Annotated in this window: 92 protein-coding genes, 3 tRNA genes and 1 pseudogene (1 of these 96 running past the window's edge); 25 read left to right on the top strand and 71 right to left on the bottom strand. The window is 45.7% G+C overall.

What is annotated here, in order from left to right; translation table 11 throughout:
* Positions 1 to 96 precede the first annotated feature (96 nt).
* From CWO08_RS16660 to CWO08_RS16670, 3 genes are all read left to right on the top strand, one after another.
* Positions 97 to 181, top strand: a tRNA-Tyr gene (locus CWO08_RS16660).
* 102 nt (positions 182 to 283) lie between these two features.
* Positions 284 to 368, top strand: a tRNA-Tyr gene (locus CWO08_RS16665).
* A 102-nt stretch (positions 369 to 470) separates the two neighbouring features.
* Positions 471 to 555: transfer RNA gene (locus CWO08_RS16670), tRNA-Tyr, on the top strand.
* Positions 556 to 1,192: 637 nt separating this feature from the next.
* On the opposite strand, the gene CWO08_RS16675 is transcribed toward CWO08_RS16670, so the two are convergent.
* Positions 1,193 to 2,104 carry a Tim44 domain-containing protein gene (locus tag CWO08_RS16675; protein ID WP_108020797.1) on the bottom strand — a complete coding sequence of 304 codons (912 nt, stop codon included), beginning with the start codon at positions 2,102 to 2,104 and terminating at the stop codon, positions 1,193 to 1,195.
* A gap of 197 nt (positions 2,105 to 2,301) precedes the next feature.
* Here CWO08_RS16675 and CWO08_RS16680 point away from each other — a divergent pair, with 197 nt between their 5' ends.
* The 3 genes from CWO08_RS16680 to CWO08_RS16690 all read left to right on the top strand — a co-directional run bounded on the left by CWO08_RS16680 (position 2,302) and on the right by CWO08_RS16690 (position 5,862).
* Positions 2,302 to 2,892 (top strand): TetR/AcrR family transcriptional regulator, encoded by a 591-nt coding sequence (locus tag CWO08_RS16680; protein WP_108020798.1) that lies wholly within the window; start codon positions 2,302 to 2,304, stop codon positions 2,890 to 2,892.
* Positions 2,893 to 2,909: 17 nt separating this feature from the next.
* Positions 2,910 to 4,784, top strand: a complete 1,875-nt coding sequence (locus CWO08_RS16685; RefSeq protein ID WP_108020799.1) for an MFS transporter — start codon at positions 2,910 to 2,912, stop codon at positions 4,782 to 4,784.
* 157 nt (positions 4,785 to 4,941) lie between these two features.
* Entirely contained in the window at positions 4,942 to 5,862 is a 921-nt protein-coding gene (locus CWO08_RS16690) for a YeiH family protein (protein ID WP_108020800.1), read from the top strand.
* Positions 5,863 to 5,995: 133 nt separating this feature from the next.
* Here CWO08_RS16690 and CWO08_RS24025 read toward each other — a convergent pair whose 3' ends face one another.
* From CWO08_RS24025 to CWO08_RS16720, 7 genes are all read right to left on the bottom strand, one after another.
* On the bottom strand, positions 5,996 to 6,163 hold the full coding sequence (locus CWO08_RS24025; RefSeq protein WP_048664248.1) for a hypothetical protein: 168 nt from the start codon (positions 6,161 to 6,163) through the stop codon (positions 5,996 to 5,998).
* A gap of 140 nt (positions 6,164 to 6,303) precedes the next feature.
* Positions 6,304 to 7,743, bottom strand: coding sequence for an o-succinylbenzoate--CoA ligase (menE, locus tag CWO08_RS16695; protein WP_108020801.1), 1,440 nt, complete (start codon positions 7,741 to 7,743; stop codon positions 6,304 to 6,306).
* Between the two features lie 52 nt (positions 7,744 to 7,795).
* The gene (gene menC, locus CWO08_RS16700) at positions 7,796 to 8,803 is read right to left on the bottom strand and encodes an o-succinylbenzoate synthase (protein ID WP_108020802.1); all 1,008 of its coding nucleotides are present in this window, start codon (positions 8,801 to 8,803) and stop codon (positions 7,796 to 7,798) included.
* A gap of 75 nt (positions 8,804 to 8,878) precedes the next feature.
* The gene (menB, locus tag CWO08_RS16705) at positions 8,879 to 9,745 is read right to left on the bottom strand and encodes a 1,4-dihydroxy-2-naphthoyl-CoA synthase (protein ID WP_017060170.1); all 867 of its coding nucleotides are present in this window, start codon (positions 9,743 to 9,745) and stop codon (positions 8,879 to 8,881) included.
* Between the two features lie 93 nt (positions 9,746 to 9,838).
* Positions 9,839 to 10,648: a 2-succinyl-6-hydroxy-2,4-cyclohexadiene-1-carboxylate synthase gene (gene menH, locus CWO08_RS16710; RefSeq protein ID WP_102478630.1), complete on the bottom strand. Its 810-nt coding sequence runs from the start codon at positions 10,646 to 10,648 to the stop codon at positions 9,839 to 9,841.
* Positions 10,649 to 10,657: 9 nt separating this feature from the next.
* Complete coding sequence (menD, locus tag CWO08_RS16715) at positions 10,658 to 12,382, bottom strand: 2-succinyl-5-enolpyruvyl-6-hydroxy-3-cyclohexene-1-carboxylic-acid synthase (RefSeq protein ID WP_102530046.1); 1,725 nt, start codon at positions 12,380 to 12,382, stop codon at positions 10,658 to 10,660.
* Positions 12,379 to 13,686: an isochorismate synthase MenF gene (locus CWO08_RS16720; protein WP_102480116.1), complete on the bottom strand. Its 1,308-nt coding sequence runs from the start codon at positions 13,684 to 13,686 to the stop codon at positions 12,379 to 12,381. Before CWO08_RS16720 ends, menD begins: the two co-directional genes overlap by 4 nt.
* Before the next feature lie 296 nt (positions 13,687 to 13,982).
* Here CWO08_RS16720 and CWO08_RS16725 point away from each other — a divergent pair, with 296 nt between their 5' ends.
* From CWO08_RS16725 to CWO08_RS16735, 3 genes are all read left to right on the top strand, one after another.
* The gene (locus CWO08_RS16725) at positions 13,983 to 15,218 is read left to right on the top strand and encodes a pyridoxal phosphate-dependent aminotransferase (protein WP_107899290.1); all 1,236 of its coding nucleotides are present in this window, start codon (positions 13,983 to 13,985) and stop codon (positions 15,216 to 15,218) included.
* 168 nt (positions 15,219 to 15,386) lie between these two features.
* Positions 15,387 to 15,971: a 5'-deoxynucleotidase gene (gene yfbR, locus CWO08_RS16730; protein WP_017060613.1), complete on the top strand. Its 585-nt coding sequence runs from the start codon at positions 15,387 to 15,389 to the stop codon at positions 15,969 to 15,971.
* Positions 15,972 to 16,026: 55 nt separating this feature from the next.
* Positions 16,027 to 17,370, top strand: a complete 1,344-nt coding sequence (locus CWO08_RS16735) for an anti-phage deoxyguanosine triphosphatase (RefSeq protein ID WP_048661470.1) — start codon at positions 16,027 to 16,029, stop codon at positions 17,368 to 17,370.
* Positions 17,371 to 17,396: 26 nt separating this feature from the next.
* Here CWO08_RS16735 and CWO08_RS16740 read toward each other — a convergent pair whose 3' ends face one another.
* Positions 17,397 to 17,996: a tRNA-uridine aminocarboxypropyltransferase gene (locus tag CWO08_RS16740; RefSeq protein ID WP_102478429.1), complete on the bottom strand. Its 600-nt coding sequence runs from the start codon at positions 17,994 to 17,996 to the stop codon at positions 17,397 to 17,399.
* A 9-nt stretch (positions 17,997 to 18,005) separates the two neighbouring features.
* Here CWO08_RS16740 and rrtA point away from each other — a divergent pair, with 9 nt between their 5' ends.
* Entirely contained in the window at positions 18,006 to 18,554 is a 549-nt protein-coding gene (gene rrtA / locus CWO08_RS16745) for a rhombosortase (protein WP_102432831.1), read from the top strand.
* On the opposite strand, the gene CWO08_RS16750 is transcribed toward rrtA, so the two are convergent.
* The 8 genes and pseudogenes from CWO08_RS16750 to CWO08_RS24380 all read right to left on the bottom strand — a co-directional run.
* Positions 18,545 to 18,844, bottom strand: coding sequence for a ComEA family DNA-binding protein (locus CWO08_RS16750; RefSeq protein WP_102432832.1), 300 nt, complete (start codon positions 18,842 to 18,844; stop codon positions 18,545 to 18,547). The two genes, rrtA and CWO08_RS16750, sit on opposite strands and share 10 nt — an antisense overlap.
* A 246-nt stretch (positions 18,845 to 19,090) precedes the next feature.
* Positions 19,091 to 20,956, bottom strand: a complete 1,866-nt coding sequence (gene ppiD / locus CWO08_RS16755) for a peptidylprolyl isomerase (protein ID WP_048661474.1) — start codon at positions 20,954 to 20,956, stop codon at positions 19,091 to 19,093.
* 219 nt (positions 20,957 to 21,175) lie between these two features.
* A complete protein-coding gene (locus CWO08_RS16760; protein WP_012604504.1) occupies positions 21,176 to 21,469 on the bottom strand; it encodes an HU family DNA-binding protein in 294 nt (97 codons plus the stop codon).
* 169 nt (positions 21,470 to 21,638) lie between these two features.
* The gene (gene lon, locus CWO08_RS16765; RefSeq protein ID WP_019824784.1) at positions 21,639 to 23,990 is read right to left on the bottom strand and encodes an endopeptidase La; all 2,352 of its coding nucleotides are present in this window, start codon (positions 23,988 to 23,990) and stop codon (positions 21,639 to 21,641) included.
* Positions 23,991 to 24,122: 132 nt separating this feature from the next.
* Positions 24,123 to 25,403 (bottom strand): ATP-dependent protease ATP-binding subunit ClpX, encoded by a 1,281-nt coding sequence (gene clpX, locus CWO08_RS16770; RefSeq protein WP_009847283.1) that lies wholly within the window; start codon positions 25,401 to 25,403, stop codon positions 24,123 to 24,125.
* A gap of 81 nt (positions 25,404 to 25,484) precedes the next feature.
* Positions 25,485 to 26,111, bottom strand: coding sequence for an ATP-dependent Clp endopeptidase proteolytic subunit ClpP (gene clpP, locus CWO08_RS16775; protein ID WP_004736080.1), 627 nt, complete (start codon positions 26,109 to 26,111; stop codon positions 25,485 to 25,487).
* A 105-nt stretch (positions 26,112 to 26,216) separates the two neighbouring features.
* A complete protein-coding gene (gene tig, locus CWO08_RS16780; protein WP_108020803.1) occupies positions 26,217 to 27,515 on the bottom strand; it encodes a trigger factor in 1,299 nt (432 codons plus the stop codon).
* A gap of 294 nt (positions 27,516 to 27,809) precedes the next feature.
* A pseudogene (locus CWO08_RS24380) lies at positions 27,810 to 27,992 on the bottom strand (hypothetical protein); the annotation flags it as partial.
* Between the two features lie 163 nt (positions 27,993 to 28,155).
* Between CWO08_RS24380 and CWO08_RS16785 the strand changes: the two are divergent.
* From CWO08_RS16785 to CWO08_RS16795, 3 genes are all read left to right on the top strand, one after another.
* On the top strand, positions 28,156 to 29,976 hold the full coding sequence (locus tag CWO08_RS16785; RefSeq protein ID WP_102478427.1) for an ATP-binding protein: 1,821 nt from the start codon (positions 28,156 to 28,158) through the stop codon (positions 29,974 to 29,976).
* A 29-nt stretch (positions 29,977 to 30,005) separates the two neighbouring features.
* Positions 30,006 to 31,352: a sigma-54 dependent transcriptional regulator gene (locus CWO08_RS16790; protein ID WP_048664260.1), complete on the top strand. Its 1,347-nt coding sequence runs from the start codon at positions 30,006 to 30,008 to the stop codon at positions 31,350 to 31,352.
* A gap of 155 nt (positions 31,353 to 31,507) precedes the next feature.
* Positions 31,508 to 31,690 carry a hypothetical protein gene (locus CWO08_RS16795; protein WP_108020804.1) on the top strand — a complete coding sequence of 61 codons (183 nt, stop codon included), beginning with the start codon at positions 31,508 to 31,510 and terminating at the stop codon, positions 31,688 to 31,690.
* 74 nt (positions 31,691 to 31,764) lie between these two features.
* Here the strand turns inward: CWO08_RS16795 and CWO08_RS16800 are convergent, their stop codons facing one another.
* The 3 genes from CWO08_RS16800 to CWO08_RS16810 form a co-directional block, all read right to left on the bottom strand.
* The gene (locus CWO08_RS16800; RefSeq protein WP_108020805.1) at positions 31,765 to 33,126 is read right to left on the bottom strand and encodes a TRAP transporter large permease; all 1,362 of its coding nucleotides are present in this window, start codon (positions 33,124 to 33,126) and stop codon (positions 31,765 to 31,767) included.
* A gap of 2 nt (positions 33,127 to 33,128) precedes the next feature.
* Entirely contained in the window at positions 33,129 to 33,884 is a 756-nt protein-coding gene (locus tag CWO08_RS16805) for a TRAP transporter small permease (protein WP_048607896.1), read from the bottom strand.
* Positions 33,885 to 33,948: 64 nt separating this feature from the next.
* Positions 33,949 to 34,944 (bottom strand): TRAP transporter substrate-binding protein, encoded by a 996-nt coding sequence (locus tag CWO08_RS16810; RefSeq protein ID WP_016788636.1) that lies wholly within the window; start codon positions 34,942 to 34,944, stop codon positions 33,949 to 33,951.
* Between the two features lie 356 nt (positions 34,945 to 35,300).
* On the opposite strand from CWO08_RS16810, the gene CWO08_RS16815 reads away from it, so the two are divergent.
* On the top strand, positions 35,301 to 35,708 hold the full coding sequence (locus CWO08_RS16815; RefSeq protein WP_048661480.1) for a thioesterase family protein: 408 nt from the start codon (positions 35,301 to 35,303) through the stop codon (positions 35,706 to 35,708).
* A gap of 20 nt (positions 35,709 to 35,728) precedes the next feature.
* Here CWO08_RS16815 and CWO08_RS16820 read toward each other — a convergent pair whose 3' ends face one another.
* Positions 35,729 to 36,556, bottom strand: a complete 828-nt coding sequence (locus tag CWO08_RS16820) for a 4'-phosphopantetheinyl transferase superfamily protein (protein WP_107899292.1) — start codon at positions 36,554 to 36,556, stop codon at positions 35,729 to 35,731.
* A gap of 527 nt (positions 36,557 to 37,083) precedes the next feature.
* Between CWO08_RS16820 and CWO08_RS24385 the strand changes: the two genes are divergently transcribed.
* From CWO08_RS24385 to pfaD, 5 genes are read left to right on the top strand one after another with little or no spacing between them, the layout of a single operon-like run.
* Entirely contained in the window at positions 37,084 to 37,275 is a 192-nt protein-coding gene (locus tag CWO08_RS24385; protein ID WP_081090155.1) for a hypothetical protein, read from the top strand.
* Entirely contained in the window at positions 37,275 to 45,116 is a 7,842-nt protein-coding gene (locus tag CWO08_RS16830) for a type I polyketide synthase (protein WP_108020806.1), read from the top strand. Before CWO08_RS24385 ends, CWO08_RS16830 begins: the two co-directional genes overlap by 1 nt.
* Complete coding sequence (locus CWO08_RS16835; protein WP_108020807.1) at positions 45,116 to 47,164, top strand: PfaB family protein; 2,049 nt, start codon at positions 45,116 to 45,118, stop codon at positions 47,162 to 47,164. The genes CWO08_RS16830 and CWO08_RS16835 overlap by 1 nt, the downstream gene beginning before the upstream one ends.
* On the top strand, positions 47,161 to 53,094 hold the full coding sequence (locus tag CWO08_RS16840; protein WP_108020808.1) for a beta-ketoacyl synthase N-terminal-like domain-containing protein: 5,934 nt from the start codon (positions 47,161 to 47,163) through the stop codon (positions 53,092 to 53,094). Before CWO08_RS16835 ends, CWO08_RS16840 begins: the two co-directional genes overlap by 4 nt.
* 44 nt (positions 53,095 to 53,138) lie before the next feature.
* Positions 53,139 to 54,776: an eicosapentaenoate synthase subunit PfaD gene (pfaD, locus tag CWO08_RS16845; RefSeq protein WP_057622911.1), complete on the top strand. Its 1,638-nt coding sequence runs from the start codon at positions 53,139 to 53,141 to the stop codon at positions 54,774 to 54,776.
* A gap of 97 nt (positions 54,777 to 54,873) precedes the next feature.
* Here pfaD and hflX read toward each other — a convergent pair whose 3' ends face one another.
* From hflX to prmB, 11 genes are all read right to left on the bottom strand, one after another.
* Positions 54,874 to 56,241: a GTPase HflX gene (hflX, locus tag CWO08_RS16850; protein WP_048661485.1), complete on the bottom strand. Its 1,368-nt coding sequence runs from the start codon at positions 56,239 to 56,241 to the stop codon at positions 54,874 to 54,876.
* Between the two features lie 225 nt (positions 56,242 to 56,466).
* Positions 56,467 to 57,612, bottom strand: a complete 1,146-nt coding sequence (locus CWO08_RS16855; RefSeq protein ID WP_108020809.1) for a S8 family serine peptidase — start codon at positions 57,610 to 57,612, stop codon at positions 56,467 to 56,469.
* Between the two features lie 140 nt (positions 57,613 to 57,752).
* Entirely contained in the window at positions 57,753 to 58,865 is a 1,113-nt protein-coding gene (locus CWO08_RS16860; protein WP_050635209.1) for an ABC transporter ATP-binding protein, read from the bottom strand.
* Between the two features lie 6 nt (positions 58,866 to 58,871).
* Positions 58,872 to 59,729 carry a carbohydrate ABC transporter permease gene (locus CWO08_RS16865; protein ID WP_048661487.1) on the bottom strand — a complete coding sequence of 286 codons (858 nt, stop codon included), beginning with the start codon at positions 59,727 to 59,729 and terminating at the stop codon, positions 58,872 to 58,874.
* Positions 59,726 to 60,664: a carbohydrate ABC transporter permease gene (locus CWO08_RS16870; protein WP_009848503.1), complete on the bottom strand. Its 939-nt coding sequence runs from the start codon at positions 60,662 to 60,664 to the stop codon at positions 59,726 to 59,728. The genes CWO08_RS16865 and CWO08_RS16870 overlap by 4 nt, the downstream gene beginning before the upstream one ends.
* A gap of 181 nt (positions 60,665 to 60,845) precedes the next feature.
* Entirely contained in the window at positions 60,846 to 62,093 is a 1,248-nt protein-coding gene (locus CWO08_RS16875; RefSeq protein WP_048664276.1) for an ABC transporter substrate-binding protein, read from the bottom strand.
* 110 nt (positions 62,094 to 62,203) lie between these two features.
* A complete protein-coding gene (locus CWO08_RS16880; RefSeq protein ID WP_048661489.1) occupies positions 62,204 to 63,649 on the bottom strand; it encodes an ATP-binding protein in 1,446 nt (481 codons plus the stop codon).
* Positions 63,650 to 63,693: 44 nt separating this feature from the next.
* Positions 63,694 to 64,422, bottom strand: a complete 729-nt coding sequence (locus CWO08_RS16885; protein WP_050621072.1) for a response regulator — start codon at positions 64,420 to 64,422, stop codon at positions 63,694 to 63,696.
* Positions 64,423 to 64,581: 159 nt separating this feature from the next.
* Positions 64,582 to 66,039 (bottom strand): protein adenylyltransferase SelO, encoded by a 1,458-nt coding sequence (locus CWO08_RS16890; protein WP_108020810.1) that lies wholly within the window; start codon positions 66,037 to 66,039, stop codon positions 64,582 to 64,584.
* Positions 66,040 to 66,518: 479 nt separating this feature from the next.
* A complete protein-coding gene (locus CWO08_RS16895; protein WP_102432844.1) occupies positions 66,519 to 67,160 on the bottom strand; it encodes a LysE family translocator in 642 nt (213 codons plus the stop codon).
* A 256-nt stretch (positions 67,161 to 67,416) separates the two neighbouring features.
* The gene (prmB, locus tag CWO08_RS16900) at positions 67,417 to 68,349 is read right to left on the bottom strand and encodes a 50S ribosomal protein L3 N(5)-glutamine methyltransferase (protein WP_017060640.1); all 933 of its coding nucleotides are present in this window, start codon (positions 68,347 to 68,349) and stop codon (positions 67,417 to 67,419) included.
* A gap of 62 nt (positions 68,350 to 68,411) precedes the next feature.
* On the opposite strand from prmB, the gene smrB reads away from it, so the two are divergent.
* Positions 68,412 to 68,942, top strand: coding sequence for an endonuclease SmrB (gene smrB, locus CWO08_RS16905; protein ID WP_048661493.1), 531 nt, complete (start codon positions 68,412 to 68,414; stop codon positions 68,940 to 68,942).
* 107 nt (positions 68,943 to 69,049) lie between these two features.
* Here the strand turns inward: smrB and sixA are convergent, their stop codons facing one another.
* Complete coding sequence (gene sixA, locus CWO08_RS16910) at positions 69,050 to 69,514, bottom strand: phosphohistidine phosphatase SixA (protein WP_108020811.1); 465 nt, start codon at positions 69,512 to 69,514, stop codon at positions 69,050 to 69,052.
* A 305-nt stretch (positions 69,515 to 69,819) separates the two neighbouring features.
* On the opposite strand from sixA, the gene CWO08_RS16915 reads away from it, so the two are divergent.
* Positions 69,820 to 72,597, top strand: a complete 2,778-nt coding sequence (locus CWO08_RS16915) for an insulinase family protein (protein ID WP_108020812.1) — start codon at positions 69,820 to 69,822, stop codon at positions 72,595 to 72,597.
* A 304-nt stretch (positions 72,598 to 72,901) separates the two neighbouring features.
* On the opposite strand, the gene fadJ is transcribed toward CWO08_RS16915, so the two are convergent.
* Together fadJ and fadI are read right to left on the bottom strand one after the other, a co-directional pair.
* Entirely contained in the window at positions 72,902 to 75,118 is a 2,217-nt protein-coding gene (fadJ, locus tag CWO08_RS16920; RefSeq protein WP_108020813.1) for a fatty acid oxidation complex subunit alpha FadJ, read from the bottom strand.
* Positions 75,118 to 76,425: an acetyl-CoA C-acyltransferase FadI gene (gene fadI / locus CWO08_RS16925; RefSeq protein ID WP_048607862.1), complete on the bottom strand. Its 1,308-nt coding sequence runs from the start codon at positions 76,423 to 76,425 to the stop codon at positions 75,118 to 75,120. Before fadI ends, fadJ begins: the two co-directional genes overlap by 1 nt.
* 552 nt (positions 76,426 to 76,977) lie before the next feature.
* On the opposite strand from fadI, the gene CWO08_RS16930 reads away from it, so the two are divergent.
* The 4 genes from CWO08_RS16930 to CWO08_RS16945 all read left to right on the top strand — a co-directional run bounded on the left by CWO08_RS16930 (position 76,978) and on the right by CWO08_RS16945 (position 81,415).
* On the top strand, positions 76,978 to 77,526 hold the full coding sequence (locus CWO08_RS16930) for a sigma-70 family RNA polymerase sigma factor (protein ID WP_017060646.1): 549 nt from the start codon (positions 76,978 to 76,980) through the stop codon (positions 77,524 to 77,526).
* Complete coding sequence (locus tag CWO08_RS16935; protein WP_108020814.1) at positions 77,519 to 78,247, top strand: DUF3379 domain-containing protein; 729 nt, start codon at positions 77,519 to 77,521, stop codon at positions 78,245 to 78,247. Before CWO08_RS16930 ends, CWO08_RS16935 begins: the two co-directional genes overlap by 8 nt.
* Before the next feature lie 297 nt (positions 78,248 to 78,544).
* Entirely contained in the window at positions 78,545 to 79,810 is a 1,266-nt protein-coding gene (locus tag CWO08_RS16940) for an outer membrane protein transport protein (RefSeq protein ID WP_102503978.1), read from the top strand.
* A 315-nt stretch (positions 79,811 to 80,125) separates the two neighbouring features.
* Complete coding sequence (locus CWO08_RS16945; RefSeq protein ID WP_108020815.1) at positions 80,126 to 81,415, top strand: outer membrane protein transport protein; 1,290 nt, start codon at positions 80,126 to 80,128, stop codon at positions 81,413 to 81,415.
* Between the two features lie 96 nt (positions 81,416 to 81,511).
* On the opposite strand, the gene CWO08_RS16950 is transcribed toward CWO08_RS16945, so the two are convergent.
* The 36 genes from CWO08_RS16950 to fliF form a co-directional block, all read right to left on the bottom strand.
* Positions 81,512 to 82,297: a VacJ family lipoprotein gene (locus CWO08_RS16950; RefSeq protein ID WP_108020816.1), complete on the bottom strand. Its 786-nt coding sequence runs from the start codon at positions 82,295 to 82,297 to the stop codon at positions 81,512 to 81,514.
* A gap of 124 nt (positions 82,298 to 82,421) precedes the next feature.
* Positions 82,422 to 83,642 carry a c-type cytochrome biogenesis protein CcmI gene (gene ccmI / locus CWO08_RS16955; RefSeq protein WP_048661501.1) on the bottom strand — a complete coding sequence of 407 codons (1,221 nt, stop codon included), beginning with the start codon at positions 83,640 to 83,642 and terminating at the stop codon, positions 82,422 to 82,424.
* On the bottom strand, positions 83,642 to 84,133 hold the full coding sequence (locus CWO08_RS16960) for a cytochrome c-type biogenesis protein (RefSeq protein ID WP_017066364.1): 492 nt from the start codon (positions 84,131 to 84,133) through the stop codon (positions 83,642 to 83,644). Before CWO08_RS16960 ends, ccmI begins: the two co-directional genes overlap by 1 nt.
* The gene (locus tag CWO08_RS16965; protein ID WP_017066365.1) at positions 84,130 to 84,681 is read right to left on the bottom strand and encodes a DsbE family thiol:disulfide interchange protein; all 552 of its coding nucleotides are present in this window, start codon (positions 84,679 to 84,681) and stop codon (positions 84,130 to 84,132) included. Before CWO08_RS16965 ends, CWO08_RS16960 begins: the two co-directional genes overlap by 4 nt.
* Positions 84,682 to 84,686: 5 nt before the next feature.
* On the bottom strand, positions 84,687 to 86,657 hold the full coding sequence (locus CWO08_RS16970; protein ID WP_048661502.1) for a heme lyase CcmF/NrfE family subunit: 1,971 nt from the start codon (positions 86,655 to 86,657) through the stop codon (positions 84,687 to 84,689).
* The gene (ccmE, locus tag CWO08_RS16975) at positions 86,654 to 87,136 is read right to left on the bottom strand and encodes a cytochrome c maturation protein CcmE (protein WP_017064106.1); all 483 of its coding nucleotides are present in this window, start codon (positions 87,134 to 87,136) and stop codon (positions 86,654 to 86,656) included. The genes CWO08_RS16970 and ccmE overlap by 4 nt, the downstream gene beginning before the upstream one ends.
* Positions 87,133 to 87,339 carry a heme exporter protein CcmD gene (gene ccmD, locus CWO08_RS16980; RefSeq protein ID WP_009848525.1) on the bottom strand — a complete coding sequence of 69 codons (207 nt, stop codon included), beginning with the start codon at positions 87,337 to 87,339 and terminating at the stop codon, positions 87,133 to 87,135. Before ccmD ends, ccmE begins: the two co-directional genes overlap by 4 nt.
* Positions 87,340 to 87,353: 14 nt before the next feature.
* Positions 87,354 to 88,094, bottom strand: a complete 741-nt coding sequence (locus CWO08_RS16985) for a heme ABC transporter permease (protein ID WP_017064107.1) — start codon at positions 88,092 to 88,094, stop codon at positions 87,354 to 87,356.
* 148 nt (positions 88,095 to 88,242) lie between these two features.
* Complete coding sequence (gene ccmB / locus CWO08_RS16990) at positions 88,243 to 88,911, bottom strand: heme exporter protein CcmB (RefSeq protein ID WP_004736228.1); 669 nt, start codon at positions 88,909 to 88,911, stop codon at positions 88,243 to 88,245.
* Position 88,912: 1 nt separating this feature from the next.
* On the bottom strand, positions 88,913 to 89,530 hold the full coding sequence (ccmA, locus tag CWO08_RS16995) for a cytochrome c biogenesis heme-transporting ATPase CcmA (protein WP_048607846.1): 618 nt from the start codon (positions 89,528 to 89,530) through the stop codon (positions 88,913 to 88,915).
* Between the two features lie 278 nt (positions 89,531 to 89,808).
* On the bottom strand, positions 89,809 to 90,321 hold the full coding sequence (locus CWO08_RS17000) for a DUF2802 domain-containing protein (RefSeq protein WP_108020817.1): 513 nt from the start codon (positions 90,319 to 90,321) through the stop codon (positions 89,809 to 89,811).
* On the bottom strand, positions 90,321 to 90,815 hold the full coding sequence (locus CWO08_RS17005) for a chemotaxis protein CheW (protein ID WP_017056895.1): 495 nt from the start codon (positions 90,813 to 90,815) through the stop codon (positions 90,321 to 90,323). The genes CWO08_RS17000 and CWO08_RS17005 overlap by 1 nt, the downstream gene beginning before the upstream one ends.
* A 70-nt stretch (positions 90,816 to 90,885) precedes the next feature.
* The gene (locus CWO08_RS17010; RefSeq protein ID WP_108020818.1) at positions 90,886 to 91,986 is read right to left on the bottom strand and encodes a chemotaxis protein CheW; all 1,101 of its coding nucleotides are present in this window, start codon (positions 91,984 to 91,986) and stop codon (positions 90,886 to 90,888) included.
* Complete coding sequence (locus CWO08_RS17015) at positions 91,973 to 92,755, bottom strand: ParA family protein (RefSeq protein WP_048661505.1); 783 nt, start codon at positions 92,753 to 92,755, stop codon at positions 91,973 to 91,975. The genes CWO08_RS17010 and CWO08_RS17015 overlap by 14 nt, the downstream gene beginning before the upstream one ends.
* A gap of 10 nt (positions 92,756 to 92,765) precedes the next feature.
* Positions 92,766 to 93,890: a chemotaxis response regulator protein-glutamate methylesterase gene (locus tag CWO08_RS17020; RefSeq protein WP_048616090.1), complete on the bottom strand. Its 1,125-nt coding sequence runs from the start codon at positions 93,888 to 93,890 to the stop codon at positions 92,766 to 92,768.
* Between the two features lie 13 nt (positions 93,891 to 93,903).
* Positions 93,904 to 96,084 (bottom strand): chemotaxis protein CheA, encoded by a 2,181-nt coding sequence (locus CWO08_RS17025; RefSeq protein ID WP_102432853.1) that lies wholly within the window; start codon positions 96,082 to 96,084, stop codon positions 93,904 to 93,906.
* Positions 96,085 to 96,093: 9 nt separating this feature from the next.
* Positions 96,094 to 96,825, bottom strand: a complete 732-nt coding sequence (locus CWO08_RS17030) for a protein phosphatase CheZ (protein ID WP_048661507.1) — start codon at positions 96,823 to 96,825, stop codon at positions 96,094 to 96,096.
* Between the two features lie 106 nt (positions 96,826 to 96,931).
* Entirely contained in the window at positions 96,932 to 97,300 is a 369-nt protein-coding gene (gene cheY / locus CWO08_RS17035) for a chemotaxis response regulator CheY (RefSeq protein ID WP_016767062.1), read from the bottom strand.
* Positions 97,301 to 97,342: 42 nt separating this feature from the next.
* A complete protein-coding gene (locus CWO08_RS17040; protein ID WP_048661508.1) occupies positions 97,343 to 98,077 on the bottom strand; it encodes an RNA polymerase sigma factor FliA in 735 nt (244 codons plus the stop codon).
* Positions 98,070 to 98,957, bottom strand: coding sequence for a MinD/ParA family protein (locus CWO08_RS17045; RefSeq protein ID WP_048661509.1), 888 nt, complete (start codon positions 98,955 to 98,957; stop codon positions 98,070 to 98,072). Before CWO08_RS17045 ends, CWO08_RS17040 begins: the two co-directional genes overlap by 8 nt.
* A 13-nt stretch (positions 98,958 to 98,970) precedes the next feature.
* Positions 98,971 to 100,533, bottom strand: a complete 1,563-nt coding sequence (flhF, locus tag CWO08_RS17050) for a flagellar biosynthesis protein FlhF (RefSeq protein WP_048661510.1) — start codon at positions 100,531 to 100,533, stop codon at positions 98,971 to 98,973.
* A gap of 27 nt (positions 100,534 to 100,560) precedes the next feature.
* Positions 100,561 to 102,660 (bottom strand): flagellar biosynthesis protein FlhA, encoded by a 2,100-nt coding sequence (gene flhA / locus CWO08_RS17055; RefSeq protein ID WP_048664306.1) that lies wholly within the window; start codon positions 102,658 to 102,660, stop codon positions 100,561 to 100,563.
* 212 nt (positions 102,661 to 102,872) lie between these two features.
* Entirely contained in the window at positions 102,873 to 104,003 is a 1,131-nt protein-coding gene (flhB, locus tag CWO08_RS17060; RefSeq protein ID WP_048661512.1) for a flagellar biosynthesis protein FlhB, read from the bottom strand.
* A 9-nt stretch (positions 104,004 to 104,012) separates the two neighbouring features.
* Positions 104,013 to 104,795 (bottom strand): flagellar biosynthetic protein FliR, encoded by a 783-nt coding sequence (gene fliR, locus CWO08_RS17065; protein WP_017060672.1) that lies wholly within the window; start codon positions 104,793 to 104,795, stop codon positions 104,013 to 104,015.
* 6 nt (positions 104,796 to 104,801) lie between these two features.
* Entirely contained in the window at positions 104,802 to 105,071 is a 270-nt protein-coding gene (gene fliQ, locus CWO08_RS17070; protein ID WP_029235191.1) for a flagellar biosynthesis protein FliQ, read from the bottom strand.
* 11 nt (positions 105,072 to 105,082) lie between these two features.
* Positions 105,083 to 106,012 (bottom strand): flagellar type III secretion system pore protein FliP, encoded by a 930-nt coding sequence (gene fliP / locus CWO08_RS17075; protein ID WP_181360054.1) that lies wholly within the window; start codon positions 106,010 to 106,012, stop codon positions 105,083 to 105,085.
* Positions 105,999 to 106,439 (bottom strand): flagellar biosynthetic protein FliO, encoded by a 441-nt coding sequence (gene fliO / locus CWO08_RS17080; protein WP_048664311.1) that lies wholly within the window; start codon positions 106,437 to 106,439, stop codon positions 105,999 to 106,001. Before fliO ends, fliP begins: the two co-directional genes overlap by 14 nt.
* Positions 106,439 to 106,849, bottom strand: coding sequence for a flagellar motor switch protein FliN (gene fliN, locus CWO08_RS17085; RefSeq protein ID WP_004739851.1), 411 nt, complete (start codon positions 106,847 to 106,849; stop codon positions 106,439 to 106,441). Before fliN ends, fliO begins: the two co-directional genes overlap by 1 nt.
* Positions 106,850 to 106,877: 28 nt before the next feature.
* Positions 106,878 to 107,921, bottom strand: coding sequence for a flagellar motor switch protein FliM (gene fliM, locus CWO08_RS17090; RefSeq protein WP_048661515.1), 1,044 nt, complete (start codon positions 107,919 to 107,921; stop codon positions 106,878 to 106,880).
* A 7-nt stretch (positions 107,922 to 107,928) separates the two neighbouring features.
* Entirely contained in the window at positions 107,929 to 108,417 is a 489-nt protein-coding gene (fliL, locus tag CWO08_RS17095; protein WP_048664313.1) for a flagellar basal body-associated protein FliL, read from the bottom strand.
* A gap of 89 nt (positions 108,418 to 108,506) precedes the next feature.
* A complete protein-coding gene (locus CWO08_RS17100; RefSeq protein WP_108020820.1) occupies positions 108,507 to 110,645 on the bottom strand; it encodes a flagellar hook-length control protein FliK in 2,139 nt (712 codons plus the stop codon).
* A gap of 182 nt (positions 110,646 to 110,827) precedes the next feature.
* On the bottom strand, positions 110,828 to 111,265 hold the full coding sequence (gene fliJ, locus CWO08_RS17105; protein WP_048661518.1) for a flagellar export protein FliJ: 438 nt from the start codon (positions 111,263 to 111,265) through the stop codon (positions 110,828 to 110,830).
* A 19-nt stretch (positions 111,266 to 111,284) separates the two neighbouring features.
* The gene (fliI, locus tag CWO08_RS17110) at positions 111,285 to 112,604 is read right to left on the bottom strand and encodes a flagellar protein export ATPase FliI (protein WP_017060680.1); all 1,320 of its coding nucleotides are present in this window, start codon (positions 112,602 to 112,604) and stop codon (positions 111,285 to 111,287) included.
* Positions 112,604 to 113,404 (bottom strand): flagellar assembly protein FliH, encoded by an 801-nt coding sequence (gene fliH, locus CWO08_RS17115; protein ID WP_048661519.1) that lies wholly within the window; start codon positions 113,402 to 113,404, stop codon positions 112,604 to 112,606. Before fliH ends, fliI begins: the two co-directional genes overlap by 1 nt.
* A gap of 124 nt (positions 113,405 to 113,528) precedes the next feature.
* Positions 113,529 to 114,590 (bottom strand): flagellar motor switch protein FliG, encoded by a 1,062-nt coding sequence (gene fliG, locus CWO08_RS17120; RefSeq protein ID WP_048661520.1) that lies wholly within the window; start codon positions 114,588 to 114,590, stop codon positions 113,529 to 113,531.
* Positions 114,583 to 115,343 carry the end of a flagellar basal-body MS-ring/collar protein FliF gene (gene fliF / locus CWO08_RS17125; RefSeq protein WP_048664320.1) on the bottom strand. 982 nt of this gene lie beyond the right edge of the window, so the window shows 761 of its 1,743 coding nt (coding positions 983–1,743); its start codon lies off the right edge, out of view; the stop codon is at positions 114,583 to 114,585. The genes fliG and fliF overlap by 8 nt, the downstream gene beginning before the upstream one ends.

Genomic DNA, 115,343 nt, shown 5'->3' on the forward strand with positions numbered 1-115,343 from the left:
TCTTACCTCTTTTGAGAGTTAAGAGAACAACCTAGTTGATGGGCTTATGGGAAAACATCAATTTAGGCTTACTTTGTGAAAAGTAAGACACACCCTGGAGGGGTTCCCGAGTGGCCAAAGGGAGCAGACTGTAAATCTGCCGGCACTGCCTTCGATGGTTCGAATCCGTCTCCCTCCACCATATTCTTCTTACCTCTTTCGAGAGTTAAGAGAACAACCTAGTTGATGGGCTTATGGGAAAACATCAATTTAGGCTTACTTTGTGAAGAGTAAGACACACCCTGGAGGGGTTCCCGAGTGGCCAAAGGGAGCAGACTGTAAATCTGCCGGCACTGCCTTCGATGGTTCGAATCCGTCTCCCTCCACCATATTCTTCTTACCTATTTCGAGAGTTAAGAGAACAACCTGATTGATGGGCTTATGGGAAAACATCAATTCAGGCTTACTTTGTGAAGAGTAAGACACACCCTGGAGGGGTTCCCGAGTGGCCAAAGGGAGCAGACTGTAAATCTGCCGGCACTGCCTTCGATGGTTCGAATCCGTCTCCCTCCACCATATTCTCCTTAATTGGAAAATCGAAAAGCCAACTCATTGAGTTGGCTTTTTTCGTTTCTGAATGCTTTATTGGTAAACCCTGCCTTATCAAGGTTAGACTTGAAGCCACTTCTGTTTAAGTTCAACACTTCAAACTTCGATCCGTAGATCTCACAACAAGATTGAATCTCTTGAAGATCATCGAGCGCTCAGTCTCTCCAGACTTCCATATTGCGTTCACATACCAAGTAAGCAGCGCAACCTAAGCAGTTTGTAGATACATACTCCTCACACCCATCCGCTATTTGTTGTTTCTGCTGAAGTGGTATTTCAGGTTCTAGTATCGGCTCGAAAAACTCAGTCGTCACGATGAACACCTCTATCTTGGCTAGACACCCAAATTGAATATCTAAATAGCGTTCAGCCTAACTCACTGTTAGCACAAAGTATCACTCTAAATAATTGTCGTGATGATACCGTTTTCTACCAACGCAAATATCTAAAGAACTGCATTTTCTATAACCCGAAGACAAGCGCCCTTCTTAAAATTTACAGTTCCAAACAACCGGACACAAAAAAGCCCCTACAGATTTCTCCGTAGGGGCTTTCAATAGTCAAAGTAATATCTAGTTAACTCATTTTTAGTTAACTATCGAGATTAACCTTGAATACCAACAATTAGCCAAGGCGCATTGTCAGTAGTTAGATCGCGCTCTAAGTGCCAGATATCGGTGATATCTTCTTCGATGCCATCCGCTGTATCACGGTAACGACCACTAAACTGTAGGCTTAGTTGTGCTTTGCTACCATCGTGGTCAGCACGAACGATTTCAGCATCAACGTACATTACGTCGGTGTGCTGATCACCGTCTAGCTTGTTACGCTCAGCTTTTAGGTCTTCAAATAGGCTTGGAGACACGTACTCTTCAATCGTGTTTAGCTCGTTGTGGTTCCATGCACCTTGCAGTGTACGGTAGTGCTCACGAGAGCCATTGATGAAGGCCGCTTGATCAAAGCCCGGTGGGTAGTTATGTGGAACATCGCTTTGTGCACCAAAACCAAAGCCACCAGCAGTGCCTTGTGATTGAGGTTGTGCTTGCTCGAAGTTATGAACATTTGGTTGCTGCTGCTTTGGCTGTTCAAACTTGTTCTGACCCATGCCGCCGAATGCTGGCTGTTGACCACGTGCATTCTGCTGATTCATTGAGCCCTGCTTAGCACCCAACATTCCGCGTAGGAATTTAAACGCTAGGAAAGCGATCAGACCCATAATCAGAATATCCATGAACTGGATACCTTCAAATGCGCCACCAAAGAACGCCGCTAATAGACCACCAGCAAGTAGACCACCTAGCAGACCGCCCATAAGGCCTTTCTTGCTAGAGTTAGCAGCTGTGTTCTTACCCGTTTGATCTTGACGGATCGAATTCGTATTTTGTTGTTTTGGTGCTGGAGCCGTTTTAAAGCTTTTGCCAAATGACTTACCACCACCAAACTTTTTCGCTTCCGCGATTGGCGTCACCGCGACTGTTACCAACAGGATCGCGACTAGTGAGAAAAATCGTTTCATTATTATCCTTTATAGGTTTCTTTATCTTTCGACACCTTAATCATACTCGTTAACAAAGAACAATGAAATATTCACGGTGTTTACACATGTATCATAATATTGCGGCTATTAATTGGTTACTTAATTAGCGGAAGGATTGACGGCTATCGGGGAGGGCATTAAAATATTGAACGATGTTCATTTACTAGAAACTAATCATGGCACGCAGAAACGATCACACTCGAGAACAATTAGTTCAGCTGACTTTAAAGACAGTGACAGACTTTTTAGACCAGCACTCTTATCACGAGTTAAGTCTACGTAAAATTGCCAATATGATTGGTTATGTTCCTAGTACATTGGTGAATGTATTCGGTAACTACAACCTACTGCTTTTGCACGTTGTTGCTCAAACATTAGATGAACTGGCGTCTGAATCAGCGGCCGCAGTTGAACAATCGAACAATCCTCAGCAAGCTCTATTCAACCTTGCTTACTGCTACCACGATTTTGCACAAAAACACCCTCACCGTTGGCAGCTTATTTTCGAGCACAACATGAACGGTGAAAACCTTCCTGAATGGCAATCGAACCGTATCGATAAAATGACCGGTATGCTTGAGCAGCTTCTAGTCGCGATTGCTCCTGAACATACAGAAAGTGAAGTCGTTAAAGCCAGCCGTGTATTATGGTCTGGAGTACATGGAATTACTCTACTTAGCGTTGATGATAAGTTTTTCGCCTCTGAGCCTATCGATGGTAAAGAACTGATCAATAACCTAGTCTCAAACTACCTAACCAACTGGTAAGCATCCAAGGAAAGAGAATGAACAACAGCAGCCAATCTTCGCTGTTAACGCAAAAAAGGTTCCTACCCTACTTTATTACCCAATTTCTGGGAGCCTTTAATGACAACATATTCAAAAATGTTCTGTTACTGTTTGTTGCTTTCGCAAGCGTAGACACGCTGCCTATCTCCAGTAATTTATTCATAAACTTGGCTGCAGGCCTGTTTATTCTGCCCTTCTTTCTGTTTTCTGCCTTGGCTGGTGTACTGGCTGATAAATACGAAAAATCTTGGTTTATCCGAAAAGTTAAGCTCCTTGAAGTGGTGATCATGTCACTGGGTGCGATCGGATTTATCTATGAAAGCTACGGAATATTGCTGTTACTGCTGTTTCTGATGGGGACACAAAGTGCCTTCTTTGGCCCAGTAAAATACGCCCTACTTCCACAACAACTCAAGACAAAAGAGCTCGTTTCTGGCAATGCTCTGGTTGAGACTGGTACATTCCTAGCGATTCTGATTGGTACTCTTGGTGCTGGCATTATTGCTTCAGAAGAAGGCGCTAAGCTTATTGCTGCGGTGTGCATCGTGTCATTCGCGGTTCTTGGTTACGTATCTAGCTGCTTTATCCCTGAAGCGCCAAGTAACGCACCTGATTTGAAAGTGAAGTGGCAGCCAGTAAAGCTGACCCGAGCAACACTTGCGATTGCCAAAAAAGACCGCCCGACCTTCCAAGCTCTGATGTCTATCAGTTGGTTCTGGTTCCTTGGCGCGGCTTATCTCACTCAATTCCCAAACTTCACTAAGCTGCACTTAAATGGCACTGAAAGTTCGGTCGCCTTTTTATTGGCACTGTTCTCGGTGGGTATTGCCATAGGTTCTTTAGCGTGTGACAAGTTGTCCAATCACCGAATTGAAATCGGCATCGTGCCAATGGGAAGCTTAGGGATTTCAGTATTTGGTCTATTGATGGCGATATCGATTCCTGAATCGCTGCCTGATTTCGGCTCATTCCACCAATTCGTCACCCACTCAGAACTTTGGCCACTGTTTGCTTACTTGTTACTGCTCGGGATATCTGGCGGTATCTTTATTGTTCCTCTGTATTCCTTGATGCAGTTACGAGCCAAGCCAGACGAACGAGCACAAGTGATTGCCGGACTCAATATCTACAACTCACTGTTCATGGTGGGAAGTGCTGTACTAGGCATCATTTGTCTGAGTGTGCTTGAACTTTCCATTCCACAGCTTTTTGTGTTGCTGGCTCTGTTTAACACCTTGGTGATGTTCTATCTGTTTTATCAGGTGCCTATCTATGCGTTCCGCTTCTTTACATGGGTGGTCACTCATACCATGTACCGTGTGAAACATAAGAACCTGCATCACTTACCTGAAAAAGGCGGCGCACTAATCGTCTGTAATCATGTGAGTTATATGGATGCATTACTACTGAGTGCGGTTTGCCCACGTTTGATTCGCTTTGTGATGGAAGAGGATTACACCAAGTTACCGCCGATTCGACGCTTCTTGAAAAGAGCAGGGGTTATTCCAATCTCCGCGACCAATCGCGGCTCTATTCGTAACGCTTTCAAAGAAGTGGAACAAGCGCTTCATGAAGGTCACATCGTGTGTATCTTCCCTGAAGGTAAACTCACCTCTGATGGTGAAGTAGCAGAGTTCATGCGTGGCATGGAGCTGATTATTAGACGCTCTCCTGTCCCAGTGATTCCAATGGCACTCAAAGGCCTTTGGGGCAGCTACTTTAGTCGTTTCAAAGGGCGAGCATGCAAAGGGCTACCAAGCCGCTTCTGGACTAAGTTAGAGATTGAAGCTGGTGAACCTATTTCACCGAAGGAAGCGACGTGTGAGACACTTCGTCAATCGGTTGCTAAGCTCCGTGGATCGCTACGATAACTCGTTGAACTCACGCTTTATTACGCCAAATTCATAGCTATGAACAAACGTTTAGTTTTTCTTAACGTTTGTTCAATTCATTTAGACTTACTTATCATTAAGTTAAGCGTATAGTCTTCGCTATGCTGCCATAACCAGAAACGACAAAAACAATATAATGAAAATGAATAAGTCCATTCCGTTTTATCTTGCTGCTCTATTTTGCTTAACCCCATGGGTAAGCTCCCCTACTGCACTGGTTATCGGCTTTCTGCTTGCGAGCTTAGGCTTAGTGCCTGAGAACGTAGAGGTTGGCAAATTAACTAAAAAGCTTCTGGCCTACTCGATTGTCGGCTTAGGTTTCGGTATTCAATTTGAGAAAGCGCTAGCAGTAACAGGCGACGGTATTGGCTTGATCATCACTACCATCATCGGCACGCTGGTGATTGGCTGGTTCTTAGCGAAACGCATGGGGCTAGATCGCACCACAGGCTATCTTATCTCTTCTGGCACCGCTATTTGTGGTGGTAGCGCCATCGCAGCTGTAGCTCCGGCAATCAAAGCAGAAGATGAACAGATTGGTTTGGCGTTAGCCACTGTATTCGTGTTGAACTCGGTCGCTCTATTCTTATTCCCTATGATTGGTCACGCGCTTGAACTCAGCCAACAAACATTTGGTACTTGGGCAGCTATTGCGATTCACGATACGTCTTCAGTTGTCGGCGCAGCTTCAGCGTATGGCGAAGAAGCACTGACGACAGCGACCACATTGAAGCTCGCTCGGGCACTTTGGATCATCCCAATCGCTTTAATCAGTGCGATGCTCTTCAAGAACGATCAAAAGAAGATTACGGTTCCCTACTTCATTTTCTTCTATTGCGCTGCTATCGCAGTGAGTGACTTACTGCCACAATTTGAGATGGTTTATCAAGGAATCTTTGATGTGTCTAAGCGAGCACTGGTGGTGTGTTTGTTCTTAATTGGCTGTGGTATTTCAGTTGAGAAGTTAAAAGCAGCAGGACCGAAACCATTGATGTTTGGTATTACAATGTGGGTCATGATCTCGACAGGTTCATTGGCGTGGTTAACTCTCACCTAGACCGCAAGCGAACGCTCTAGATAGTTGCTCGATTACCTAGACACTCAGATTAGCGAATGACACAACAAAAAGGCAAAGCTCAAATGGGCTTTGCCTTTATCGTTTGTGGTAAAAATATTCTTTGTTGCAACAATCACGAATCAAACAGGGGCTTATCACTCTTCTTGCTCTCTCTTTTCATTAAAACGAGTACCACAACCAACACAAATGCGGTGAGTTCAGCCAACGAGCGAGTCAACCCTGACGAAGTAACCGCTTGGCCTATCTGCAGCAAAACCGCAATGATGAGGGCAATTTTCATAATAAGACCTTATTCTATAATCCGTTATTTATATGGCTTATTATGATTGATGGTTATAAAGATAATAAATTCTGTTTTGAACTATCTAATTGCTAAATTAACTAACTGCAGGCCAAGTGAACAAAAAACCTCCGACTCAATTAGTTAGAGCGCCGGTGTTGCAACAACCACTGCGCTAATCCCGCTCTCGACACCTTAATGCCCAGTTGTTCTTGCTCTGGCATGCGGTGGTATTCGATTGGGAACTTAAATCGCTCTAGGCTTCCTTGTAACTGTTCTGCAAACCAATCTTTGGTTGGCACTTGATCACAGTCCACAATGGCAACTGGCCTAAAACCAAATTCACGGTCTTCAACGGGTACGATAAAGGCTTGCTTAACTTCCGGCAGCTGATTGAGTGCACGCTCAATTTCTTCACAATGAATATTCTCACCGCCAGAAATAAATTGATTGTCGGCTCTGCCAATAATCGACACTTGCTCGCCATCCCACAAGCCAAGATCTTTACTGTCAAACCAACCGTGCTCGTCCACCAATGGCGTTAATTGACCTTGATAGTAATAACCGGACGCGAGCGTCTCTCCACCAATGTAGATGCGTTGGTTTTCAATTTTCAATTGACGATGATTAAGCACGAAACCAGCAGTACTGCTTGCATCAACCGGTTTTGCTGTCACCGTTGAGGCCGCTTCTGTCATGCCGTAGCCAAGCCAAGTTTCAATACCCATTTGCTGAGCTTCAAGACCAAGCGCTTCTGGAATATGACTTCCACCCAACAACACATGAGTTAAAGTAAGTACTTGCTTACCCTTTAATAACCTATGCAGTTGCGTAGCGACTAACGAAGCATGGCTACAGCCTTCAATGTCTGATTCAAGGTTACCAGAGCCTATTTTGATAGAGCCACCAGCAGCCAGCCAACGATGAACAATTGCCACCCCTGACACATGGTACATAGGTAAGCTAAGCAGCCAAGTATCCGTAGATTTAAATTGAAATTCATCCAACAATCCAACGGCAGAGCATAGGTGTTGATCAAGTGTATGAGCCACTGCTTTCGGGTTTCCGGTAGAGCCTGAAGTAAATACGATGCTTGCGAGATTTTGCGGATTGAAGTTGGACTCTTGAGATGTCGTTATCCAACTGTCATCAGCATCGATCTTCACTTCATTTAAACAAGGTAAGGTCACCAACTGAGTATTCAAATCAGCAGTCTCTGATTGCTCTATCCCGCTATTGCCCAAAAGCCAAAGGTAGCTCTGTTGATCTGCTTGATATAAGGCATTGAGCTTTTGCTTCAGGCGTAAACTAGGCTGAGGCATCGTTAATGCACAAACCACACCCAAATTGAGTGCGGCAAGGTAAACAGGGAGCACTTCAGCTTGGTTCTTACCAACAATCGTCAATACATCACCTTCAGATAGGCCTTGATGAGATAGCTGTTGTTGGTACTCACTCACCAACACAAACACTTGTCGCCAAGTATAAGTACGGTGAGTAGTCACTAGCGCTGGTTGAAGTGGGTTCTGCTGCGCCCACTGTTCCCAAAGTGGGTGATTATTAGATTGTGGGCGCATCATAAGATAACCAAGTTATAGATTGAAAAGTGTCTAAGCCAATCAAACGATCAGCCTAAGAAGACCAAATCAGTTGCTGCTGATCAAGAGTCGAAACAGGAAGTTGGCAACCCGGCCATGAAACTTCCAACTGTTGCTGATACAAGCCAATCGTATCCAGCCCCGGCACTTCATTTGGCAGATATTGCTGCGCCAGACGAGCAATCTGAGTCAGACCTAGGCTCGACTCAATGCTTGAACTCAATACAGGTTTAATTCCAAGTTGCTGTGCACGCTCAATGATTGCCACACAACGCTCTACAGAGCCAATGAGAGTTGGCTTGATAACTACAGCTTTAACACCAGTAAGGTCGCTAAGATCAAACTCTGGATTACGCACAGCTTCTTGCAGTGTTTCATCCCAAGCAATCGCTACGCCGTGGTCAATAGCAAATGCCAAGCTGTCTTCCGGCTTTTGGCAAGGTTCTTCAATAAAGCTGATACGCTGACGTAATGAAGGCGAAATGTACTTAATGAACTGCTTCGCTTTTTCTGGCTTCCACGCACGGTTGGCATCAAGCCTTAGAGTCAAATCCGGAATCGATTCAAGGAATAAGCTAACCAGCATGCCATCGCGAATCGCTTCGTAGAGGCCGACTTTCACTTTTGCAACCTTCTCGCCTTCCATTTCATTTAGTACAGGGATCAGTTCATCTGGATCACCTGTACACAAAGGCGCAGCCTGGTAGTTACCTTCCGTGTTGAGTTCGCCTCGTAATTCCATCATCGCCATCGAAAAACCGAAGGCAACAGAAGGATATAGCTCATTAAAAGGCGTTTGAGGGTTGTTGTGACTCCAAAGCTCTAATTCATGTTGCAGTTGAATACCGGCTTGTTCAGCATCTTCTTGGCTGAAGCCTGGCAGAGGCGCAACTTCACCAAAACCTGTTTTACCGTCACACTCTAGTTGGATGACATAGCCAACGCGTTCGTTCAACTTATTGTCACGAAGAACCACTCCACTATCCATAGGTAATTGATAACGGTAGAGTTTAGCGTGACGCTGAGAATTCACTGAGTTCATAAAGTTTCCTAAAAAACGGGGAACATCAAAACAAAACGAGCCGCTATTAGCGACTCATTTTGAAAAGGAGAAAGACTATGGGTTACGCGGGAACTTGTCGAAGTCCGGTCGACGTTTCTCGTTGAATGCGTTACGGCCTTCTTGACCTTCCTCTGTCATGTAGAACATCATGGTTGCGTTACCAGCCAACTCTTGTAGACCGGCTTGACCATCACAGTCAGCATTAAGAGCTGCTTTCAAGCAACGTAGAGCCATTGGGCTGTGCTGCAGCACTTCACGACACCAACGAACGGTTTCTTTTTCTAGGTCAGCGACAGGCACAACCGTGTTCACCAAGCCCATGTCCAAAGCTTCTTGAGCATCGTAGAAACGGCATAGGAACCAGATTTCACGCGCTTTCTTTTGGCCAACGATACGAGCCATGTAAGAAGCACCCCAGCCGCCATCGAATGAACCTACTTTAGGACCCGTCTGACCGAACTGCGCGTTTTCAGCAGCAATCGTAAGGTCTGCCATCATGTGAAGTACATGACCGCCACCGACAGCCCAACCCGATACCGCTGCGATTACTGGTTTTGGACAAGTACGAATTTGACGTTGGAAATCCAGTACGTTCAGATGATGTGTACCTGAATCGTCTTGGTAGCCGCCGTAGTCACCGCGAATACTTTGGTCACCACCAGAACAGAACGCCTTCTCACCAAGACCCGTCAAAATGATCACGCCTACTTTCTCGTCGTAACGAGCATCAGCCAATGCATTGATCATCTCTTTTACGGTTTGTGGACGGAACGCATTGTGGACTTGAGGACGCGCAATCGTGATTTTTGCAATACCGTCGTCAGACTTGTGGTACTGAATATCTTCGTATTGACTGCTTTCATCGCTCCAGTTAACTGCCGCGTAAAGTTCTTCTTCTGTGATGCCTACTGTTTTAGCCATGGTGATTCCCATTGTTCTATTAGAGACCACGACTAACGAGTAGTCGTGACGGTGTTGCTCTGCTTTTGATAGTGCTTGATACGAGAGAATCGCTCAGTCAGATTTACGACGACTGGCGATACATTGGATTATCAGGTTGGAAAACAGTTCTGGTTGCTCAAAATGAACATTATGACCAGCGTAATCCACCTGACTATATTCAAAGCCACTATTATCAGCTAGCTCCATGAATTTACGGTCTTTTTCTCCACACACATAATGCAATAAGTGCTCATGAGATTTCAATGTGGCACGTAAATCCGGTTGCTTAGCTAACGAAGTAGATAACAACATATTTGCTACGGATACTCCAAGGTTACCACTACGCTTTATGACCAAAGTTTGTCTTTGCTCATGATTTAGTGAAGAAAAGACGCTTTGTTGATACCAATCGTCTAAAACATCTTCAATCGACTGCTGTGCAAAACGAACAGCCCACTGCGTATCATGTACTAACCTTTGTGCTCTTTCTTCATCACATTCCAAACCAAAGTTGCCACCTTCAATGATGACTTTCTCTAGGTTAAGCGTCTCGAAGCAAGGGCTTGTCACCCCATACATAGCGAGTCTGCCGCCCATAGAATATCCGATCACCACGATAGGGTAATTAGCAGGAAGATCGTTGAGCGCCAGTTGAGATGTGATGCACTGGACAATTTTCTTGCAGCAATGATCAAACCCTACCGGATCGATAAAGCGACTTTGTCCGTGTCCGGGTAAATCTATGCAAAGGAGAGGAAAGTCCTCGAGGAATGGATGACATGCACTCCAATCATCCCCGCTTCCGAGTAAACCATGTAAAAAAACAAGCAAAGGTTTGTCAGAAGAATCTTGTACAGCTGGGTAATAATCGGAGTAAAGCATGTAAAGTCCTTAGGCTAATGCCTCGGTGAGCATTGAACTGAATTGTTTCAGCAAAGTAGACGCTTGTTCGGGAGGCGTCTTAACTTCCACGAGCAAGGTACCCTGACCCTGTTCGAAATGTTGTTCGATAATGGTTTGATAGCAATTCAAGGTTTCTGGCGCAGCGTATCCCAACTGGAATTGCGCAGCAGCGTGTTCAAAACTGAAACCATGAGGCATTTGATAAAGTGACTGTTTCTGCTGCTCTGGCACCGGCAATAAATCAAAGATCGCACCACCATCATTGTTGGTTACAACAATAACCATCGGCGTTAAATTATGAGTCAGCAGAGCGAGTGAGTTGATGTCGTAAAGCAAAGAAGTATCGCCAATCAACATCAATAAGGGATTCTGGTTGGCTTTCACCACGCCCGCAGCCGTCGCCACCAAGCCATCAATGCCCGATGCACCACGATTGCTGTAAACTCGATTCGCAGATATTGACGACAACATATCCACCAGCCTTACCATCAAGCTGTTTCCCACAAACAACTCTCTGTCTTTAAGTCTAGACGACAAGTCAACCGCAACACTCAACTCTGTCAGTTGGTCATTATTGGATATTTGTGCGAGTGCGAGTTGCTGAACGGTATTTGCGACCTCGATTAAAGGCGTCGCCCAACCAGAGTGTTTGCCTAACAATGTTGGCAGGTGTTGATCGGTTATCCATGACTCAATATTGGCAACAATATGAGTTTGAGGTAGATGATCTTGATTTATACGGTGCGCATCAGGTGAAACCACTACATATTGCGTGCAATCGAACCAAGCTGCTTGTGACTTAATCCATTGGTTTAATCGTTTAGAAACGATGCGCTCACCAAACTGAAGAATAAAATCACACTGGTTGAGTTGCTCTTTAACTGAGTCACTCTGTAACCACAGATCATAATGCTTCCAATCACTGTTCACGCCCGATTGAGGATCACAGAAGATTAGCCAGCCCAAAGCAGAAGCAAACTGCTGCGCTTTTGTTGCCGCTTCTTTATCAATCGAACCAATAATCACGGCACCTTTACGCTCTAGGTAATCGCCAGGCGCTACTGGCTGTACAGTCAAATGATTGGGTAAACAAGTATTAGAATACGGGTTGGCTGATGAGCTCCACCCTGCGATACTTTTAGTGTAATCCGCATACATTTCAGCACTGTTCTTAGAATAGAGCGGCTCTGGGAACGGACAATTGATATGAATCGCGCCGCCAACATTGCATTGTTTCGCAAGCGCACTATCAACCGATGTTAGCAGCCAGTTCAAAGAAACTTGTGTGGTTGGGCTTGGCAGGTTTAGCGCCGTTTCAACATGAGACGAAAAGATACCCTGCTGCTGGATCGCTTGATTAGCGCCGCAATCCACTAAATCGATAGGTCGATCTGAAGTCAGTAAAATCAGCTTCTCTCGTGTTAACCCAGACTCAGCGGTCGCAGGAAGAAGGTTCGCGACAGCTGTTCCCGATGTCACAATCACCGCAACGGGCTTGTTACTCGCCTTAGCTAAACCTAAAGCCAAAAATCCAAGACCACGCTCATCAAAGTGCGTGTGTAAGGTTAACTTGGGATTAGCTTCAGCTTCGAGAGTTAACGGTGTTGAGCGAGAGCCCGGTGCAACACAAACATGTTCAACACCGTTGCGTGCTAGCTCTTCAAGTAATGTGTGACACCAAACTCTATTTAATACGGCTTGGTCGTGATTCATGACGCCACACCAAGTGGTGGATGATCGGAAATTAGGCTGAGCAAAGTCGACATCTTCTTGTTCAGCTCTTGCCACTCATGTTCAGCAACCGATCCCGGCACGATCCCTGCTCCAGCAAACAGTTGTACTTGATCGTTTACAATCAAGGCACTTCGAATCGCCACGCAGAATTCCGCTCTCTGATGGCTGATATAGCCTACAGAGCCTGCATACCAGCCTCGAGCAAACGGTTCGTGTTCAAGAATGAAATCCATCGCTTCTTTACGTGGCAAACCCGCTACCGCTGCAGTTGGCTGTAAGGCAGCAAGCAACTGCACACCATTAACACCATTATTAAGTTGAGCATGGATATTGCGCTTCAAATGCTGCACCTTACGCAAGCGCACTAAGCGGGCATCCTTTTCAACATGGACCGTTTGAGAATGAGGAGTGAGACGCTCAATGATGTCGTCAACCACATACTGGTTCTCATTGAGGTTTTTGCTGTCTTGAGAAAGCCAGTTGGCCAGTTCCATATCCTCAGTAGCGTTCTCTCCACGACCAATGGTTCCAGCAAGCGCTTCGGTATCGAGCTCAGTACCATGTCGGCTATATAAGCGCTCTGGCGTCGAGCCAATAAAGCTGTGTTTAGAGTCCAGCACCAACATAAAGTGGAAACTGTGATGATTTTGCAGATAGCTGGCTTTAAGTAATTGAGCCGCACAAATAGGCGCATCGAGTTGTAGCGTGGTTTTACGCGCTAAAACGACTTTTTTATACTCTTCGTCGCTAATGCCTTGCAGCACTTTATCGACAAGGTTGCCCCATTGCTCTCTTTCTGGAACGTGATTGATCTGTTCAATATGGGCAGACAAAGGCGCCAATATCGCCGCTTCAACGGATAACTTATTTAAGGCATTGATAGAAGCAACGCGATCAGGAGACAAGTTGACGGCCAGCGACCAAGTATTGTCAAAGCGAATTAATTCAACCTGAGGAAGGAAGAAAAACGATTCCATGCAGCGACGGTTCTTTGCGGTGTGCCCGTCAAACGATCGTCCCCCCCAGATTCGTTGGTCTTCACCAAGAATCGCGTAGGCGGGTGCCGGGTCTGAAAACGTATGTAACTGTCCGAGCGCAACAACCTCTTCACGAGTGTCGCGTGACTGCCAGTAGAACTTAGGAAAGAGCGGTTGAGCATGAAGCCATTCAATAAATGCAAACGATGGTTTTTGCGTTAGAACTTCAACACAACGAACTTCGCTTGCTTGGGCATTTTGTACTCGCTCAATCAAAGCGGAGATAGTTTGCTGGAAATGTGACAAATCGACCTCGTTCACATCTAAATTATTATTATATTAGTTTGATACTTTATGGGCAGTACCCACTTAGATCAAGAATGTACTATATCTTTTCAACATTCCTGTGATTTTAAGCGATCCCGCCCCTTTATTCATCTTAGCCAATAACCAAGAAAGCGATTAATTAAAATTTAGAAAATAGTGACAACAAAAAGACCAAACGTGACACTGAAATGCGACATTCATCAGATTTTTATTCTATCAAACGCCATTTTGCGGTACTTTAATAAAGTATTTAAATTAATTTCAGGAAATCGGCAATGCAAAATATCGGGATGTCGTCAAAACTCAACAGCGTATGCTACGAAATCAGGGGGCCTGTACTCAAACATGCTAAGCGCATGGAAGAAGAAGGGCATAAAATACTAAAGCTTAATATTGGTAACCCCGCCCCATTTGGTTTTGACGCCCCTGATGAAATCCTTGTTGACGTAATCCGTAATCTACCGACATCTCAAGGTTACTGCGACTCAAAAGGCATCTATTCAGCCCGCAAAGCGGTTGTTCAGCACTACCAGAAAAAAGGCCTACGTAACCTTGATGTAGAAGACGTTTACATTGGTAACGGCGCATCAGAGCTTATCGTTATGTCTATGCAGGCGCTACTGGATAATGGTGATGAAATCTTAGTTCCCGCTCCGGACTACCCACTATGGACAGCGTCTGTTGCGCTTTCTGGTGGTACACCGGTTCACTACATGTGTGATGAAGATGCTGATTGGTATCCAGATTTAGACGACATGCGCGCGAAAATCTCTCCAAAGACTCGCGGCATCGTTCTTATCAACCCGAACAACCCAACAGGTGCAGTTTACAGCCGTGATTTCCTACTACAAGTTGTCGAAATTGCACGTGAGCACGGCCTAATCATCTTCGCTGATGAGATTTACGATAAAGTACTTTACGATGGTGCAGTGCATACCTCTGTTGCAACGCTTGCTGAAGACGTATTAATGGTCACGTTCAACGGTCTATCTAAGGCTTACCGTGTATGTGGTTTCCGTGGTGGCTGGATGTTCTTAACAGGTCCTAAACACCTAGCAAAAGGTTATGTCGAAGGGCTAGAGATGCTTGCCTCGATGCGTTTGTGTGCCAACGTACCAATGCAGCACGCTATCCAAACGGCATTAGGCGGCTATCAGAGTATCAATGAGTTGATTCTTCCTGGTGGTCGACTGCTTGAGCAACGTGACCGAGCATGGGAACTGATTAACAAGATCCCTGGCGTTTCTTGTGTGAAGCCGAAAGGCGCAATGTACTTGTTCCCTAAGATCGACACCAAGATGTACAACATCAAAGACGATCAGAAGTTCGTACTCGACTTCCTGAAACAAGAGAAGGTGTTATTGGTTCAAGGTACAGGCTTCAACTGGCCTAAACCTGATCACTTTCGTATTGTGACTTTGCCACACATTGAAGACCTTGAAGTGGCGATTGGCCGCCTAGAGCGCTTCTTGCAAACTTACAGCCAAGACGATCTTATCGACGCTAAATAAACACAACGAGAGATGACTACAATTTGCTGTTTTAAAAGACTTTAACTTGTATTCATTCACTTCTATGCTTAAGAGGCTCCTGTTTAGGAGCCTTTTTTGTATCCGCTGTCTCGTACAGTTTGTGGCAAACACAAGGTACGAGTGGAGCACTCTCTAGACAGGACACTTATGAAACAGAGCCATTTCTTCGCCCATCTCGCACGCATGAAGCTGATTCAACGTTGGCCCCTGATGCGATCTGTTTCAAGCGAGAACATTTCAGAACACAGCCTACAGGTCGCTTTCGTTGCCCACGCTTTGGCGCTGATCAAAAACAAGAAGTTTGATGGTCAACTTAATCCTGAGCATATTGCTCTGCTTGGCATGTACCACGACACCAGTGAGGTACTGACAGGCGATTTGCCAACGCCAGTTAAATACTACAACCCGGATATCGCCCAAGAATATAAGAAGATAGAAGCCGCAGCAGAGCAAAGACTGCTTTCTATGTTGCCAGAGGAGTTCCGAGACGACTTCGCCCCATTTTTAATATCTGGAACAGCGAGTAAAGAAGAGCAAAGCATCGTCAAGCAGGCCGACACCATCTGTGCTTACCTGAAATGCTTGGAAGAGCTCAGTGCGGGCAATCATGAATACGAGCAAGCCAAGCGCCGACTGGAAGAGACACTCGAACAACGCAAAAGCCCAGAAATGGACTACTTTCTCACCACATTTGCGCCAAGCTTTGAATTATCACTAGACGAGATAAGCTAGCTGGGTATAAGTTGTTTTTAATTAGCTAAATAAAATCAATTTGATAGGTGCTATTTTGAATTCTCTACTCGAACCACCCTTTGTACTCGAACAAGAATGGCAGCATCGAAATGACGATGAACATAAAATAAGACGAGATGATCACCGTAGCCCATATCAACGTGACCGAGCGCGCGTGCTTCACTCTGCTGCTTTTCGTCGCTTACAAGCGAAAACCCAGATTCATGGCACCATGGTGAATGACTTTCATCGAACACGCCTTACTCACTCTCTTGAGGCCGCCCAGCTTGGCACAGGTATCGTTGCTCAACTGAAGAAAAAGCAACCCGAGTTTCGAGACCTATTACCCTCAGACAGTTTAATTGATTCACTGTGTTTGGCTCACGACATCGGTCATCCACCATACGGACATGGCGGCGAAGTCGCACTCAACTATATGATGCGCGACCACGGCGGCTTTGAAGGCAACGCTCAAACGTTTCGCATTGTCACTCAGCTAGAACCTTACACTGAGAATCACGGGATGAACCTGTCTCGACGCACGCTACTGGGGTTAATTAAGTACCCTTCGCTGCTCAGTCAAGTCCAAGCGAGATTACAGTCTGAACCGGTAAAGCATCAACGACAGCTCCGAGCCAAAGATTGGATGCCGGCAAAAGGCATCTACGATCATGATGAAGAGTTGTTTAACTGGGTGCTTGAACCGCTTTCAAGCAGCGACCAACAGCTCCTAAAACAGAAAAGAAAAACGCATACCGAGCCACTTGAGCACAATAAGACCAAATATAAGTCACTGGACTGTTCGATCATGGAGCTGGCTGATGACATCGCGTATGGCGTGCACGATTTAGAAGATGCGATTGTGCTTGGTTCTGTGACCAAAGCTCAGTGGATCGAATCGGCTTACCCTCAGCTGAAAGAGATGGCCGACCCTTGGATTTGTGAACACCTAGATTCAATTACAGAGATGCTTTTCTCTGGTGAACAGTATCGTCGTAAGGATGCGATTGGTGGAATCGTCAACGCATTGTTGACCAGTATTTCAATTAAGCGAGTGGATGCTAGCTTTGAGAATGTGCTTTTGGCTTACAATGCGGTGCTTGAACCAAGCATGGACGGCACGCTTGATAAACTGAAACACTTTGTGAGCGAGTTTGTGATTCAAGTGCCTCAGGTTCAAGTCATCGAATACAAAGGCCAACAGATCATCATGGATATGTTTGAAACATTCAGCGCTGATCCTGAACGCTTGCTGCCACTGCCCATCAAGAAGCAATGGCTACAGCATCAAGATGAGTCTCGAAAAATGCGCGTGATTGCGGATTACATTTCATCAATGACTGATGATCTTGCGCAGAAAATGCATCAGCAACTATTCTCGGCTCATACCGAGTTTTAATTCCTGACTCATTTTACTGAAACGGCTTAATCTAAGTAGTTTTTCTCAAACACACCCGGCGGCATTTGATTGATTTGAAACTGAATCATTTGATCAAATGCCGTTAGCAAAGGGCTAAATTCGCCATCACTCTCTAACAAGCTAAGCAAATGATAGCCAGCTTCAACGGTTGAAAGGCTGTTTTCACTGGGTGCTTTGCGAATTCGGTAATTACCCTTGAGATCTTTGGGTAAGTGGACCGTGTTCAACGCATGCAAGTTATTCGACACTTGCCACACCTTGAATGCTTTCTTCCACGTCCCATCCAATAAAATCACACGTAGCTTCTTGCTTGGGTATGTTGCCGACTCAACAGGCACAGAATTTTCACTTGGGTATAAAATCACATGTTGGTACTGTTCATCGGCCAGCAATGCGTTCAGTTGTTCGTTGTCTGAAAAGTCTTCACCAACAAGCGTCACGCTGTTTTTTAGAGATAACGAGAGAATACGCGCGGTTCCCATCGGACGGTGCTCTTCTGATGGGTGCTGAAGAATGATAAGCTCAACATTCGATTCGAGTGGTGTAACCCACTGACAAATACAAGCTTTCAAAGCCTTGCTGCATTGGGGGCAATAACGAGACATGGATTTAATGTGTACCCTGTTTTAATTTTCACTTCACTTTTATGCGTCTTATTCCAATTTGAGCCAATACAAGCTTGGGTCGTATGGGATAGCAATGCGATTGCCGAGGGGCAATGGTGGCGGATCCTAACAGGAAACTTTTCACATACCAACTACTCGCACCTTCTGATGAATCTAGCAGGCTTATGGATCATCAGCTATCTGTTTCAACCGAGTAAAAAACAGCTTGTTCTTGCTCTGCTTGTGATTAGTCTAGTGACTGGGATCGCTCTGTTGTTTTCGAGTATTCAGATCTATGTTGGCCTATCTGGCACTTTGCATGGGTTGTTTGGCTTATTCGCGCTCAGAGAGGCTTTAAACGGCAGGAAATCTAGTTGGCTATTAGTGTTGGGGTTAGTAGCTAAAATCGCTTGGGAGCAGCTTGTTGGCCCCTCTAGCACGACTGGCGAACTGATTAACGCTCGTGTCGCAATTGAAGCCCACCTAGCAGGTGCTCTGGTCGGGGGCTTCATGGCTATCATTTCATTTCTAATCAACAAAAAAATGGATCAAAGCTGAATTCTTTCACGGTTCTTTTCAACCGTCGCTTCACCTATCCCTTTCACACTCGCCAAATCATCAGCAGTAGTAAATGCCCCGTTCTGCTCTCTGTAGTCGACAATCTCTTGGGCTTTTTTGTCACCAACACCAACCAGTAGTGCTGATAGCTCTTCTGCTGTCGCGGTATTGATGTTAACCGTAATCTCAATGCCATCGTAAAGCTCAGCTTTAGTTGGGCTGTCTGCAAACACTGCAGGGCTTAAGAGCATCAGAAATGAAAGAAGTAGTGTTGAATATATCGTGCGCATAAATCGTTCCTTTGTACAAAAAAGGTAACTTATGCATTTGCAGCACCAGATAACACAATCACCAGACAAAAATAAAGCGGGTCTCCTAAGTGACCCGCTTCGTTATACATCTTGTTTTCATCAGTTTGTTTGTTGGCTCACAAATCTGATTTATCGAATAAACCTAATTTGCAAAACAACAACCATCGCATGTTGACTCTCGGTAGTCAGTAACCAAATAGGCTTAACTACCGAGCTAATCGATGCTTACTGACCTTGGCCTACTACGTAGTATTCAACGTCTGCGTTTTTACGAAGTACGTTTAGTACGTTAGTCAGATCTTGTTGGTTACCAACTCGTTCCAACTGTGCACCAATTTGAGTGCTGTAAGCTGGGTTGATTTCAGCCGTTACCTTAGAAAGCTCAACAACAACGATGTTACCGTCTTGGTCTTTAGATTGACCGAACACAGCTTGGCCTGCTTCTGGTTTCGCTAGAGCGAATACAGATGCTGCTAACGGAGAGTTGCGGTCAATCGTTTCAAGTTCAGTGAACTCAAGATTGTTGTCCGCTAGCACTGCTTCATTGCCTTGCTTTAGTTCGTTCACTAGAGAAACACCTAGTTCAACCGCTTGTTGCTCAGCTTGTACAGCAGACAATGCAGCGACAACTTGATCTTTCACTTCAGCTAGAGGAAGAACTGTCTCGTCGCGAGTCTCTTCTACACGAACAACGATCACGTGCTCAGGAGCCACTTCGATAACTTCAGAGTTTAGACCGTCTTCTTTCACTTCAGGGCTCAAGATAGCTTGCATAACTGCAGGCGTCATCAGAACTTCTGGAGCGTCAATTTGAGAGATGAAATCTGTTGTTGTGATCTTCGCATTGATAGCTTCTGCAGAATCATCAAGAGAATCTGGGAATTCAAACGCTACTTTTTCTAGCTCAGTTTGTTGCTCGTAGAACTGGTCTACAGCGTGCTGGTCTAGAAGCTCTTGCTTAATCTCTGCCGCTACTTCAGTGTAAGGCTGAGCTTGAGACGCTTTTAGTTCGTCGAGCTTGATGATGTGGTAGCCGAAATCAGATTTAACTAGACCAGTCGTGTCACCAATATTCTCAAGAGCGAAAGCCGCGTCTTCGAATGCTGGGTCCATCACATCACGTTCGATCCAACCTAGGTCACCGCCAACGTCAGCACTGCCGAAGTCGTCAGATTTCTCTTCCGCTAGCGTAGCAAAATCAGCGCCTGCATTTAGTTCGTCTAGGATAGACTGAGCTTTCGCTTCGTCATCGCCTTGAACTAAGATGTGGCTAACTTTACGTTGCTCTTCAGTTGAGTACTTGTCTAGGTGCTCTTGGTAGTACTTCTGCGCTTCTTCATCGCTTACTTCAAGCTGAGACTTAAGTGCTTCAGCAGAAAGCTCAATGTAAGATACCTTCGCTTGCTCTGGACGAGTGTAAGCTGCAGGGTTCTCTTGGTAGTACTGTTCGATCTGTTCGTCAGTTAGCTCGATGCCTTTCGCAAGGTCAGCAACAGACAGTGTCACTGTGCGAATGTCACGAGTTTGTGCGATAAGCTTGCTCTGAGTATCGATTTCACCTTGAAGAACGAATTCACTGCCTTGAAGTGCAGTCACAAGCTGGTTGCGCATTAGGTCACGACGCATGTATTCAGCGAAGCTCTCTGCGCTGAAACCTGCACGACGTAGTGCCGATTGGTAAACTTCTTGGTCGAATTGACCAGCTGTTTGGAACTGAGGCATTTCTAGAATCATGGTACGGATTTGAGAATCACTGATTCGTAGACCTAAAGACTCAGCTTGCTGCTCAAGCAGTACATCGTTGATCATGCGATCAAGTACTGATTTACGGAAAGACTCTACGTATGCAGGGTCTGCAAGCATTTGAGCGAAGTAATCGCCAAGTTGAGACTGCATGCGATTACGTTCGTTTTGGTAAGCCTGTTCGAACTCACCACGAGCAATTTCTGTGTTGCCAACTTTAGCTGCTGCGTTGTTACCGCCACCGGTGATGTAGCTGCCTACACCTGCGAATACGAATGACAGGATAATCAACCCAAGGATAATTTTTACCGCGATGCTATTCACGCCTTCGCGTAATCGATCCATCATAATTTAAGTGCTCTCCGGATATGAAGCATTGGCTTCAAAATAAAAATCTATTCACGCGATATTATCAGAAAAAGAAATGCGCATCAGTAGGATGCGCATAATTTAAATAAGTTCAATGTGCTTTGTACACATACTGTTTAAAAATGAAACATCATTTTTCAAACAGTAAACGCATTTTACAGCCTTCCCCTCGCAAAACCGAGGTTTCAGCCGTAGAAATTAGTTACATGCGTCTTTAAGTGCTTTACCCGCTTTGAAGCCAGGTACTTTAGCTTCTGCGATTTGGATCTCTTCACCAGTTTTTGGGTTACGACCTGTACGAGCAGCACGAGTACGAACACTGAAAGTACCAAAGCCAACAAGTGCAACTTGGTCGCCTGATTGTAGCGTTGTGCCAACTGCTTCGATGAATGCGTCTAGAGCGCGGCCAGCTGAAGCTTTAGAGATGTCTGCGTTTTCTGCGATTGATTCTACTAGTTGTGTTTTATTCACTGTTTTTCCCCTATGTGTCATCTGTGACTACTTCTTGATGACTGTACGTTCCATTTTGGTTTTAATTTAGCCGCAAGCCTTATTGCAAAAGGGCTGCCGCTTTGATCAATAACTTAGCGTCCAAAAAAAACGCTGACAAGCCTTTTCGGGCCTATCAGCGTAATTCTTTACTTATTTTTGCTATGCATCACTATTTTTTCACGTCAAACTCGACCCCAGACGGATCTCGTTCTAGCGCTACTTTGAGTACTTCATCAATCCACTGAACCGGGATCACCTTCAAGTCAGCGATTACGTTGTCTGGAATCTCTTCCAAATCACGCTCATTGTCTTTAGGAATCAGTACAGTTTTGATGCCGCCACGGTGTGCTGCAAGCAGTTTTTCTTTCAAGCCACCGATAGGTAAAACTTCACCACGAAGGGTAATTTCACCTGTCATACCGACCTCAGCTTTAACAGGGTTACCCGTCAAGCTAGACACTAATGCAGTACACATTGCGATACCCGCACTCGGGCCATCTTTCGGTGTAGCACCTTCTGGTACGTGAACGTGAATATCACGTTTCTCATAGAAATCTGAGTTAATACCCAGTTTTTCTGCACGAGAACGAACCACGGTCATTGCCGCTTGAATCGATTCTTTCATCACATCACCAAGTGAACCGGTTTGCGTTAGCTTACCCTTACCCGGCATTGCTTCAGTTTCGATAGTCAGTAGATCACCACCAACTTGAGTCCAAGCTAAACCAGTCACTTGACCAATACGGTTACTTTCATCCGCTTTACCGAAGTCATGACGTTGAACGCCTAAGTACTCTTTCAGGTTATCAATATTAACCGTTACAGACTTAAGGTCGCTGTCTAGCAAGATGTTCTTCACAGCTTTACGACAGATCTTGGAGATTTCACGCTCTAGGCTACGTACACCCGCTTCACGCGTGTAGTAACGGATAATGCCGATGATTGCAGAGTCTTCAATCTCAATTTCATGAGGCTTAAGACCGTTGCGTTGAACTTGCTTGTCCAATAGGTGGCTCTTAGCGATGTTCAGCTTTTCATCTTCTGTGTAACCAGACAGGCGAATCACTTCCATACGGTCCAATAGTGGGCCAGGGATGTCCATCGAGTTAGACGTTGCAACAAACATCACATCAGATAGATCGTAATCGACTTCTAGGTAGTGATCGTTAAATGCGTTGTTTTGTTCTGGGTCTAGTACTTCTAGAAGCGCTGAAGATGGGTCGCCACGCATATCAGAAGACATCTTATCGATTTCATCTAATAGGAACAGTGGGTTCTTAACGCCAACTTTAGACATCTTCTGGATTAATTTACCCGGAAGTGAACCGATGTACGTACGACGGTGACCACGAATCTCAGCTTCATCACGAACGCCGCCTAGCGCCATACGTGTGTACTTACGACCCGTTGCCGCAGCAATCGAACGACCTAGTGAGGTTTTACCAACACCAGGAGGACCTACAAGACAAAGGATTGGACCTTTTAGCTTGTTGATACGGTTTTGTACTGCCAAGTACTCAAGAATACGTTCTTTAACACGCTCTAAGCCGTAGTGATCTTCATTTAAGATCTCTTCCGCTTTAGCTAAATTCTTTTTAACTTTTGAACGCTTAGCCCAAGGAACACCAACCATCCAATCAATGTAGCTACGTACTACTGTTGCTTCAGCAGACATTGGCGACATCATTTTCAGTTTTTGAAGTTCTTGCTCAGTTTTCTCACGAGCTTCTTGAGGCATCTTAGAATCTTCGATCTTCTTCTTCAGAGTCTCGAATTCATCAGGTGCGTCGTCCATCTCGCCAAGTTCTTTCTGAATCGCTTTCATTTGCTCATTCAGGTAGTACTCACGCTGAGATTTTTCCATCTGCTTCTTAACGCGGCCACGGATACGTTTTTCAACTTGCAGGATGTCAATTTCTGACTCCATTTGGCCCATCAAGAATTCCAGACGTTCTGTCACATCTAAGATTTCTAGAACGTGCTGCTTGTCTACCAACTTAAGTGGCATGTGCGCAGCAATCGTATCAGCAAGGCGAGCTGCCTCATCAATACCGTTCAGAGATGTTAGAACCTCTGGTGGAATCTTTTTGTTTAGCTTAATAAAGCCTTCGAATTGATTGATCGCACTACGAACAACCACTTCTTGTTCTTTTTCGTCAAGTTCTGAGGTAACAACGTATTCGGCGTCCGCTAAGAAGAATTCACTTTCTTTGAATTGGTGAATCTTTGCACGCTGCTGACCTTCAACAAGTACTTTAACCGTACCATCAGGGAGCTTGAGTAACTGAAGAATGGTAGCGACTGTACCTACGTTAAATAGGTCGTCGATTGAAGGCTCATCAGTGTCCGCTTCTTTCTGCGCTACAAGTAGTACTTGTTTGTTAGCTTCCATTGCCGATTCAAGGCATGTAATCGATTTTTCACGACCAACAAACAATGGAATAACCATGTGTGGGTAAACCACTACATCACGTAGAGGTAGCACGGGGATTTCGATACGCTCGGAACGTTCCAAGTTCATATATTTCTCTCTTCCGCTTTAACTTATAAAGCAGTATATGGGGCTTAAACGACTGGATTCAATGGAAGAATAAAAAAAAGGAGGTAATTGCTTACCTCCTTTTTCAATTTGAGTGACTTGTCTAAAAAAGACCTACTCTGCAACAGCTGCTTGGTTATCTGAGTTGCTGTAAATCAATAGTGGTTCTGACTCACCATTAATTACCGACTCATCAATCACAACCTTGCTAACATCAGTTGAAGATGGCAGTTCGTACATAGTTTCTAGTAGAACACCCTCCAAGATAGAACGTAGACCACGAGCGCCTGTTTTACGGTTCATTGCTTTCTTAGCAATTGCACGTAGGGCGTCTTCACGGAATTCTAATTCTGTATCCTCAAGCTCAAATAATGCTGCGTACTGTTTTGTCAGTGCATTCTTTGGCTCACATAGGATTTGGATTAGCGCTTCTTCATCAAGCTCTGTCAGTGTTGTTGTCACAGGTAGACGACCAATGAATTCTGGAATCAGACCATACTTCACTAGATCTTCAGGTTCTACTTGAGTGAACAATTCACCGATAGTTTTGGTTTCGTCTTTTGAACGCACTTCTGCGCCAAAGCCGATACCTGAACCTGTTTCTACACGTTGTTCAATCACTTTATCTAGGCCTGCAAACGCACCACCACAGATAAATAGGATCTTAGACGTGTCCACTTGCAAGAACTCTTGCTGTGGATGCTTACGACCACCTTGAGGTGGAACTGAAGCAACTGTACCTTCAACAAGTTTTAGTAGAGCTTGCTGTACACCTTCACCAGACACGTCACGCGTGATTGATGGGTTTTCAGCTTTACGAGAAATCTTGTCGATTTCATCGATGTAAACAATGCCGCGTTCCGCTTTCGCTACGTCGTAATCACATTTCTGAAGCAACTTCTGGATGATGTTTTCAACATCTTCGCCCACGTAACCCGCTTCGGTTAGTGTTGTTGCATCAGCCATAGTGAAAGGAACGTCTAGGAAACGAGCCAATGTTTCAGCAAGTAGTGTTTTACCACTACCAGTAGGACCGATAAGAAGAATGTTACTCTTACCTAGCTCTACGCCTTCAGCTGTCGTGTCACCATTACGTAAACGCTTGTAGTGGTTATAAACTGCAACTGCTAGCACTTTCTTCGCGTATTCTTGACCGATTACATAGTCGTCAAGATGCTCACGAATCTCACGCGGCGTTGGCAGCGATTCCGATTCTTTCTTAGGAAGAACATCTTTAATTTCTTCACGAATAATGTCGTTACAAAGATCGACACATTCATCACAAATGTAAACAGAAGGACCTGCGATTAACTTGCGAACTTCGTGTTGGCTTTTGCCACAGAAAGAGCAGTAAAGCAGTTTACCGCTACCACCCTCTTTGCTTTTATCTGTCATTCGCTAACCTCTTAGCCTTAACTCTCTATGCTTGAGTGTATATCAATTTGAATCACTTTGCGTTAAACAATTGCCCTGCAATTATTGACCGCGGTGATTAAGAACTGAATCCACTAAGCCGTATTCTACTGCTTGATCAGCAGACATGAAGTTATCACGATCTGTATCGCGCTCAACAACTTCTAGAGGCTGACCCGTGTGCTCTGCCAATAGTTTGTTTAGCTTTTGTTTGATCGTTAGGATCTCTTGCGCGTGAATTTGAATATCAGACGCTTGGCCTTGGAAGCCGCCAAGTGGCTGGTGAATCATTACACGTGAGTTTGGAAGCACGTGACGCTTACCAGGAGTACCACCCGCTAGTAAGAATGCACCCATAGAGCAAGCTTGACCCATACATACTGTGCTCACGTTTGGCTTGATGAACTGCATTGTGTCGTAGATAGACATGCCTGCTGTTACGCTACCGCCAGGTGAGTTGATGTAAAGATAGATATCTTTGTCTGGGTTTTCTGATTCCAAGAAAAGCAGTTGAGCCACGACAAGATTTGCCATGTGGTCTTCCACTTGACCTGTTAAGAAAATGATACGTTCTTTTAATAGACGAGAATAAATATCGTAAGAACGTTCACCACGGGAAGTCTGTTCAACCACCATAGGAACTAGTGCGTCCATAATCGATGGCATTGTATTTTTTTCTTGGTAGCTCATATTCTTATGTCCCTAAAATAAATGGCCCGAATGATTAAATCATACGGACCATTGTTAGCAGAATTGTTGACCGTACGTCAACCTTCTACGTCAGATATTACTATATTAAGCAGGTTGCTGATTCATTAGCTCGTTGAAGCTAACTTCTTTATCAGAAACTTGAGCTTTAGCGATGATTGCATCAATAGCTTGCTCTTCTAGAGCAACATTGCGCATGTTGTTCATCATTTGCTCGCTTTGCTCGTAGTAAGCAATAACTTCTGTTGGATCTTCGTATGCTGTAGCCATCTCTTCGATGATAGCTTTAACTTTCTCGTCGTCAGCTTTTAGCTCTTCAGTCTTGATTACTTCACCAAGAAGAAGACCTACAACTACGCGACGTTTAGCTTGCTCTTCGAACAGCTCACGTGGAAGTTGGTCAGCAGCTTCAGTGTTGCCACCGAAACGTTGAGCAGCTTGTTGACGTAGAACACCGATTTCTTGATCGATAAGAGCAGAAGGTACGTCGATGTTGTTTTCGTTAACTAGACCGTCGATAGCTTGCTCTTTGATGCGGTTCTTAACAGCTTGCTTAAGCTCACGCTCCATGTTCTTACGAACTTCAGCTTTAAGACCTTCAACGCCGTCAGCAGCGCCGAACTTAGAAACGAATTCTTCGTTTAGTTCTGGAAGTTCACGAGCTTCAACTTTGTTCAGCTTGATAGAGAACTTAGCTGCTTTACCTTTTAGGTTTTCAGCGTGGTAATCTTCTGGGAAGTTTACGTCGATTTCGAATTCCATACCTGCTGTTTTACCAACGATACCGTCTTCGAAGCCAGGGATCATGCGACCAGCGCCCATCTCTAGTGGGAAGTTCTCAGCTTTGCCGCCTTCAAACTCTTCACCGTCGATAGAACCAACGAAGTCGATAGTTGCACGAGAACCAGCGTCAGCAGCAGCTTCAACTTCAGTCCAAGTCGCTTGTTGCTTACGTAGAGTTTCGATCATCTCTTCAACGTCAGCTTCTTTAACTTCTACTGCTGGTTTCTCAACAGTGATGTTTTCTAGACCTTTCAGCTCAACTTCTGGGTAAACTTCAAAAGTTGCGTTGAATACTAGGTCAGCGCCTTCGTTGTTTTCAACTGGTGCGAAAGTTGGAGCGCCAGCTGGGTTGATTTTCTCTTTAACGATCGCTTCGATGAAGTGACGTTGCATTACTTCGCCCATCACGTCTTGACGTACTGCTTTGCCGTACATTTTAGCAACCATCTTCATTGGCACTTTGCCTTTACGGAAACCATCGAAACGACGGTTTTTCGCGATGTTGCGTAGTTCAGCTGTAACTGCATCTTCGATGTTAGCAGCAGGAACAGTAATATTAAGACGGCGCTCTAGGCCTTCTAGCGTTTCAACAGTAACTTGCATTATATAAACCTCAAAACTGGCTCAGTAATCTGAGCATATGAGCCGTAACTTAGCTTTAATTCAAAAGCCGACGTTGTTGGCTGCATCCTTGTGTAGTGCTCTATCCGAACACCTAATTTAAAATCGAGCATTGATGTCTGAATTGATTATTCAACCAAACACCAGACTAATCAGCGATATCTTCGTTCTTCACACGTCGATTAAAACGCAATAAAGCTTGTTTTCAGAAACAAGAAAGGTATCTCCGATTAGCCTCAGGACAGAAATTTTAGACGCGACATTCTAGCGATCTGTTTAATCTCTGTCGAGCCGTTCACCTCTGCATGATGATGAATGCTCTAAATTCGTCCAACTAAGTGATACAAAAACGATCAAATCATCACTTAGCACAACAGAAATGGGGACAATAGCGACTTTTTCAAGGGAATCGAGGGCTTTTTTTGCTAAAAACCTTAAAAAGAGATCTTGCTCTTGTTTTACCCCTCAGAGTCGATAACTTTTTCAACAATCCCCGTTACAAACCCTTAACCTACACCCATCTGTTCACTCTCTGCTTTCAGCAAAAACGACCGCTATTTGCTACCATAAACGAGAGAAGACAGGCTTGATTGTTTACCAAAGAAATTAGCGGAGAGCCTTCATGTTTCAAGCTTTTAGAATCCCAATACTCTTAATGGTCGCATACAGTTTACTGATGGTGTTTGGCGGTCATTGGGTGTGGAGCACAAGCCATGAAAGTTTGTTAAATGATCATCAATCTAAGCTAGACCGTTTTTCAGTTCATATTTCAAGTCAATTGGACAAGTTCGCGCACATTCCAGAACTGCTTTCAAAAGACAAAGAGCTGGTCGATGCCCTGCACTCTCCAAGTAACTCTGCGCAAATCGAACTCACTAATCGTTATCTAGAGCACGTAAACTCGGTGATTCAAGCATCCGACACCTACCTACTAGACAGTATCGGTACCACCATCGCAGCCAGTAATTGGAATCAACCGCGTTCTTTTATTCGTCGTAATTTTGCTTTCCGCCCTTACTTTCAAGAAGCGATTCTTGGCAATGAAAATCAATATTTTGCGCTAGGATCAACTTCTGGGAAGCGAGGCTATTATTATTCTTACCCCGTCTCCTATGCCGCCGAGATTATTGGCGTCATTGTTGTAAAGATGGATTTATCGCTGATTGAAGCAAGTTGGAAAGGCAAACAGAGTTTTTTTGTTGCTGACGATAAAGACCAAATCGTATTTATGTCGAGTAACCCTGAATGGCTGTTCAAAAGCCTTCAACCACTAAGCGAAGAACAGCACTCTCAAATTCAAGAAAGCAGACAGTATCTCGATACAAAAATAGAAAGCCTACACTTCTCCGGTGATTTCGAGAGCGCTACTAGCAATATTGAGTCTCAGCACAAGCTCGTCCAAGAACAGTTCTTTAGCTCCTCTCGCTTCTTAGCCGAGCCAAAACTCACCATACGGGTATTTTCTCCGACCCACTTAGTTTGGTGGGACTTGGTTGCTTACCTTGTGGTTCTCAGCCTTATCTTTGCGATTATTTATCTCACAATGCAACTCAACCACCATCGACAACAAAGACGCGCTCAGATAGATAGGCTGCAATCCGAAGCCAAGCAAAAGCTCGAATTTCAAGTGCTCGAACGCACATCAGAGCTGCATGTCGAAATTAAACATCGTATCGAAACCGAACATGTATTGAGGCAAACCCAAGACGAACTCATCCAAGCAGCCAAACTGGCGGTGCTAGGGCAGATGTCAGCGAGCATCAGCCACGAGCTAAATAACCCGCTCGCTGCGATTCGCAGTTATGCCGACAATGGCCGACTGTTTCTTGCCAAAGAAAAAACCGATCGTGTCGATGACAATCTATCGCGAATCTCGGCACTCACTGATCGCATGGCGAAAATCAGCCACCAGCTTCGCTCCTTTGCAAAGAAATCCACCGCGGAAGAACTGCACACCTTGCAAATACTCCCTATCTTACATTCATCGAAAGAGCTGATGAAGCCACAGCTCAAGAGTGAACGAGTTAAGGTCAACGAACTCCCTGAAATCTTTGATGCTTGCGTGCTCGCCAACGCTATTCAACTGGAACAGGTGATCATTAACCTGCTGACTAATGCGATTCAGGCGATGGAACAACAAGATGATAAACAATTAGCTATTCTGTTAGAGATTTGGGAGTCCGACCATCAACAAGCCCAGACCTTGCTGATTCATGTCGATGATAATGGTCCCGGCTTCACCTCCCCTTCGAACGGACACTTTTTTGAACCCTTCCATACCACCAAGAAAAACGGACTTGGACTTGGGCTATCGATTTCTCAACAAATAATCAGCGGAATAAATGGCAAGCTCGTTACAGGAAGCAGCCCCCAAGGTGGTGCTCGATTTAGTATAGAGTTACCCCTTGTTGAACAAGAACAGCAAGCAAAAACGCAGCAATAACCAGAATACAAAGAAGTAAAGGAATCACTATGTGTCACGTCTATTTCATTGATGATGAATCCGATCTAAGAATGGCGATTGAACAGAGCTTCGAGCTCGCCGACATTGATGCCGAATTCTTTCCCGATGCGGAGTCAGCTCTGCTCGCGATTCAAGAAAACGGCTTACCTCACGTGATCATCACTGATATCTGTTTACCGGGTCTGTCTGGGCATGATCTGCTCAACACCGTGATGCACAAAGACAAAGAGATCCCCGTAATTATGATTACTGGTCACGGCGATATTTCGATGGCCGTTCAAGCAATCCAATACGGCGCCTATGACTTCATCGAAAAGCCGTTCGCCAATGAGCGCCTAATCGAAACCACCAAGCGAGCGATAGAAAAACGTCAACTAACCCTCGAGAACCTTGAGTTAAAACGTTCACTCAAGGCCAGCCAAGCGCTTGGCCCAAGGATCATTGGTGACACACAATCAATGACAGAACTGCGGTCTATCATCACTCACGTTGCCGACACCAACGCCGATATTTTGTTATTTGGCGAAACTGGCACAGGCAAAGAATTAGTTGCACGTTCTCTACATGAACAAAGCAGCAGACGAGAACAAAACTTCGTCGCGGTCAACTGCGGCGCTGTCCCTGAAAACCTGATTGAGAGTGAACTGTACGGCCATGAAAAAGGCGCATTCACTGGCGCAGAAAGCAAGCGAGTGGGTAAATTTGAATTTGCTCAAGGCGGAACTCTATTCTTAGATGAAATTGAGTCCATGCCGATGCAAGCACAAATTCGCCTGTTGCGCGTCTTGCAAGAGCGAGTCATCGAAAGGGTTGGCTCTAATGGTTTAGTCCCTCTGGACATTCGAGTGATTGCGGCCACTAAAGTCGACTTAAAGAAAGCCGCTGAAGAAGGCACTTTCCGCCAAGATCTCTATTATCGACTTAACGTTGTGACCTTAGACTTGCCGCCGTTAAGAAGCAGACAAGAAGACATCCCAGCCCTGTTCCATCACTTCTTACTGGTTGCTGCGGCGCGTTATGGCAAGACAGCCCCAGCCCTTCCACAAAAGGAACTGCACGCACTTTTGGCTCATGATTGGCCAGGGAATGTACGTGAGCTACGTAACAGCGCTGAACGCTTCATCTTACTCGGAAAACTAGCTCAATTGGGGGATGGTGCGAACTCAGAGATCCATTCAGACGCCAGTATTAGCCTATCGGACCAAGTGTCAGAGTTCGAAAAAGCAGTGATCGAGCGCGCGTTGATTGAGAATGAAGGGAGTATAAAATTAACCATGTCTCAATTAAATGTCCCAAGAAAAACGCTTTACGACAAAATGCAACGCTATCAAATCGACAAAGATAATTTTAAGTAAACAATAGATTTTGAAGTGAAAATTAAGCTACGAAATAAAAGAATCAACAACGAAACAAAACGCAAAGCGCAACTTGATCTGAATGTCTATCGAAACTGGCAGAGATAAGATTCATCTTCCATAATTCATATGTCGACTTTAAGGATAAGTTGCATATGAACGAAAAAACGACCATTCCTGTCATTGTAGATACAGTGCGTATTGATGACCATTATGAAGTAGAAAGAAGATCTGGGCGCGATCGAAGAAAGAAAAAACTGCGCTGGAAAGGCTATGACAGACGCATAAGCGGTACTTTACGGCGCGGGAAAAAGAAAGCGATAGATGAAAAAGTATAACTCTTCATCTATCGCTGTTATTTACATTGAGAATGAAACCGTTCGTTAGACTAGCCGTGTATCTAAACCGCCAACTACTTGGTAATGATCTCCGGCCCCATCAAGGTGGTTGGTAACCATGTTGACACCCAAGGCACGTAAGTGACGATAATCAAGAACAAGAACATTACGCCTACCCAAGGCAGTGCGGCTTTTACCACGTTCATCATCGACATCTTCGCGACACCTGCGGTCACAAACAAATTGAGCCCGACAGGCGGCGTTATCATCCCTATCTCCATGTTCACCACCATCATGATACCTAAGTGAATTGGGTCGATACCGAGTGCAATGGCAATTGGGAATACCAACGGCGCTACGATGATCAGCAAACCTGATGGCTCCATGAACTGCCCACCAATCAAGAGTAGAACATTCACCACAATCAAGAAGGTGATCGGTCCTAAGCCAGCAGAAAGCATAGACTCAGTGATCATTTGAGGGATGCGTTCTTCGGTCAGTACATGCTTAAGAATCAATGCGTTGGCAATGATAAACAGCAGCATGATAGTCAGCTTACCCGCATCATAGAGCGTGTCTTTGGTGTCTCTGTGACAAAAGGTTTGGAACACTTTCACCAGCGCAGGCTTGGTATTACTCTTGTCAGCGAAAGGTCCCATATCTTTATAGATAAAGTTGGCTATAAAGAAGGCATAAACCGCTGCAACAGCCGCCGCTTCTGTTGGTGTAAAGATTCCGCCGTAGATACCACCCAGAATGATGACAATCAGTAGCAAGCCCCAACTCGCATCTTTCGCTGCTGCGAACATCTCGCCCCAACCCACAAACGGCTGTGCCGGAATCTTCTTAATACGTGCCGCAATGTAGATAGCAATCATCAGCATCACACCCGCCAACAGGCCAGGGATCACGCCACCTAAGAACATACGACCTACCGATACATCGGTCGCCGCCGCGTATACCACCATCACGATGGACGGTGGAATCAAGATACCCAAGGTACCCGCGTTACAGATAACCCCTGCCGCGAACTCTTTTGAGTAGCCGTTTTTGATCATACCTGCGATAACGATACTACCGATCGCCACTACCGTTGCAGGAGATGAACCAGAAAGGGCTGCGAACATCATACATGCCACAACCGACGCCATCGCCAAGCCGCCGCGGAACCAACCCACCATCGCGATAGCAAAACGGATAATACGTTTCGCCACGCCACCAGTAGACATAAAGCTAGAGGCCAAGATAAAGAAAGGAATCGCTAAGAGTGTGTAGTGGCCTGCAAAAGCATTAAACAGCGTTTGTGCGACTGAAGCTAATGACGCATCTGAATGCATCAATAAGAATATTACGCTCGATAAACCGAGGGAAATTGCAATTGGTACACCGACCAACATGAAAGCAATTACCATTAAAAATAGAAATAACATTGCCATGATTAGTCTTCCTTACCGTTAGATTTTGTACTCGACTCATTCGCTTTGTTCTGCGGAGTCGAATTCAATACCGCTGTTGCATCTTCGTCAGAGCCCGCTAGCACGTCCGCTTTCAATGCATCCAGCTCTTCTTCGGCTTCGTGTCCTGCAATCATGCGGTCAAGCTTGCCTGTGACGACTTGGTAAGCAACTTGAGCAAAACGAAACGTCAGCATTGCCATACCAATCGGCAGCGCCATATAAGGAATAAAACGTGGCAGTTTCTCGTATCGCTCGCCTTCATTCAGCCAGTCAGCAAGAAACTGAAGCATCTCTGGCATTGGAATATCGTCGGTCTCGTACCATGCGCGATCGGTCGCGAATGGGTACCAATAATTCCAAGAACCGATAAGAAGTAAGATTGAAAATGCTAGGCAGCTTGTCACGGCGATGAGCGCATACACTTTGCGTAGCTTTTCTGGGGCAAGGTTGATAATCACATCAACACCAATGTGGAAATGTTTTTTAACGCCATAAGATGCGCCCACTAACACCATCCAAGCAAACATGAACACGGTCAGTTCCAGTGCCCATAAGATGTTGTCATTAAATGCGTATCGAAATACCACGTTGGCAAAAGTAAGTAGCGTCATTGCGCCAAGAAAAAATGCGATTAATGACTCTTCAATCACATCCGTAACTCTTCCGACTTTGGAAAAAAGAGAGGTTTCCAGTGCTGATTCGCTAGAATTTGGTTGTTCCATTTGAGGCTTTTCCATAATTGACTCCGCTTATAATTGTTTTAATAAGGAGTGACGAATACTCGCCACTCCCTTAGCGGTGTTATTGGTTTGAAGCTAACGCTGCATCGATAAGGTCTGAACCGATGTCTTTTTCAAACTTCTTCCATACTGGTTGAAGTGCAGCTACCCACGCTTCACGCTGTTCAGGCGTAAGTGTACGAACCTCACCACCCGCTTCGATGATGTTGTTTTTGTTCGCTAGGTTAACTTTTGAAGATTCTGCATTACGCGTCTCAGACACTTCTTGAACGATAGTGCCAAGCTGTGTGCGTACATCTTCAGGTAGGTCTTTCCAGAAGTCGTTTGACGTTACAACTAGGTAATCCAAGATACCGTGATTGGTTTCAGTCACGCCGTCTTGTACTTCAAAGAACTTCTTACCGTAAATGTTTGACCATGTGTTCTCTTGGCCATCGATAACCTTAGTTTGCAGGCCACCGTACACTTCTTTGAAAGACATCTTCTGTGGGTTAGCGCCTAGTTGTTCAAACTGAGCCACCAATACATCCGATGCTTGAACACGGAATTTCAAACCTTTTGCATCTTCAGGGCTGATAAGAGGTTTGTTCGCCGACATCTGTTTCATGCCATTGTGCCAAAACGCTAGACCTTGAAGGCCACGACGCTTCATCGCATTCTTCAGTTTTTCGCCAGATTCTGAGTTTTGGAAACGGTCAACGGCTTCTACGTCTTCAAATAGGAAAGGAAGGTCAAAAATGCGGTATTTCTTAGTGAACTTCTCAAATTTAGACAACGATGGCGCCGCCATTTGAACATCACCATTTAACAGGGCTTCCAGTACCTTATTATCATCGTAAAGCGTTGAGTTAGGGAAAACTTGCATACAAGCTTTGCCATTCATTTCCGTGTTTACTCGCTCTTCCAGTAAAGAAGCGGCAATGCCTTTCGGGTGCTTATCCGTATTGGTTACATGACTGAATTTAATCACGATTTCACCTGGATCACAGTTTGCAGCAGCATTAAAACTTGTGAGCGCCAGAGCAGAGACAGACAGCAGGGTAAGAGGCTTAAACATTATTATTCTCCTTAGTAAACAAAGCAGCCCTTCAATGGGAACTGCGTGCTTTCACTAAGGCAATTAGCGCGCCACATTAACACAAACCATTAACAAGCCTTTAACCATAAGGCTTCATCAGTTCTATCTGCAGTAGCCGCGAACTCGCGGTAAGAGTTAATGGGTGGAAAATGACACATAGAATATTTGTAAATGGGTGGAAGCTGACCAATGTATTAGTAATGAATAAGACCGAATGAGGTCTGACCAAAAGCCACATTACCGATGATGCCTTGAAGTAATTTCGACCTATCCTGTAAAGTGCTGCACAACTTAGTCAGATTTACTGATCCACTACTTACCAAGAGTTGCTACCAATGAGTCAGGTCTACCATCACCCAGTACAAATTTACTATGAAGATACCGATCACTCAGGTGTGGTTTATCACCCTAACTTTCTTAAATACTTCGAGCGTGCGCGCGAACATGTCTTGGGCAGCGATAAACTGGCGACCTTGTGGAATGAGCACGGATTAGGTTTTGCGGTGTATAAAGCCAACATGACTTTCCAAGATGGGGTTGAGTTCGCTGAGATTTGCGATATCAGAACCTCTTTTGAACTCGATGGAAAATACAAAACGCTATGGCGACAAGAAGTGTGGCGCAAAGATGCCACTAAGCCTGCTGTGATTGGTGATATTGAAATGGTCTGCCTTGATAAAGACAAGCAACTTCAGCCTGTACCCGCTGAAGTATTAAAAGCGATGCTTGGCGAAACGAGCTAACTTCACCTCACCAAGCTAGCTTAAAAGAGATGAGATGATGGAAAGGTTCTCATCTCTATCTGCATCGGTAGCAAATTTCCGCCGAGCGTAACCGCAAAGCGATACTGCTCATCCAACCGCCCTAAGCAACATTGCCAATCTGTAGAAATATCGGTTTGCTCAGTAACATCCAACCCAACTCCACTGTATATGCTGATTTCACCATGAAATCTAATTTCATCCTGCAACTTTGGTTGAAAATTCGAAGGGTGAATTGGCAATGTTTGCTCCGTCAGATTGGAGAAATCAAACGAAAAGCTTCGCAACGATGTGGCTAGCCCCCTGCCCGTCGCTTTGATATACGACTCCTTCAGCGCCCATAGATCGAAAAAGCGCTCTCTCTGCAGCTCTTTACTAAGTTTAAGTAAATCCGCCAATTCCTTATCTGAAAAATAGTGCTTCATGATCGAATCAATATTGGTCGAGCTTCTTGCATGTTCGATATCGACACCCAGTTGAACTCGCTTCCCTTCTCTCTGGCAAACCGCGACTAACAAATGTTCTTTGCTATGACTGATATTGAAATTCAGGCCGGTTTCTATTTGTTGTTTCTCAATTAATCTTGGCTTCCCTTTCTCACCATATTCAAAGCACCACGCTTCAGGCATCAAATCAGAATAGCTAGACAGCACCTTTCTTAGGTAGTTGCGAACATACAGGGCCTGAATTTGAGATGAAGGCATTCGATAGCGCTCAACTTTGGCTATCTCGTCGGCCGTCAGTCTCTTTTTGAGCTGAGATACAATATCTGGCTGGTCATTCAAGTTACCCAGAGAACATAGCCACAAATCAACAACGGGAGTTTTCATTTAACTCGAACTCACTTCTATAAATCACTCTTCAAAACACGATTGGAACAACCCAATCGAACAAATTTAACTCACCTATGAATTAAGTGGAACCTAGAGAATACGGGAGGGAAACCCCCTTCATATGAGGACTTAAAACTAATTTTTCAAATAATAACAAATTAAAACACAGATCACACTTAGCCTTGCACAAGAGGCATCCATTAAATGTTACTTACAAAAATATGACATAGATCTCACCAACTCAAAATATAGAGCAAAAACACTAAAAAACAACTCATACCCATTAATTATCAATAAGTTAATTAAATTAAAAATACAAAAATCAAAACCATGCCAAATTCATCTGGTCTGAACAGATCATAGTGGCCTCTGGGAGCATTGTATCGACCACTCACCTCGGGTAGCCTGCTCAACCATTAAACAAATTCACACGTTTTCTTTGCGGATACCGACTTGTCGTTTAGTCAGACTTTGAACAGGATTTTAATGGACATCGCCTCAACATTTGAATGCCACCGTCGCGCATGAAACACCTCCCCTACTCTCGTAAGTCAACGCACTTCGAAAGCCTAATTTCTATCTGGTTGCCGCCACTCAGCAACCTGAATTTTCAGCTGCGCTTCCCTAAATCTGTTTCAGATTTTCTTTCTATAGCTTTAAAAGCGCAGCCTCAAAACACGACATCGCCCTCAGTGATTTCAAGTGGAGACTCATAATGAGCCAACCCGAAAAAAATACCCCGGAATCAGTCGACGACACTCGACTTAATAAACGTCTTAAAGACATGCCTATTGCTATCGTTGGAATGGCAAGCATGTTTGCGAACTCTCGTTACTTAAACAAGTTCTGGGATTTGATCAGCGAAAAGATCGATGCAATTACCGAAGTGCCTGATACGCACTGGCGTCCAGAAGATTACTACGATTCAGATCGTACAACGCCAGACAAATCTTACTGTAAGCGCGGTGGTTTCATCCCAGAAGTTGACTTCAACCCTATGGAGTTCGGTCTTCCGCCAAATATCCTTGAACTGACTGATACGTCACAGCTGCTTTCTCTGATCGTGGCAAAAGAAGTACTTGAAGATGCGAAACTGCCTGAAGGCTACGATCGCGATAAGATCGGTATCACGCTCGGTGTTGGTGGTGGTCAGAAGATCGCTCAAAGCCTAAATGCACGTCTTCAATACCCTGTTTTGAAAAAAGTCTTCAAGAGCAGTGGTATCAGCGACGACGACAGCGAAATGCTGATCAAAAAATTCCAAGACCAATATATCCACTGGGAAGAGAACTCATTCCCTGGTTCATTGGGTAACGTAATATCAGGTCGTATTGCTAACCGCTTTGACCTTGGTGGGATCAACTGTGTCGTAGATGCTGCGTGTGCAGGTTCTCTAGCCGCAATGCGTATGGCTCTGAGTGAGCTGGTTGAAGGCCGCAGTGAAATGATGATCACTGGTGGCGTGTGTACTGATAACTCGCCAACCATGTACATGAGTTTCTCTAAAACACCTGCATTTACCACCAATGAAACCATTCAACCTTTCGACATCGATTCAAAAGGGATGATGATTGGTGAAGGCATCGGCATGGTTGCTCTTAAGCGTCTTGAAGATGCTGAGCGCGATGGCGACAGAATCTACTCAGTGATTAAAGGTGTCGGTTCTTCTTCGGACGGTAAGTTCAAGAGTATCTACGCGCCTCGCCCTGAAGGACAAGCAAAAGCACTAAAACGCGCTTACGATGATGCTGGTTTCGCACCACACACGCTTGGCCTTTTAGAAGCGCACGGCACAGGTACAGCAGCAGGTGATGTTGCTGAATTTGGTGGCCTAAACTCGGTATTCAGTGAGAACAATGAAGAGAAGCAACACATTGCGTTAGGCTCTGTGAAATCTCAAATTGGTCACACTAAATCAACTGCGGGTACTGCAGGTTTAATCAAAGCTGCATTAGCACTACACCACAAAGTACTGCCGCCAACGATCAACGTATCGGCTCCGAATCCTAAGTTGGATATCGAGAACTCACCGTTCTACCTAAACACACAAACGCGTCCTTGGATGAAACGTGTCGACGGCACACCACGCCGTGCAGGTATCAGCTCATTTGGTTTTGGTGGCACTAACTTCCACGTTGTATTAGAAGAGTACACACCAGAACACGTTCGCGGTGACAAATACCGTCAACGCCAAGTACCGCAAACTCTGTTATTCAGCGCGGAATCTCGTCAAGCACTGATCAATGAGCTCAAGCAGGTTTCAACTCAAGCTGCAGATGCGGCATTCAAACTAGAAGCGCTTGCTGAGCAGCACGCTCTGCGCGAAGTAGACGCTAAGCACGCTCGTCTTGGTTTAGTTGTCACTGACCAATCAGACCTTCAAGCGCAACTGACTCAAGCGGTTTCTATGCTTGAGAGCCAAACCAAAACACATTGGCAGATGCCAAACGGTACTAGCTACCGTGAGTCGGCACTGATTGCAGAAAATGGTGCAGGTAAAGTGGCAGCACTATTTGCAGGTCAAGGTTCGCAATACCTCAACATGAGTCGCGAGCTTGCTTGTCATTACCCAGAGATGCGTCAACAGCTTGCTCAAGCGGATCAGGTATTTGGTCAGCACAAGAAAACGGCTCTGTCGCAAATTCTGTTCCCAATTCCAACCTTCACACCAGAAGCAACCAAAGCTCAAGAAGCTGTGTTAACCAACACGGCCAACGCGCAAAGTGCGATTGGTACTGTGTCTATGGGTCAGTTCGACATCATGACTCAAGCTGGCTTCAAAGCAGACATGGTGGCAGGCCACAGCTTTGGTGAACTAAGTGCACTATGTGCATCGGGTGTTATCTCGCAAGACGATTACTACCAGCTAGCTTTCGCTCGTGGCGATGCGATGGCAGCGACACCTGAACAAGGCGACAGCGGTACTATGTTTGCAGTCATCCTAGATGCAGACAAACTTCCAGCTGTTGAAAGCTGCATCAGCCAATTTGAAGGCGTGAGTATTGCTAACTACAACGCTCCGACTCAACTGGTTATTGCAGGTCCAACTGCGACGGTTCAACAAGCAGCACAAGCGCTAACTGAGCAAGGCTTCAAAGCGATTGCTCTGCCAGTTTCTGGCGCTTTCCACACACCGCTTGTTGCTCACGCTCAAAAACCATTTGCTTCTGCAATTGATAAAGCTTCATTCAGCGCTCCAACACTGCCGCTTTACTCAAATGCAACGGGCAAGTTGCACAGCAAAGACGCGAAAGCGATCAAGAAAGCGTTCAAGCAACACATGCTGCAATCGGTTCGTTTTAGCGAGCAAATTGAAGCGATGTATGAAGCAGGCGCGCGCGTATTCGTTGAGTTCGGTCCGAAAAACATTCTTCAAAAGCTGGTTGAGAAAACATTGGCTAATAAGAACGAAGAGCTTTACGCAATCAGTATCAACCCAAGCCCTAAAGGCGACAGTGACCAACAGCTTCGTTTAGCTGCAGTTCAACTATGCGTGGCAGGTGTTTCATTAGACAACATTGACCCTTACCAAGCTGACATTGCTGAACCTGCGAAGGCATCACCAATGAACATCAAGCTGAATGCAACCAACTACATCAGCCCTGCTACTCGTAAGAAAATGGATCAATCATTGGCTTCGGGCAACGTCACCGAAAAGACTGAGATTGTTGAAGTGAAAGTTGAAGTCGAGAAAATCGTGGAAAAAGAAGTGATTAAAACAGAAATCGTTGAAGTACCTGTGGCTGCTCCTCAAGCTTCAAATGTACAACAGTCAACTGCTCCAGCACCAAGTGCACAAGTAGCAACAGCTGCTCCACAATCACAAGTGGTTCAAACTGCCCCAGCAACTATTCAGCCAGCAGCTCAAGTAACCGTTGATGAATCTTCACTGCAATCGTTCTTCAATGCTCAACAACAAGCAGCAGAAGTACATCAGCAATTCTTGGCGATTCCTCAGCAATACGGTGACACATTCAACACCCTAATGTCTGAGCAAGCGAAAATGGCAACAGCAGGCGTAGCAATTCCTGATAACCTACAGCGTTCTATGGAAATGTTCCACCAGCACCAAACTGAAACGCTAAAAGCTCACGCTCATTACCTAGAAATGCAAGCGCACAGCAACAACTCAGCACTTAATATGCTGACGCAAGGTTCAGTACAAACGGCACAACCAACCTTCGTTGCGCCAGTAAATGCTCAACCAGTGATTCAAGCTCCAACTACTCCAGCAGCTATCGTCCAACAGCCTGTAGCTCAAGTACAAGCTGCTCCTGTACAAGCTGCGCCAGTTCAAGCTGCACCGCTTCAAAAGACAGCAGCTCAGCAAGCTCCAGTACAGAAAGCCGTTCCTACACCACAAGTAGCGGCTCAAGCGGCAGCGCCTGTTGCAGCTCAACCTGTGCCAGTTAAAGCGCAACCGGCTCCTGTGGCTGCACCAGTGGCAGTACAATCAGCCGATGCTGAAAAAGTGATGCTAGAAGTGGTCGCTGAGAAAACGGGTTACCCAACGGAAATGCTTGATCTAGAAATGGACATGGAAGCAGACCTTGGTATCGACTCAATCAAGCGCGTAGAGATCCTTGGTACCGTTCAAGACGAAATGCCGAACCTACCAGAGCTGAACCCTGAAGATTTAGCTGAATGTCGTACTCTTGGTGAAATCGTTACCTACATGAACAGCAAGATGCCAGCATCAGCGCCTGTGGCAGCACAACCAAGCGCAACTGCTCCTGTTCAAGCTGCTAACGGTCTTGATGCAAAAGTCGTTCAACAAACCATGCTAGAAGTGGTTGCTGAGAAGACCGGTTACCCAACGGAAATGCTTGATCTAGAAATGGATATGGAAGCAGACCTTGGTATCGACTCAATTAAACGTGTTGAGATTCTTGGTACGGTTCAAGATGAACTGCCTACTCTTCCAGAGCTAAACCCTGAAGATTTAGCTGAGTGTCGCACTCTTGGCGAAATTGTTGCTTACATGAACAGCAAGCTCCCAGCTTCTGCACCAGTTGCAGTACAAACGGAAGTAGGTGCGCCAGCAGCAGCTAACAGCGGTCTAGATGCGGCTGTCGTTCAAAAAACCATGTTAGAAGTAGTGGCAGAGAAGACGGGCTACCCGACTGAAATGCTAGACCTAGCAATGGATATGGAAGCTGACCTTGGTATCGATTCAATCAAACGTGTTGAAATCCTAGGTACGGTTCAAGACGAGCTACCGACTCTTCCAGAGCTAAACCCTGAGGACCTCGCTGAGTGTCGCACTCTTGGCGAAATCGTAGACTACATGAACAGTAAGCTTCCAGCTTCTGCTCCAGTAGTGGCTCAAGTATCTGCACCAGCGCAAGCAGTATCAAACGGTTTAAGCGCAGAACAAGTTCAAAGCACAATGTTGAGCGTAGTAGCTGATAAAACGGGCTACCCAACAGAAATGCTCGACCTAGCAATGGACATGGAAGCTGACCTTGGCATCGACTCAATCAAACGTGTTGAGATCCTTGGTACGGTTCAAGACCAGCTACCAACATTACCAGAGCTGAATCCTGAAGACCTGGCTGAGTGTCGTACTCTTGGCGAAATCGTTGACTACATGAACAGCAAGTTAGCTCCTAACGCAGCAACTGCGACAGTAGCAGCTACAGCCGCCGCAGAAAGCACGAGCAACGACCTAAACCCTGCGCATGTTCAATCCACAATGATGGAAGTGGTTGCCGACAAAACAGGCTACCCAGCAGAAATGCTCGACCTAGCGATGGACATGGAAGCAGACCTTGGCATCGACTCAATCAAACGCGTTGAGATTCTAGGTACGGTTCAAGACCAGCTACCAACGCTGCCGGAGCTAAACCCTGAAGACTTAGCTGAGTGTCGTACGCTTGGTGAAATCGTTACCTACATGCAAAGTAAGCTATCCGCTGCTGCACCCGTAGCGACTCCAAAAGCTGAATCAGTAACGCCTATCGTAGAAACAGCGACAGCGGAACTTCCTCCACACAATGAGGTAGCGCTAAAAAAGCTACCAGCGGCAGATAAACTCGTCGATTGTTTCTCAAAAGATGCTTGTGTCGTGATCACAGATGATGGTCACAACGCCGGTGTTCTAGCAGAAAAGTTGACCGCTAACGGCATTCAAGTTGCTGTAGTGCGTAGTGCTCTTTCTGCCGCGTCACCTTTAAACAGTGAAATCGCAAGCTACACGCTCAACAGCGTCGATGATGCTGGTGTGACTGCGGTTATTAACGACATCGAAGTAGACCTTAAAACGTCGAACAAAGTGATTGCTGGCTTCATTCACCTACAAGCTATCGTTGATGCTAAACAAAGCAACGAGCAAGCGGTTAACTTGAATGCAGACTCAAGAGCTTCGCTAACCACAGCGTTCTTGTTCGCGAAGCACCTAAATGGCCAACTGAATGCTGTTTCTGGTCGCAGCGTGTTCTTCACGCTAAGCCGTATCGATGGTGGCTTTGGTTACCTAGATACTAAGCAACTAGCGAATGCAGAACTTAACCAAGCCGCGTTGTCTGGTCTCACTAAGACACTGAGCCATGAATGGTCAAACGTGTTCTGCCGTGCATTGGATGCTGACGCTTCGATTGATGCTCGTCACCTTGCTGAAGCTATCACAGGCGAACTGTTCGATATCGATACCAACACGGTTGAAATCGGCCTTAGCCATGCGGAAAACGGTGAATCTGGTCGTGCAACATTGATTGCTGCAACACCAGGTGCTGCACAAACTAAAAACACAGGCGCTCAACTCACCAAGAGCGATAAAGTTCTGGTAACTGGTGGCGCTAAAGGCGTGACGTTTGAATGTGCACTGACGCTTGCTAAGCAATGTAAATCTCATTTCATTCTTGCAGGTCGTAGTAAGCATATTACTTCAGCTGAGCTACCTCAGTGGGCACAGGGCAAGCAAGAGAAAGAGCTAAAACCAGCGGCTATCGCTCACCTACAAGCAACAGGTGACAAACCAACACCGAAAAAAGTTGATGCCTTGCTAAAACCGGTATTGAGCAGCCTTGAAATCAACGCAGCACTTGCCGCTTTCAACGAGATTGGCGCGAGCGCTGAATACCTAAGCCTAGATGTATCGAACCATGAGTCTGTAGCGAAAACACTGGCGAATTTCGACGGCATCACGGGGCTAATCCACGGCGCAGGTGTATTGGCTGACAAACACATTCAAGACAAAACGCTTGATGAACTGAACATGGTTTACGGCACCAAAGTGGGTGGACTAGAAGCGGTTCTTGGTGGTCTTGATAGCGGCAAGTTAAAACTGATTGCGATGTTCTCTTCGGCGGCGGGTTTCTATGGAAACACAGGCCAAAGCGATTACTCGATGTCTAACGAGATCCTAAACAAAGCGGCTCTACAACTGTCTGCGCGTAACCCTCAAGCGAAAGTAATGAGCTTCAACTGGGGACCGTGGGACGGCGGCATGGTAAACGCAGCACTGAAACGTATGTTTACAGAGCGTGGTGTGTACGTAATTCCTCTTCAGGCAGGTGCAGAACTGTTTAGCTCTCAACTACTGAACGAAACTGGCATTCAACTGCTGGTTGGTACGAGCATGCAAGGTTCTGACAACAAGGAAGCTGCTGTAAAAAAGCTTAATGCGGAGTCTGTGCATCTTGCAGAGAGTCCGCTGAATACAAGCATTACTGTGACACGTCATCTTGATCCTAAAGCATTGCCTTTCATTCAAGATCACTGCATTGCCGGTAACCCCGTGTTACCGACAGTGTGTGCCATCCAATGGATGCGTGAAGTGGCGGAGCAACTGTTAGGGGTGAACGTTAGCGTTCACAACTACAAACTGCTTAAGGGTGTGATTTTTGATACTGATGAAGTGCAAGAGCTAAAACTGGTTCTTTCTTCTGATGCTAAATCAAAAGATCAGCTAAAAGCAGTGATCAGTTGCCAAGGACGACCACAGTATCAAGCTCAGTTGCAAGTTGCCTCTGTGCAAGTGTCTGAAGATGTTCAACAAGCGTCGACAAAACGCTTTGAAGCTAACTCTTCAACACCAGTAACAACGGCGCAAGCTCTATACAGTGATGGCACTCTGTTTCACGGACCAAGATTGCAAGGTATTACTTCAGTCGAGCGCTTTGACGACTTAGGCTTATTGGCTCAATGCCAGTTGCCTCAGATTGAAAACAGCGACTGCGGATCATTTATTCCTAAGCAAGGTTTTGGTGATAGCCAGCCATTTGCTGAAGATTATTTACTGCAAGCAATGCTGGTATGGGCTCGATTGAAATACGGCGCGGCAAGCCTACCGTCTGCAATTGGTGAGTTTATTTGTTACGCACCGATGCACAATGGTGACCAAGGTTGGCTAGAACTGAGCGTGATAAAAAGCACGGCTCGTTCACTGCAAGCTGATATCTCGCTTTACCATCAAGATGGTCGTTTAAGCACAGTAATGAAAGGTGCCAAAGTCACCATCAGCAAGAGTTTAAATGACGCATTTTTGCCGAAGTCTAGCTCAACAGTATCGAAGAAAGAGTCTAATAAGAACGCAGAAAAGGAGCAATTGTCATAGTGACTGTTCCTACTAATAAAGCGATGCCATTGCGCATCGCTCTTTTAGCTCAGCCAGCAAACGCGGCTGAGCTTTCTGCCGACTTATCATCTTCGCTTCCAGAAATGATGACTGTTGTGGTTGATGGCAATTTTAATCAAGCACTTACTCAAGCGATTGAGGCAGTCAATCAAGGCAGTGCTGTTAAGCTTTGTTTGGATTCTCACTCACCATCATTGTTGATGTTGAGTGCGTTGACGGCTGCTCAAAACAAGATTCATCCACACGCTTATCTAGCGGGTTTTGTAGATACAACTACCGGAGATAGCGTTCAGCTTGCTCTGGATATTGCTCGCCGCCCCGCTACAGATCTAAGCCATCAACAGCAATACTCTTCACTATCTGTTTCGCAGCAGTTTGGTCAATTGTTGAATATGGTTAATGCGATATCGAGCCGTTCATTACCGAGCCATTCATTACCTAACTATTACTGGTTCACTGAGCCAAACAAAGCTCGTGTTGCGTCATTGACCTTCAATGACGATAGCCAACAATCCACCAGCCTGATATTGACTCAAGCGACCGGTTTGCAAGAGCCAAAGCCCCTGCTATCCAGCGAGCGTTTAATGTTTGTGGTTTCTGGCAATGACCAAGCTGAATTGGTTTCTCAGCTAGCTTCACTAAGAACTGAGCTTAAATGTGTTAGCGAATCGGCAGACAGTGAACTTGCTATCGCAAGCTTGATGCATTCAAACCTAAGTCACTTCCAAAGCGTTCAACACAATGTTGACCGTGGCGCGAACATCGTGATTCAAGCAGCTTCAATTGAGGCTGCACTACAAGAGATCACAGCGATAGAAAATGCGTTTCCAAAAGTAATGGCTGACAATAGTCAATACAAGACTCCAGCGGGCAGTTGTTTCTCACCGAAGCCTCAAAGCAAAGGTGGCGTTGCATTTGTTTACCCTGGTGTTGGCACGGTTTATCCCGGTATGTTGCGTGAATTTTATCACCATTTCCCACAGTTATTTGCTCGCTTAGAACGAGAAGGTAACTTGAAAGAGATGCTGCAGGCTGACAAAACCTACGCTGAAGACTCGCAAGAAATGTCGCTCAGTGAGCTGGCTATTGCAGGTGTGGGCAGTAGTTATCTGTTAACACAACTGCTATGTGATGAATTTAAAGTGCAGCCAGATTTCGCTTTGGGTTACTCCAAAGGTGAAGCATCCATGTGGGCTAGCTTAAATGTTTGGAAAAACCCACATGCGCTAATTGAGATGACTCAAACCAGTCCTATCTTCACTACGGCTATTTCTGGCGAACTCACCGCAGTACGTCAAGATTGGCAGCTGAACGGTGACGAAAGCATCCAATGGAATAGCTTTGTGGTTCGCAGTGATGCGCAAGCGATTGAGGCTCTGTTACCAAAGTTCCCACGCGCTTATCTCGCTATCATCCAAGGTGACACTTGTGTACTGGCAGGTTGTGAAAGCACCTGTCGTGCATTGCTTAAGAAACTGGGTAAACGTGGCATTGCCGCGAATCGTGTTACCGCAATGCACACTACACCAGCATTGAGCCAACATAGCCAAGTGCGTGAGTTTTACACGCAACCACTGTTCGACGAATTGCCAAAGCATATCCGCTTTATCAGCGCAGCAGGTCTACCGACTGGCGCACCAATCAATATAGACAGCGACAGCATCGCCCTTTCGATTGCCGATACTTTCTGTTCAACGCTGGATTTCACCGCGTTGATCCAGAGTGCTCGTCAACAAGGTGCTCGTCTGTTTGTCGAAGTAGGTGCCGATCGTCAAACTAGCACATTGATCGACAAGATCAACCGCAGCGAAAACCTAGCCGACCAGTACTGCTCAATCGCTTCTAATGCCAAGGGTGGTGACGATGTTGTCACGCTCATCAAGTGCATTGGTCAGCTCATCACTCATCAAATTCCACTGTCTGTCGAGCCACTTATTCAAGGGCTAGAACAACAGATCACCGCCGCTAAGCAATTACGTGGTGTGTCTCAAGGCAGCGCAGTGAATCATCAAGGAGAGCTAGTATGAGTTCTCAATATCAGGCTCAAGCCAAGACTAAGCAGCAAGTGAAGTGCAATAAGATCGCGATTGTCGGTATTGCCAACCAATACCCCGAAGCTGATACGCCAAAAGATTTTTGGCAAAACTTGCTAAACAAAAAAGATTCTCGAACCACATTAAGCGCTGAAAAATTAGGTGCTAAACCTGAAAGCTATCAGGGTGTGCAAGGCGAATCAGACCGCTTTTACTGTGATAAAGGCGGCTACATCGAAAACTTCAATTTCGACAGCAATGGCTACCGCTTAACAGCGGAATCGTTCAAGGGTGTCGACCAGAGTTTCCTTTGGGCGTTAGATACCAGCCGTAAGGCGTTAGTCGACGCAGGTATTGATCTGAATGCCGATATTTTAGAGCGTACAGGCGTGATCATGGGTGCCCTTTCGTTCCCAACTACACGTTCAAACGATTTGTTTCTGCCGATGTATCACTCAGTGGTCGAAAAAGCACTTAAAGATAAATTGGCTAATGACCAGTTTTCACTGCTACCAACCAATGAAACCGCGCAAGACCTCAATCCGATCAATGGTGCAGCGGCACACAACGCCTCTAAGTTAGTGGCTGATGCGCTAGGTTTGGGCAACGTGCAACTTAGCCTAGATGCGGCATGTGCAAGTTCCGTGTATTCATTGAAGTTAGCGTGTGATTACTTAAACACAGGCAAGGCCGACATGATGTTAGCAGGCGCGGTATCCGGTGCTGACCCATTCTTTATCAACATGGGTTTTTCCATCTTCCACGCTTACCCTGATCACGGTGTGTCGGTTCCGTTTGATAGCAATAGTAAAGGTCTGTTTGCTGGCGAAGGTGCCGGTGTTTTAGTGCTAAAACGTTTGGCTGATGCAGAGCATGATGGCGACAATATCTACGCAGTCGTCAGCGGTATTGGCTTGTCGAACGATGGCCGTGGCCAGTTCGTATTAAGCCCAAACAGCAAAGGACAAGTACAAGCCTTTGAACGCGCTTACGAGGCATCAAATCTAACACCAGACAGCATCGAAGTGATTGAGTGTCACGCAACTGGAACACCATTAGGTGACAAGGTTGAGTTAACCTCAATGGAACGATTCTTTACTGAGAAATTGAATGGTTCTAACCCGCCATTGATTGGCTCTGCGAAGTCAAACCTCGGTCACTTACTGACTGCGGCAGGTATGCCAGGGATCATGAAGATGATCTTTGCGATGAAAGAAGGCGTGCTTCCTCCAAGTATTAATCTGGACAAACCACTATCGTCGCCTGAAGGTTTATTTGGCCCACAGACGCTACCAACACAGGTTCAACCTTGGCCAAGTAAAGCGGGCAACTCAGAGCGATGTTCGGGTGTTTCTGTCTTTGGTTTCGGTGGTTGTAACGCTCACTTATTGCTTGAAGCGTATTCAGACACTCGTCATGTAAACCAGACTCAAGAGTCGGCTTCTCCAAGCCTACAACCGTCTAATTTAAGCATTACAGGTCTAGCGTCTCACTTTGGTTCTCTGCAAAGCATCAACGCGCTAAGCACTGCGATTGAGACCAACAACGATGCTTTCATTGCTTTACCTAAGAAACGCTGGAAAGGCTTAGACCAACATCCAGAACTACTGAGTCAGTTTGGTTTACACGGTATTCCAAACGGAGCCTACATCGATCAGTTCGATCTCGACTTCCTTCGCTTCAAAGTGCCGCCAAATGAAGATGACCGTTTGATCTCTCAGCAGTTGCTACTGATGAAAGTTGCAGACGAAGCGATCAAAGATGCCAAGCTTGTTGCTGGTCAAAAGGTTGCTGTACTCGTCGCAATGGAAACTGAGCTTGAGATGCACCAATTCCGTGGACGCGTAAACCTGCATAGCCAACTGGCTGACAGCTTTGCCAACATGGGTATTGAGCTAACACAAGACGAATACCAATCGCTAGAAACCATCGCGATGGACAGTGTGATGGACGCAGCCAAACTGAACCAATACACCAGTTTCATCGGCAATATCATGGCTTCGCGTATCTCTTCATTGTGGGACTTTAACGGCCCTGCCTTTACGATTTCAGCCGCTGAACAGTCGGTTGCTCGTTGTATCGATGTCGCGCAAAACTTAATGTCGCAAGAATCAATGGACGCCGTTGTAATTGCAGCCGTTGACCTAAGCGGCAGTGCAGAACATGTGATTCTGAAGAACAGCGTGACCCCAGTGTCACTTGCTCCAAAATTCGGACAACCGCAAGACGGCAGTTGGAATGTGGGCGAAGGCGCAGGTGCAATTGTTCTTGTTGAAGAGAGTCGAGTGGCGAGCAACCAAGATGCGGCTTACGGCAGCATCAACGCATTGGCGTTTGGTTCAAGCGAGAATAACAACGCCGTTGCTGATGAGTTACTGACTCAAGTCGGTATGAGCTCAAACGATGTTTATCTGCTTGAGCTTAACCATGCACCTGAATCTTCATTACATCAGTCTTCGTCTCTAAGTTTCGCGAACACAAAGACGACTCAAGCGAGTCAGCGTGTTGGTCATTGCTCTGCAGCTTCTGGTATGGCAAGCCTGCTACACAGTCTGCTCAACCTGAACCTTGAGTCTCTGAATCCGAATGTCAGTTCTAAGAACGCGATTGTTGCCAACATCAGCGAAGGACAATGTTCACAGCTGCTACTAAGCCAGTCGAGTGTTGAATCTCAATCACTGTCCGTTCGTTTAAGCAGTGAACTGGCGAGTGATGCTAAGCGTCAATTGGTTAAACAAGTGACTCTTGGTGGTCGCGATATTTATCAACACATCGCAGAGACACCAATCGCTAACCTAGCGCATATTCAACAGAAAGCTTCTGGTAAACAAGCAGCAAGAGTGGCGTCGATTCCAACGACAGCAAGCATTCAAGCAGCCCTTGCGCAAAAAGAGTTAGAGAAGAAGGCATTAGCGCAGAACGCGGCAGAGCCAGTCATCGAAACTCCTAAATCAGTATCCCCTACTCTGGCGCCAACTCGCCACAGTCAGCTAACAGGTAACCACAGCAATATGACTCATGTCCTATCCGCTAAAAATGGCGCGTCTCAAATCGACGCGACATTACAGCCGTCTGTAACACCACACAACCAAGCTTTTGCTCAAAACCAGCAAGCAGCACAGCAAGTACACAAAGCATTCCTGCACACACGTGCCCAAGGCATGCAGATGGCTGATGCGCTATTAAAAGCACAGCTAAACGCAGTGACGTCTGGTTTAGATAGCTCAGCCGAAACATCAACTCAGCCTGTTCAAGCTCAACCAACTCAGGTTCAGTCAGCGCCAGTAAACGCACTTGCGACACCTGCACCAGTAAAACCTATCCGTAAACCATGTATCTGGGATTACGATGATCTGGTTGAGTACGCGGAAGGCGACATCGCCAACGTATTTGGCCCTGACTACGCGATCATCGATAGCTACTCGCGCCGCGTTCGTTTGCCAACCACCGACTACCTACTGGTATCTCGTGTCACTAAGCTCAACGCGACAATGAACGAGTACAAACCAAGCACAATGACCACCGAATACGACATCCCAGTTGATGCGCCGTATCTTGTTGATGGTCAGATCCCTTGGGCTGTTGCAGTTGAATCTGGTCAGTGTGACTTAATGCTGATCAGCTACTTAGGCATTGATTTTGAAAACAAAGGCGAGCGTGTTTATCGCCTGCTTGATTGTACGCTGACCTTCCTTGGCGACTTGCCTCGTGGTGGCGATACGCTGCGTTACGACATCTCAATCAACAGCTTTGCTCGCAATGGCGACACGCTACTGTTCTTCTTCTCGTACGAATGTTTCGTTGGCGACAAGATGATCCTGAAAATGGATAACGGTTGTGCAGGCTTCTTTACTGATGAAGAGCTAGCCGATGGCAAAGGTGTGATTCACACTGAAGATGAAATCAAGGCTCGTAAGCTGGCAACTAAGCAACGCTTCGACCCTATGTTGCATTGTCCTAAAACCCAGTTTAACCACCAAGAACTGCGCCACCTACTGACTGCAAACATTGCAGAGTGTTTTGGTCCAACTCACCAATCTGATCGCCACCAGCCTTCTCTATGCTTCAGCTCAGAGAAGTTCATGATGATCGAAAAGGTCAGCCGTGTTGAACCGCAAGGCGGCACATGGGGACTTGGGCTGATTGAAGGTCACAAGCAGCTAGAACCTGAGCACTGGTACTTCCCTTGTCACTTCAAAGATGATTCAGTAATGGCTGGCTCTTTGATGGCAGAAGGTTGTGGTCAACTGCTTCAATTCTTCATGATGCACCTTGGCATGCATACGCTTGTTCAAAATGGTCGTTTCCAACCGCTTGAAAATGCGCCTCAACAAGTACGCTGTCGTGGTCAAGTTCTCCCACAATCGGCAGAGCTGACTTACCGCATGGAAGTGACCGAGATTAGTCTAAGCCCTCGCCCATACGCGAAAGCTAACATCGATATTTTACTGAACGGCAAAGTGATTGTTGATTTCCAAAACTTGGGTGTGATGATCAAAGAAGACGACGAATGTACTCGTTACCTACCTTCTTTAGAAACAGCTGTCGCGACCCCTGTTATCGAAAACTTGGACCATAAAAGCTTGGGCCATACACCAGCAGTGAACCAACAAGCTTCAGCAAATGCGCCACTTATGGCTCAAATTGAAGACCTAGAAACTGCGCCAAACAAAGGTGTGATTCCACTTCAACACGTTGAAGCTCCGGTGACTCCAGATTACCCGAACCGAACACCCGATACGGTTCCGTTCACGCCTTATCACATGTTCGAATTCGCGACTGGTGATATCGAGAAATGTTTCGGCCCTGACTTCTCTATTTACCGTGGCATGATTCCACCACGTACTCCGTGTGGCGACTTGCAGTTAACCACTCGTGTCGTTGAGATCGACGGCAAGCGTGGCGACTTCAAGAAACCTTCATCGTGTATCGCTGAATACGAAGTGCCAGAAAATGCATGGTACTTTGATGAAAACAGCCACCATACCTTGATGCCTTATTCAGTATTGATGGAGATTTCACTGCAGCCAAACGGCTTTATCTCTGGCTACATGGGTACAACACTGGGCTTCCCAGGTGAAGAACTGTTTTTCCGTAACCTAGATGGTAGCGGCAAAATGCTGCGTAACGTCGACTTGCGTGGCAAAACGATCACCAACGATTCTCGTCTGCTTTCAACCGTAATGATGGGCACCAACATCGTACAGAGCTTCAGCTTCGAACTGAGTACTGACGGCGTGCCTTTCTACCAAGGTACAGCGGTATTTGGTTACTTCAAAGGCGCAGCACTGAAAGACCAACTTGGTTTGGACAACGGTAAAGTGACTCACCCTTGGCACGTTGATAACAACCGCACGCCGGATGTAAACATCAATCTGCTAGACAAAACGACGCGTTACTTCAATGCACCTGTTTCTGCCACTGGCGAAGTGCAAGAGCACTACCAACTGGCTGGCGGTCGTTTGAACTTTATCGATACTGTGCAGATCACAAGCGATGGTGGTAAAGACGGTCTAGGTTACCTATACGCTGAGCGTACGATTGACCCAAGCGATTGGTTCTTCCAGTTCCACTTCCATCAAGATCCGGTAATGCCTGGTTCTCTAGGTGTCGAAGCGATCATCGAACTGATGCAAACCTACGCGCTAAACAAAGATCTTGGCGCTGGCTTCCGCAATCCGAAATTTGGTCAAATCCAATCTGAAGTGAAGTGGAAATACCGTGGTCAGATTAACCCTCTGAACAAGCAAATGTCTCTGGATGTACACATCACTGCGATTAAAGACGAAGACGGCAAACGTATCATCGTTGGCGACGCAAACCTGAGCAAAGATGGTCTACGTATTTACGAAGTGAAAGACATCGCGATTTGTATCGAAGAAGCCCCTGCTACCGATAAAGCTTCTGGTATCAAGAAAGCATAAGCCGCCATTAGTGACAGAGACAGAGAACTAGGAAAAAATTTAGTATGACAACTCAAACTACAATCAATAACGAAAAGCTATCTCCGTGGCCTTGGCAGATCGAAGAGAGCACAACTCGCTTTGATAACGCGGCAATGTCGACAATATTGAAAGACTTAAGCCTTGCTTGTTACGTCGTGAACCACCCAGAAAAAGGTTTAGGCGTTAGCCAACAAGCAGAGATTGCATCGGGTGATTCAGCAAGCTCAGCAAACAGCCAACCTGTTAGCGCCTTTGCTCCAGCTCTTGGTACGCAAAGCCTAGGCGACGAAGATTTTCGTCGCTGTCATGGCGTTAAATACGCTTACTATGCAGGCGCAATGGCAAACGGCATTTCATCTGAAGAGTTGGTGATTGCGCTTGGTCAAGCTGGCATTCTTTGTTCATTTGGCGCGGCGGGCTTAATCCCGTCTCGTGTTGAGCAAGCGATCAACCGTATCCAAGCAGCACTGCCAAACGGCCCTTACGCGTTTAACCTGATTCACAGCCCAAGCGAACCTGCGCTAGAACGCGGCAGTGTTGAGCTGTTTTTGAAGCACAAGGTAAAAACCGTTGAGGCTTCTGCCTTCTTAGGTTTAACACCGCAAATCGTTCACTACCGTGCTGCAGGTCTTAGCCGCGATGCACAAGGCGAGATACAGATTGGCAACAAGGTTATTGCTAAGGTGAGCCGTACTGAAGTCGCAAGTAAATTCATGCAGCCTGCTCCTGTAAAAATGCTGCAAGCTCTGGTTGATGAAGGCCGAATCACAGCAGAACAGATGGAACTGGCACAGCTTGTTCCTATGGCTGATGACATTACTGCAGAGGCCGATTCAGGTGGTCACACCGATAATCGTCCGCTAGTAACCCTGTTACCAACGATTCTGGCACTGAAAGAGCAAATCCAAGCTCAGTACCAATTCAAAACACCGCTACGTGTCGGTTGTGGTGGGGGCGTAGGTACGCCTGACGCTGCTCTAGCAACGTTTAACATGGGTGCGGCATACATTGTTACTGGTTCAATCAACCAAGCATGTGTTGAGGCTGGCGCGAGCGAACACACACGTAAGCTGCTTTCGACAACCGAAATGGCTGACGTGACTATGGCTCCGGCGGCAGACATGTTCGAAATGGGCGTGAAGCTGCAAGTGGTTAAGCGCGGTACCTTATTCCCAATGCGTGCGAACAAGCTGTACGAGATCTACACACGTTACGACTCGATTGAAGCGATTCCAGTTGAAGAGCGTCAAAAGCTAGAGAAGCAAGTATTCCGTTCAACACTGGATGATATTTGGGCTGGTACTGTGGCGCACTTTAACGAGCGCGACCCTAAACAGATCGAACGCGCTGAAGGCAATCCAAAACGCAAAATGGCGTTGATCTTCCGTTGGTACTTGGGTCTTTCTAGCCGTTGGTCAAACACGGGCGAACAAGGTCGTGAGATGGATTACCAAGTATGGGCAGGCCCGGCACTTGGCGCATTCAACGCGTGGGCGAAAGACAGCTACCTAGACGATTACCAACAGCGTAATGCGGTCGATCTTGCTAAGCATTTGATGCACGGTGCTGCGTACTTGGCTCGTGTTAATCTTCTTACCTCACAAGGTATCAAGCTTGATCCAGAGCTAGCACGTTGGAAGCCGACGCAAAGAATGGCATAGGCATTTCAATACAGAGTTAATTAAACTCAACGAATAAAAAAAGCGACCTTATCGGGTCGCTTTTCTTTTGGTCATTCTTCTTAAGCTAGCTAAAAGATTAAGATTTCTGCATACGCTTTTTCAAGCGTGCCAAATCAATCGCGCTTGAGCGAACGGTCAACTTAATACACTCGTAGTCGTACTCTTCTTTTACCACACTCATGTTTGAGCGAATCTCACCAATTATGCCTTGGCCAGAATAAGGAATCGTGATCTCTTCTTCGATCATGCCTTCTTCAGCAACACCAACGATGTACTTGTGCAGTTTCGTGATATCCAGAGGATCACGAGTTGACGTTAGCATCGCATCTGGGAATTCTTCGATAAGCTCTAATTGCTGCTCTTCAGTCAATCTATCGCACTTATTCAGCACTAATAGTTTTTCGCTACCTTCTACACCCACTTGAGCTAATACGTCGTGTACCACATCAAGTTGTGCGCGGAATGAAACATCAGAAGCATCAACGACATATAGCAGCAATGAAGCATCATGCGCTTCTGCTAGCGTAGAGTGGAACGAAGCAACCAGATCGTGTGGCAATTTCTTGATGAAACCGACTGTATCCGAAACCAGAATACGCGGCTGAGTAATTGGTTGAAGCGCACGCACCGTGGTGTCTAGCGTTGCGAACAGTTTATCTTCACCCACCACTTCGGTTGCGGTCATGGCACGCATCATCGAAGATTTACCGGCATTGGTGTAGCCAACTAAAGCAACAGTGAAAAGCTCCGCGCGCCTTGTGCGTCGGGTCTTCATTTCATCTTGTACGCTTACTAGCTCACGCTTAAGCGCAGCAATTTGGTCACGTACGTTACGACGGTCTAGCTCTAGTGAAGTTTCACCTGCGCCCTGACCCATTTGACGCTCTTTATCACCCTCAGCCGTTTCACGAAGTCGTGGCACTAAGTAGTTTAGACGAGCGATATCAACTTGCAGGCGAGCAGTACGAGTACGAGCGTGACGGCTAAAGATTTCGATGATGATGCCAGTACGGTCAAATACTTCCACACCCAAACTAGCCTCAACAGTGCGCAGTTGAGATGGGCTTAAATCACAGTCAAAGACCACAACATCGGCAGCGCCGTATTGAAAGTCGCCCGTTGGAAGATCATCAAAATCTAACTCGTCGATTTCTGAATCAAACAGGCCCGATTCATCAAGGAAGTCTTCATCTTCTGCTTCTTCAATCGAACCTTGGTAACCGGTTAGATGAGCAATTTCCGCAAGCTTACCAGCACCCAACACGTTTTGTCGTTGAGTTGAACTGTGGTGCTGCGATTGAGTACCAACCACTTTAAACCCTAGGGTTGTTACTAAGCGAGCAAGTTCGGCAAGAGACTCTTTTGCTTCGTCACCTTTGAAGTCCGGTGTCGTAATAGAAATAAGTAAAGCGTTACTAGCTGAGGGTTTTGCTGTTAGTTTCATGTATTCTTCTGTTTATGCACCAAAGTGCAACCTAGTATTTGGTCTAAAGTTGAGTCGATCCTACGCGTTTCTACGTCAGCTTTATATAGCCACATCACACTAAATATCAGCTTTGATGATAATTAACTGTCTACTCGATGATTATTCACAATAAAAAACGACCCATCAGGTCGCTTTTTATTGCCTACAACGGCATTTTTATACCTACTTAAACTATCAAACAAGTTAATTACTCACTGCAATAGGGTCAGGAGATCCGTCGGGATCATTATTCACATCTCCATCCAAAGAGAATGAGCCTCCGGTGGCTAACAGTACTCCACAAAAGTGAGGAGCCGCCATTGAGGTACCATTGTAAGAAACCGTTCCTCCGCCCGTTTTGGTCGATAACACATCGACTCCAGGTTGAGCGTAATCTACATCAGAGCCATAATTGGAAAAGTAAGCGAAATTATCGTTAGATTCGCCAAATGCGGAAATAGTAAATATATTCGTGCCGTTGGTACTCGCTGGCGTAAACCCACTGGCATCCTGCCCTGAATTACCCGCTGCGATTGAGAAAAATATCCCTTGGGTAGCGGCTGTTTTAATCGCGCTATCCAAGGCGGCTGAATATCCGGCTCCTCCCAAACTCATATTGGCACAGTCACCAGAGTCACCATAGCGAGCAACATGATCAACACCAGCAATAACTCCGGACATTGAACCACTACCACTATTATCCAGAACTCGAACAGGGATCACTTCCACACCGGGCGCAACACCAATGACATCAAAGCCATCGTCGTAAGCTCCTATCGTTCCTGCTACATGCGTGCCGTGACCATTACCATCGCTAGTATTATTTTTCTTACCGCGAGTAAAGTTTGCCCCTCGAGATTTGTTTACATTTAAATCTGGGTGGTTACTGTCAATACCCGAGTCTATAACCCAAGCAACAGATGAGGAATTACTCATATCAACAGTACCACCTTTGACTCTGGTTACACCCCAAGGAACCTGTTGAACAGCCCGCTCAACACTATCTCCACCTCCGCCTCGATTAGGTTTCCCCCCTCGTGGCAAAGCGTACATGACGATATCAGGCTCAATGTAATCAATCTCGGGGAACCTATTTTTAAGACCTTTGAGAGCTTGCTCTGGGACCTTAAGAGAAAACCCTTTCAAGGCGTGGCTATATTGATGGCCGATCACACCGTGTCCTTTAGCAACTTCACGCGCGATATCATTCGCCCGAGATTCCGATACACTCTCTTTTAAAACGACAATATAACTGTCTCTCAAATCATGATTAACAACAGCAGATACAGGAGAGGAAAGAAGAGCAAGTGACATTGCTCCTGCAAATATTTGGACTCTCATTACAGACATCCTTTTTCCAAAAATTAATATCTCATAAAGCATAGGCGCTAATGAGTTTTTTATCACTAATATGACAGCTGAGCTGTCCTGATACAAAAACACCCCATCCAATGATGAGGTGTTTGGTGAAACTAACTTGCTAGCAACACTTAGAAATCAATTCTCGCTTCCGTCTGAGCATCAAAGAATACTGCTTTGGATAGGTCAAAATGCAGTGGTGCCATTTGACCAACCGATACCTCAAATTCCGGTGACAAGCGACACGCGACTTCTTGATCGTTCACTTTGACCATCGCGATGGTATCGGGCCCTGTCGGTTCCAATACCTCTAGCTGTAAGTCTAGCTTGGTTGAGGCAGAGACATCATCGCTTTCTTGTTCGGTAATGTGTTCTGGACGCAACCCAATCACCAACTCTTTGCCATCTTGGTCGCGCATACTTTGTGGCAAACGAATGTGGTGTTCTTGATCTGCGGTACCAACCACTTTAATTATCGGATTCTGTTCCTCATCCAAGTCCACCATAGTTTTAATGAAGTTCATTGATGGTGAACCCATAAAGCCCGCCACAAACATGTTGTTTGGCTTGGTGTAGATCTCTTGTGGCGTACCGAGTTGCTGTAGCTCACCGTCTTTCATTACTGCGATGCGATCTGCCAGAGTCATAGCTTCGATCTGATCATGGGTTACATAAACAATCGTAGTATTGAGCTTCTGATGCAGACGTTTAATCTGATGACGCATCTCAACACGTAGCTTTGCATCCAGGTTCGAAAGCGGCTCATCAAACAGATACAACTTAGGACGACGAGCCAAAGCGCGTCCCATCGCGACACGTTGGCGCTGACCACCAGAAAGCTGCGATGGCTTACGATCTAACAACTGTTCGATTTGCAGCATTTCAGCCACTCGATTCACTTCCGCATCAATCTCTTCCTGAGGCATCTTACGAATCTTCAAACCGAAAGCGATATTGCCGCGTACCGTCATATTTGGATAAAGCGCGTAAGACTGAAACACCATAGCAATATCGCGATCTTTGGGCTCAACTTGTGCCACGTCGACACCATCAATCACGATTTCACCCGAGCTAATATTCTCTAGCCCAGCAATGGTGTTCATTAGGGTCGATTTTCCACACCCCGAAGGGCCGACAAGTATCAAAAATTCCCCCGAATCGATACTGATGTCGATGCCCTTTAACGTTTCGTTGTCCGCGTTGCGATAGGTTTTACGGATCTGTTTTAAATCTAATGTTGCCATGGGTAATTATCCTTTTACTGATCCTGCCGTTAGGCCACGAACAAAATATTTTCCTGCGAAGACATACACCAGCAGCGTTGGCAGTGCGGCGATAATCGCGGCAGCCATATCGACGTTATATTCTTTAACGCCAGTGCTGGTGTTGACTAAGTTGTTTAATGCCACAGTGATCGGCTGAGTTTCTGAGCCGGAATAGACCACCCCGAACAAGAAATCATTCCAGATTGCGGTGAACTGCCAGATCACCGTCACCATGATGATTGGCGTGGAGATCGGTAATAAGATCTTAAAGAAAATCGTAAAGAAGCCCGCCCCATCTAGCTTTGCCGCTTTGATCAATTCATCAGGAATCGAGATATAGAAGTTACGGAAAAACAGAGTCGTAAACGCCATGCCGTAGATAACGTGCACAATCACCAATCCGATAGTTGTGTTTGCTAAACCCATTTTGCCGAGCATGGTTGCCATTGGCAGCAGCACAACTTGGAACGGAATAAAGCAACCGAACAACAACAAACTAAAGAACAGATTTGAGCCTCGGAATTGCCACTTAGTGACCACATAACCATTGAATGCGCCGAGCAATGTTGATATCGCTACAGCAGGAATCACCATTTGGAACGAGTTCCAGAAGTAGCCTTTGATGCCTTCACATTTCACGCCAGTACAAGCGGTATCCCACGCTTTATACCAAGCATCAAACACCCACTCTTTCGGTAAGCTCATCAAGTTACCTGCCTTTATGTCTGGCAAAGTTTTGAATGACGTCAGCACCATTACGAACAGTGGCATTAGGTACACTAAACAGAAGAAAAGCAGTGCTGAATAGATAAACATTCGAGCAAAATTGATGTTATTCATCATGACTTTTTCTCCCTAAGTTCAGAGTAAAGATAAGGCACGAGAATCGCTAAGATACCGGCAAGCATCATCATGGCACTGGCAGCACCTAGGCCGATCTGTCCACGAGTGAATGAGTGTGCGTACATAAATAGCGCTGGAAGATCCGATGAATAACCCGGGCCACCTGCTGTCATTGCCGTCACAAGGTCGAAGCTCTTAATCGCAATGTGTGACGTGATGATCACCGCGCTGAAAACCACAGGGCGCAAGCAAGGCAGAATGATTTTGAGATAGATAGTGGGTAAGCTTGCCCCATCGATTTGCGCAGCTTTAATGATCGAAGAATCGATACCACGCAAACCCGCTAAGAACATCGCCATCACGAAGCCCGATGATTGCCAAAGTGCTGCGATGACCAAGGTATATACCGACATTTCGGAGTCGACTAGCCAATCAAACTTGAAGTCAGTAAATCCCCAGTCTTGCATCAACTTTTCAATGCCAAGACCTGGGTTAAGGATCCACTTCCACGCCGTACCTGTCACGATGAATGACAGCGCCATTGGGTAGAGATAGATAGTGCGAATCGCTCCTTCTTGACGGATATTCTGGTCAAGCAATACCGCTAAACCGACACCAAGCAAGATAGCAATCGCCATAAATAGAAAACCAAATACGCCGAGGTTGGTGATTGAAGTGATCCAGCGATCGTTGTCCATCAGCTTTTCATATTGGGTTAAACCAACGAAGTTGAAGCTCGGTAGAAATCGAGAGTTAGTGAACGACAACGCTGCCGTCCAAAAAATGTAGCCGTAGATACACACCACGGTCACTAACGCGGTCGGCGCTAGCACAATCTTAGGTAGCCAATGTTGCAACCTGTCAGCAAAACTCGGTTTCGGTGCAGGCTGGCTCCTTGTGGGTTTTGGAGTCGACTCAGTCAAAACATGCTCCATAACTTATCCTTGTTGCACAATCGAGCCAATGGCTTACCTTTCGGCACCACATCAGCATCACGCATATCAGAATTGGGAGTGAAGAGTAGATAGGCTCCCTACGAGCCTACCTACCCTGGGGGTTTGGTAAAGCAACACAACCCGTCACTCACGTGCGTTGTGTGTCGCTTATCAAGTTAGATTAGATAGCCGCTTTCACTGCTTTCGCTAACTTAGCTGCCGCTTCTTTTGGATCGGCATCTTTCTCATTGAAGAAGTTGGTTACCACGTCGTAAATTGCGCCTTGCGCGTAACTTGTCGTCGCTAGGCCGTGAGCCATACTCGGAACAAGGTCACCAGATTCCGCACTCGCTTTGAAGGTTGCCATAGAGTCCAACGCACATTGGTCGAACTTAGACATATCCATATCGAGACGTACAGGGATAGAACCTTTGTTTAGGTTAAAGACTTCTTGGAAATCTTTAGTAAGAATGGTTTTTGCTAGGTCTTGTTGCGCTTTTTGGTTCTCTTTGTCACTTAGTTCAAAGAACGCAAAGCTATCGATGTTGAAAGTGAATTGGCCATCAGTACCCGGAGCCGGTGCACAGATGTAGTCTTTACCCGGTACTTTACCTGCTGCAGTAAACTCACCTTTCGCCCAGTCACCCATGATCTGCATCGCTGCTTCACCATTGATAACCATTGAAGTTGCGACGTTCCAATCACGACCCGGAGAGTTGCTGTCGATATAGTCACGCATCTTTTTAAACTTGGTGAATACTTCCACCATTTTGTCGCCAGATAAAACGTCCATATCAAGATCAACGAACGCTTTGTTGTAGTCTTCACTGCCTAGTACATCAAGCGCCACCGCTTCGAAGACTGTCGCGTCTTGCCAAGGTTGACCACCGTGAGCCAGTGGAATGAAGCCAGCCGCTTTGATCTTATCTGCCGCCACGAAGAACTCATCTAATGTGGTTGGAACCGTAACGCCTGATTTTTCTAAAACAACAGGGTTAGCCCAAAGCCAGTTAACACGGTGAACGTTGACAGGAACCGCCACATATTCTCCGTCCCACTTCATCACTTTAGTGACAACCTCTGGCAGTAACTCATCCCACTGTTCTTGTTTTGCTGTTGCATCGAGAGACGTCAGAAAACCTAAACCACCCCACTCTTGAATATCATGACCTTTGATCTGCGCAGCAGATGGTGGGTTACCTGATACTGCTCGCGTTTTCAAAACGGTCATCGCACTTTCACCGCCGCCACCAGCAACAGCGAAATCTTTCCAAGTATGACCTTGTTCTTCAATCATCTCTTTCAGTACCGCAGCGGATTTTGCTTCACCACCGGCAGTCCACCAGTGAAGCACTTCCACTTCACCAGCTTGAGAAAATGTTGAGGCAGCAAGAAGAGATAGAGTAAGTAGGGTTTTATTGATTTTCATTATTATCTTCCATGTTTAGCGGACTCGACGTCCGGTTCAATACAGAGTCTACTTATTCTGATTTGTAAGATTGAAACAAAAGGTAAGCTCAATGTAACACAATTGTTACATTACACTTCTAGGCCTCTAGGGATATAGACTTTGGCTTCTAAGCCGCCTTGAGGGGAGTTACGAATAATGAGATCTCCGCCGTGTCCGTGCAGGATATTTCGGCAGATCCCGAGCCCTAAACCGTGTCCTTGGTCGTCGGTGGCAAGCCTAAAGTAAGGTTCAAACACCAACTCTAACTTGCCTTCAGGGATACCTTTTCCGTGGTCTTGAATCGTCACGATAACCCACACCGAATCACTGTTGATACCGACCTCAGCTGATGTTCCATATTTCACAGCATTGTCGATAAGGTTGGTTAGCACACGTTTAATGGCTAATGGTTTGGCGACTAGCGGTTCAACCACAGTGGGCTCAAACTCAACCAAGGTTTGATGTTGGTTGTGCAATTCAATCACAGAGAGCATCATCTCATTGAGGTCGATAATAGCGTTGTTTTCGTGAAGGTCAGTATCTCTTACCGCTTGTAATGCACCTTTGACCATCATCTCCAGCTCATCCAAGTCTTTATTGAATTTGTCTTTCTTTACTTCACTCTCCAACAATTCAGCCCGCAATCTAAGACGTGTTATTGGTGTCTTTAAATCATGAGAAATAGCAGAGAAAAGGTGCTCACGGTCGGCAACATAACGGCGAATCCGCTGCTGCATGCGGTTGAATGCTCGGGTTGCGGTAACCAGTTCTGTCGCACCTTCTTCGTTAAGTGGAGGCTGCTGAATATCCATGCTCATTTCGTTGGCTGCCCTTGCTAGCTTTTTAAGCGGGCGAACTTGGCGGCGAATCATTAAGTAGGTCAACACCAATAGAATCAGCGTTGAAGAGAGCAAAAAGATCACCTGTTCACGACCAAGAATGGTGTCATCAAGTTTTACATAGGGAGCTGGTAACAGTGCGGCAATATACACCCATTCGTGACTGGCTAGCTCTATCTGAACAACCAAAATAGGTGGATTAAGAGGTTCTAACGTTAAAGTATGATGTGCCCACGATCGCGGGAGATCGCTTAAATATATGTCATTTTTAAGCAAACGGAGATGTTCAGGGCGAGAGAAATCAACACGGACTGATTCCACTTTATTGAGCTTGCTACTCAAAACACTTTCTATCGCTTCAATCGAGGCGGTTTTTAAGCGAGTATCGGGGATCGATTCAACAATCAAAGCCTCTTTATTGAAAGAGACAAAAAATCGCGTGCCACCCATATTTCGAATTTGGTCTAACACGATGTGGCGATATTTGACGGGTAAAGACTGAAAGAAAGTCACCGTTGAAGCAAACATGTTCGCCATGCTAGATGAGGCTGAGCGAATCCCTTCCAGTTCTTTATGTTTAGATTCGCTATACCAAATAGAGGTTGCGATACCTTGAGCAATCACCACCGCTAACAGAGTCAACAACAAGGTTCTTGCGACCAAGGAATTTGGTTTTAATCGACTTAACCATTTCATACGAGATACTTCATTAGCATTACTTGATAAACATTAGATCATGCTCAGTGCTCATACTGAACAGGCACAGCGAGAATATAGCCATTGCCACGCATGGTTTTGATGTAGTGAGGGTATTTGCCGCTGTCGCCCAACCGGCTTCTCAGACGACTAAGCTGCACATCAATGCCTCGTTCAAAAGGCAACGCTTCGCGGCCTCTGGTAGCGAAAGAGATGGTGTCACGGTCGAGAACTTCGTTAGGGCGAGTTAAGAACAGCATCAACAGAGAAAAGTCACTGCCCGACAAGTCCATCTCTTCTGAGTGTTCATTGTGGGAAATTCGATGTGCGAGCGTATCAAGCGTCCAATCACCAAAAATAATCTGCTTTGGCAGTGCATCACTCGGCTTGTCATCCACCACTTGAACACGGCGCAATAACGCTTTGATACGCGCCATTAACTGACGTGGACTAAACGGCTTGGCAATATAATCATCGGCACCAATTTCCAACCCGATAATCTGGTCGGTTTCATCCGATACGGCAGTCAGCATGATGATAGGCACATTCGATTGCTTACGGACGCGTTGACACAGGGTAAAACCATCGTCACCGGGTAGCATCACATCCAGCAGAATCAGATCTGGATAACCTTGGTTTTGCAGATGAGCTTCTAGTTCAATACCATCTCCCACAGAAGATACATCGAAACCAGATTTTGTGAGGTACTCTTCCAGCAGCTCGCGGATTTCTTGATCATCATCCACCACGAGAATTCGAGTATTTGTTGGCATCGCCCAAACCTATTAAATTTACAACTTATTCACATAGTGTATAGGCTGGCCGATTGTTTGATTATTGACATGTTTGTAAAGTTAGAAGAACGAACAGATAAAGATCACAACTTAGTGACCTCTACCTGAATCTTTAGGGCTTAATCCGCTATTGGTTGGTTATGAAGAGCAGCTGATCTCCATCGCTTTGCCCCACTCAGGAGGTAGAGCCGCAAGGTGTTCATAATCCGGGTGTTCCGCGTAAGGGTCTGCAAGTACCACCATCAAAGCGTCAATATCGCTGCTATCACCGCGCTCTGCTTTGTCGATGGCTAGCTGGGCTAGGTAGTTTCTAAGGATGAATTTCGGGTTTACCTGCCTCATCTTTTCGCAGCGCTCTGCCACTGAGCTCTCTTCCAATTCGCAGCGTTGTAAGTAGTTATCCACCCATAGCTTCGCAGCATCACGATCGATAACTAAATCAATCACCTCCTGTGGTGGCAAGGTGTCCAAGTTCGACAACGTTCTAAAGAACCTTGGATAATCAACTTTGTTTTGCGACATTAACTCGAACATAGATTCAAACAAGCGGCTGTCACCTTCTTGTTTCGAAAGTAGCCCCAACTTACGACGCATCAGCTGACTAAAGTAACCATTCATTTGCGGTTCGTATTGTTCAAGTGCCGCTTCTAAGTCAGCCCTCTCTATCAACGGTGACAACGAGTGTGCCAATGCAGATAAATTCCACATACCAATTCTAGGTTGTTGATTGAACGCGTAACGACCTTGGTAATCCGAATGGTTACAGATCAAACGAGGGTCATATTCATCAAGGAAAGCGAACGGGCCGTAATCGAAGGTTTGTCCGATGATTGACATGTTATCCGTATTCATCACGCCGTGAGCAAAACCATTTGCTTGCCACAACGCAATCATCTCCGCGGTACGATCGACAATTTGATTAAACATGGCTGCGTATGGCTTTTCTTCTTCAAGACACTCTGGGAAGTGCCATTCGATGACTTTATCAGCCAACAACTTATGCTCAGCTAACTGATTGGTATAAAAAAGATGTTCAAAGTGGCCAAATCGAATGTGAGATTCTGCAGCACGCACCAGTAATGCGCCCCATTCTTGTTTCTCTCGGTAAACCGGCGTGTCACTGGTCATCATGGCTAATGCACGTGTGGTTTGGATATTAAGCCCTGCCATTGCTTCGCTACACAGATACTCACGAACCGTTGAACGAATAACCGCACGGCCATCGCCCATACGTGAATATGGCGTTTTGCCTGCACCTTTAAGGTGTAAGTCGAACGTTTCACCGCTTTTAGCGACAACTTGTGCCAAAAGTAGCCCTCTTCCATCACCTAAGTCGGGATTATAAGAGCCAAACTGGTGGCCTGCGTATTTCATTGCTACAGGCGAAAACGGCTCAGGTTCAACATTGCCAGATAACGTCTCAAGCAGCTCTTCGGAGGCGTCATCAAATGACGGAAAACCGAGTTCATCCGCAAGGTTATGATTCCATGCAAGCCATTGAACATTGTTTAGCGGTGTAGGTTGAATTGGGGTATAGAACAGTCGAGGTAATGCCGTAAATCGATTGTTAAATGAAATAGAATCCCAGAGAGACATGAGCGGTACACTGTAGATAAAAGATGATTTAAGATTATCACAGTTTGATAACAACTTCAGATGAGGTTACGTGATGAACTTGTTAGAGAAGATTGCTTAGCTGTTTTACGAAGGGAAAAAGCTAAGTGGCTAGACTGATGAGAAGAGCCACATTTACGAGAGTAAGAGTTCTGACTTTGAAGACTTTTTGAAAAGTGTATTCATAATAAAAACTGAAAATATAGAGCCGAAAAATAGGCTACATTAGAGCAAGAATACCCAGAAGAGAAAGGGTAGAGAAAATCCAAGTACGACTGATTACGCCAAAATTACTGTGTTGAATCATTTCTTGATGCTGCATATGTCTCTCCTTGAGAACGTGATGGTGTAACTACAATATATCGGCTTTTCACCAAAAGCTGCAAGCACATTAATATTAACCTTTTATGACAGCATTAAGAATTTTCTGTAACTATTCAGCCCTTTGATAAATAAAAAAGTTATGCTCGGCTTGTCGTCGAAAGCAGCGCGCCTGCACCAATAAACACGCCCCCTGTAACACGATTGAAGACCTTAGCTCTGCCCTTCGCAAATAGCCAGTTTGACGACTTCGCACCTAAATACGCGTACACCAATAGCCAAGACAACTCCATCACAGCAAAGGTTAAAGCAAACACGGTAAACTGGGGAAGCAGAGCGATCGACGGGTCAATAAATTGAGGGAAAAGTGCGGTAAAAAACAGGATAGCTTTGGGGTTACTCGCGCCAACAATAAAGCCACTTAGGTAATGTTGCGCAGCGCTTTCTTTAACAGATTTAGAATCGGCTTGTTGACTAGATAGCTTGTCATAATCTTGCTGACTGGAACGCAGAGACTTCCAACCAAGGTAGATTAGGTAAGCGGCACCGGTCCATTTAATAACGTTAAACACCACTTCAGACGACGCAATGATCACCCCTAAGCCGGTAAACGATAGGGTTAGAATGCCAGTAATCGCAGTTAAGCTGCCCAGCGCGGTAAATATCGATAATTTAAAGCCTGATTGCACGCCTTTAGTCATGCACAACAAAGAGCTTGGGCCTGGTGATGCCGTTAAGATCAGCACCGCTAATAAGTAATAAATCCATGTATCTAAGCTCATCGTGAATTCTCCTTAACTCACTAAAACGACCAAACATTAAGCATCAATATCTAATAACCTATCATATTAATCAACTAAATATTGAGCTGAACGTCTTCGATATAAATACAAACATCCTTAATCTAGGCAATAAAAAACGCCATGCATTGCTGCACGGCGTTTAAATAAAAACGTTTCAAATCGAACGTCTTACTAGATTTCAGTCTCTAAGCTTACAACCCGATGATCGGGTCAACAACTCAATAGCCGACACAACCTAGTCTTTGTAGATAGAGAACTCATCAGCGCAAGCAACAAGCTGCTCACGAGTGATCATGAATACGCCATGACCACCGTTAGAGAATTCAATCCAAGTGAATGGAATCTCTGGGTACTGATCCATCATGTGAACCATTGAGTTACCCACTTCACAGATAAGAATACCGTCATCAGTTAGGTAGTCTGGTGCGTTAGCTAAGATGCGACGAACCAATTTCAGACCATCTGTACCCGCAGCTAGGCCAAGTTCTGGCTCATGAGTAAACTCATCTGGCAGGCTGTTCATATCTTCTTCATCCACATAAGGCGGGTTCGATACGATCAGGTTGTATTTCTCTTTTGGCAGATCACGGAAAAGATCTGAACGGATTGGGAACACTTGCTGCTCCATGCCGTGATCTTGAACGTTCTGTTCTGCAACTTGCAGTGCGTCTGTAGAGATATCAATCGCATCGACTTCAGCGTCAGGGAATGCGTGCGCACATGCAATAGCAATACAACCACTGCCCGTACACATATCCATGATGCGAGTTGGCTCTTCAGTTAACCAAGGTTGGAATTGAGCTTCGATCAACTCACCAATTGGAGAACGAGGCACAAGAACGCGCTCATCTACGAAGAACTCAAGACCACAGAACCAAGCTTTGTTGGTTAGGTAAGCCGTTGGTGTACGATCATTAATACGCTTGATTACGCGCTCAACAATACGCAGACGTTCGCTACTCGTTAGACGAGAGTTCATCACATGCGAAGGAACATCAATCGGCAGATAAAGAGTAGGTAAGATAAGTTGTACTGCCTCATCCCACGCGTTATCAGTGCCGTGACCATAAAATAGGCCCGCTGCGTTAAAGCGGCTAACAGTCCAACGAATCACATCTTGAAGCGTGTGTAGTTCTGATACCGCTTCTTCTACAAAAATCTTATCCAAAATTGTCTCCGAAAAGCGCTACAATACTGCTAATTACGTTTCTAATTAGAATTCATAACCTGATGAGCAAAAAAGACACCGACTTCGATGACGATTTCGCCCTGTTCAACGATGCAGTAAAGGGCGTTAAAAAGTTGCAACAGGATACCATAGTCCAGCAGCCAAAAAGAAATGCCAAGCAAAAAGAAATTACTCGAACGGCAAGACAAGCCAGTGATAGCGAGTTTTATTTCTCGGATGAGTTCATTCCGCACCTTAGCGAAGAGGGTCCGACACGCTATGCTCGCGATGATGTCTCGAAATATGAGGTAAAGCGCTTACGTCGTGGTGTCTACGTTCCTGATGTGTATCTCGATATGCATGGTATGACTCAACAAGAAGCTAAACGTGAGCTTGGCGCGATGATTGCGCACTGCGTGAAAGAGAGCGTGGCGTGTGCCTGTGTTCAGCATGGTATCGGTAAACACATTCTTAAACAGAAAGTGCCGTTGTGGCTAGCACAACACCCTGATGTAATGGCTTTCCACCAAGCGCCGTTAGAGTTCGGCGGCAATGGCGCACTATTGGTTCTGTTATCGATCCCTGAGAAATAATTCTGGTTTTCGAATCCGCTCGACGTCATAAACAACAAAGGGCATCTCAAATATTTGAGGTGCCCTTTTCATTTTGCTTACGAGAGACAACTTAGATTAAGCATCGACTATGGATTGATGTTCCAAAGTAACTCGCCTTTTTGTGTCTCAAGATTGAAGTCGATACACGCTAAGCCAGAAGTTGGAAACATAGGCGGTGCCATGCCTGTTGCAAACTCTGCTGTTAGGTAGCCCACTAGAGGTAAATGGGAAACAAATAAAATGGTCTCTAGTTTTTCTACTTCAGCCATTGCCACGGTCAAATCAAACACATCGTCGGACATTCCATAAGGCGTAATATCATCACAGGTTTCTACTTTCTTTCCAGAAAACGCCTGAGAGATCTCTAACCACGTTTCTTGTGCCCTCAAATATGGGCTCACAAGTACTTTATCGAACTGGTTGATGCCCTGCTCGTTTGCAGCTTGAGCCACCGCAAGAGACGCCATCTTACCGCGCTTAGTTAACGCTCGTTCTGCATCCGAGTTAGCAAAATGTTCTGCTTCACCGTGGCGCATTATGAATATTTTCATGTTCAGTCCTGTCTACGTAACATTTCGAAAGTCGATATATCCCATATCAGCGATACGCTACTTAGCGTTTGGCCCTCAATCCAGAGGGAGCCGCAGTCTATATAAATAATTATATCAAGTCACTTGCTAAAGAGTTCGACTTTCTTAACAATCTTGTTAAAAGAAAATAAATTACTGATAAAAATCGATAAAAGTGATTTAGAAATCACCAAAAAGCACTTCATATCCCAAAATATGATCACAAGGTTTGCACGCCGAATCATCGGGTACATAATTTAAAAACCACCTTCTCTGGAGATGCTCCTGTGCACTTAAGCCCAAATGATGAACATCAATACCGCTACATAACCTTAAATAATGGGTTACGTGTACTGTTAGTTCAGGATCAAAATGCTCAAAAAGCAGCAGCCGCATTAGCCGTCAATGTGGGGCATTTTGATGACCCTATAGACCGAGAGGGTTTAGCTCACTACTTAGAGCATATGCTATTTCTAGGAACTGAAAAGTATCCAAAGGTCGGAGAGTTCCAAAGTTTTATCAGCCAACATGGCGGCAGCAACAATGCTTGGACAGGAACAGAACATACCTGCTTCTTTTTTGATGTTGAATTGAATGCCTTTGAAACCGCACTCGATCGCTTCAGCCAATTTTTTACCGCTCCGCTGTTCAACGAAGAAGCATTAGATAAAGAACGCCAAGCCGTTGATTCCGAATACAAGATGAAACTCAACGATGATTCGCGACGCTTGTACCAAGTTACCAAAGAACTGGTGAATCACAATCACCCATTCTCGAAGTTTTCTGTCGGTAATATCGATACGTTGGGTGACAGAAACGGCGAGACGATTCGACAAGAGATCTTGGCTTTCCACCAGCAACAATACTCTGCTGACTTGATGACGCTGACACTGTCTGGCAATCAGTCATTAGATGAGATGCAAAGCTGGGTTGAGGATCGCTTTAGCTCGATCACCAATCACAACCTACAAGGCAAGAAGGTTGAAGTACCAATTGTTGGCGAGTTAAGCACCGGCGTTCAAGTCCGCGTTGAGCCAATTAAAGAAGTTCGCAAACTGATCTTAACCTTCCCTATGCCAAGCATGGACGAGCACTATGGCGTTAAACCATTGTCGTTCTTTGCCCATCTTTTAGGTTACGAAGGTGAAGGCAGTTTGATGATGCAACTTAAAGAGAAAGGTTGGATAACATCCCTCTCTGCGGGTGGTGGCGCGAGCGGCAGTAACTACCGTGATTTCACAGTCAGTTGCTCGTTGACCATTGAAGGTTTAACCAAAACCGATAACATCATCCAAGCGATATTTCAGTACATCAAATTAGTCGAGCAACAAGGCATAGAAGAGTGGCGCTACCTAGAAAAACGTGCCGTATTAGAGTCTGCTTTCCGCTTTCAAGAGCCAGCAAGGCCACTAGATGTGGTTAGCCACCTTGTTATCAACATGCAGCACTATCAAGAGCAAGATGTGGTGTATGGCGATTACAAGATGTCGCATTTCGATGACGAGTTGCAACGCTCTTTGCTTCCTTACTTAACCGTCGACAACATGCGAGCGACCATTGTTGCTCAGGGATTCGAGTATGACAGAGAAGCGAAGTGGTATTTTACGCCCTACTCGGTCACACCATTTAGCGCTGAACAAGTTCAATGCTTTACATGCATTAACCCCGGTTGGCAGTTTGAGCTCCCAAGCAAAAACCCGTTTATTTGCTACGATCTAGACCCGACTGAACTCGAAGGTGACGCTAAGTTCCCACAACTGTTAGAAGAGCTCGATGGCTTTAAGCTATGGCACCTACAAGACCATCAATTTCGAGTGCCTAAAGGTGTGGTGTATGTTGCTATCGACAGCCCACACTCAGTCGCTAGCCCAAGAAATATCGTTAAAACGCGCTTGTGTGTAGAAATGTTCTTAGACTCGCTCGAAAAAGATACCTATCAAGCTGAAATCGCCGGAATGGGCTACAACATGTATACCCATCAGGGCGGCGTTACACTCACACTTTCTGGATTCAGCGAGAAGCAACCACAATTGCTCAATATGATCCTTGAACGCTTTCAAGCACGCGACTTTAGTCCAACACGCTTCGAAACGATTAAGCATCAATTGCTAAGAAACTGGAATAATGCGTCGCAAGACCGCCCTATTTCGCAGCTGTTTAATGCGATGACAGGGATACTTCAGCCAAATAACCCGCCCTATTCTGTATTAATTGAAGCGCTGGAAACGATAGAGGTCGATGAACTCTCTTCTTTTGTTCAAGCAATCTTGGCTGAACTGCACGTAGAAATGTTTGTGTATGGCGACTGGAAAAAAGCCGACGCACACAAAATGGCGGAAACGCTAAAAGATGCCCTGCGTGTTCAAGACCAAGCCTACGAAGAGTCATTGCGTCCGTTAATCATGTTGGGTGAGAACGGCAGCTTCCAACGTGAAGTGGTGTGTAACCAAGATGATTCGGCAATCGTGGTTTATTACCAGTGCGCAGATATTTCGCCTAAAAACATTGCGCTGTATTCATTGGCGAACCATTTGATGTCAGCCACCTTCTTCCATGAGATTCGTACCAAGCAGCAGCTAGGTTACATGGTCGGCACAGGTAATATGCCACTCAACCGACACCCAGGTATTGTGTTGTATGTACAATCACCGAATGCTGCTCCAGCAGACTTATTAGCCTCGATAGACGAGTTCCTCAATGCCTTTTATATGGTGTTGTTAGAGCTTAACGACTACCAATGGCACAGCAGTAAACGCGGTCTCTGGAATCAGATTTCGACACCAGATACGACTTTGCGAGGACGAGCTCAACGCTTATGGGTTGCGATAGGCAATAAGGACTTGGAATTCAATCAGAGAGAGCGTGTGTTGGAAGATCTTAAAGGGTTAACTCGTTCAGACATGATGCGTTTTGTGGTGAGCCAACTAAAACCACGCACCGCAAATCGTCTGATTATGCATGCGCACGGTAATGCCCATCATGAGGAAGAGAAGTTGTCGGCAGGTGTGGAGATTGGCTCTATTGATGAGTTTCAGTTGCGTCCTAAAGATACTGAGCTTGGTTGATAAGAGAGTTATATAAGTCAAAAGGTTGATGTGAAAGCATCAACCTTTTTTATTGGATGCAACATAAAAGCAGATCTCCTATTACGCTCCTTCGTCGCTTTAGGAGATGACGATAGTTTCAATTGCAATGCATTTAGCCATAATTTCCCTATTAACACTAATAGCTTACTTTCACCTGTCTTTCGTCATTCCCGAGAAGGAAGAGTGACTGAGTCGGGAACCTCATTCCTTTTGGATACTCTCATAAAAAATAAAGCCCACATCAATCGCTTGATGTAGGCTTCGTAATCAATGAGTTAGAGAGTTACTTATAAAAAGACTCATCCAGACCAGCTCGTGTTAGTAGGCCATCACATGGCGCAAAACGATCACCGTACTTCTTAGCGAAGTCGTTCATCATCTCAACCAGTGACTTAATACCTATTTGATCCATATAACGGAACGGGCCACCTAGGAATGGAGGGAAACCGATACCGAAAATAGCACCAATATCGCCATCACGAGGGCTGCGGATAATGCCATCATCTAGACAACGAACCGCTTCGTTGAGCATTGGTAACACACAACGCATTGCGATGTCGTTATCACTTAGCTTAGGTTCAGGTTGCAGCTTAAGCAGTTTGTAAACTGACTTATCGACTTCCTTCTTCTTACCTTTGTAAGTATAGAAACCTTTACCACTCTTACGGCCTTTACGGTTGTCATTCAGAAGAATGTCGAACACATCAGGGCCTTGGAAACGATCGCCTAATTCATTAACCAGAATAGGGATAATTTTAGCGCCGATATCAACACCTACCTCATCTAATAAGGTAATTGGGCCAACCGGGAAACCGAAGTCCAATAACGTGCTGTCGAGTTTTTCAATCGGCTCGTTCGCTAATAACAAATGCGCGGCTTCATTCATGTACGGAGCAAGAATACGGTTCACATAGAAACCTGCCGTATCTTTAACAACAATCGGCGTTTTGCCTTGCTTCTTCGCTAATGCTACAACCGTTGAAATCGTCTCTTCTGAGGTTGTCTCATGAGGAATAACCTCAACCAGTGGCATTTTCTCAGCAGGACTGAAGTAGTGAAGACCAACCACATTTTCTGGTCGCTGCGCCTTCTCCGCAATCTTATGGATCGGCAGTGAAGAAGTATTCGTCGCGAAAATCGTCTCTGGCTTGGCATTGGCTTCGATGTCCGCAACCATTGATTGCTTAAGATCGAGGTCTTCAAACACCGCTTCAATCACCACATCGGTGTGGTTAAAGCTTGTAAAGTCGATACCACCAGAAAGCTGAAGCATCTTACTTTCAAGACCAGCTCGGCTCAGAATGCGACGCTTACGCTGCTTATCGAACAACTTGAAGTTGTAGTTCAGCGCGTTCAAAACGCCTTCATTTGATACGTCTTTAATACGAACAGGTACTTTCGCTTTTGCAACGCTTACATGACTAATACCTGCGCCCATAAGGCCGCCACCCAGTACACCAACACGCTTAACTGCCTTTGGATCTGCGTCTGCGCCATGTTCTTTTTTCATTTCGGTGGTTGCAAAGAAAATCGAACGAAGGGCTTTTGACTCAGAGGTCATCACTAGTTCAGAGAAACGCTTCGCTTCGTACTGAAGGCCTTTATCAAAGCCGTTCTCTAGGCCATAACGAATGACGTCTAGAATCGCATCTGCTGCTGGGTAATTTCCGCGTGTTTTCTGATTCGTCTTCTTTGAAGCCTGTTCAAAAATCACTTTGCGACCAAGGCCCGTGCGTGAAATCAGCTTTTCTTTAGTCGACGCTTGGCTTTTCGACGCCAGACGCTTACCTTTTTTACTGCCCGTATTCTTTTCAACATAGCTTTTTGCTACTTCAAGCAAAATAGTATCAGGGACACAAGCATCCACAACACCAAGTGATTTCGCTTTCTTAGCGCGCAGTTGCTTGCCCGTTAGGATTAGATCGAGTGACGGTAGCAAACCAATCAAACGAGGAAGACGCTGCGTACCACCAGAACCTGGTAGCAAACCTAGTTGCACTTCAGGTAGACCAAGACGCGTCTTATCTGAATCGGTACACACACGGTAGTCACACGCTAATGCGAGCTCTAAACCGCCACCAAGACATGGGCCATGAATCGCAGCAACAACTGGGTAAGGAAGATCAGATAACGCTTGGAACATCTCTTGACCTTGGCGAGCTAAAGACTGCGCTTCATCAGCCGTTTTACAAGCATCCAGCATTCTTACATCAGCGCCAGCGATAAAGTTATCTGGCTTAAGAGAATGAACGATTAAGCCCTTAACTCGGCTCTGCTTTTCTTTAAGTTGCTCGAAGATCGCTTTCATTTCTTCAGCAAAAGCCGCTTGTAGCGTGTTCATTTTCTCGTTTGGCACATCAATCGCCAACCAAGCAATATCTTGGTCATCGATGTTAAGAGAAAATGCTGTCGTTTTCTTTTGGGTTGATTCAGTCGCAGACGTTGAATCTGGTTGAGCGACTGTTTCTTTTTCTGTTGTTGCATCAAGAGTCGTAGACATTATTCTACCTCCAAGATCATTGCTGCACCTAAACCACCAGCCGCACACGCTGTGTTCAGTGCCAAGCCGCCACCGCGGCGTTTCAATTCACGTAATGTTTGAGTCATCATGCGCGCACCAGTTGCAGCAAACGGGTGTCCGTAAGCAATTGAGCTACCCAGCACGTTGAACTTCTCCATATCAATCTCACCGATCGCTTTGTCACGGCCAAGATTCTTCTGAGCAAACTCGTCACTGGCAAACATTTTTACATTCGCAAGAACTTGAGCTGCAAACGCTTCATGCATCTCGATAAGCGTTAGGTCTGACAACTCTAGCCCCGTGTTCTTCAATACTTGAGAGGTCGCGTAAGTCGGCCCCATCAACATATCTGTTTCAACACCAATCGCTGAGAATGCGTAGCCACGAATATAGCCGAGTACTTCTAAGCCTAGCTCTTTCGCTTTACCTTCGCGCATCAACATCACTGCTGCGCCGCCATCGGTAAGGGGCGTAGCATTGGCTGCCGTTACACTGCCGTACTTTCTATCAAAAGCAGGGCGCAGCTTAGCGTAGCCTTCAACGGTTGAGTCGTGGCGAATGTTGTTGTCTTCCGCTAGGTACTTTTTGTAAGGCGCCGGGAATGCTGTCATCACTTCGTCTTTAATCTTGCCTTCTTTCCATGCTTGAGAAGCCAAAGAGTGAGAACGGTGAGCAAGTGCGTCTTGAGCTTCGCGAGTAATACCATGCGTCTTCGCCATCTGCTCAGCCGTTTGTCCCATGGATAAACCGGTCGAGTACTCTGCAACTGCAGGTGGTACTGGCATCAAATCTTTTACTGAAAGCGTTTTAAGAATCTTCAGCTTTTGACCCATAGTTTTCGTTTTACTCAGCGCTAATAGATTTGCCGCTAACTTTTTCGAAACACCGATAGGCAATACAGAAGAAGAGTCCGCACCACCCGCAATACCGACATCAATCGTGCCAGCCATAATGCTTTCGGTCACGTTAACTGCCGCTTGGAAGCTGGTCGCACATGCTCGTGTGACACTGTAGGCATCGGTATTGATGTCCATGCCTGTGCCCAACACGATTTCACGCGCAATGTTCGGCGCTTCTGGCATTTGCACGACTTGGCCGAACACAACTTGTTCGATAAGCGCAGGATCGACATCCGTTCTTGCAAGCATTTCGCTCACAACCATTTTGCCTAGGTCAACCGCAGGCACTTGGCTAAATTCTGTGCTCTGACGAGCGAATGGGGTTCGTAATCCAGCGACAACGGCAACACGTTCTCCAGAACGCGTTTTGACTTCCTGTTTGCCCATGGTTTCTCCTTAAAGTTAAGAGGTCTGACCTGAAGTATTGTAAAGAAGTTGTTAATTAAATCAAACGAGCGTTTAAATAAACGTGATACGAGTATCTCACTGTTTGAAAATATAACTGCACATTCAGGCGAACCTTTTTGGGGGAAAGGTTGTCGTAAGAGACTAAACTATTGTAAGTAAATACTGTTATCGCTTTGTAGGGAATGGTTTTCTTGAGGTAAAAAAAAACCACACAAAGCTGTGTGGTCGGAATGTATATAAAGCAATTAACTTAGCGCCAATTGAAATAATCAGTTTCCTGATTAGGAGAAAGTAAAGTCAGCCTTCAAAAGGAAGTGTCGTCTTGCTCAACATGCTAGCCACGAATGACTAACTAGACGACAAGGTGTACTATAGCTTGTTCGAGGCCTTAGATTTTGAAGTAGATCAATTTTAATGTGATTTTACGATTTCCTGCCGATCGTTAGCTCTAAAAATATAAAAACAAAGCACAACGTATAGAGGACAGCTATACGCAGAGCAATTATGGAGGCTCGTGTGTCAATAATAAAAATGTTTGGAAAGAAAACAGCCAAGCGTCCGGTCAACTCAGATATGGACAAACAAAGAAAATACGAAGCACTCGTGCGTGCCTATCATCGTGACCTCTTTCGCTACGCCTATTGGTTATGCAAAGACAAAAGCATTGCCGAAGACTTAGTTCAAGAAACTTGCCTTCGTGCATGGAAGTCACTCGATAGCCTTCAAGATGAAAAAGCCGCTAAATCTTGGCTGATTACTATCTTGAGACGCGAGAACGCTCGACGATTTGAACGCAAACAGTTTGATCTGGTTGATATCGACGATCACGGTAATGATGCTAGTGTCAGCGATGACCCGCACCATCAGCATCAGTGGTTGCAAGCGCAGATCATGAAACTTGAAATCGATTACCGTGAACCGCTCTTCTTGCAAGTGATTGGTGGTTTTAGTGGTGATGAGATTGCCGATATTCTCGATCTCAACAAAAACACGGTGATGACACGTTTATTCAGAGCTCGAAATCAGTTGAAAGAGCTGTTGGATACAGAAGAGGCAGAGAGGGGGCAACATAATGGATGATTTGGAATTTCGTCGTCGTGTATTGTCGGAACCTAAACAACGTACACAAGATATTGTTGATGCAACCGCCAATAGCGAAGCCAATAGTAATTTCTTAGACGATGTATTAGCGCTAGATAAACAGATCCACTCTGCGATGAATGTGGATGTGCCAGACGATCTTGCTGATCGCATTCTGTTCAATCAGACCTCAAGCGAAGAAAGCAAAGTGGTAAGACCTACGTTTGCGAGAAGAGCAATGGCAATGGCTGCCTCGGTAGCATTCGTTGCAGGCTTATTAGTTGGCCAAGTAAATTGGGGCAACGCATTCGTTTCACCAGCTCAAGCTAGTTTGGTTGATACAGCAATGAAGCATGTTGTTGATGAAAAGAGTTTTGTTAGTTCCATCGATGAACAGGTCACATCGCAGCAAATCAACGCAAAAATGAACCCATTTGCTTTTCAGTTTGATGATGCTTTCCCTTACCACGTCTATTACCTAAACCACTGTGGCTTTGGTAAAGCCAACGCAGTGCATATGGTCTTCCAAGGCGCAAAAGGCAAAGTAACGTTGTTTTTAACCGGTATTCCGACAGACAAACCTATCGACTTTGATGAAAAAGGCATGTCCGGCTCGGTAACACCCGTAGATGGCAGCAGCTTAATCCTTGTGGGTGAAAATGGTGAGGATGTTTCCAAAATCGCCGAAAAGCTGACAAAAATGATCAAACCGATGAGCTAATTCGCTCTTAAAGCCCCGTCATAAAAGGCCCAGCAATTATATCACTGATATTGCTGGGCTTTGTTTATAAATAACCCACCAAACCATTCACAAAACCAATAACTCTAGAGTTAAAACTCTAAAAAATAGCATTTCGCACCATTTTCGTGCCAGATAGGCGTCATTTCCATAATTTTCCACTCAAATTTCTCAATGGTCGGATTTGTATATCGTATACTTCCGAATAGGATCAGCCACCATTGAGCAATTGCTCAAATTAATCGCCCTGTAGAGGCGGATATATAAAGGAATAAATGAATGACTACCAACAACACGCGTCTGTTTAAAAAGTCTCTTTTAGCAGTAACAATTACACTGGCGTCTTCGCAAGCGATGGCAGCAGGTTTCCAACTTAACTCACAATCAGCAACCGGCCTTGGTCGTGCTTTTGCTGGTGATGCGGTAATCGCAGATAATGCTTCTGTTATGGCTCGTAACTCAGCAGCAATGGCTTTGTTTGATTCATCTCAGTTCTCTGCTGGTATCAACTATATCGAGACTGACATCGATGTAACAAATGTAACCGCTGGCGGTGCAGTGCCTGTAGATAGTGCGAATAATAGCAGTGGTACTCCGGTTCCTAATATCTACTATATCCACCGACTAAATGACCAATGGGCATTTGGTGCTGGTATATATTCAAATTTTGGTACAACCAATAATTTTGATAGCAACTTTGGTTCAAGCAGCGCTTTAGGTGGTGCACACACAGGTCTATCAGCATATGGCGGTACTACTGAAATCAAAAGCATCAACTATGCATTATCAGCTTCGTACCGTGTAAATGAGCAATTCTCTGTTGGTGCTGGTTTAGATATCATTCAAGGTAGCGGTAAACTAGAGAGAAATCTAACAACCACTAACCCTGCTACTGGTGTTACTAGTACAACTAACTTAGCATCTATCGATGCTGATGGTATTGGTTTGGGTTGGAACATTGGTGCAGTATATGAAGTAGACTCAGCAAACCGCTTCGGATTTTCTTACCACTACAGTCCTGAAATTGAAGCAGACGGGGACATGACGTTAGGTGGAGCTCTTCCGCTAGACACATTATACCTATCGTTACCAAGCATGGCTGAGTTCTCTGGTTACCATGAGATTAAAGATACTAAATTTGCGGTTCACTACTCTGTACAATGGATTGGTTGGAACACATTTGACACCCTTGAAGCGGATTCTGTTGCTGGTAAGCAAGAAATTGGTAACTACCAGTGGCAAGACGGTTGGCACTACGCTATTGGTGGTACTTACTTCCTAAATGATGCTTGGACTCTACGAGCTGGTTACATGTACGACACAGCAGCTCAAGATAAAGTAACTTCGATTTCTGTACCTGATTCAGATCGTCAATGGTTCTCTGCAGGTTTCACATACGCATTCCAACAACAGCATACAGTTGACTTCGGCTTTACTTACCTACTAGGTGAAGATGTAGATGTAAACGAGGGTAATGGTGCTCTAACAGCAACTACTCACGCAGACGCAATCCTAGCTGGTATTCAATACAGCTATAGCTTCTAGCTTCTAGCTTCTAGCTTCTAGCTTCTGCTAAAACTAGTCTAAAAGGGTCGCATTATGCGACCCTTTTTTATTGCCTAAACCACTAACTCAAATCAATTTAAGCTTACAACTGTAGCCTGCAAGACCAATATATGACTACAAGTGTACGCTCAAACTTCGCAACACAGCCGAAACATTTAGATTATTTCTCTAATAATTAAACACATTTACTCATTAAATCCCTAAAACACTGTTTTATTCGAATTTCATTTTTAAAGTAATGACTCTAAAAGTAGAATCACGCCACTAAATACTTATGATTCAGCGAACATAATAATGAAAATGAATAAGACTCTTCTATCTGCTGCAGTGGCAGTTGGACTACTTTCGACTTCTACCGTGACTCAAGCGGCAGGTTTTCAGCTAGCAGAATACTCAGCAACAGGCCTAGGCCGTGCATACGCGGGTGAAGCTGCAATGGCTGACGGTGCAGACGCACAATGGCGTAACCCTGCGATGCTGACTTACCTAGAAGGCACTCAAGTTTCTGTTGGTGCTATCTATGTTGACCCGAACATTGATATCGATGGAACTTCGACTTCAGTTGGTGGTGCTTCAACGACTCCATCAAATTCCAGTGATTTCGCTCACAGCGCAGTGATCCCAAACTTCTATGTTTCTCATAAGTACAACGACAAGTTCGCATTAGGCTTTGCTGCGGGTACTAACTACGGTATGGAAACAGACCTAGGTAAAGACTTTGGTGGTGCTAACCACGGTAACGAAGCAAGCGTTACGACAATGGAGCTAAACCTAAACGCTGCATACCAAGTACTTGAAAGCGTATCTATTGGTGGTGGTGTTCGTTACATCATGGCTGAAGGTAGCTTTGGTGCTGTTGCTAGCCCTCAATCGCCATTAGCTGGTACCACTTTAAAATACATGGAGGGCGACGACACAGCATGGGGCTGGCAAGTGGGTACAGCTTGGCAAATCAATGAAAATAACCGTTTAGGTTTTACCTATAAGTCTGAAGTCGACCTAACTCTAGACGGCTATGCTAAAGGGTTGGGTTTTAATAAAGCAAATCCAAATGCTCACAAGAACGGCTCAATGGATCTTGCACTTCCAGCAACAGCAGAAATTGCTAGTTTCCACCAAATTACCGATAAAGTTGCAGTTCACGCAAGCATTAACTGGACAAACTGGAGCAGCTTCAAAGAGCTTGTTGCAGATTTCCCAGGAGAAGATAGCGTAAATATCAAGGAAGAGAACTGGGAAGACAACTACCGCTTTGCGATCGGTACAACTTACCAAATGACACCTAAGTTAGCTCTACGTTCTGGTATCGCCTACGACACTTCAGCGGTAAGTGAAGAGCACCGTACTGCGACGATTCCAGAAACAGACCGCACTTGGTTAAGCATTGGTGCAGGTTACCAGTGGTCTGAACAACTTACACTCGACGCAGGCTTCACTTACATTCTAGCGAAGGATGCAAAAATGCACGAATCAGATCTAGGTTCAGCACAAGCACCTGGCGCTGACTTCTTCGGGGGAAGCTTCGAAGGTGAAGTAACTGGTAGCATTTGGCTAGTGGGTATCCAAGCCAACTACCGCTTCTAATCTGTTTGACTTAATTTGAAGTCATACGAATTAAAAAGGCTCGATGTTGTTTCCAACATCGAGCCTTTCTTTTACCTGTTATTTAAGGTCTTCTATTTAATAATCTTCTAAATAGCCATCAATGAAGTCTTCTTCATCAAGATCAACCTCTTCAGGTTCTATCTCCGCTTTAAAGTCGCGACGTTGAATATATACGTCACGCGTTAATGCGTATGGATCTGGAGAATCATCCAACAACGCTTCTTGTGACACTAACTGAGCACGTGTTTCCATGCCTTCAAATGCCCATTTGCCTAAGCTAGCCCAAAAGTTCAGAAACGACAGAGGCACATACAAGCCATCAACGGTTTCAGTCACTTCTCGCGTTGTTAGTGGGCCATAACCCGGCACCATGAAGTACGGACCATTCCCTACCCCGTAATGACCAATCGCATCAGAAAACGACTTGTCATCGTACTTGGTGATCCCTGCTTCGCTGGCAATATCGATTAAGCCTAACAAACCAATCGTTGAGTTAATCCAAAAACGATTGAAATGGTCGAGTGCTTTTTCACCATTGCCCATAATAAGGTTGTTCACCATGCTTGATGGTTCGTCTAAGTTGGCTAGAAAATTGGAGATACCAGAACGCACTGGCACAGGGGTGTAGTCAACATAAGCGAGGGAAACTGGGCGAACTAAATAAGGATCTAGATATTCGTAGTTGATATCCCACATCGCTCGGTTGAAGCCTTCAAAAGGATCATTCGGATGGGACTCTTCGACGTATTCAGAGGTTTCGAGGTTATCATCGTTAACACTTTCGTCCGGTGCACTTGAACACCCAACCGTTAAGCTTGCGATAAAAAGTAAACTCGAGAGTCTTAAAACACTGGCAGACATATCACCTTTTCCATAAGGAATTCAAATAATAAAAAAGGCCAGCAATCGCTGGCCTCAATTGTTTGGCTAAGTCTATACCGTTTATCTGCAAATCGGAATAGCTAACACCTATGCAAAGTGATGATTAATATTGCTTATTGATATCAATGGTAACTGGAGCGCCCAATTCAACCACTTCACTTTCACCGTACCAATCACCTTCACGAGTTGAAACGTTGCCGTCTGTATCAAGCCTAGCTCTAACCATCAGAGTTTCAAGGCTAGACAGCTCTTGTCCTTCCAGCATGCTGTTGCCGTCATCTAGCACAACAGTACGAGGGAAAGTCCCTAGTGGGTAACGAGCGGCTGCGATAGGCATTGGAGAACCATCTGCTCTGTGTACTGAAACAATTAACACTGAGTTAGGGTCAGCATTCACGTCTGCAGATAGATCGAGCGTTACAGCAACAGTCTTACCTTGGTCGACACCCATATTGTCGCCCATTTTCTTCTGAGCACTTTCAATACTGCGCGAAAGCATTTCATAGCGACTGTCTTGTGGACCAATCATCTGTTGCATGATGCTCCAGTACTTCACAGCTCCTGGGTAGTCTTGACGCTCAAACGCATCAAACGCAAGCAGTGAGAACACACGAAGGTCAACGTAATCGTTTTGAATCAAACGGCTCAAAATCAAACGAGCTTGGTTTTGATCAGCTTCATCAGGAGAAAGCATCAGTGCTTGTGCGAAACCTAACTGAACATCTTCATTCTTAGGTTCAAGCTTGTAAGCTCGTTCCATAGAATCTTTTGCTGTTTCAGCGTCGCGGTTAGCCAGTGCAATACGACCGAGTAGCAACCAACCTGTTGAATCTTTTGGTTGGTAATGCAGACGAGTACGAAGCGCTAGAGTCAAATCTTCCAACTCATCATCCGTTAGTGCACCACCTTCCGATGACATTAGCTTTTTAGACAATTCAGGAAGGTTCGAGCTCACTTCTTGCCAGTGTTGAACTTTGTCCAACGCACCGAACTTAAAGTACATACCATAAGTCACAACGACGACAAGGATGATCGACGGTACAACCACACCAACCGTTGAGATTTGAGTCTTCTTCATCTCTTCTTGTGCAGGAACATCATCAAGCAGAGACTGTTTCAAATCATCGATCAGTTCTTGTTGGTTATCAACAAGACCTTCCTCTGCTTCTACTTCTAACTCGACAAGACGGTCTTTATAGAATGCTTTGTTCAACTCGTCGCGAAGCATTTCGTCATTGTTTGCCTTCTTGTTAATGAAAGGCAGAACAATTAAGAAAATTGCCGCTAGCGAAAGGATAATGGTAGAAATCCAAAATAGAGTCATTACTTCTTATCTCCGTCGTTCTCTTCATCGAGTAACGCTTTTAAGCGAGCTTCTTTGTCTGCATCCCAGTCTTTATCTGACTCTACTGCCGCTTTCGATTTTGACTTTCTGCTTCGCAAAATGATCAAACCAAATCCAAACACAACCACCGCAAACGGACCAATCCAAAGGATCGATGTTGCTAGTGTCAGTGGTGGATTGTAAGTCACAAAGTTACCGTAGCGAGCAATCATGTAATCAATGATATCTTGCTTCGACTTACCGTCTTTTGTCATCTCGTACACTTTTTGACGTAAGTCGACCGCTAACTCAGCGTTCGAATCACCAATCGTGTTGTTCTGACATTTAGGGCAGCGTAATGTATTGCTTAGCTCTTTGAACTGCTGCTCTTGATCTACGGTATCAAATTCATGAAATTCGATAGGTGCAGCAGAAACCGTCGCTGAGATTGCGAACGTAGCAAATAGAGTAATCAATGCCTTTCTAATCATTTCGATTCCTCCAACAACTCTTGATACATCGGCTCAAGCGTCGATGCCCAGTTGGTCGGGTTCACATCACCAACATGGCGGTAACGAACCACACCGTTAGCATCAATTAGGAAAGTTTCAGGTGCGCCATACACGCCGAGGTCAAGACCTAGCATGCCATTACCATCAAACAGGCTGATTAGGTACGGGTTACCCAGCTCTTTTAACCAACCAACCGCTTTATTGCGATCATCTTTGTAATTAAGACCAATGATCTTAACCCCTTGACCAGCAAGTTTGTTCAGGTAAGAGTGCTCTGCATAACAAGTAGGACACCAAGTCGCCCATACGTTAAGAAGCAGCGGCTCACCTTTAAAGATAGCTTGATCATGCAGCTTACCTGGTTGCTCTAGATCTTCTAGGTCAAACTCAGGCACAGGCTTACCAATCAATACGGATTCAAGCTTAGTTGGGTCATCGCCCGACTGGTTGCGCATTAATTGCGTTGCAAAGATTCCAGCTAGAACCATGAACGCAATCAATGGAATGAATAAAATCTTCTTGTTCATTCGGATTAAGCCTCCTGCTCTTCAGCCGACTTTTTTGTTGGCTTACGGAAACGGTAACGACGGTCACTGATAGCAATAGCGCCACCAATCGACATGATCAAAGAGCCTGCCCAGATCCAACGTACAAATGGTTTGTAGTAGATACGTACAGCCCAAGATTTGTTATCATCTAAACGTTCACCCATTGCGATATAAAGATCGCGCGTTACACCACGGTCAATCGCTGCTTCCGTCATCATAGACTTAGCGGTGGTGTAGAAACGTTTTTCCGCGTGAAGCGTGTTGATGTATTTGCCTTCTTTAGTAATTTCAAAGTCGGCAATGTAACCATCGTAGTTAGGACCATCTTTGTCACGAACCCCTGTAAACAGGAAGCTGTATTCTTCAAGCTGGTAGCTTTCACCAGGTGCCAGACGAACATCGCGTTCGATGCTGTAGTTTTGCACCATCGCGATACCAATCACTGTCACAGCTAAACCGATGTGACCACACACCATCGCCCAGTGACTACGAGGCAACTTAGTTAGACCTTTCATAAACGTATGACGGTGAGTCGCACGTTCATGCAGCTCAAAGCCGTGCATGAAGATGATCCAGAATGCCATTACCCAGCCAGCAAACGCAGTACCACTGAAGCGGTCAGCCAATAGAGCAACCATTAGCGCACTTAAGCCCAGTGAGAATGCACCTGAAATCAGCATTGGTTTAACAAGCTTAGACAGGTTGTCACGTTTCCAGCGGATCAGAGGACCGATACCAAGCAAGAACGAGAACGGAATCATTAGCCAGAAGAACAGCATGTCAAAGAATGGAGCACCGATAGATACCGATCCCAAGCCTAACTGTTTGTGAACTAGTGGTAATAACGTACCTACTAACACAACCACTAGGGCTGCAATCAATAAGATATTGTTGCCAAGCAGTGCGTTCTCACGAGAAACCAGATCGAAGTTACCACGAACACGAACCGATGCGCCTTTAACAGCAAACAACAGCAGTGAACCACCGATAACGAAGACTAGGAAACCTAGGATAAACATACCGCGAGCAGGATCCGACGCAAACGCGTGAACCGATACCAAGATGCCTGAACGAACTAAGAATGTACCTAGTAAGCTTAGCGAGAATGCAGAGATAGCTAGCAATACTGTCCACGCTTTAAATGTGCCACGCTTTTCGGTTACCGCTAGTGAGTGCATCAGTGCAGTACCAGCCAACCAAGGCATGAATGAAGCGTTTTCTACTGGATCCCAGAACCACCAGCCACCCCAGCCAAGTTCGTAGTAAGCCCACCAAGAGCCTAGTGCGATACCTACTGTTAGGAATAACCAAGCTGCGATTGTCCAAGGACGAGACCAACGAGCCCATGCCGTATCTAAACGACCACTCATTAGAGAAGCGATGGCGAAAGAGAACGCTACCGAGAAACCTACATAACCCATGTAAAGCATTGGCGGGTGAATAATCAAACCCGGGTCTTGCAGTAGTGGGTTCAAGTCGCGGCCATCTACAGGGAAGAAAGGCAATGTACGTAGGAACGGGTTAGACGTTACGATAATGAACAGCAAGAAGCCGACAGTAATCAAACCCATGATAGCCAGTACGCGAGCCACAGACTCTTGAGGCATACCACGGCTAAACGTCGCTACTGCAACTGTCCAACCCGCTTGGATAAGAACCCAAAGCAGTAATGAACCTTCGTGAGCGCCCCAAACCGCCGTAATTCGGTAGTACCAAGGCAGTTGGCTATTCGAGTTACTTGCTACGTATTGAATCGTAAAATCATTGGTGTAGAACGCGTAACACAAGATAAAGAACGAAATCGCTAAGAATCCGAACATACCCCACGACAACGGTCGTGCGCTGTTCATCAATAATGTGTTATTTCGAGCGGCTCCATACAATGGGAGCACGCTTAGCAGCAATGCAAGTCCCAAGGACAGGATCATCGCAAAATGGCCGATCTCGGCTATCATTGAGCATTTCCTTCTTTTTGTTCAGTCGTGTATTGCAAAGGCTCATGGGTTTTCTTCATTGCTTCCGCAACTTCAGAAGGCATGTACTCTTCATCGTGCTTTGCCAACACCTCAAACGCTTCGATTGTCGTTGCATTTTTAAGCACACCCTGAGCAACAATACCTTGGCCTTCACGGAAAAGATCAGGAAGGATGCCATCGTATAGAATCGTTACTTTAGGGCCTACATCTTGCAAATCAAAGCTTACACGTAGTGATTCATTGTCACGGCTTACAGAGCCGACTACGACCATGCCACCAATACGTAGGCGTTGACCAACTTCAGGTTTTTTACCATCTTTGCCGTTGACCAGCTCAGTTGGTGTGTAGAACAGATCCATGTTCTGGTTAAGTGCGTAAACCATCAATCCAACAGTCGCACTGATACCAAAAAAGATCGCTAAGACAATGCCCAGCCTCTTTTTACGTCTTGGGTTCATAGAGTGTTCTCCATATTTTTTGCTGCATCGATACGAGCCTGACGATCAATCTTAGCTTGTACTTCATTTAGTAATTGCTTACCACGACGAACGCTTACGACCAGTAAAATGATCATCGCGAGAAATGTGATTCCAAATGCACTCCATACATATGAGGCGTAGCCCCCCATGGCAAAGAAATCACTCAAAGATTCAAAATACATAATTACCTACCCTACTACGCTTTTTCGGCCGCAAGCTTGCGAACCCATGGACGGTGACTCTCTTTACTGATGATTTCGTTACGGAAACGAACCATAGTCACAGCACCAAAGAAAAAGGCGAAGCCGAAGATGTTAAGAAGAAGCGGCCATAGCATGTCACTTGATATAGAAGGCTTGTCGAATTTAGTGATCGTCGCGCCTTGGTGAAGTGTGTTCCACCACTCTACGGAAAAGTGAATGATAGGTAGGTTGATGACACCAACGATTGCCAAAATGCCTGCTGCTTTAGCGGCTGTTTTTTGGTCATCAAATGCGTGGTGAAGTGCAATCACACCCAAGTATAAGAATAGAAGAATCAGCTCTGAGGTTAAACGTGCATCCCAAACCCACCAAGCACCCCACATTGGTTTACCCCAAACCGCACCGGTTAGCAGTGCAATGAAGGTAAATACAGCACCAATCGGCGCCATCGCCAATGCGGCCATATCAGATAGTCTCACCTGCCATACCAAACCGATAAAGGCAGCAATCGCCATCGACATGTAAACGCCCATCGACCAGATGGCAGAAGGAACATGGATGTAGATGATTCTGAAACTATCACCTTGTTGGTAATCTGAAGGCGCAAATGCAAGCCCCCACACGGTACCGACGGATAGACACAATAGCGCTAGGATCGAAAACCATGGCAAAAGTTTACCAGCAAGCTGATAAGAGGTTTCTGCTTTGGCATAGGGATGGAGCCATTTCCACATGTTGTAATCTCACTCTTACTTCATATTGCTTACAGCTATTAAAGCTATAATTATAATAATTTTATTTTTCTTGCTTTCAGTTTTACTGACTCTATGAGTCCAATCGACACGTTTGGTTCACATTAGCTATACGATAACGGAACCCTTATCAGTTCACACTCACTCTAAGTGCGGCACTGATCGCAAAAGGTGTCAGAGTCATCGCCCCCATTAACATCGCCCCAAGCACCGCCAACTGACCGTTGTATGCAACGCCCAATGCCGCAGCGTCAATAGCTGACGTCGCGAAAATCAAAATGGGGATGTAAAGCGGCAGAATTAACAGGCTTAATAGGACTCCGCCCTTCTGTAACCCAACGGTCAACGCAACACCAATCGCACCAATAAAGCTCAATGCGGGTGTACCTACCAGCAAGGTCAACACAACTGAGAGCCATGTATCAAAATCTAAAGACAACAAAACAGCTAACAATGGGCTGATTAAAATCAATGGTAACCCGGTCAACAACCAGTGTGCTATGACCTTGGACAAGACTACCAACTGCAACGGGATGGGCATCAGCATCATCTGCTCAAGGGCACCATCTTGAAAATCATCGCGGAAAAGGCGCTCTAAAGAGAGCAATGCCGAGAGCAAAGCGGCCACCCAAACAATACCCGCAGCAATACGTGCAAGTAGGTTTGGCTCAGGGCCGATACTTAAAGGGAAAAGCGTGATAACAATGATGAAGAACCACAGAGGGTTAAAGATATCCGCTTGACGTCGGAATGCGATAAGCAGCTCACGTCGGATAATCGTGGTCATAGAAGAGATCATATTACTCACCCAACTTTATTTTTCTTAGTTTCGGGCTATCAGCAAACATATCTTGGTGCGTGGTTAATAACACAATGCCACCGTTGTCTGCATGCTGAGAAAAAAGAGATTCGAGAACTTTCACGCCCTGCTTATCAATCGCAGTCAGCGGTTCATCGAGAATCCACAACATTTGCTTGCTCAACCAAAGGCGAGCCAACGCGACTCGGCGCTGTTGCCCCGCTGAAAGTTGCCCTGCTGGTACGTCTTCTCTGCCCGCAAGCCCGACTTGAGCCAACGCGTGGTAAAGCTCTTCTTTGCTCGTACCGCCACTGTGAATCGACTGATAGAAGCTCAGGTTCTCATAAGCACTTAGCTCGCGCTTCACACCAGTTTGGTGACCAAGAAAAAGTAAATTTTGATGATACACGTCTCGACTCGATTCGATAGACTCACCATCCCAAGAGATAGTGCCGTCATCGCGATCACCTAAGCCAGTAATAATCCTAAGGAGTGTCGTTTTCCCGGTACCGTTACGACCTTCAACCTGAACCAGTTCACCTGGTTTCAATTGAAAAGACAACGATTCAAATAGAACCCTGTCGTCACGAATAGCAGTTAAATTTGAGACTTCTAGCATAGGTAAATTTAGTCGAGTAATGAGAGGGCTATAGTAGCACACCAACATGGTGACAAAACAGGACTAGGCGTTTTCGATAGAACAAAGTCGGTAAGAAACTGTTACCACCGCATCACAATTTACACATTTTCATCAACAAACAAGATATTGCCTTAGATACAAGCACTTATAAACATCGTTCTATATAGATAGAACAGGCATAAAAAAAGAAGCCGAAGCTTCTTTTAAAAGGAATACGTAATAAACATCAATTGTTCAATACGAATTAAGCGCTCAATTTAACGACGTCGAGACGGATCTCTGCGATCGCGAGAGGCATCGGGTTGATCATCGTACGATGAAGGGTTACTTCTCAACGAAGGGATTTTCTCCTTACCCGCGAGCTTATTCTGTAGGGACATCATTAGCTCAGCTTCCGCTTTAGGTAGTTCACACTCTTCAATCAGTTCGTTTATCCCGGCACCAAGCTGAACCATTTTTGTCGCACGCGTGTATAAGCGGCCGTCAGTGTCAGCATGTTCCAACTCAACAATACGCTCATTCAAGTGCTTTATCAGATCTTGCTGTTCAGTTACTTTTTGGCCCAGGCCAACCACAACCGAGCGAACCTCAAGTAATTGCTTACTCGATTTTTGAAGCTCTTTGTCCAAATTACGAACTTGCAGACGTGACTGATCGAGCTGCTTTTGAATCGCACGTTTTACTTTGCTAATCAAAATCACGATGAGTAACGTAAAAACCCCTACTCCTGCAATCAGAGCAACAGGGGTTAAAGGAAGCGCTTCAAACATTACAGGTGAGCCATCTCATCCCATTCGTCTTCGCTTAGTAGTTTGTTTAGATCTACTAAGATAAGCAGCTTGCCATCACGGTTACTGACACCTTGAATGAACTTAGCACTTTCGTCAGTGCCAACACTTGGCGTTGTGTCGATTTCAGAAGAACGTAGGTAAACCACTTCAGCAACGCTATCTACTAGAATGCCAATAACTTGACGCTCAGATTCAATAACGATGATACGAGTGTTATCTGTGATTTCACCTTGCATCAAACCAAAGCGAGAACGAGTGTCGATAACAGTAACAACATTACCACGCAGGTTGATAATACCTAGAACGTAGTCTGGAGCACCCGGTACCGGAGCAATTTCACTGTAACGCAGTACTTCACGTACTTGCATTACATTGATGCCGTAAGTTTCTTCTTCTAGCTGGAATGTCACCCATTGAAGTACTTCATCATTGGTTGGATCTTTTCTTACTTCAACTTCACTCATATGAGACATAGATAATCCTCTTGCCGTCGTTACCGACCACTATTATTAACTTGATGCTTTTGCTGTACCAATCTTGGTACTAGCTCAATGCTTTTACATCTAGCCCTGCATTTAGCATGGCGATTAATGCTTCGACATGGATCAAAGCACACATTTTTTCTTTTACCATACCAGCGAGCCATGGGCGTTTCCCTGCCATTTCTCGCCAACGTACTTTATCTGTATTAAGTAGCTCGGTGCCTTTTAACTCGGTGCCCGCAAGCCCCCACAAGCTCTCTCCAAGCATCACTATATATTGATAGTTTTCTTTGTATTCGTCACTCGATAGTTTCTCAGACATCACCCATTTTGCGGTGTCGACCACATCTAGCTGACTATCACGGTTGGTTTGTAAACCTAAATACCAAGCTGGCTTACCAATGATATGGCTTAACTCTTCAAGGCGATGGATGCCGCCAAGCTCATCAAGTGGCACCGCAAAGGTCACGCCGTTTACATCAAAATACAAAACTTGAAAGTCTTCTGTGCGAACCGTACTTTCCCAAGAGGTAAACTGGTCAGCACCTCCTGCTTGAGTTTCAGGTTCAATAACTGTCTCGGGCTTAGGGACGTCAAGTTCAGGTTCAACAGCCTTAACTTCTACTTGTTCCATCTCCAGCGATTCAGCTTGTAACTCTTCAAATTGCTGCGTTTCAACCGGTGGCTCTGCAGCAATTGATAAATCAGGTTGTGGAAGATTCCAATCTTGAATCTCTGGCTCTTCAAACACCTGAACAGATTCAACCGCGGCATCAAACATTTGCATATCTGCTTGCTGGGCGATTTTCTGGGTGTTCTGATCCATCAACTCATCAAGGTTCAGTTCATCAACAACATTGGTCGCCTCTAAACGACTCAGTAGTTTCTGAACATCCTCAAGGTTAGGAACCTCAAACTCAGCCGCGCGTATTTCTGCATAGCTTGAGTGGTGACTCGAAAATTGGCGCTCTGGCTCTGGCTCTGGCTCTGGCTCTGGCTCTGGCTCTGGCTCTTCAGATTGTGATTCGTCGCTCGACTCGTCAACAAAAAAATCGTCAGATTCAAAGCTTTCATCGCCTAATAACGCAGTAAAGTAATCATCCAGTGCTTGTTCACTGGAGAGACTTGGCTGCGCCAATACTGATTCTTTATTCGCGCTCATTTATCGCCAACCTTTCGAGATAAATAAGCAACTGTTTATAAGCAAATACACCACGGCTACCCGATGCAAAATGAGATGCTGGTAGGCGTTTTAGGCTCGCATCTCGAAATTTAGTATCTATCGGCACAGCAGACGTCCAAACTTGGTTTGGATAATCATCTTTGAGCTGCGTTAATGTTTGCAGTGAGGCTTTGGTTCGCTTGTCGTACATCGTCGGGACAATCGTCACCTTAAACGGCGTTTTGCGAGACTTCTGCATGATGGTCAAAGTGCGAATCATGCGCTCTAAGCCCTTCATCGCCAAAAACTCAGTCTGTACCGGAATCAATATACGGTCACTCGCAGCCAATGCATTAACCATCATCACCCCCAGAATTGGCGGGCAATCGATCAACACATAGTCATAGTCACCTTTCAAAGCGGCCAAAGCGCGCTTCAAGATCAACCCCATGCCGCTTCGATTTCCCATTACACGGTCTAATGTGGCCAAAGACATGTGCGCAGGAATAATATCGATACCTTCAACTTCCGTTTGTAAAAGCAAAGGTCTTACTGTCTGCGCGTTAAACTCACGCAACTGAAACAAATCAAACAGGCTCGATTCCACCGTATCTGAGTCGTAACCCAGATAGGTGGTCAGTGATGCATGTGGGTCAGTATCAACCAACAGAACACGGTGCCCCTTCAACGCAAGTAAACCTGCTAGAGTCACGGTCGTGGTCGTTTTACCAACACCACCTTTTTGGTTTGCAACACTCCAAACAATCATTTCGATTTACCTAAGCTAACCCAACTTCAACCAAAATCCTTTCCGCGATGCGGTCGAGAGGTAGGTCTTCAGTAGAAATGCCAGCTTTTGCTACAGCTTGAGGCATACCATATACAACACAACTATCTTCGTCTTGTGCCCAAATCGTCGAGCCCGCGGTTTTCAACATACGCGAACCTTCTCGACCATCTGCGCCCATACCGGTCAGTATCATAGACAACACTTTGTCACCGTAGATCTTCGCTGCAGAGCCAAATGTGACATCCACACAAGGCTTGTAATTCATTCGGTCGCCGCCATCGATAATTCTTAGACGTGCAGACCCTGCACGGCCATCAACCATCATCTGTTTACCACCCGGAGCAAGATACGCCACTCCTGGTTTCAACACATCACCGTCTTGCGCTTCACGGACTTCAATCTTACACAAGGTGTTCAATCGACTAGCAAAAGCAGCTGTGAATGTTGCTGGCATATGCTGAACTAACACAATCGGATGTGGATAGTTAGCAGGGATGCGCGTCAAAATCTTCTGTAGCGCAACCGGGCCACCAGTCGACGTACCAATTGCCGTTAATTGATATTTCTTACCTGACGCTCTGAATTTTGCCGTTGATGCAACCGCTGGCTTCGCTGTCGAAGTCGCAGCTGCTGTTGAAATCGGTTGGCGTAATGGCGTAGATGTTGAAGTCGTTGCTGTCGCTCTCGGTGCAATAGGAGCACGACGCATAAACGCACGCTTTGCAGCAATCTGAATCACACGCTGTTGAAGCAATGCAACCGCATCATCGCGGTTACGTGCGATGTCTTCAAACTTCTTAGGTAGGAAGTCGAGAGCACCTGCATCTAATGCATCTAACGTTGCTCTCGCTCCATCATGCGTTAACGATGAAAACATCAAAATAGGCGTTGGAGACGCGGCCATGATCTCACGAACGGCAGTGATGCCGTCCATGACAGGCATTTCAATGTCCATCGTGATTACGTCAGGTCTTAGCTGTTTCGCTTTCTCAACGGCTTCTTTACCGTTTACTGCTACATCAATGACTTCTAGGCGAGCCTCTGAGTTGATAATCTCGCTAACGCGACGACGAAAGAAACTCGAATCATCAACGACTAATACTTTAATCGCCATATTTATCCTTAAATTAAATTCTTGACGCAGCTGCGTACTGCTTCAACAAGTCCGGCACATCTAGAATCAATGCAATGTGTCCGTCACTTGTAATTGTCGCGCCTGCCATTCCTGGCGTGCCTTGCAGAAGCTTATCAAGTGGCTTGATCACGACTTCTTCTTGACCGATAAGCGTATCGACAACAAAACCAACTCGTTGGCTACCAAGTTGTACGATAACAACATGGCCGTGCCCTTTACGCAGTTCAACAATACCCGCTTTAGGAGCAAGCCAGTTTTGCAAGTAGAACAACGGAATAGACTTATCGCGAACGATGATCGTTAGCTGACCATCAACCACATTTGTGCGGCTTAAGTCTAGGTGGAAGATCTCGTTAACCGATGCCAATGGCAATGCAAATGGGTGACCCGCAACACCGACCATCAAGGTTGGTAGAATAGCTAGGGTTAGTGGAACCTTGATGGTGATCTTGGTGCCTTGTCCCATTTCTGAATCAATATCAATAGAGCCGTTCAGTGTGTTGATCGCCGTTTTCACAACGTCCATACCTACACCACGACCAGAGATATCCGAGATCTGCTCTTTGCTTGAGAAGCCAGGAGCAAAAATCAAGTTGAAACACTCTTTATTTGATAAACGAGACGCTGCATCTTCATCCATCAGGCCACGTTTGACCGCAATAGCACGAAGCTTATCAGGGTCCATACCGCCACCGTCATCAACGATAGCCAGCTCAATGTGATCACCTTCTTGAGAGGCAGACAGAATCACTTTACCCGTTTGTGATTTACCCGCAGCAACACGGTCGTTCGGCATTTCGATACCATGGTCGACAGAGTTTCTCACCAAGTGAATCAGGGGATCAGCAAGTGCTTCTACCAAGTTTTTATCAAGGTCAGTTTCTTCGCCACGCATTTCAAGAACGATGTCTTTCTTCAAGCTACGCGCAAGGTCACGGACAACTCGTGGGAAGCGACCAAATACTTTCTTGATCGGCTGCATACGAGTCTTCATTACCGCGCCTTGTAGGTCTGCAGTAACAACATCTAAGTTAGAGACAGCTTTCGACATTTCTTCGTCATTGCTGTTTAGGCCAAGACTGACAAGTCGGTTACGCACCAATACCAGTTCACCCACCATGTTCATGATGGTATCCAGTGTTGATGTATCGACACGAACTGTAGCTTCAGCTTGCTGCTTCTTCGCTGGCGCTTTAACTTCAGTTTTTGCTGGAGCACTAGGTTTCGGTTCTTCTTTAACCGCAACCGGAGCAGCAGGCTTAGGCGCAGCTTGTGGTGCAACTGCCGCAGACTTCACTTCTGCAGGCTTAGTCGCAGCATCGAGCTCTTCAATCGAAGGTCCGTTACCTGAACCATGCAGTTGGTCTAGTAACTTCTCGAACTCTTCGTCAGTCATCAGGTCATCGCCTTCAGACATCGCCGAAACAGGTGCTGCCGGAGGCGCTGGCGGTGGAGGAGGCGTTGAACTTGCCGCTGTCGGGCTGTTACCCGCGCCGTGCAATTCATCCAACAACTTCTCAAATTCGTCATCAGTAATATCACCACTGTCAGCAACAGGCTGAGGTGCAACTGGTGCTGGCGGCGGTGTAGGTGCAGAAGGTGCTGTTGGTGAACCACCTTTTCCGTGAAGTTCATCAAGCAGGCGCTCAAACTCGTCTTCAGAGATATCATCCACAGATGAGGCACTGATGCTTGAACTTTCGACAACCGGTTCAGGGGCTGTAACGACAGGCTCTGGGATAACAGGTGCTGGCGCTTCTACTGGTGCAACTTCATCCGCTGATTCTGGTTTGCAGAGGCGGTGAAGTTCATCCAATAAAGCTTGGTCTGCTGGTACTAAAGGCTCCTGATCTTGCACGGCTTGGAACTGTGTATTAACAGTATCTAACGCCTGCAGCATAGTATCCATCAAGCCTGATGTTACGCTGCGCTGACCGTTTCGTAGAATGTCGAACACATTCTCGGCACCATGACAAGTATCCACCAGCTCAGTTAATGCTAAGAAACCAGCACCACCTTTTACTGTATGGAAACCACGGAAAATAGCATTTAATAGGTCTTTGTCGTCAGGGTTATTCTCAAGCTCTACCAGTTGCTCTGATAGAAGTTCAAGGATCTCTCCTGCTTCGACTAAAAAGTCCTGAAGAATATCTTCGTCTAAATCGTAGCTCATACGTTACCTTTAAAATCCAAGACTGGATAACAAATCGTCGACTTCATCCTGAGAAGCAACAGCGTCTTCGCGCTCTTCTGGATTCATGATTGGCCCTTCTGGAGCAATCGATGCTTTCTTCTCTGATTTTGGAGTTGGCTCAGTCTGATTCGCACCAAATACGGTGAGAATCTCAACTAAGCGTCCTTCAACCTCATTCACCAAGGTAATAACTTTGCTAATTATCTGCCCAGTTAAATCTTGGAAATCCTGAGCCATCAAGATTTCAGTCAGTTGTCCACGTAGTTCGGTACTATCGCCCTCTACTTGGACAAGCAATCCATCAATGCGGTGACATAAAGCTTTAAATTGTGCCAGCTCAATGCGGCCATGCATCAGTTCATTCCATTGAGGCCTTACTTGAAGTAAACACTCGTGTAGGTTGTCTGCAATTGGCATACAGCGATCGACAGCGTCCATCGTCTTATTTGCCGCAACTTCCGTTTTATCAATGACATACTGAAGGCGATCCCTTGCATCGGGGATTTCGTCATTTGCGATAACGCTAATGCGCTCATCGAAATTAAATTGAGTCAAAGAGTCATGGAGGTCGCGAGTCAGACTTCCTATTTCTTGAAGCATTGGATTGTCTTGAAGACTAAAATTATCTTCATAAATGCTTCTAACAAGAGAATCAGCATCTTGCTGCTCATCGTTCTCAAGCAGCTCTACTAATTTTTTTGCTTGTTCTAATGAAATCATCCTGAGTTCGGCCTTACTCCGCATACTTTGTGCGCTTAGGCTATCGAGATAAACAGATAACTTATCAGTCAGCGTTTATCTAGAAGTACCTAAAACTTATTGATGCTTATAAGCGATCAAAAATCTTATCAAGTTTCTCTTTCAGCGTTGCAGCAGTGAAAGGCTTCACAATGTAACCATTAACACCCGCTTGCGCTGCTTCGATGATCTGCTCACGCTTCGCTTCTGCTGTGATCATAAGCACTGGAAGGTGCTTAAGTTCTGCATCTGCGCGAATGTGTTTAAGCAAGTCAATACCTTGCATGCCTGGCATGTTCCAGTCAGTTACCACGAAATCAAATTCGCCTTTTTTCAGCATAGGTAACGCGGTCAAGCCATCGTCTGCTTCTTGAGTGTTGTTGAAACCTAAATCGCGAAGTAGGTTTTTAACAATTCGGCGCATCGTTGAAAAATCATCAACAATGAGAATTTTCATGTTTTTGTTCAAATTAGCCTCCACTGAATAGGATCAGTGTTGTTAGTCGTTCTGTGTCCAAGCACTTAACTTAGTGCGTAAACGCTGCATAGATTGGCTCAGTATTTGGCTGACACGAGATTCGCTGACACCTAGCACTTCCCCAATCTCTTTTAAATTGAGTTCTTCGTCGTAATAAAGCGAAAGCACAAGGCCTTCTCTTTCCGGAAGTTGTTTTATCGAGTCGATCAGAGCTTGGCGGAATGACTCATCAGCAACCCCTTGAAAAGGCGTGTTATCTTGAGAGTCTTCATTCGGAGATATTACATCATCTGAGACGCCTAAATCTTCGATCCCAACCAGTCTTGAGCAATTAATATCAGTTAAAGCACTGTGGTACTGCTCCAAAGTGAGTCCCATATGTTTTGCCACTTCGGCATCACTCGGGTCGCGGTTGAGGATACCCTCTAATTCCGCGATTGCACTGCTGATTTCTCGATTGTTTTTATGAACCGATCTCGGTACCCAGTCCCCGCGGCGAATGTCATCCAACATTGCCCCACGAATCCGAATACCAGCATACGTCTCAAAGCTTGCGCCTTTGGTACCATCATAGTTTTGTTGCGCTTCAATCAAGCCGATCATGCCAGCTTGAATTAAGTCATCAACCAATACATTAGGCGGTAATCGCCCCAACAAGTGATGAGCGATACGTTTAACCAACACAGAATACTTCTCAAAAAAAGCCTGTTGGCTATTGTGATTAGCATGTTGGTCGTAAGTAAGCGCTTTATTCACCAAATGGTTCCTCTATAAATTCAGTACGATTCAGCAGCCTTTCAACAAAGAACTCCAAGTGCCCACTTGGTGTTTTTGGTATTGGCCAGGTCAATGCTTTATTAGCCAAAGAGCTGATTGCCAACGCAGCTGGAGAGCGAGGATACGCATCTACTACGATCTTCTGTCTCTTGACTGATTGACGTACTTTATCATCTAAAGGAATACATGCTACGAGTTCGAGGCTCACATTCAAGAAGCGCTCTGTGACCAAAGTCAACTTTGCAAATAATTCTCGGCCTTCTCGGTAGCTTCTGACCATATTTGCAACAACTTTGAATCGCTGAACTTGGTGCTCTCTGCTCAAAAGCTTAATCAAAGCATATGCATCTGTGATTGAGGTAGGTTCATCACATACCACAACAACCACGTCTTGCGCCGCTCTTGAGAAACTGATCACCATGTCCGAAATTCCGGCAGCGGTATCAACCAACAAGATATCCATCTCGTCTTCAAGCGAACCAAATGCGCGAATCAAACCAGCATGCTGTGCGTGTGAAAGTTCAGTCATGCTTTGTGTGCCCGATGTCGCTGGAATAATTTTAATTCCGTGCGGCCCTTCGACAATCGCATCCTTAAGTTCACATTCGCCAGCCAACACATGCCCAAGGTTTCGTTTAGAACGAATACCCAGCATGATATCGACGTTAGCTAGCCCTAAATCGGCATCTAACACCATGACTTTTTTGCCTTGGCGCGCCATGCAAATAGCCATACCTAACGTCACATTGGATTTACCAACGCCTCCCTTACCACCGGTGACAGCGATAACTTTTGTGAGTGAAGGCTTGGTTAAGCGACGGAGGCCGCTAGCTTGATCATGTATCATATTTTCATTCATATTTATCCGCCGCCTAGAGCCCTTCAGAATCGCTATTCCAGTAATGAGGTTCATTCTCTGTAGATTTTTCTAATAACTCATTAGCCTTAGCAATCATGTACTTTGGCTGAGCTATAACGATATCTTCAGGAACTCGTTGACCATTTGCTATGTAAGCAACTGGTAATGCATTTTGTATTACGACACTGATGAATTCACCAAGACTGAGGGATTCATCCAATTTAGTCATGATGCATCCCGACAACGGGATTCTTCTAAAGTGTTCAATTGTTTCTTGTAGCACTTTGCGTTGTGCAGTTGCAGGCAACACAAGGTAGCTATTGATAACGGAACCACTCTCTTGCATCAATGTGTCTAACTGCTCAGATAGGCGAACATCTCGTTGTCCCATGCCTGCAGTATCGACCAGAATCAGGCGACGATTACGTAACTGATATATTACATCGGCCAGTTCGCTAGAATCTTTAGCAACTCTTACAGGACAACCCATAATTCGACCATAGATCGATAACTGCTCATGTGCACCTATACGATATGTGTCAGTTGTCACTAGTGCGACGTTATCTGCGCCATATTCCATGGCAGCACGTGCAGCTAGCTTTGCAACAGTTGTCGTTTTACCCACACCGGTTGGGCCAAGTAGAGCCACAATACCGCCGCGTTTTAAAATATCTTTCTGAGTGACAGAGATTTGGTCAGCAACCAGTGCTAACAAAGCCTTCCATGCACGCGCTGGTTTGGTATCTTCAGGAATGTAACAAGCCATCTGATCGGCCAGCTCTGCAGAAACACCCATACGCTCAAGGCGCTTAATAAGCATCGCTCTGAGCGGTTCACGACGCTCAACTTCTTGCCACATTAATCCAGATACTTGATGTTCTAACAGACGACGAATTGAGGTCATCTCTTCGCGCATCGTTTCCATTTCAGAATCAGAGCCTTTCGAGTGAGTGTTCTCACGACCGCGATCATAACGAGTAGGATCCAAGCGAGGTGCCGGACGCTCGACTCTGCGGTCTTCAGCAATCAACTTAGACAAACCTGTTTCACGAGCAAATGCTGAATCAAGATTGCCGTGAGACTGTTGGTTACCGTGAGACTGCTGATGGCCATGAGACTGCAGATTGCTTTGAGTCTGATGACTATGAGGGTTATGACCCGTGCTTGATTGGCGATTAAGCAATGCTGACAATGAATCTTCATTTTCAGCACGATGTTGTGGTTCATCCTCGGCGCCATGACTGTATTGTTTTAGCATATTCGCAAAGCGCTTAGTCATTGAGCGTCCACCTTCAGCATTCGACTGCAGGCTAACCTTGTCATCGTCTAGTTGACGTCGCCCTGCAGGAGCTGCGGGCGCGGCCATTTGCGTATATTGGCTTTGTGCAGGCTGCTGAGGTTTATTTAGTCTCTGGCTTGCTGTTGAAGGGCTAGATTCGCCATCAATAGCGGCAACAATTTCCACGCCACCTGCGACCTTTTTGTTAGACATGATCACCGCCTCTGAGCCAAGTTCTTCTTTAACTTGGAGCAGCGCCGTTCGCATATCTTTTGCAAAAAATCGTTTAATTTTCAATTCGATCGTCCGTTCTAATTAGGCGGCTTAATTACCAACAGCTTGTACTATACGTATCTGTTTTTCGTCCGGTATCTCTTGGTAAGACAAGACTCTCAAGCTTGGGATCGTGTTTTTCACGAACTTAGCCAGAGTCGAGCGTAACACACCAGAGGTCAGTAGCACCGCTGGTTCACCTTTCAGCTCCTGCTCTTGCGTAGCGTGGCTGAGGGAGGTCTGTAAACGTTCGGCTAAACCAGGTTCAATACCAGCAGATTCTCCGCCGGATGCCTGCATGGTTTGATGCAAGATTTGTTCCAGCTCAGGAATTAGGGTTATCACTGGCAACTCTGGCTCTATACCATTGATTTCTTGAACAATTAATCGTTTCAATGAGATACGAACCGCCGCAGTAAGTATGTCAGGTTCTTGACTCTTACCTGAATACTCCGACAAAGTTTGGACTATAGTTCGAATGTCACGAATTGGAATAGCTTCATTCAATAGGTTCTGTAGCACTTTCACAACCACACCCAACTGCAATTGATCCGGTACAAAACCTTCGACCAGCTTAGGTGTTGAGCGGCTAAGCATCTCAAGTAAGTTCTGAACTTCCTCGTGACCAATAAGCTGTGATGCGTTGTTGGTAAGCAGTTGGCTAAGATGTGTCGCCAATACTGTAGAAGAATCGACAACGGTATAACCTAGAGCTTGTGCGTGTTCACGCTGCTCTTCACGAATCCATACCGCTTCTAATCCAAATGCAGGGTCGATTGTCGGCTCACCATCGATCATACCGTACACTTGGCCCGGGTTGATCGCGAGCTCCATGTCAGGCTTGATCTCAGCTTCACCTACTGCGACACCCATCAGGGTAATTCGGTAGCTGTTTGGTGTCAGCTCTAGGTTATCGCGAATGTGTACCGCTGGGATCAAGAAACCAAAGTCTTGAGACAACTTCTTACGCACACCTTTAACGCGTTCAAGCAGTTCGCCCCCTTGGTCTCTGTCAACCAAAGGAATTAAACGGTAACCCACTTCTAAACCAATAATATCGACAGGTTGAACATCATCCCAAGAAAGCTCCTTCTGAGAGCCTACTTCTCCATTCGCTTCAACGGTTGCCGGAAGATTAGGTTCTTCCGCCTTCTTTTTGTTTTTCTTATCGATGTAATACGCACCCGCGCCCGCAATAACAGCAAGGCTCAAGAATGAGAAATGTGGCATACCCGGAACAATACCCATGATGCCAAGGATAGCGGCGGTGATCATCAAGGCTTTTGGATTGTCGAACATCTGGAAGACGAGCTGTTGCCCCATGTCTTCATCAGTATTTTGACGCGTTACCATCATTGCAGCTGCTATAGAAAGGAGCAGTGACGGGATTTGTGCAACCAGACCATCACCGATAGTCAGTAGCGTGTAGATCTCGATTGCTTCACCAAAACCAAGGTCAAACTGAGCCATACCAATGCTCAAACCGCCAATGATGTTGATGAACAAGATTAAGATACCAGCGATCGCATCGCCTTTAACAAACTTAGATGCACCGTCCATCGAACCGTAGAAGTCGGCTTCTTTGGTTACTTCAAAACGTCGCAGACGCGCCTGGTCCTGGTCGATCAAACCTGCGTTCAAGTCGGCATCGATTGCCATCTGTTTACCCGGTAACGCATCCAAGGTGAAACGCGCGCTTACTTCCGAGATACGGCCCGCACCTTTGGTTACAACCATGAAGTTGATGATCATCAGAATCAAGAACACCACTAGACCGACAGCGTAGTTACCACCGATAACCACGTTACCGAAGGCTTCGATCACGTTACCAGCAGCGTCACCACCTTCATGGCCATGGAGCAATACCACACGTGTTGAAGCAACGTTCAAGGCCAATCGAAGCAGAGTCGCAATCAGCAGCACGGTCGGGAATGCAGCGAAGTCTAAAGGCCTACGGGTATAAACCGAAACCAATAGCACAACCATAGACAGTGCAATATTAAAGGTGAAGAACATATCCAACAAGAAAGCTGGAATGGGCAACACCACCATAGCAAGCGTGGCAAGTACCATAACAGGCGCACCAATCGCAGGCATGGCACGGTTAGGGATTTTAGGTAGCTTGTCCGCAAAAGGCAGGGAGAATTTCATAAATCTAGACAGTTTCGCTATGTTGTAGCTCTCTGAAGAAGTGGATTAGATCTTAGTCAGGGCTGTTTTGCTATGGGCTTATAATGTTCAGGCTTACTACAGCAAACACTGTACCAACATCTCACGTCAAATTATCGCCATCACCTCAATAAAAAGAAGATTAGCTAGCTCGCTATTATCAAGGTTCATCACGCAGAGCTCAAGCAATTGATCTAATGACGTAAATCAGGTGGGATCGGCATATTAGAATCTTGCAGTTTTGGCCTCTCCCCTCCTCGTTTTCGGTACTGCTTAAGCTGGAAAACATATGCAAGTACCTGCGCAACTGCCGTAAACAGACCGTCAGGAATTTGTTGTTCTAGCTCAGTGGTGTGATAAAGCGCCCTCGCCAATGGTGGCGCTGGAACAATATAGATGTCGTTTTCGCGCGCAATTTCTCGGATTTTCATCGCCATGTGGTCGACACCTTTGGCAACCACAATCGGCGCTTTATCTTGATTCTGCTTATAGCGCAATGCCACGGAAAAGTGCTCTGGGTTGGTCACAATCACATCCGCTTGAGGAACATCAGCCATCATTCGACGTTGAGCCGCTTCCCTTTGAAGCATACGAATTCGCCCTTTCACTTCCGGCTTACCTTCAGTATCTTTGAATTCGTCTTTGACTTCTTGTTTGGTCATCTTCAATTGATCGGCGTGTTGCCAGATCTGGAACGGGATATCAATCGCCACCACAATAAGCAGAGAGCAACTGATTAAAAGAATAAAGTTGAGCAAGATATCCAAAGCATGAAAGATATTCTGCGGATAAACATCCATGCTCAGCTGCATTAAATCATGCTGAGAGGCCTGAATCAGATAAATGGCCATGCCTGATACAAGAGCTACTTTCAAAATAGATTTGAGAAGTTCAACCCAACTTTGTAGGCCAAACATACGCTTGATACCACTGAGTGGATTGAGCTTAGACGCCTTTGGCATCGCGGCTTGCATTGAAAAGTTAATCCCACCGACACCCGCCGCACCAATGACTGCTGCAACGAATAAGGTTATCAGGATCAAAAACAGCGGAAACAGCAAATTCACCAGTGCACCACCGGCAATTTCGAAGAGTTTATTGGTATCAAAAATCTCGTCGCGGCTCAGAGAAAACAGACGTTGCATAGCCTCGAACAACGCCTTCGCCATCGATTCGCCAAACCACATTAATGCAATCGCACCTACTATCAGTACCGACGCCGACGCTAGCTCTTTCGACCTTGCAACCTGCCCTTTTTCTTTGGCCTGTTGCAAGCGTTTGGGCGTGGCGTCTTCTGTGCGTTCTTGACCGTCTGACTCTGCCATTTCAGTCCCCTAGCAATCTAACCGGATTAGACGACATATCTGTTGTTCGCCTTGCATCCAGAATAGCTCATAGTGACTATACAAGCCGCCAAGGATGTACCAACAAAGTAACAGACCCACGAGTAGCGCAAATGCAAAACCCAAAGAAAAGATGTTTAACTGAGGTGCAGCACGCGTCATTACACCAAAAGAAAGGTTAATCGTTAGTAGCGCGATAATGCCCGACAACGACATTGCTAATGCCGTTTTGAACATGATACCGAGCCACAACGCGAGTTCTCGAAAATCGACCGAAGTCAGAGAGCCACTGCCAATCGGCAAAGTCTTAAAACTGAACACCACCAACTGCAGCATTTTCAAGTGACCATCTGTCGCCAAAAAAAACATGGTCGCAAGCAACATGAACAACTGACCAAGTACTGGCGTATTCTGTCCGTTAGCGGGGTCAACCATTGAGGCGAAGCCCAAGCTAGATTGCATACCCAAGATCTGGCCGAGCATGACGAAGGTCTGAATCATAAACTGAGTAACAAAGCCCATGGCAACACCAATCACGATTTGCTCAAACACCGTTAAGAACCCTTGGAAAGAGAGCAGTTCGATCTCTTTGGGAACAGCAGGAATTGCGGGCATCACGGCAAAGGTGATAGCCAAACCTAAATACAGACGAATACGCGGCGACACGAAGCGTGCCCCTGTTACCGTCATCACCATCAGCATCGCTGAGATGCGAGTGTATGGCCAAAAATAATTGGCTAACCACTCTAGTACAAGGCTCGTTGGGTATTCCATATCGGTCTAATACAGAACTTGCGGCAAGCGTTCGATGAGTTCGAAAAAGAACTCCATCATCATCTGGGTCATCCAGTGTGCAAATAGCATCAACGCCAACAAAGTTACTATCAAACGCGGCAGGAAACTCAGTGTTTGTTCATTGATTGAGGTCGCGGCTTGGAAAACAGCCACAACCAAACCGATCAGCAGGCTAGGAATAATGATGGCGCAAACCATGATTAATACCATCCAAAGGGCATCTCGGAACAACTCTACGAATATTTCAGGATTCATTATTCCCCCAGCTACAAGGCAAAACTGCCGGCGAGTGTGGAGAGGATCAAGTTCCAGCCATCAACAAGAACAAACAACATCAACTTAAACGGCAGCGATACAATCATCGGTGACAACATCATCATACCCATGGCCATCAATACCGATGCCACCACCAAGTCGATGATTAGGAACGGTAAGAACAACATAAAGCCGATTTGGAAAGCCGTTTTTAATTCCGATGTGATAAACGCAGGAATCAGAACCGCCATAGAGACATCTTCAGGGTTGGCCACTTCAGCACCAGAGATCTCAACAAAGGTTTCAAGATCTTTGATTCGAGTCTGTTTAAGCATGAAAGACTTGATCGGACCTTGGGCAACATCGAATGCCTGTCGTGCCGATATCTGTTCATTGAGATAAGGTTGAACCGCCTGTTCGTTAACCTGATTGATTACCGGCGACATAATGAAAAAGGTCAAAAATATTGCGATACCAATAATCACTTGGTTAGACGGTGTTTGTTGTAAACCCATCGCCTGACGCAAAATAGACATCACCACAACAATACGGGTGAACGAGGTCATCAAAATCACCATCGCTGGCAAGAAGCCAAGCATGGTCATTAACGCCAAGATCTGAAGGTTTATCGAGTAGTCTTCACCGCCATTGGCATTGGTTGTCATGGTAAAGGCAGGTATGCCGCCACCATTGCCAGTTAAGCTGCCCGTGGTCATGGTTGTCGATTTGGCTTGGTCTTGTTCCATCGTGCTGATGGTTACCGACTCTGAGCCAGCGGTATTCGCAGGAATGACGGTGCCATCTTCAGTCTGTGCAAATACCGACATACTGAATACGAGTGAGCAGAGAAGAGTGAGCTGAACCAACAACACTTTAACCATTCGGAAAGCTCCGCTTTGGCAAACGTAAGATGAGTTCAAAAGTCCGTTACTTGTTTGCATCTTTTTTTATTAGCTGGGAAAGCTGACTTGAAAATGTACTTTTTTCCAGCATCTCCTGAGTAAGAGGTTTATCGAGCTTAGAAATTAGCTGAATAGATTGCGTGGTAATCCCGACTAAGAACTGCTCATCACCCGCTTGAACAATAGCGATGCGTTCTTTAGTACCTACAGGAATCTGCCTAACAATCGCCAAGCCTTGCTGATTCGACATTGCAGGCACTTGCATGCGCTTGAGTAGCCAAGCAATAAATAAGATGAAGGCTATAACGAAAATTAGCGACCCAAAAGTGGTCGCTAAATCGAGAGATGGCGGCGTTGCAGCAAAGGCAATGGAGGGAACAATTAATAGCCCTACTCCCAAGCCCCCTCTTAACAGCTTTGTCATTCCGAGAGAAGAGCTCGCCAGTCTTTGAGACAAAAAGCTCATTAACGCAGCTTCTTAATTCGTTCTGTTTGGCTAATAACGTCAGTCAAACGAATACCAAACTTGTCGTTCACCACAACAACTTCACCATGAGCAATCAAGGTACCGTTGACCATTACGTCCAGTGATTCACCAGCAATTCTATCTAGCTCAACGACCGAACCTTGGTTCAACTGAAGTAAATTACGGATACTGATCTGAGAGCGGCCAACTTCCATTGAGATAGTCACTGGAATATCCATGATGGTATCCAGCTTACGACGCTCATCTTCAGAAATCGGAGATGATGAATCAGTTAGCTCATCAAGTGGTGCCGCAAGCACGTCATCAACATCAATTGACGGTGCTGAAGGATCTTCACCAAGTGCTGCAGCCCATTCGTCTGCTAGCTTTTGATCTTCACTAGGTTCCATTACCAATTCCTATACTTTTATCTATTTTCTATTCGTCATCATCGCTGTTTTCTAGTTCAGACATTAAGTCCTTGCCTAGAAAAGCGAGATCAGTTTTAACCACATGGGGTCTTTGAATTTTTTCAGAAATCTGTACCGCAAGCTTCTCACCAGAACGCCCCATTTTCACACGGTAGGTCGGCAGTTCTTCGACAAACATCGTTGCGTGCTCAGGCATGTTCATTGGAATGACGTCACCGGGACGCAGCTCCATCAAATCACGCAGAGAAATATCTTGCTCTAGAAGGTTCACACGAAAGTTAACCGGCACATCCATGATTTCATCACGCAGTGCGGTACTCCAACGAACGTCGGTTTCCATTTTGTCAGATTGAACACCCGCATCAAGCAGTTCACGGATCGGTTCAACCATTGAATAAGGCATCACAACGTGGAAGTCACCACCACCGCCATCTACCTCGATGTGGAACGAACTCACAACGATCACTTCTGTTGGGCTCACAATGTTCGCCATACTTGGGTTCACTTCAGAATCCAGGTATTCAAACTCAACCCCCATCACTGGAGACCAAGCTTCTTTGTAATCTTCAAAAACAATTTTCAGCAGCAGCTGGATAATACGTCTTTCAGTCGGCGTGAATTCACGGCCTTCAATCTTGGCGTGGAAACGACCATCACCACCAAAAAAGTTCTCTACAAGAATAAAAACAAGACGTGCTTCCATGGTGATCAGCGCCGTACCTTTTAACGGACGGAAACGCACCATATTTAAACTGGTGGGTACATACAATGTGTTTTGATACTCACCAAACTTCATCATCTGTACGCCGTTGATCGACACTTCAGCCGTTTTACGCAACATATTAAACAAGCTAATCCGCATATGACGTGCGAAGCGCTCGTTAATAAGTTCAAGGGTCGGCATTCGACCACGGACGATTCGATCTTGAGATGAGAAGTCGAAATTGACCGCACTGTCATTCTCGGTTTCTAAGACATCTTCTACGTCTTCAACATCATCAACGCCATGTAACAGCGCATCAATTTCGTCTTGGCTTAATAAATCGGTCACAAATTACCTATTGAATTACGAAGTCAGTGAATAGCACTTTTTCAATCACAGGCTGGCCAACAGCTTGAGCCAGACTTGCTTTAATATCTTCAGTCGCCTTGTTTCGCAGTTCAACTCGTCCGGTTGGAGAGCGCAATTGATCGACCGTGGCCGAAGCGAACGTTGCTAGTAGCGTACTTTCTACAAGAGGAGAGTGATAGCGAGCCAAGTCTTCATTCTTGCTGCCTCGTACCATCAGCTGTGCTTTTATCTGCACTAGGCGATCTTTTTTATCACCTGTCACATTGAACAAGAAGGGCTGAGGAATATTAACATACATAACTGGCTCTGCAGCGACCATAGCAGTGGCTGGCTGAGACTGAGATTCAGAGGCACTATCATCGGAGCCTAAGAAAAAGAACAAAGCACCACCGATACCAAGCAGTAAAACGACTACCGCTATAATGATGATGAGGAGCTTACTCTTCCCTTTAGGTGCATCTTGTTCTTCGGCCATATCTTACTCTAACTTCCTGTTCTTTCTATTAACTAACGGTTCTTTATATTAACTGATGTTTTTATTAACTTAGTCTTCTTAGCCTGATATTAGGCATAATAACTAATTCCATCACGCTTTGATGAGACATTCAATTCAAGATTGCTGCCACTATCAAGGTTTTCGTCACCTTGACCATCATTTGTGCGGTTAGCGCCGGATTGTTGCTCACCACTGTTGTACCTCTCCTGCCCCTGACCAGAGTTCTGTTGTTGAACTGACGAATCAGCAAGCTGCATCCCTTGTTGAGCCAACATCTCTCTCAACCGAGGTAAGGTTTGTTCAATCACATCTCTCGCCTGCTGATTGCTCACAGTAAAGTGCACGTTTGCCACGTCATTATTCATGGTCATTCGAATTTTCATTTGACCCAGCTCTGGTGGGTCGAGGCGGATGTCCAAGTTCTTAAGGTTCTTAGACATCATCATTTGTACTTTTTCCGCTACCTGCTCGTTCGCGACTTCTTTAGTAAGCTGCAAAGGCGCTTGTTGAGCAGCTTGAATTTCAGCTCGAGTTGGCGCAGAACCCGCGGTGGCAGCGCCTTGAACACCCGCAGCAGAAGCGATCTGCTGAGCAAAGGTCGAATCTTTAGAATCTTCCTTAGCACTCGCTTTTCCAAGACCAGACAGTGCCGCTGCACCAGCTCCGGCTTTAAGTAACATGTCCGTTGAACCTGCTTTGGTCGCGGCAGGCGCAGCATTCATCGCCACCCCTTGTGCAGTTAAAGCAGGGTCTAACGCAGCTTGCTGTTGAGGTGAAGAAAGATTGGCTTGTTGAGCCGCTGCCTGTTGGGCCGCGTGCGCATTATTGGCGTGCAGCATTGCCGCCTTATCCGTAAGAGCATTGTTTGCTGATTGAGAAGCGGCCTGCGCTGACACTTGTTGTGCCGCCGTCGCTACAGCTGCTGTTGATGCTGCCGCAGCTAAGGCTTTAGTTTCGCTTGAATCCGTATTATCCCAATCGATAGCAGCGGGTTCACCAGACGCACTGTTCGCAGCCGGAGCTTGACTTAGCAGAGCTGTTGCTTGTTGTTGAACGTTTGCGAGCTGTTGATTCAACAGGTCTAGGTTAGAGGTCGCTTTAGCCAAAGCGGCTTGCTCATCAACCGTCAACTTAGCACCACTTTGTTGCTTGTGAAGCAAGCTATCGACAACAGACTGCTCTGATTCGATTTGTCCATTCAATTGGTTTAGCGCTTTGGTATGGGCATCTACTTGCTTTGCCAGTTCAATATCCGCGGCTGACAATGCTTGACTCTGATCGGCAGCAACCGCACTAGCTGCATTCTTTTGGCTCAGCTCTCGGCTCATACTGGCTTCAATTTGTTCTGGAGTGACGCCTTTATCCATCAACTGTCGGATTTCATCATCAGTCAGCTGAGAAACACCCTTACCTCCGGTAAGTACAGCGATTTCAGAATCAACTTCTAGAGCGCTACCTTGATTCGCTGCATTGGCTTGGCTCACTTGCTTACCCGCTTCACCTGCAACTGAAAGACCAGCAACTGAAGCTCCTGGGATATTACCTTGAGCTTGGTTGAACTGAGACTGTTGTGGCAAGGCTTTGCCGTTCGGAGTCTGATTCAGCGTTTTATTTGCCTCATCCAACTGGCCAAGCAACTTATTACCTTCATTCATCGCGGCACTTGCTTGCGATGCCTGCTTAGACTCATCTACCGCAGATGAAGCCTGCTCTTGGGGTTGAGCAACCTGTTCTTTCGAATCGTTAGTCGTAGCCTGCGCGTCTTTACCAACCGCCTTATCTGCGACATTGTTATCAGCGACAGTGCTATCAGCGCTCGAATGGGCTTTGAGCTGAGCCGCGGAATCAGACGCTGCCTCTGTAGATGTTTTATCTGTGGCTTTGTCACCCTCTACTCCTGAAGCTGCTTGCTTGCTTTGCGCTTCGCTCACTTCCTCAGTAGCCTTTGATTCGGCTGAATCACCTTTATCCGCTTCAGCTGACGCTTCACCTTCGGTAGAGGCCTGTTTAGCATCAGATTTTGTGGTGCTTTCTGAGTCTTTTACTGCAGCTTTACTGTCACTTTCTTCAAAGCCGAGCGCTTCCTTAAAGGATTCAAAGAAACCTTTAGAGTCTCCGGTTTCTTCTACCTTGGAAGAGGCAGAACCGGTGTCCAACAACGATGACGTTTTGTTGGCCGCTGAATTTGAGGAAAGACTAACATTCATATATACAAGCTCTATCTACTAGCTTTGCTGCCATGAACCAGGCAACAAAAAGAAAGTCGGGTGCTTTTTATGCCTTTGGTGGGCATAACGCGCAATTTTATATAAAACGGAGCAAGAAACATGCCTATAAGTTCTGTTCTCACAATATCGAGAGCAGCACCTGCGTCATTCGTGGCTTAGGATCACATCTTCTTTCGGCTGTATAACAGCGTCGAGAACTCATCCATTTGCTTTTGATCTCTTAGGTCTTGCAACTTTGCTTTTTCTTTTTGCTTTTTCTCCATCAACCACTCGTAGGATTTACGTTTTTTTCGTAACTCCATCCAGTAGTTTTGGCAATTGTCGACTTGATTTTTAAAGTGGTGCTCGGCTTCTCGCTGCTTGGATAATGTTTCATCTAACTGGGTTAAGAAACGATTCAAGTGACCATATTGACTCGCCGTTAAGCCAGCCTTACCACGGTCGACAAGCTGCTGGCAGTAATCAAGTCGATACTTTTCAATCTGCGCAACCTGCTCATAGTAACCTTGCAGCTCAGAGTTCGCTTTGTTAAGCGCAAGTACGGCTTGGTTCTCTTGATCTTTAGCTTGATCGAGCAAAAATTCTAATGCGTTATCCATGACTAACCTTATTCACTCGTTAGCCACCCAATACATGCTTCAACATGTTGACACACATGTCGTACGGGACAGTTTCTTTCATCTTCTGTTGCAAGTATTCGTCCAATTTCGGCTTCAAAGTGAAGGCACTATCAATTGCAGGGTCAGTTCCTGGCTTATAAGCACCAATCGAAACCAAATCTTGGTTTTTACGACAAATAGACAGCACTTGCCTTACCGCTTTCGACATCAAAACATGTTCTTCAGTGGTAATTTGCGGCATAACACGACTGACGGATTTCTCGACATCGATCGCAGGGTAATGACCCGCATCGGCCATCTCACGCGACAATACAACGTGACCATCGAGAATCGCTCGCGACGCATCCGCAATCGGATCTTGTAAGTCATCGCCTTCGGTTAACACGGTAAAGAAAGCCGTGATAGAGCCTTGTTCATCGTTGCCGTTACCCGCACGTTCCACCAGCGCAGGAAGCTTGGCGAATACTGATGGCGGATAACCTTTGGTTGCTGGCGGCTCACCCACAGACAGAGCAATTTCACGTTGAGCCTGAGCAAAACGGGTCAATGAGTCCATCAACAACAGAACATCTAAGCCTTGGTCTCGGAAATACTCGGCGACGGCCAGTGCGGTTTGGCAGCCTTTCAGTCGCATCAATGGCGATGAATCAGCAGGAGCCGCGACCACTACAGATCGCTTACGACCATCCTCTCCAAGAATCTCTTCAATAAATTCTTTAACTTCTCGTCCACGCTCACCGATTAGGCCTACGACCACTACTTGCGCAGTTGTGCCTCGAGTCATCATGCCCAGAGTTACGGATTTACCGACACCAGAACCTGCGAACAGACCGATACGCTGTCCTTTACCCACGGTTAACAATCCATTAATGGCTTTTAATCCAACATCAAGGGGTTCAGAAATCGGTTTGCGTGCTAACGGGTTGATTGGCTCAGCATTGAATGAAGCACGTTGCTCGGTATAGATTGGACCTAGGCCGTCGAGTGGATTACCGACGCCGTCGATCACTCGACCAAGCAGTTCCATTCCTACAGGGATACCACTTTCGGTGGTCATTGGCGTGACGCGAGCGCCAGGTAAGATCCCGGTGATTTGTTCGCTCGGCATCAAGAATAGATTATCGCCAGAGAAACCGACAACTTCGGCTTCCATCTGACCAGACATAGTTTCAACTAAACACAAACTGCCGATTGGTGCTTTACAGCCAGTCGCTTCAAGCGTTAAGCCAACAACACGGACTAACTTACCAGATGCAATTGGTCGCGATTTTAGCCCTTCGACTTTGTACTGACTGAGACGGTTCGCTAACTCAAGCATTACTCATGACCTTGGTGACGGTTTGCGCCGCAGAAGTTTTGAATGACGTTTTTCACGCGATCTTCCATGCGGTAGTTAACGCTCGACTCACCCGCTTCGATTTGTACATCACCACGATTAAGTGCGGGCTCCGCAACTAACGTCCAATTACGGCAATCCAATTCTGTTTCACCATATGCAGAGCGAATGATCGCCACATCTTCCGGGTTAAGCTTCAATGTAATTGCATGACCAGAAATTGGCAGGGACTCTACCGACTCTTTGACGGTATCTAATATGATTTGTGGATTGGTTTGCACTTCAACATGAACCACTTCTTTGACCATGGTCAGTACCATGTCTACCAGCTGCTTCTCAACCTGAGCATTCATCAGCTCTAGTGGCTGAGCAAACTGGTTGGCAAGCCCCATAAAGATGGCCACTTGTTGCTGAATGTACTCTTGGCCAGCGGTCACGCCTTCAAGCTTACCAGCTTGATTGCCTTCTTCATGGCCAGCGGCAAACCCTTCTTCTTTGCCTTTTTCGTAACCTTGTTTAAAACCAGCCTCTTGCCCTTGATGAAGGCCTTCCTGATAAGCACCTTGTTTGATCAGCTCGATCTGCTCTTCAGTTAGAACCAGCTCTTCATCTTCAATGGCTTCTTCAACCGTTGGCATCCAACCAGGATCGTAGTTAAAGGCCGTTTCTTTGGCTTGTTTATTCACATCAGAGGTATAGTCAGGTAGCCCCCATTTCTGAGGTTGGGCAACCGTATTATCTTCTTCAGGGCGAAGGAAGCCGCGTTTTCTATCACCTGACATATCAGTACCTATCTATGAGTGCATCCAACTGCATTGTAAATTCAAACAGTTAAACGGAGTTAATCTGTGGTTCGAGATTGGATAAAGAAAAGCCCCAACAGTGTGGGGCTTTGAGGTTTCTGTATTAAAGGAACTCGTCGGCGCCACCAGACAGCATAATCTCGCCACTGTCTGCCATCTTCCTCGCAATACCCAATATCTCTTTCTGAGCCGCTTCCACATCAGAGACTTTCACTGGCGGCATCGCCTCAATATCGTCTCTCATCATATCGGCAGCACGTTTAGACATATTCTTGAAGATCTTCTCGCGTAGACCATCATCAGCACCTTTAAGCGCTTTCTGTAGAATGTCTTGTGGAACATCACGCAGCAGTCGCTGAACACCTTGGTCATCAACTTCAATTAGGTTTTCAAAGACAAACATAAGATCTTGAATCTGGGTTGCCATGTCTTCGTCTTGATCTCGGATTTGATCCATCAAGACACCTTCTACGTTGTTGTCCATGTAGTTCATGATCTCAGCCGCAGCTTTCAGGCCACCAATTTTGGCAGCTTGAGCACCCGCTTGACCCGCAAACTGTTTCTCCATGATTTCGTTCAGTTCAGCAAGAGCTGACGGTTGAACTTCTTCAAGGTTCGCAATACGCATCATTAGATCCAGACGAACACGCTCTGGGAACTGTGACAGAATCTCAGCCGATTGATCGGCATCGAGATACGACAAAACAATCGTTTGAATTTGAGGGTGTTCGTTGATGATGATACTCGCCACCTGACGAGGATCCATCCACTTAAGCGAATCCAAACCTTTCGAACCTGTGCCGAGAAGGATTTGATCGACAAGGTTATTCGCCTTGTCTTCACCCAGAGCAGCCACCAATGCGTTACGCATAAAGTCTTCGCTGCCCATACCAATGTTGGTGTACTTCTGAATATCATCTAAGAAAGCACGGTGCACTGCGCCGACTTTCTCTTGAGATAAATCCGTAGCTCGCGCCATCGCACTACCGACACGCTGAACCTGCTTTGGCTCTAGGTGACGAATAATACCAGCAGCGTCTTCTTCGTTTAAACTGAGCAACAAGATCGCAGCGCGCTCATCGCCTGAGATAGAGCCGATATCCACGCTAGAGACATCAAGCACTTCACCGCCTTCAGTTTGTTGTGGAACTATTTCGTTAGCCATCTACCATCCAATTCTTAACTACTTGAGCTGCTAGCTCTGGTTCATTCGCTACAAGTGCACGTACTGCTTTCAGCACGTCCTCGTCTTTATGAAGGTTTGGCAAGTCAATGCTTGAACCAAATTCAAACAGCTCACCACCTTCAATATCACCACCAATTAAGCTGGTTTCGCCGTCGACACCAATTGGCATGCCATCAGGGCCGTACATTTGATCATCATTGTCAGCTGCAGGATTAAGCAGTTTCTTCATTGCAGGGCGAACAAGTACCAATACCACCACAATAATAACCAAGGCACTCGCAAACCAACGAACCCAATCATTAAAGTTTGGATGCTCCCAGATAGGCACATCTGCCACAACATCTGTCACTTGTGGTGCGAACTGCATGCTTAACACGTTCAGTAAATCGCCGCGGCTTTCATCAAATCCAACAGTACCAATCAATACCTGACGAATCGCGTTGATTTCGCTGGCAGGGATTGGAGTATGAACCACTTCGCCCGTATCTGGGTTCAACGATTGACGGTCTTTGATCGCTACCGATACCGTCTGGCGATTCACCGTGCCACTCTGTTTACGTTCATGGCTGATGGTGGTGTCTAACTCAAAGTTTCGGGTCGCTTCTTTGTGAACCGAGCCTTGCCCCGTCATTGCGCCGTCTTTCATCTGAGCAACATCTTGTGGGATTGAGGCATCAGCAGGTGGCTGATTACTCAAAGCTCCAGGAATACCCGCCACAGTATTACCGTTGT

Source organism: Vibrio sp. 10N.286.48.B8, from assembly GCF_003050085.1.
GTDB lineage: Bacteria > Pseudomonadota > Gammaproteobacteria > Enterobacterales > Vibrionaceae > Vibrio > Vibrio crassostreae.

What these genes read in the sequence shown, in the direction of transcription:
- fliI (WP_017060680.1), bottom strand. Translation starts at nt 112,604, where the DNA reads ATGCTTGAGTTAGCGAACCGTCTCAGTCAGTACAAAGTCGAAGGGCTA.
- menE (WP_108020801.1), bottom strand. Translation starts at nt 7,743, where the DNA reads ATGATGCGCCCACAATCTAATAATCACCCACTTTGGGAACAGTGGGCG.
- CWO08_RS16820 (WP_107899292.1), bottom strand. Translation starts at nt 36,556, where the DNA reads ATGAAAACTCCCGTTGTTGATTTGTGGCTATGTTCTCTGGGTAACTTG.
- CWO08_RS17010 (WP_108020818.1), bottom strand. Translation starts at nt 91,986, where the DNA reads ATGAGCGCGAATAAAGAATCAGTATTGGCGCAGCCAAGTCTCTCCAGT.
- CWO08_RS16855 (WP_108020809.1), bottom strand. Translation starts at nt 57,612, where the DNA reads ATGTCTGTAATGAGAGTCCAAATATTTGCAGGAGCAATGTCACTTGCT.
- lon (WP_019824784.1), bottom strand. Translation starts at nt 23,990, where the DNA reads ATGAACTTGGAACGTTCCGAGCGTATCGAAATCCCCGTGCTACCTCTA.
- CWO08_RS17100 (WP_108020820.1), bottom strand. Translation starts at nt 110,645, where the DNA reads ATGAATGTTAGTCTTTCCTCAAATTCAGCGGCCAACAAAACGTCATCG.
- yfbR (WP_017060613.1), top strand. Translation starts at nt 15,387, where the DNA reads ATGAAACAGAGCCATTTCTTCGCCCATCTCGCACGCATGAAGCTGATT.
- CWO08_RS16680 (WP_108020798.1), top strand. Translation starts at nt 2,302, where the DNA reads ATGGCACGCAGAAACGATCACACTCGAGAACAATTAGTTCAGCTGACT.
- clpP (WP_004736080.1), bottom strand. Translation starts at nt 26,111, where the DNA reads ATGAGCTACCAAGAAAAAAATACAATGCCATCGATTATGGACGCACTA.
- menB (WP_017060170.1), bottom strand. Translation starts at nt 9,745, where the DNA reads ATGGCTAAAACAGTAGGCATCACAGAAGAAGAACTTTACGCGGCAGTT.
- fliJ (WP_048661518.1), bottom strand. Translation starts at nt 111,265, where the DNA reads ATGGATAACGCATTAGAATTTTTGCTCGATCAAGCTAAAGATCAAGAG.
- fadJ (WP_108020813.1), bottom strand. Translation starts at nt 75,118, where the DNA reads ATGTCTACGACTCTTGATGCAACAACAGAAAAAGAAACAGTCGCTCAA.
- CWO08_RS16750 (WP_102432832.1), bottom strand. Translation starts at nt 18,844, where the DNA reads ATGCGCACGATATATTCAACACTACTTCTTTCATTTCTGATGCTCTTA.
- CWO08_RS17025 (WP_102432853.1), bottom strand. Translation starts at nt 96,084, where the DNA reads ATGAGCTACGATTTAGACGAAGATATTCTTCAGGACTTTTTAGTCGAA.
- fliR (WP_017060672.1), bottom strand. Translation starts at nt 104,795, where the DNA reads ATGGAATACCCAACGAGCCTTGTACTAGAGTGGTTAGCCAATTATTTT.
- CWO08_RS17020 (WP_048616090.1), bottom strand. Translation starts at nt 93,890, where the DNA reads ATGGCGATTAAAGTATTAGTCGTTGATGATTCGAGTTTCTTTCGTCGT.
- CWO08_RS16690 (WP_108020800.1), top strand. Translation starts at nt 4,942, where the DNA reads ATGAAAATGAATAAGTCCATTCCGTTTTATCTTGCTGCTCTATTTTGC.
- CWO08_RS17015 (WP_048661505.1), bottom strand. Translation starts at nt 92,755, where the DNA reads ATGATTGTTTGGAGTGTTGCAAACCAAAAAGGTGGTGTTGGTAAAACG.
- cheY (WP_016767062.1), bottom strand. Translation starts at nt 97,300, where the DNA reads ATGAAAATTCTCATTGTTGATGATTTTTCAACGATGCGCCGAATTGTT.
- fliH (WP_048661519.1), bottom strand. Translation starts at nt 113,404, where the DNA reads ATGTCAGGTGATAGAAAACGCGGCTTCCTTCGCCCTGAAGAAGATAAT.
- pfaD (WP_057622911.1), top strand. Translation starts at nt 53,139, where the DNA reads ATGACAACTCAAACTACAATCAATAACGAAAAGCTATCTCCGTGGCCT.
- ppiD (WP_048661474.1), bottom strand. Translation starts at nt 20,956, where the DNA reads ATGATGGATCGATTACGCGAAGGCGTGAATAGCATCGCGGTAAAAATT.
- menC (WP_108020802.1), bottom strand. Translation starts at nt 8,803, where the DNA reads ATGAACTCAGTGAATTCTCAGCGTCACGCTAAACTCTACCGTTATCAA.
- sixA (WP_108020811.1), bottom strand. Translation starts at nt 69,514, where the DNA reads ATGAAAATATTCATAATGCGCCACGGTGAAGCAGAACATTTTGCTAAC.
- fliP (WP_181360054.1), bottom strand. Translation starts at nt 106,012, where the DNA reads ATGCAAACAAGTAACGGACTTTTGAACTCATCTTACGTTTGCCAAAGC.
- fliL (WP_048664313.1), bottom strand. Translation starts at nt 108,417, where the DNA reads ATGGCCGAAGAACAAGATGCACCTAAAGGGAAGAGTAAGCTCCTCATC.
- CWO08_RS16880 (WP_048661489.1), bottom strand. Translation starts at nt 63,649, where the DNA reads ATGAAATGGTTAAGTCGATTAAAACCAAATTCCTTGGTCGCAAGAACC.
- CWO08_RS16965 (WP_017066365.1), bottom strand. Translation starts at nt 84,681, where the DNA reads ATGAACAAGAAGATTTTATTCATTCCATTGATTGCGTTCATGGTTCTA.
- CWO08_RS16685 (WP_108020799.1), top strand. Translation starts at nt 2,910, where the DNA reads ATGAACAACAGCAGCCAATCTTCGCTGTTAACGCAAAAAAGGTTCCTA.
- fliQ (WP_029235191.1), bottom strand. Translation starts at nt 105,071, where the DNA reads ATGAATCCTGAAATATTCGTAGAGTTGTTCCGAGATGCCCTTTGGATG.
- CWO08_RS16875 (WP_048664276.1), bottom strand. Translation starts at nt 62,093, where the DNA reads ATGAAAATCAATAAAACCCTACTTACTCTATCTCTTCTTGCTGCCTCA.
- CWO08_RS16800 (WP_108020805.1), bottom strand. Translation starts at nt 33,126, where the DNA reads ATGGCAATGTTATTTCTATTTTTAATGGTAATTGCTTTCATGTTGGTC.
- flhB (WP_048661512.1), bottom strand. Translation starts at nt 104,003, where the DNA reads ATGGCAGAGTCAGACGGTCAAGAACGCACAGAAGACGCCACGCCCAAA.
- fliN (WP_004739851.1), bottom strand. Translation starts at nt 106,849, where the DNA reads ATGGAACCTAGTGAAGATCAAAAGCTAGCAGACGAATGGGCTGCAGCA.
- ccmA (WP_048607846.1), bottom strand. Translation starts at nt 89,530, where the DNA reads ATGCTAGAAGTCTCAAATTTAACTGCTATTCGTGACGACAGGGTTCTA.
- CWO08_RS16885 (WP_050621072.1), bottom strand. Translation starts at nt 64,422, where the DNA reads ATGCCAACAAATACTCGAATTCTCGTGGTGGATGATGATCAAGAAATC.
- menD (WP_102530046.1), bottom strand. Translation starts at nt 12,382, where the DNA reads ATGAATCACGACCAAGCCGTATTAAATAGAGTTTGGTGTCACACATTA.
- CWO08_RS16945 (WP_108020815.1), top strand. Translation starts at nt 80,126, where the DNA reads ATGAAAATGAATAAGACTCTTCTATCTGCTGCAGTGGCAGTTGGACTA.
- menH (WP_102478630.1), bottom strand. Translation starts at nt 10,648, where the DNA reads ATGCTTTACTCCGATTATTACCCAGCTGTACAAGATTCTTCTGACAAA.
- CWO08_RS16725 (WP_107899290.1), top strand. Translation starts at nt 13,983, where the DNA reads ATGCAAAATATCGGGATGTCGTCAAAACTCAACAGCGTATGCTACGAA.
- ccmB (WP_004736228.1), bottom strand. Translation starts at nt 88,911, where the DNA reads ATGATCTCTTCTATGACCACGATTATCCGACGTGAGCTGCTTATCGCA.
- CWO08_RS16815 (WP_048661480.1), top strand. Translation starts at nt 35,301, where the DNA reads ATGAGTCAGGTCTACCATCACCCAGTACAAATTTACTATGAAGATACC.
- smrB (WP_048661493.1), top strand. Translation starts at nt 68,412, where the DNA reads ATGAGCAAAAAAGACACCGACTTCGATGACGATTTCGCCCTGTTCAAC.
- ccmD (WP_009848525.1), bottom strand. Translation starts at nt 87,339, where the DNA reads ATGTATTTTGAATCTTTGAGTGATTTCTTTGCCATGGGGGGCTACGCC.
- CWO08_RS16950 (WP_108020816.1), bottom strand. Translation starts at nt 82,297, where the DNA reads ATGTCTGCCAGTGTTTTAAGACTCTCGAGTTTACTTTTTATCGCAAGC.
- CWO08_RS24385 (WP_081090155.1), top strand. Translation starts at nt 37,084, where the DNA reads ATGAAACACCTCCCCTACTCTCGTAAGTCAACGCACTTCGAAAGCCTA.
- CWO08_RS16930 (WP_017060646.1), top strand. Translation starts at nt 76,978, where the DNA reads ATGTTTGGAAAGAAAACAGCCAAGCGTCCGGTCAACTCAGATATGGAC.
- CWO08_RS16890 (WP_108020810.1), bottom strand. Translation starts at nt 66,039, where the DNA reads ATGTCTCTCTGGGATTCTATTTCATTTAACAATCGATTTACGGCATTA.
- CWO08_RS16970 (WP_048661502.1), bottom strand. Translation starts at nt 86,657, where the DNA reads ATGATAGCCGAGATCGGCCATTTTGCGATGATCCTGTCCTTGGGACTT.
- flhA (WP_048664306.1), bottom strand. Translation starts at nt 102,660, where the DNA reads ATGAAATTCTCCCTGCCTTTTGCGGACAAGCTACCTAAAATCCCTAAC.
- CWO08_RS16795 (WP_108020804.1), top strand. Translation starts at nt 31,508, where the DNA reads ATGAACGAAAAAACGACCATTCCTGTCATTGTAGATACAGTGCGTATT.
- CWO08_RS16940 (WP_102503978.1), top strand. Translation starts at nt 78,545, where the DNA reads ATGACTACCAACAACACGCGTCTGTTTAAAAAGTCTCTTTTAGCAGTA.
- fadI (WP_048607862.1), bottom strand. Translation starts at nt 76,425, where the DNA reads ATGGGCAAACAGGAAGTCAAAACGCGTTCTGGAGAACGTGTTGCCGTT.
- CWO08_RS16860 (WP_050635209.1), bottom strand. Translation starts at nt 58,865, where the DNA reads ATGGCAACATTAGATTTAAAACAGATCCGTAAAACCTATCGCAACGCG.
- ccmE (WP_017064106.1), bottom strand. Translation starts at nt 87,136, where the DNA reads ATGAACCCAAGACGTAAAAAGAGGCTGGGCATTGTCTTAGCGATCTTT.
- CWO08_RS16935 (WP_108020814.1), top strand. Translation starts at nt 77,519, where the DNA reads ATGGATGATTTGGAATTTCGTCGTCGTGTATTGTCGGAACCTAAACAA.
- CWO08_RS16785 (WP_102478427.1), top strand. Translation starts at nt 28,156, where the DNA reads ATGTTTCAAGCTTTTAGAATCCCAATACTCTTAATGGTCGCATACAGT.
- CWO08_RS16830 (WP_108020806.1), top strand. Translation starts at nt 37,275, where the DNA reads ATGAGCCAACCCGAAAAAAATACCCCGGAATCAGTCGACGACACTCGA.
- CWO08_RS16895 (WP_102432844.1), bottom strand. Translation starts at nt 67,160, where the DNA reads ATGAGCTTAGATACATGGATTTATTACTTATTAGCGGTGCTGATCTTA.
- CWO08_RS16960 (WP_017066364.1), bottom strand. Translation starts at nt 84,133, where the DNA reads ATGATTAGAAAGGCATTGATTACTCTATTTGCTACGTTCGCAATCTCA.
- CWO08_RS17000 (WP_108020817.1), bottom strand. Translation starts at nt 90,321, where the DNA reads ATGTTTGAAGCGCTTCCTTTAACCCCTGTTGCTCTGATTGCAGGAGTA.
- ccmI (WP_048661501.1), bottom strand. Translation starts at nt 83,642, where the DNA reads ATGACTCTATTTTGGATTTCTACCATTATCCTTTCGCTAGCGGCAATT.
- CWO08_RS16790 (WP_048664260.1), top strand. Translation starts at nt 30,006, where the DNA reads ATGTGTCACGTCTATTTCATTGATGATGAATCCGATCTAAGAATGGCG.
- CWO08_RS16810 (WP_016788636.1), bottom strand. Translation starts at nt 34,944, where the DNA reads ATGTTTAAGCCTCTTACCCTGCTGTCTGTCTCTGCTCTGGCGCTCACA.
- CWO08_RS16805 (WP_048607896.1), bottom strand. Translation starts at nt 33,884, where the DNA reads ATGGAAAAGCCTCAAATGGAACAACCAAATTCTAGCGAATCAGCACTG.
- fliO (WP_048664311.1), bottom strand. Translation starts at nt 106,439, where the DNA reads ATGAGCTTTTTGTCTCAAAGACTGGCGAGCTCTTCTCTCGGAATGACA.
- CWO08_RS24025 (WP_048664248.1), bottom strand. Translation starts at nt 6,163, where the DNA reads ATGAAAATTGCCCTCATCATTGCGGTTTTGCTGCAGATAGGCCAAGCG.
- CWO08_RS16865 (WP_048661487.1), bottom strand. Translation starts at nt 59,729, where the DNA reads ATGATGAATAACATCAATTTTGCTCGAATGTTTATCTATTCAGCACTG.
- tig (WP_108020803.1), bottom strand. Translation starts at nt 27,515, where the DNA reads ATGCAAGTTACTGTTGAAACGCTAGAAGGCCTAGAGCGCCGTCTTAAT.
- CWO08_RS16840 (WP_108020808.1), top strand. Translation starts at nt 47,161, where the DNA reads ATGAGTTCTCAATATCAGGCTCAAGCCAAGACTAAGCAGCAAGTGAAG.
- CWO08_RS16870 (WP_009848503.1), bottom strand. Translation starts at nt 60,664, where the DNA reads ATGGAGCATGTTTTGACTGAGTCGACTCCAAAACCCACAAGGAGCCAG.
- CWO08_RS17005 (WP_017056895.1), bottom strand. Translation starts at nt 90,815, where the DNA reads ATGTCTCATATGAGTGAAGTTGAAGTAAGAAAAGATCCAACCAATGAT.
- hflX (WP_048661485.1), bottom strand. Translation starts at nt 56,241, where the DNA reads ATGAAACTAACAGCAAAACCCTCAGCTAGTAACGCTTTACTTATTTCT.
- fliG (WP_048661520.1), bottom strand. Translation starts at nt 114,590, where the DNA reads ATGGCTAACGAAATAGTTCCACAACAAACTGAAGGCGGTGAAGTGCTT.
- CWO08_RS16985 (WP_017064107.1), bottom strand. Translation starts at nt 88,094, where the DNA reads ATGTGGAAATGGCTCCATCCCTATGCCAAAGCAGAAACCTCTTATCAG.
- CWO08_RS17030 (WP_048661507.1), bottom strand. Translation starts at nt 96,825, where the DNA reads ATGATTTCATTAGAACAAGCAAAAAAATTAGTAGAGCTGCTTGAGAAC.
- clpX (WP_009847283.1), bottom strand. Translation starts at nt 25,403, where the DNA reads ATGACAGATAAAAGCAAAGAGGGTGGTAGCGGTAAACTGCTTTACTGC.
- CWO08_RS16675 (WP_108020797.1), bottom strand. Translation starts at nt 2,104, where the DNA reads ATGAAACGATTTTTCTCACTAGTCGCGATCCTGTTGGTAACAGTCGCG.
- CWO08_RS16760 (WP_012604504.1), bottom strand. Translation starts at nt 21,469, where the DNA reads ATGACACATAGGGGAAAAACAGTGAATAAAACACAACTAGTAGAATCA.
- CWO08_RS17045 (WP_048661509.1), bottom strand. Translation starts at nt 98,957, where the DNA reads ATGAATGAAAATATGATACATGATCAAGCTAGCGGCCTCCGTCGCTTA.
- CWO08_RS16740 (WP_102478429.1), bottom strand. Translation starts at nt 17,996, where the DNA reads ATGTCTCGTTATTGCCCCCAATGCAGCAAGGCTTTGAAAGCTTGTATT.